The organism is Algivirga pacifica (assembly GCF_039543525.1).
GTDB lineage: Bacteria > Bacteroidota > Bacteroidia > Cytophagales > Flammeovirgaceae > Algivirga > Algivirga pacifica.
The window spans coordinates 1-115,343 of sequence record NZ_BAABJX010000017.1; the positions used below are offsets into that span (position 1 = coordinate 1).

Genomic DNA, 115,343 nt, shown 5'->3' on the forward strand with positions numbered 1-115,343 from the left:
TCAGCTGGTAGAGCATCTCCCTTTTAAGGAGAGGGTCCTGGGTTCGAACCCCAGCGGGATCACGTATATTTTAATAGTATATATTAAAATAGGCTCACGTGGTGAAATTGGTAGACACGCCATCTTGAGGGGGTGGTGACCTTCCCGGTCGTGCTGGTTCGAATCCAGTCGTGAGCACGTAAACTTGATAAGTCAAAGTACTTATCAAGTGAAAGATATCCCTTAGTAAGTATGTGATATACATATAATTGTAGGATTGGCATTTGCCAATCCTTTTTTTTTAACCAGATTGCAGGTAGACAGTTGCCTCCTTGAGGCATTTTATACTGCTTGTTGATATAAGGGAGCAACGTTCAATTTAAGCGATAAACAATAACCGATAAACCAAAATATGAGTACAAGAAAGCTAATGGTAGTAAGTACCTCTACCGTGTATGGTAAGGGGTATCTGGAGTATTGTCAGGAAGATGTTAAGGATTTCTTCAAAGAAGCATCGACAGTAATTTTTATTCCTTTTGCCCGCCCGGGAGGAATCTCTCATGATGAGTATACCGCTATCGCAAGGGAGAAATTTACATCTTTAGGAATTACATTGAAGGGGGTACATGAGTTTGATGATCCCGTAAAGGCCATAGAGGAGGCTCAGGGCGTTTTTACTGGTGGTGGGAATACATTTGTATTGCTTAAGCAGTTGTACGATCAAGGTGTTCTTCTTCCTTTGAGAAAAAGAATTACAGAAGGGATGCCTTACATGGGAACAAGTGCAGGTTCTAATATCACTGGGTTAACGATTTCGACTACCAATGACATGCCGATTGTATACCCTCCAAGTTTTGAAGCGTTACAGGTATTGCCATTTAATATCAATCCACATTACCTGGATCCAAATCCAGATTCTAAGCATATGGGAGAAACCCGTGAGACCAGAATCAAGGAGTTTCATTATTTTAATGAGCAAGCAGTGGTAGGATTGAGAGAAGGAAGCTGGTTATTGGTAGATGGTGACCAAATTACCTTAAAAGGTACCTTACCGGTAAGAATGTTTGAAAAAGGGAAAGATCCTTACGAATTACCGGCCGATGCTGATTTAAGTTTTTTGCTCTCTTAAGAGAGTGGTCTATAGGAAACTTTTCTGAAGGTACATATAGTATTGGATAGGCGTTCTTTATTTGACTGAAATCCAATAAAAAAGCGTATTCAATAAGAGGGCTATTTATTTGAACAATGATTAAAAAACATCTTAGATGTTTGCAATTCAAATAAATAGCCTTTTTATTTACAATATAATCTAGTAAGTCGATAGGGTAATTAAACTTTAAAATCCAAGCCTATCGACTTTATTATAACATCAGCAAGAAAGACAAGCATTATTGTATGGAATATAACTTTGAACAATTGAAAGAGGAGATTGCCTCGGATATTCGTGCGTATAAAGAGAAGGGATTAAGGTTGTTTTCAACATCATCTTTTCAGCCACAAAGTATTGTTATGTTACATATCATCAGTCAGGTAGATCCTGATATGCCTATTTTCTTTATGGATACACGTTATCACTTTCCTGAGACCATAGCTTATATGGAGGAGGTGAAAAAAACAATGAAGTTAAATATACATAGCCTTACTTCCGATATCCCGAAAGCAAAACAGGTGGATGCTAAAGGAGAGCCTTTGTATAAGGCTGATCCCGAGTATTGCTGCCATATCAATAAAGTAGCCCCTTTGGAAGCGGTATTAAAGGAGTATGATGTTTGGGTAAACGGTGTGAGAAAAGGACAAACTGCTAACCGTGCCAATATGGGGAAAGAAGGGAAAGCGAAGCATGATGTATTACGTTATCACCCTATTCTGGAATGGGATTCCAAAATGGTATATACATACATAAATAAGTATAACCTGCCAATTCATCCATTGGTGAAAGAAGGGTATTTTAGTATTGGTTGTACACACTGTACTGCCAAAGGAAATGCAGCGAATGGCTTTGATGACCGCTCAGGACGATGGTCTGGCTCTACCAAAACAGAGTGTGGGTTGCATACTACGCTGGTAGCCGGATAAGATTGTTCATGGTGTTTAGTTGAATTTTTTAATAGGGCTTCGCTCGTTGAATTGTTGATTGATTTTAATAAACAGTTAACCATTCAACGAGCGAATTGCTATTTAAACGCCAGATAATAGATTCAACTAAACAATATGAACGAGCGAAGCTCAACTAACATACGCCGTGTAGCGGTATGAACAACTAAAGATTAGTGATAATCCCATAGAGACTTTTGGTGACTTTATAAAGGCTTTGTAAGGCCGCTTGTTGATGATAGGTTGAACTCCTATCGGAGAGGATTAACGTGGGGTAGGAGGTGTTCCTGAATGCGTAGTAAGGGTGGTCTTTTCTTCTTGGCAAATATTCTATATGCGCAGAGATACGACAGTGCTGAGCGATATTAGTCTGAATTTTTTTAGCTTGAAAATAACTACTGAAGTCACCTTGTATCAAGACTTGATCTTGCCTTATAACTGTAGGTTGTTGTAATTGCAGTAAATATTTCTCAATAGTATTTCGTGCCTGTAATCCTGGTTGTAACAGCAGGCATAATTTGATTTCTTCATCGTTCTGATAATAGTGCTGTGCAAGGGCCTCTGCAGCCTTTCTTTTGGATGTATGATCTTTACAGATAAAAAATGTCATCTCAATATCATAGGGTAAAATGGGCTGCTCCTTTTTTAGAAGGCGAGCAATTTCCATAAGCTCGGCAACTCCTCCATGAAAATGTTGATCTGTTGGCTTGGAAGATACGTAGGCACAAACAATGACCTTGGACTGGGCAATGGGAGAGGAGTAGGAGATACATAGACTTGTATCAAACTGTTGTAGATGTTGGTATCGCTGTAGCTGTATAGGGTAGTTAAGGCGTTCTAGATAGGCTTTAAGGTAGTTAAACCTATCATTTTTTTTAGAAGCCAATGTCAGATATTGAGTGGTTCGGGATAAAAATTGTAAATCAGGTGTAATCTGTTTTCTTTCTTTTCTTTGTCGGATAATATAAATATAAGTTAGGTATAGGAAGCTGATAGTCAAAGTGGTAAAGGTAAACGGGTGCGTAAAGTTTACGGCATTCATGGTGATAATGGTTAGTGGTTGAAAGGTTAATTTCAGGGAAATAAGTATGCCAAATGATATGTAATAATTGGAGAGTTATTCACCCTTTTTTTAGTTGTAAAAAATTGATATTTAGACGATTAAGTAAATACATTTTAACAATTTCACGGAAGCGTATTCCGGTCAATTAGTTCTTTTTACCATTTATTAACAATTTTACTATGAGTGACTTGAAAATTGCCGTAGCCTGTGAGGAGGCTTTGGAAAAGTTGTCTAAACTAAATAAGGATGGTGTACACAGTCAGATTGTAGCAGATTTGCAGTGGGTACTGGGAAGTTATAGTTTTGACGGTAATCCTGAGGGGCTGTATGAGAAAGGTTTACTAGCGTTAAATGAATTGAAAGTAGTTAAAAAAGACAAGCCAAGAGCAGTAGCCAAAAAGCTATTGGACTCTTTGGATGTAGCTTTGGCTGAGAAATAAATCAGCGAAATGTGTACCTGTAGAATGAAAAGGTATCTGTCTGACAGATACCTTTTTTTATGCGTTCAAGTTGTTTAATTGAAGCTCAATTGAGGTGTAGAAATGTAGAAGTGTAAAGTTCTATATTTTACACCCCTACACTAGGCAATAAAGTGCAGTAGTAAAGCAGTGACGCCATAGCAAACTGCTAATCCTACAGCAGTGCCACTGTAGACTTCTGTCTTGGTATGGGCTTGTAAACTTAAACGAGCAGACATGACTAATCCCAGGGCTATCGTAAAGAAGATAACAGGGGCATTGAGTAGGTCTGTTCCTACGGGTTCATATTTACGTATGGCCAATAAGATTCCTAAACTTCCTGCTAGTGTGGCTGTATGTAAACTGATCTTATGGAAAAAACTGATGCATAGTAGGATGAAGATTAGGGTGCTCATGCTACTAAAGGAGACAACGATAAGCGGCCCCATTCTTAGTTTAAAAATGAGAATCAGCGTTAGAAGTAGAAAGCTGATAAAGGAGATCAATAAGGGAATCAGGCGCTCTTCTCGTTTTTTCATATACAGAGAACGAATATACTCTGACTTATACAGATAGTAAATCCACATTGCTGGAAAGATTACTGTGAAGATGCCTATAAAGGCGATAAGCATGACTTTACCTTTAAATGGAAGCCATATACCCGCTTTAGAGAGAAAAAGTAGGAATAGCTCTAGGCATAAAGGAATAAGAATGGGATGGAGAGCGATGGAGATTCTGGAAGCGAGTTTTTGGTGCATGCCTTTTTTTAATGAAGAATGAAGAGTTAAGAATGAAGAATAGGTATCTTTTTGTAGGAAAATGACTGAATAGAAGAATGCTGAATCAGTGATTGTTTATTACTTATCGCTTATGAAGGCTGATAAGCGATAAGTAATAAACGATAATTACCTTTTACACTTCTTTTCGAAGTCTGGCTACAGGAATTCCCAATTGCTCACGGTACTTGGCAACAGTTCTTCTGGCAATATTATATCCCTTGAGTTTAAGAAGCTTTTCCAGTTTATCATCTGAAAGAGGCTTTCTTTTATCTTCTCCATCAATAATATTTTTTAAGACATGCTTTACCTCCTTGCTACTTACCTCTTCTCCACTTTCGGTAGAAATACTCTCCGAGAAAAAGTACTTGAGTGGGTAGATTCCAAAGTCTGTTTGAACGGCTTTACTGTTGGCTACACGAGATACCGTAGAGATATCCATATTGATGCGCTGTGCGATATCTTTCAGGATCATAGGACGTAGCTTCCCTTCATCACCTGTCATAAAGAAATCATATTGATGAGACACGATAGCATTCATTGTTCGTAGTAAAGTATCTTGTCTTTGTTTGATCGCATCAATAAACCATTTGGCTGCATCCAGGCGTTGTTTGACAAACTTGACGGTTTTATTGATTTCCTTATCCTTCTTAGAGCTTTTCTCGTAGGTATCGATCATTTCTGCCCATGACCTACTAACTCTTAGTTCGGGTGCATTCTTGCTATTGAGAGAGACTTGTAATGCACCATTGACTTCACGAACAATAAAGTCAGGAATAAGGTATTGTACGCTAGAATAAGAGCTGCTGAAGCCTCCCGGTTTAGGGTTAAGTTTAAGAATTTGCTGTAGAGCATCTCTTAAAGTATCATCATCAAAGCTTAGTTTCTTTTTGATTTTTTGGTAATGTTTCTTCTTGAATTCTTCAAAGCATAAGACAATCACTTTTCGAGCATTGATGATATCAGGATCGTTTTGATCTCTTCGTTGGAGTTGTATGTCTAGACATTCTTGAAGGTCTCTGGCAGCAATACCAGGAGGGTCAAAAGAGAACTGGATGCGGTGAAGAATGCTTTCTAGTTCCTCTACACTGGTTTCTATATTCTGGGAAAAAGCCAGATCATTCACAATAGACTCCATTTCTCTGCGAATATATCCATCGTTCTCTATACTTCCGATCAATTGCATTCCGATGGTATGCTCATGATGGTTAAGACGAAGGTATCCTAGTTGATCTTTGAGATGATCAGATAAGGTCGCTTGCATAGCAATAGGCATATCGCGGTCAGCTTCTTCTCCAGGGCCATCTCCTTGCATTTTGTAGCCGTAAACGTCATCAGTATTGACGTAATCGTCAAAGCTGATATCCTCAGAAGCGCTTTCATATTCGTCGTAATCCTCTTCGTAGTTATCTTCAGCGTTGTTGTCTTCTTTGGAATATTCTTCTTCCTTCCCCTCTTCCAGTGCTGGGTTTACTTCCAGTTCCTCTTCAATACGAGATGCAAGTTCTGCAGTAGGAATCTGTAGTAGTTTGATGTATTGGATTTGCTGTGGCGACAGTTTTTGCTGTTGCCCCAGTTTTAAACTAATGTTTGTCTTTTGCATAATCCCCGGTTTTTTCAGGCATCTTATCTAAGCTGTTTCAAATAGGTTAATCCGTCAAAGGGCTTCTTTTTGCTCGAGAAATAAAAAAGAACTCTTTTGACATTTCTCTATTTGTAGCGATTAGCGTTGTCTTGTCAGATTAAAAATGCTTTGGCATATAAAATCGTGCCATTTTTTTCAAAAATAAGATAAATCTCCATTTTTTCTAAGGAATCTCCATGAAATGTAAGAAAAATACGATGGTTATTTGTCGTTTATCGCTTATAAACAATAAGTGATAACTCATTACATGGCGTCTCTAAACGGTATATTATTTCGTAGACAGCGACAGGGTTAATATGAAAGTCTATCGTATCACTAATAGCACAAGGTATCGTCCATAGCACAGGGTATCACCCATAGCACAGGGTATTGCTCATAGCACAGGGCATCGCCCTGTGTAGAAGATTATTTTTTCTTGCTAACTTTATACCCCTTTTGGATGTTAATTCAACGAATACTTAAAATCGATATTATATATGAAAATGGTCATTTCTCCAGCAAAGTCGCTGGATTACTCAGAAGATATTCCATCGTATTTTCATACGAAACCGGACTTGATGGATAAATCGGCAGTTCTGATTGAGGCATTGAGAAAAATTGATGTGGAGGCTTTACAAAGCTTGATGGGGATAAGTGAAAATTTGGCAGTACTTAATAAGGACCGTTATGCTACCTGGAGTGAGGAAGCAACCACGGATAATGCAAGACAAGCTATTTATGCATTTAAGGGAGATGTATATCAAGGGTTTGATGTAGAAGGTATGTCAGAAGAAGACTTGCAGTTTGCACAAGAACACTTGAGAATATTATCAGGATTATATGGTTTATTGAGACCTATGGATCTTATGCAACCTTATCGTTTAGAGATGGGGACAAAATTAACGGTAGGGGAACACAAGAACCTTTATGAATACTGGGGAGATCTTTTAACAACGCGTTTGAATGAGGTAATGGAAGAGGGAGAGGCATTGGTGAATTTAGCGTCAAACGAATACTTCAAGTCCATTAAAAAGAAACAGTTAAAAGCCAATATTATCACTCCTGTATTCAAGGATTTCAAAAATGATAAGTACAAGGTGATTAGCTTCTTTGCCAAGAAAGCTCGAGGGATGATGGTGGCTTATGCCGTAAAAAATAGAATTACTAATCCAGAGGACTTAAAAGGGTTCAATGCTGAGGGGTATACCTATAATGAAGAGCTGTCTAAAGCGAACGAGTGGGTGTTTGTTCGATAATGCTTTTGTTTATCGGTTATCGTTTAAAAAAGGTTTTCGGGCGCCATGCAATGGTTATCGCTTATCGTTTAATAAAAGTTTATCGGTTATCGCTTATCGTTTAAAAAAAATCTTGAAAAACTACCCGTAGGGTATTGTATGTTGTTTCGGGTTAAAATAACTTTCTTAACCGATAACCGATAACCGATAACCGATAACCGATAACCGATAACCGATAACCGATAACCGATAACCGATAACCGATAACCGATAACCGATAACCGATAACCGATAACCGATAACCGATAACTTACTCCCTTCCCAATAGTTGTTCTCCCTCAAGTATCTCCGTAGGGATATAAGCCATAAGCTTCTTGTCTTGCCCCATTTTTTTCCACAGCGTATTGACCGCAACCTCCCACTTCAAGGCAGAAACACCTTTGTTTATTCCTACAAAGCGGTAGGCGGTGTCGTTATAGTACATTTCTAGTCTTTCGTGTAGTTGTGCACTGAGGCTTTGTATCTGATCCAATGGAAGAATAATAGGGTTAATATCTTCATCGAGACAAATCTCTATTCTATCTGTGTACAAATAGGCAGTCCCTTCTCCCAGAAGTTTGATTTCTTCACTTCCTTCTCCCCGGTATATATTAAGTCTTTGCTCTTCGAGTAGAGGAATGTTTTTGTCTTGTTCAAACTTTTGGCTTACAGTGTTGATTAGCCACTTTTCTTGCCAATGATACCAATCTCGGATATTATCAAAGTGTAGCTGGTGTGAGCTTTTTACCTCATAGAAACCATAGGTATTAATATGCAAATAGTACCCACAGGAATGGCAATAGAAGTCATTTCCTTTAGCGACAAATGTATTGAGTTTTTGACACTCAGGACAGACGTAAAGTGCATGTCCAATCTCTTCCGCTTTGTGCTTAGAGTGAATAGGGTGTATATGTTCTTGTTGCCAGGCGACCTCATCATGATCGATGGCTTGGGTTAAGGCTTCGAATAGCTCCTCTTCTGAGAGTTCCTTCACTTGTTCAGGAGTAAAGAGAATTTTATAGGAGACTTCTACTTTTGTCCTGCGTAATTTTCGACTCCATCGAGGATTAAATTGGTGCATCCCTTTCATGACTGCTACGACTACAGGGACTTTTAAGATCTTAATCAATTTGACAATAGATGGATCCATCGGAAAACTTTTTCCTGCCCAGTTACGAACAGCCTCGGGGAAGAGACCAACCCCTTCTCCTTGTCGCATAACGCCTATAATATCCCGAATTACTTTAGTGTCTCGAATTCCTTTTTTCTTGGGAATAGTTCCTAAGCCGGTTAAGAAAAGACGAAGAATAGGAGAGCGGAATACGGCATCAGAAGAAACAAAATGTGTAAAGCGGGGAAGTAAGTGTCCAATCAGGAAAGGATCCCAGAAGCCTACGTGATTGGATAGAAGTAGGTAAGGGCCTTGGATATTCTTTACTTCATTTGGAAGGTGCTTTTTGATATTAAACCATTTGACAAATAGACTCAAAAAGCACCAAACTAATAACCGTATAGACCATTTGGTGGGATATAATTTCTTTTTCATTGTGTGAGTAATGGATTTCAGTAGCTGATATGTTCTGCAAATGTTTCTTACAAAAGTACAAAAGGAGAGGGAATACTGCTTAATTTTTTATCAGTAGGCATGAAATGTATGTGTCAAGTTTACTTTGGTTTGTTTTTTGATACATAAAAGTATCATTATTTATACTATATTTGTTTGTGAATAAGTATTCATTAGAGGTTAGGCACTTTTACCCTATCTGAAGACGTATTCCAAACAAGCTCTAAGACTCAACAATAACCAAATTATAATTCAATTACTTTTTTATTCAATATGGCTTATATCAACACTTACGTTTTGTTAGCAGGCTTTTTTTGCGCTCCTTTTTTTTATGCGGCTTATGCTTTCAGAACTAAAAAAATATTGGGAGATAGTTGGCTGAAGGGGCATCAGGTAGCCAATGAGGTGTCTGAAAAACAAGGAAAAAAAGTAGCAGGGAGTACTAAGAATCCTTGGCTATTTGCAGGTCCAAGAGCTAGCCGCTTAGAAGAAAAAGCAATCAATCGAGTACATTTTCCAATGAAAGTCTATCGTTTGAGTAAGTTGTTTTTGGTGACCTTGCCTGACGTAGCATTTCGAATCCTTGGACATTTCCTTCGTACAGGAAACTTCAACTGGCACCCAGTAATTACCCAAAAGCAGCTGTTTGACTTGGTGGCTTATTCCTCTTTATTGATACCGGCAGAAGTAAGTGAGGATGGAGAATACTTGACGTTTCAGGCGCCAAAAGATCTACCACTAACAACTAAAGCAAATCTTTGTCCAGCGGGATTAAAGGTCATATTTCACATAAAAGAGGAATGTTTAGTAGAGGCGCTTTGGGAGGGAAAGACTATTACGGAGGATATAGGGTTAGTGACTGCTTTGATAGGGCAATTGATAGCCCACTGGGCACACCCACAATCGCATGTCATGTCAGAGAAATCTGCTCGTGAGATTACCGAAAAACAAGTGCAACCGTTGGAGCCTTCCAGTCGATTTGTGGTGGCTTTACATGATGGGTTATTGTATTCACCGATTAGCCCCATTACGACTAAAACTCATTTACTGAATACCATGGCCGAAAGGGATAGTATTATAGCTTCTATTGAGGTACCTCTTCCGCATGCAATGGATAAGCGAAAGATGCAGTTTCGCTATTACAGTTTCTTGGTAAAGGCAAGAATGGTATTGATACAATCTTTGAAAAAGTATAACCTGAATATTAATGCAGAATATCTTTTCAATAATATGATCTTGCATTCGGTCGAGCATTATGTGCTCTATACGAATACCCGTAAGCTGATTTGGTCCATAGATGGTAGTAAAAGTCTGAGCTCCTATTTCCGATCTAGAATATTTAGAGCTATATGGATTCCTGATTATGAGACCTCTCTAGAGAAGCAACGTATCCGCAAGATCGATGATAAGACATTTCCTTTTTATAAGGATTTACACACACAATTAGAGAAGATTGATAAGGAATTGGCAGATTGTATTTTGGCATCTACTTCATATTAGTTGAAGAAAAAAGGTAGGCCATGGCCTACCTTTTTTCTTCATTCAACACTTTTATCACCGCTTTCTTATACGTTCTACTAATCGGAAGCTCTTGTTCTTTGAGGACAAGAGTTTCTTTGTTATAGGCGGTGATATAGGTAGGGTTTACGATAAAAGAACGGTGTATTCTTAAAAAAGAGGCAGGTAATTGCTTATGAAAATGACTGATTTTTTCATGTGTCTTTAAGGTACTATCGTCTTTGAGGTGTATATGGATGTAGTCAGAAAGGCTTTCTACATAAATGATGTCTTCTGGAGTTATTCTATAATTTTTTCGATTAGACCGAATATTCAAAAAATGCTCTGTAGGATTTGTGTTTTTTTCTTCGACGGATTGTGTGATAGTCTGTTGTTGTATAGACTGTCGAACAAGTAAGATAAAGGAGAAGAGAAAAACGATAAAATATAAGGTAATTGTAAGTGTAAAAACATCGGAAGCCATAGGGCTCATTTGCTCATAGGAATAATTGCTCAATAAAACATAAGAAAGCACGATGACTAACATCTCAAAATAAGTAGAGACTATGATGAGATATAAAGAGTAAAGAGTGAATTTTTTAAAGGACCGTTGAAAAAGATATTTGGGTACTAAAAAATAGTTGAAGGTGTAGCAACTACCGACCACTACAGGGAATAGCATTCCCACAAAAAATAAGGCCGTACTTACAGAGGGGAAAGTCTGTGTAAAAAAGATGGTAAGACCGATAAAGGTCAATACCCAAAAAGTGATGTGGTAAATCGTTTTCATGCTACAAATTAGGGTGAAAAAGACTATTTTGTTCAATAATTCGACAAAATACAGGTTTTGTACCGGATTTGACATTGTGGCTGGGAGAGTTTCCCTCTAATTTTGCTCAAAATAATTTCATATAAAACGTAAAAAAAACATGATCGAATTATTTTATCAGGGGGGCGTACTATTTATGAGCATCCTAACTTTGGAGGCAATAGTAGCATTAGTACTTGTCGTAATGATCTTGAAAGGTCGAGCTATTTTGACTACAGAAGAAGCCAAGGAAAAAGTAGGACTGCTGAAGTCTATCGGAGTGTTGGCATTGGTTACTGGAATGCTCGGGCAATTGATTGGCCTGTATTCAGCTTTTGAACATATCGCAAATATGGGGAATGTCTCCCCTTCCATGTTGGCGGGAGGAGTGAAGGTTTCCATGATCTCTACCTTGTATGGATTATTGATTTGTGTAGGGTGTTATGTAGTTGCCTTAGGGGTGTCGGCTAAGAGTATTTTTGGAGTAAACGGAAGGTAGTTGGCTTGTTGAATCGACCTAATGGTCGATTCAACAAGCTCTTATCGTTCGCTATGAATATATTCCTGTACACTTTCAGGAAGGTGATGACCTAAGTAAAATATACCCACATTGATCAAGATACTCCATGTGATAGCACTAATGAGCATATAAAAAATAATACGACTTTTTTTCTCACCAAAAGAAACGGCTACCATCGCACCTCCCGGAGGAGTTAATAATAAAGGAGTAAGCATTGCCACTCCAAACATCCCGTATTTACGCCAAATCTTGACCAAACGTCGGTTTCTACGGGAGAATAGTTTTCGTTTCTTTCGGCTAAAAAAAGTTCTACTGATCTTATTCCTCATAGGTTTGCCAGCGTAAGCCAAAATAAAAGCGGTGATCATCATACCCAGAGCTGAAAGAGTAACGGATTCCATAAACCTCAATCCAACAGCATAGGCCGTGACGGGGCCAATAACAAATTTGAACATGCTGATAAAGATGATCAGCAAGTATTTCGATAGTAATTCTATCATAGCTAATTATAGAACAATGACAATACTGCTAATCAGCATTAGTGTATTGTGTAGGACTTGTATGAGATGGTAGAAAGATCATTGTTTATTCGACAATGACAAGCGCATAAAAATAAGGTAAGACTTTAGCCTTACCTTAAAGATAACGTTTATTTTTTAGATCAGCTTTATATTTACTGAGTATGAGGCTTTACCTTAGAGCTTGTTTGGAATCCAGATTTTGAGAATAAAACTTCTATAAATTGACTGATAAAGTCCTGATTTGAGCCTAATAGTGGTTCTATTTGGGGATAATCAGGACTTTTTCAGTCAAAATTAGAGGAATTTTATTCCAAAAGATGTGGTCCCAAACAAGCTCTTAATTAAGCAGGCATTAAGGTATACGTATAATAAGCATAGGTCACCAACAAGATAATCCCCTCCAATCGATTGATACTTTTACCCATAAACATCATAGGAAGTAAAAGTAACGTAATCCCCAACATCCACGGGATATCATACGAAAGTAACTCAGGGCTGATATCAATATTAGCGACAATACTCGTAAATCCTAGTATGGATAATACATTAAAGATATTAGAGCCTAATAGGTTACCGATCGCAAGGTCAGTGTTTTGACGATAAGCGGCGACTACAGAAGTCACTAACTCAGGTAAGCTGGTGCCCAGGGCTAGTACTACGATGCCGATGATACGCTCGTCTACGCCTAATGCAGTAAATACAGTTTGAGCTCCTCCCACAAACCAATCAGCACCAAAAGTCAAGGCGGCAATACCTATGATGATAAAAACACCGTCAATTAGCCAGCTACGTAGATTAATGGGAGTTTTAGATTGATTCTCCTCTCCAGCTAAAGCTCGTTGTTCTTTCTGTGATTTTCTAAGGATATAGAATTGATAGGTAAATAATAAGGAAACCATCAGTAACCCCGTAGCCATATTCAGTACTTGAAAATAACTCCCGATAAAGAATAGCAAGATAGAACTACCTATGGTGACAGGCCAGTCCAAACGTAAGGTACTGCGTTGTACTTTTATAGGGGTAATCAGTGCGGTTAATCCCAAAACCAAGGCCAGGTTACAAATATTGGAGCCTACGACGTTGCCCATTGCCATATCGGAACTACCCTGAAGGGCTGCCAACATACTAATAAATAGCTCCGGTGCTGAGGTACCAAAAGCGACTACGGTAAGTCCTACTACGAGAGGGGTTATTTTTAGCTTGAGGGCAATATTGGATGCCCCTCTGACTAGAGCTTCCCCTCCTGCAATAAGTACGATTAGACCGATGATTAGTTGTACTGCGCTGATTGTCATATCGAATGAATGATTTAGTCTATTCTGTTAATGGATATTCTGATTCCTTGAATAAATAGTATTCTGTATATAACGGAGTTCAAGCAAAAAAGGTACTCTTTTTATAAAAAAAGATAAAAGAGCGGTAGGCTATGCTTATATTCAAGCGCTATTTAATTCATTAACTATTTTTAAAATCATTGAGTAATGAGATTCTTTTTCTTACTAGCCATTATTTATGTTGGTGCATTCCAAAGTATTCAAGCGCAATACCATTATTATTTGGATGAGTTTTTTCTTCCTGTGGAAGATTCATTAGCGGCAAACTATCGTCGAGCAGTACAGCTCAATGAAAATGGAAGCTATCTATTGACTACCTCTTTTATGAATGGTAAAGTCTTCAAGCAAGTTAATGCTAGTATACAGTTGAAAAATAACGATACTCTTGTGTTGGATCATATGCCAACGGTAAAGGAGGTGAAAGAGTGGCAGATAACTTATCAGGGTTTAGAAACCACGTACTATAAGACGGGAGAAAAGCTTAAAACAATTTTTTATCAGGACGATCGTCCTGCGGGACAGTTCCGGGTTTGGCATCTTAATGGCCGTTTAATGGCTGAGATGGTAGAAATACCTTTCGCCGAGCGAAAAGATCAGGAGCATATGATTGTATCCTATTTTGACTCCTTAGGGAATGTAAAAGTGGTCAATGGAAAGGGAGTGCTGTCAAATGACCTCTTATATGAACAAGATGCCGTATATAAGGTGTCTGGTCAGTTGAAAAACGGTTTAAAGCAAGGAGAGTGGAGTGGAGCGTTTGCTTCAGGTTCGTATATCGAAGTTTATAAAAAAGGGAAGTTGATAAAAGGCGAGAGTACAGGAGAAGATGGACATCACTATCAATATAAGCAATTGCATAAAGAAGCCTTGTACGGAGAAAATGGTAGCCTTGCGGATTTTTACAGGCAAGTGGGAAAAGAACTACGTTACCCTGCTGAAGCCCGTCGACAAGGTGTAGAGGGAAAAGTCTATCTTATGTTTATGGTGGATAAGTATGGTGAGGTGAGAACGTTGGATGTTTATAGGCATGGGAATCCATTGTTGGATAAGGAAGCTGTGAGGGTCTTAAGAAAATTGGCTCCAGGGTTCAAGCCGGCGACTTTCAGAGGACAGCCTTTTACTAGCAGAAGAGTACTTCCTATTATGTTTCATTTAGGCTAATACCAGTGAGCAGTGAGCAGTGAACAGTGAGCAGTGAAAAACTATCAGTAAAAATTGGGAGGATATAGTGGGGTGAAATAATTTTGCTCATTGCTCATTGCTCATTGCTCATTGCTCATTGCTCATTGCTCATTGCTCATTGCTCATTGCTCATTGCTCATTGCTCATTGCTCATTGCTCACTATTTAACCTCCTCATAGTCCACATACTCCCCTCCATCTTCTTCTGGCATTTGATTGGCCTTACTTTTTTCCTGAGGGATAATAATCGTCATGCCTTCTTTTTTCACTGCTTCGGCTTGATAGCCTGCTTGCTGTCTCCTCATAGCTTCTTGCTGGGCTTTCTGCTTTTCCAGGATTTTCTCATAGACAGTAGGGCCAAAAGCCTTGAAGAACCATTTGAAGAAAAATCCAGAGAAACGAGAAAATATATAAATCAGTACGATGGTAACTAATAAGAATTTTAGAAACATAGTGTTATTTATAGTTGATGTTTTCACAAATATACGGCATCTCTGGGAGAACAACGATTATGGGAGTTGATATTCCATGATGCGAGGTTGCTTATTCTTTTCTAATCGTGGTCGTCCTTGGGCATCCATGACAATAGGGAAGGAGGATAAGTCCAGGGCATAGATAATACCTTTTTCAAATACTTTTTTGTTACTGATTTTATCGGTAGGGATAAACTTACCATGCTTATTGATATAGCCCATTTCTATTTTTCCTTCTCCTAAAGGGATATGTTTTCCCAAGTCTCCTTCAAGGAATAGAACGTCATGAATTCGGAAGGCAATACGATAAGGACTGTCAAATGTTCGGTTCCACCAGACATACCCAGCCGCTCCCTCTGGAGTGAAAGTCAACGTCCATGTATCTTTATGGGCTGTGTTCTCGTAGGTTTTAACTTCCATCTGATAACCATCAAAGCCAGAAGACATCACATAGTAGGTACCTTGAGGGAGGTGTAAAGAAAGATTGCTGAGTTGCCCAAAGGTGGCAATTGTATTGACTTGGGTGGCTAGGTTGAAATTGAGATCATAGATGGACAGGCTTCCGTTGACTTCTACATTGCGCATGATTTCTTCCGGTACAGGAGGTGTCGTACGGAAGTTGGAAGTGGCTGCCTTTTCTTCTGGAGTTAGTGTCATACGTCCTTGAACAGCTATAGCTCCCCAAGCCGTTTCACTCTGGCGACTGTCGTCCAGATGAATGAGCAACTCATTCTGACAGGAACCGAGTAGTAATCCGATTACTAAGAATATACTGAGATAAGATCGTTTCATCTTCTGTATTAATGCTCCAATCATACTTGTAATAAAAGACGCATAATAGGTGACTGTATTTTACAGTCACCTATTATGGTATAACCTATCTGAAGGAAAGGAATTAGTCTAGAACAACCCATTCAATTTCATACTCCAGGATATAGTCAAATCCGAGATCACCACTTACGTTTGGTTTACCATCAGGGTCCACCATGATTTCTAGGGCATCGATATTGATACCGACAATTTTAGCCACCTCAAAAGGATAGTTTTCTTTAAGGAGGTAAGTAGCAACAAAGTCTCCGGCATCATTGAGGTAACCTAGTTCAATGTTTTTTTCACCCGCTGGAAGCATTTTACCAATGTTTCCTTCTTTCTCATTGAATACAGTATCCCCCATTTTTACTGCTACCGTACGTTCCGTGTCAATGGTAGCATTCCACCAAACAAATCCACCGGACATTGTTGGAACAAAACGCAAGGTGGCAATGGTATTGTCCTTGTCGAAAGTAAAGTCCAACGAGCTATCTTCATAACCATTAAAATTAGTGGTTTCTATTCGATAGTCTCCGTAAGGAAGTGTTGTGACAATGTTGGCAATGGCATCAAAAGTACGTACCGGAGCACTAAAGACATTCACCCCTGAGGCTGTATGAATGATGCTCAAGGTACCATTGACCTCTGTGTTTTTAAAGACCTCTTCAATAGAAGGTGCCCCTTCCACATTAGCGGTAGAAGTGGTGCGAAGTTGAGAAGAAGCTACTCTTTGGTTACTATTCGTCCCAATTGTACTTCTAAAGGTAAGTACCCCGCTTGCTGCACTGTCTGGGTTGTTAGGATCTTGCCCATCCACAATAGTGATGTGGTTTTCGGTACAAGAAACCATTGCAATACTCAACGCCAACAGTAAATAAAATACCTTTTTCATTTAGAGCTTATTAAAGTGTTAACTAATAGAAAGTTTATTCCCTCGGGTAGACCGGTGGAAGTCATACAAAAGTAAGGTTTAGGACAATTCGAGAATGTGAACCCCTTCTAATGGATTTAAATAATTCTAAATTAAGTCCTATATAATCAGTGAGTTGTCCTGTGTTTAGTTTGCTCTGTACAATGATTGCTGAATAAATGTTATTAAGAGGGGAGTACATGGGACTTTATGAGGAAGGGTAGTGTTTTCTAACGTGGACGGGTTCAAATCTTGTCGTCCTTTATGTTATGCAAGAGAGGGCTACATGAAAATTGATCCCGGAAAAATCCTATTGAATCTAAAATGTAACATATACGCTTAATTGCAAACCCCTGATTTATTAGGTAGTATTGCGGTTGCTTTGAAGAAAATTAACTGACAAATAGATATGTTCGAATTGATTAAGAAGAAGTCGGCAAACTATAAAGACGACATTCTATCCGGTCTTACGGTGGCCCTTGCTTTGGTACCGGAGGCAGTAGCTTTTGCTTTCGTGGCAGGGGTAGATCCATTGGTAGGTTTATACGCTGCCTTTATGATTGGATTGATTACTTCTGCTTTTGGTGGACGTCCGGGGATGATTTCTGGTGCGACAGGAGCCTTGGCAGTAGTGATGGTATCCTTGGTAAAAGAAGGAAACGAAATGGGTTTGGAAATGGCCAATCCCGTAGAAAATATGGGGCTTTATTACCTGTTTGCTACGGTGATCCTGATGGGTGGATTACAGATCTTGGCAGGAGTGTTGAAGCTGGGTAAATTTGTTCGTCTGATTCCGCATCCCGTAATGATGGGCTTTGTAAATGGTCTGGCGATTGTGATCTTCTTGTCACAATTGGGAATGTTTACAGAGGTTAACGATTTGGGCGAAAAAGTATTTTTAGAAGGAAATCAATTGTATATTATGATTGGTTTAGTGCTGTTGACGATGGGTATTATGTATTTCTTGCCTAAGTTGACGACTAAACTTCCAGCAGCCTTGACCGCAATTTTTGTTGTGTCTATGATTGCCATCTTCGGTGGATTAGTAGATACAGAGATGGTCGCTACCGTAGGTTCTTTCATTAAAGATGGAGGAGGACAAGGATTAGAAGGTGGATTGCCAACCTTCCAGTGGGAGGCATTGAGCCAAGTGCCAATGACTTGGGCTACCTTGAAGTTTATCTTCCCTTATGCCTTGATCTTGGCAGCAATTGGATTGATTGAGTCGTTGATGACTTTGAACTTGATTGACGAGATCACAGAAACGAGAGGTGATACAAACAGAGAGTGTATGGCGCAAGGTGCAGCCAATATCGTAACCGGTCTTTTCGGTGGTATGGGTGGATGTGCCATGATTGGACAGTCAATGATTAATATCAACTCTGGAGGTAGAACGAGGGTTTCAGGAATTGTAGCGGCGGTGACGTTGCTCATGTTTATCTTGTTTGCAGCCCCGTATATTGAGATGATTCCAATTGCGGCTTTGGTAGGAGTAATGTTTATGGTAGTGATCGGTACGTTTGCATGGTCAAGTTTCCGTGTCCTTCGCAAGATTCCTATGCACGATGCTTTGGTGTTGATCCTGGTATCTTCATTGACAGTCGTATTTGATTTGGCCATTGCGGTACTGGCAGGGGTAGTACTTTCTGCCTTAGTATTTGCTTGGGAAAATGCAAAGCGTATCCGTGCCCGTAAGAAGGTAAAAGAAGATGGAACGAAAGTTTACGAGATTTGGGGACCATTGTTCTTCGGTTCGATCTCTGCGTTTAACAGTAAGTTCGATGTAAAGAACGACCCAGAGCGTGTGGAGATTGACTTCATAGAATCTCGCGTATGGGATCACTCTGGTATTGAGGCGATCATCAGCATCGTGCAGAAGTACGAGAAATTAGGGAAAACGGTGAAACTTCGTCATCTAAGTGAAGAGTGCCAGACCCTATTGAAAAAAGCAAATTACAGCAAAGACTTACACGCCGTGATTGAACACGATGTGGAAGATCCTCGTTACCATATGGTCGGTGATCACAAGACTTTTGCGTAAAAGATATAGAACGATTTTTATTCAGTCATGGCCCGGTTGGGCTATGCATTCAGCTTAATTAAAATCCTGCTCCTATGGGGCAGGTTTTTTTTTGCCCCGGGCGGTGCCCGGGGCTATTGGCGCTTCGCTGGTTATAGAACAGCTTCACTTCGCTCGTGTGGGGCCGTCCAAACATCGTTTGTTCCGCTAAATCTACGACCAGTAAGGAGCAGAGCTCCGGGCAATGCCTGGATAAAAAAAGACCTAGAGGCACTTCAAAGAAGTGCCTCTAGGCCTCAACTAAACACCATCAACGAGCGATGGTATTCCCAACCCCCGGGCGGAACTCCAATTGCCCCGGGCACCGCCCGGGGCTAAGGATTCAATAATTTTATCGTCTCCTGCTTCGTAGCCGAAATAATCTTTAGTACCGACATTCCTTTACTAATCTGATCCGCAGGAATCTGCAGACGAGTATACCCTCCTTTCAGTGATAGACGACGCTCATACGTCACCTGCCCTTGGGTATTGACCAAGACCATGTAGATCTGCTGCGTAATAGGGTTATAAAGCTGAAGCTCCATATCCTGTCCTCGTAGTGGATTGCCAGAGTAGTTGTCTACCGAGAAGGTCCTCTGTGTAGCAGCAGGATTGACCACCATATTATAGTACTCAAATTTCCCATCAATATCGACTTGTTTCAGGCGGTAGTAGACGAGTCCTTTAGGGGCTTGAGCATCCACAAAACGATAGTCTTGCCCATTCTGAGTGCCTTCTCCACGTCCTTCAATAGCATCTTCGATGACCGTATAGCTTTTTCCATCAATAGAACGCTGTACCTCAAAGAAGTCATTGTTCTCTTCTGAAGTGGTTGACCACTCCAGAACGATCCCTTCCCCTTGACGGGAGGCGGTGAAGTAGGCCATTTCTACGGGGAGGGCGCCTGAAGTATCAAAGATATCATTTACAGCATCAATAATATCGCCTAGAGGGTCATCTGGAATGTCATCAATTCCTTTGTCACTTCCTGTTTGTGTAGAAAGATCATCATTTCTTTGAGTGAAATTATCATCGTCGTCAGCGTATAATTCCCCTGTTCCAGTGTTTAGAGCAGTTCCCGAAAGTTCACCTCCTACGACCATTTCTCCTCCGTCGTTATTAAAGTCATTCCCGTTCAGTTCGGCATCGCCATAGACAATAACATTACCACCATTGGAAAATATAGTATTTGTACCATCAGTACTGAAATTACCTAAGACGATAATAGTACCATTATTTGTGAAAATGTTTGGATTCAAAAAAAAGCCATTATTTAATTCAAAATTACCAGTAACGATAAGTATTCCGTTATTAGTAATAGAACTGGCATCTGGTGTACTTCCATTTATAGTGAAGTCACCATTAACAACATTGTATTCACCATTTTGAATTTTTTCAGCAATAGTTGTACCTGATCCAGCAATACTTGCAAAGGTATGATCATATCCCTCGGTAGGGTTAGCATCAGTATAAGTCGTCTGCCCCCAGCACAAACTCCCTCCAAACAGTAATCCTATCAAAATAGATTTCTGCAGTAAAAAGGTAACAGTAGATGTTTTCATATAGTTATTCGTAAAAGCCCTTATTTTTTGAGAAAAAGCTCTGCTGTGGTGAGTAGCCACGTAGCTACCCCGTATAGATAGAGGTATTTTATACATATTTGAATAGAGATATAATTTCAGGGTGATTTGATTGAATTATAGCAATTTTTTTGCCAATATTCCCTAATGAGTATTGTACGTGTAATGAAATTTTCGGTTTGAAATTATAGAAGAGATCAAATATATAAAAGGAATTCTGGAAGAATTACCTCTAACCCCGGGCGCCGCCCGGGGCAATGGCACCGCCCGGGGCGATGTATGTTTCCCGCCAAGAATACACTACTCTTACGTACTGTTTATACATATTCTTTCCTATCTTTTTTATTCATGAGAGTTTTATATCTATTGTGTGGGTGCTTGCTGTGGGCTTGTCAGCATCGGCAGGCTTCCCGGGAGGAATCAGCGCCCTTGGATCAAAAAGAACATGTAGAGTACAATTTGAACTTACCGGACAACCGTTGGGATTTACCTCCTATCCTGAAGGAAGTGTCGGGGATTACCTACTGGAAAGGGGGACTGATCTTGGCGGTGCAGGATGAGGAGGGGGAGGTCTATGTGTATGATTTGAACCAAAAAAGAGTCGTAGAAGGAGTGATCTTTGGGCGGGCAGAGGACTATGAGGGTATTGCGGTACGGGAGGAGGAGTGTTTTGTAATCAATAGTACAGGAGAGCTACATCGTTTTTCCCTGGAGAAGGGGCGGTTAGAAAGTCAGCAGTATATTCTTCCATTTACCCGCAAGAATGATATTGAGGGACTTTGTTTGGATGCGGCAAAAACGCATTTATTAATACTCCCCAAAGGTGCACCTTCTTTGGAAGGAAAAAAAGGAAAGAAGAGTGTGAGAAAGGTCTATCAATGGAATATTGATAAGGAAGTATTAGAGCCAGAGGAACGATTTCGCATCTATTCCAAGCGCTTTGACGATTTGAATCCCGACGCAGACGATAAATTTGCTCCCTCGGATTTGGCAGTACATCCATTGACCGGGGACTACTATATATTAGCTCATAAAGGAAAGAAGCTGCTAGTTTGTACGGCAGAAGGAGACCCCAAGGATCTTTATTTACTGGATGAAGCCTTGTTTGAGCAAGCAGAGGGGATTACTTTCTTACCGGATGGTGAGCTGCTGATCAGTAGTGAAGGGAAGTGGGGCAGAGGGTATATTCTGTCTTTTAAGATGCAATGATGACTCAAAAACAATTACTATGTTCTTAACCTATCGACGGATAGTACTACTATACTTTTTATGTTGTATGGGGGCTTTTTTGTCCCATCATTACACTTATGCACAGGATCGCCCTCCTGAAACGAAGAAGCAATTTACCTTATTCCTGATTGGAGATACTGGAGAAGAGGAGGGCTTGCCGATTATTGAGCAACTGGCAAAAATGGCCAACAATAGCAAGACCAATAGTATGGTCGTGTTTTTGGGAGATAATCTATATCCCAAAGGGCTATATCCGAAGGAACATGAGGACAGGGAAAGAGGTGAGCGTATTTTGGATAGTCAGTTGAGGAATTTTCAGGAATATGTCGGAGAGGTGTATATGATTCCCGGTAACCACGATTGGAAGAAAGGGCGTAAGGATGGCTGGGGGCAGGTTATCGAGCAGCAACGTTTCGTGGGTAGTCTAGATATGGATAATCTACACTATTACCCTAAAGAAGGATGCCCGGGACCAGAAGAGATTGTATTGAATGATTCCTTGGTCTTACTGTTAATAGATACCCAATGGATGGTACACCCTTGGGAGAAAGGCAGTGAAGAACCTTGTGGCGCAGAGACAGAGGAGGATGTGATAGCCCAGTTGGAAGACCTTCTCTATAAGCATGAGGATAAGCAGGTGATTGTGGCGGGACATCATCCGTTGTATACCTATGGTAATCATGGGGGGAAGTTCAGTTGGAAAGAGCATCTCTTTCCGTTGACCGTTGTGAAGCCCTATGCCTATCTCCCTTTACCCATTGTTGGGTCTGTATACCCTATTGCTCGAAAGCTAGGGATATCTCCTCAGGATCGCTCCAACTTCAGGTATAAGTATATGATACAGCAATTCAAAAAATGCTTTCAGAAGCATGGGCGGATCGTTTATGTTTCCGGACATGAGCATGCATTGCAGTATGTTCCCAGAGAAAAATGGCATCAGGTGGTGAGTGGGGCAGGAAGTAAAGCTTCTTATGTCCGTCGAGGAGTCAAGAAGGTATTTGCCTTGGACGAAAAGGGATTTGCTACCCTGAGTATGTATCAAGGGGGAGAAGTATGGGCGGACTATTTCGTCGTGAAGGAGGGAGAAACTCCTCGTTTGGTGTATACAGTCAGGTTATATGAGAAATTGCCTTTACCAAAAAAAGAGCCCAGAAAGGAAAGGGACTTCCCAGATTCGGTAACCGTGTTGGCCAGTACACAATATGAGGCCGGAACCACTAAACGGAAATTCTTTGGAGATAATTATAGGGAAGTATGGAATACTCCCGTGAAGGTGCCCGTTTTTGACCTAGCTAGAGAGAAGGGAGGATTACAGATCGTAAAGAGAGGTGGGGGCATGCAGACCAAATCGTTACGTTTGCAAGCTGCCAATGGAAAACAGTATGTATTGCGCTCCATTGAGAAGTATCCCTATAAGGCAATTCCTGGGTTTTTAAGACAAACAGTAGCCGAAGAGGTCGTGACTGATCAGATCTCGGCATCCCATCCTTATGCGGCATTTGTACTTCCTCCTATGGCAAGGGCAGCGGGAGTTTATCATACCAATCCCAAGTTGTTTTATTTACCTGATGATCCTCTTTTGGGAGAGTTTCGTCGTGATTTTGGAGGGCAGTTATATCTTTTTGAGGAACGGCCGGATGATGATTGGCGTGAAGCAGATTATTTTGGGAACTCCAAGAAAATACAAAGTACCCGAAAGGTCCTGGAGAAGCTGCAGGAGGACAATGATAATCATGTCGATCAGTTGTTCGTCTTACGAAATAGGTTGTTTGATATGATTATTGGTGATTGGGATCGTCACGATGATCAATGGAGATGGGCTTCTTTTAAGGAGAAGAAGGGAAAGCTATACCGTCCTATTCCAAGGGATAGGGATCAGGCTTTTTTTGTGAACGAGGGGATTATTCCAAGTTTAGCCTCTCAGAAGTGGGCACTTCCCAAGATTGAAGGTTTTGCCATGGTGATCAAATGGCCGGCAGGGTTTAATACCAATGCCCGTTTCTTTGACCGTAGTTTCTTGCAGGAGCCTGATCGTCAAGACTGGTTGAATATGGCCGATACCTTGCAGCAATTATTGTCGGATAGTGTGATAGAGCAAAGTATTGGAGAGTGGCCGGATTCGGTATACGCTCATTCAGGTAAGGATGTGATCCGTAAACTGAAAAGTAGAAGAGATCGTATCCATGCCTACGCCAAGGACTATTATCTCAGTCTTTCCAAAGAAGTAGATGTGGTAGGCTCCGATAAGCAAGAGTTGTTTGAGTTACAGCGTTATCGAAATAATGACCTGGAGGTGAAGGTTCGAAAAATCAGTAAGTCCGGAAAAACCGATAAGGTCATTTATCATCGAACATTTACCAGGGAGGAAACCAAAGAGGTACGCCTATATGGGTTGGGAGGAGAAGATGTCTTTCAACTTAAGGGAAATTCTCAGAATGGAATAAAAGTGAGGGTTATAGGAGGTGAAGGGAAGGACAAGATCATTGATGATAGTAATGATGGTCGTTTATTTAAACGAGGAGTGTTGGTCTATGACGAGAAAAAGAACACAGAACTTACTAAAGGAACAGATACTCGATCATTATTGAGTAATAACCCCACAGTGAATGCATATGACCGAAAAGCATTTAAATACAATACCACTATTCCATTGGTATTTGCAGGGTTTAACCAAGTGGATAAGTTAATTATGGGAGGGGGTTTTCTGGCGACCCGATATGCTTTTCGGAAGGATCCATTTTCTTCTAAGCATCTTTTGATGGGAGGGATTTCGCCTTTTACGGCAGGGAATCGTTTGATCTATCAGGGAGACTTTACAGAGCTTTTTGGACCTTTTGGAGTGGACGTACGTTTGGATGCTAACTTCCCAACTTATGTGAGTACCTTTGCAGGTTTGGGGAATGAAAATGAATATAGCGATGTCAATGACATCTTCTATCAACTTAATCAGAATAAGGTCATTGCGACAGCATTATTGACTCGTGTCTTTGGTCAAAAGAAGCAAACCCAGTTGGGGTTTGGACTGGACTATAATTTTGGGGATGTAGACCGAGATCGAAATGGAGATCGTTTTATCAATCAATTTGCTGAGGAGAACAATAGGGAGGAAGAGATTTATCGCTCTTATCATTATGCGGGATTACAATTAGGGTTTGAGGCAGATGCCCGCAATAGGGTTTTTCTACCCTTATTTGGAGCTTACTTTAAAACAGCCATCACCGCCTATACGTCCCTGGATAAAGAAGCCCCCGACCCCTATGTTAATTGGAATGCCAAAGGTGCTTTGTATTATACGTTACGTATGCCTGCCCATCTTACCTTTATCCTAAGAGGAGGAGCAGCCGCTAATTTTGGAGATTATGCCTACTTGATGTCTAATCGGGTAGGGGGAAACCAAACGATTCGGGGTTATCGAAAAGACCGCTTCTGGGGGAGGTACTATGCTTACTCTAATGTAGAAACCAGACTAGAAGCTTTTCGTATTCGCTGGCCCTGGTTAAAAGCACCAGGAGGGTTTATTGCTTTTTGGGATGCCGGTAGGGTATGGCAAGACAATGAAAGCTCCAATAAACTCCACCATGGATTCGGAGGAGGATTTTACTTTTTGCCATTCAACATCACTGCTCTATCCTTTACCGCAGGTTTCTCGGAAGAAGAAAATCTGATGATCATGATCTCCGGTGGACTAAAGCTGTAGTTGAGTCGGCTTGCACTGCATGCTGAGTGCTATTCTGATAATGTGTTACAGGCCCTCGCCTCATGGCGAGGGTTCACGAATCAATAGGACCCATTGTCCATAGAACCATTTTATAAAAATAAGGGAAACATTACCTTTATAGAATGATTCTAAGAGGGATGTAGCGAATAAACAGATATCACTACTTTTTTCTTCATCACAAGAGTACACGAAAATGGATTAGCCAATCATCACTTAACGATAAGCGATAAGCGATAAGCGATAAGCGATAAGCGATAAGCGATAAGCGATAAGCGATAAGCGATAAGCGATAAGCGATAAGCGATAAGCGATAAGCAAGCGGCAAATAAGTCTCAACTCACCGAAGGTGAAACTCAACAGCGCGCAGCGCGACTCAACCAGCGGCGCAAGCCGCCTCAACAAAAGCATATGGATTCTGTAACACAAATTGTATTAGGAGCTTCCGTAGGAGAAGCAGTATTAGGCCGTAAAATTGGAAATAAAGCGCCATTGTGGGGGGCAGTAGCAGGAACAATTCCTGACCTGGATGTACTTTCACAGCCATTTATGGATGTTGTTGAAGAGTTGATGTTTCATCGAAGTATCACACATTCCTTGTTGTTTTGCGTGCTGGCCTCTTTTGTTTTTGCTCGTTTAGTATATCCTTGGTATCGTAGCAATACGCGTTACAAGGATTGGTATTGGCTGTTTTTCTGGGGGTTTCTGACGCATAGCTTGTTGGATACTTGCACCACTTGGGGGACGCAGCTCCTGTATCCTTTTACCCGTTATGGGTATTCAACTTATTCGGTATTTGTGATTGACCCTTTTTATACGATACCATTCGCTGTTTTCTTGATACTAGCCATCTTACGGCGCAAAGGGTCTGCCAAGAGAAGAAACTACAATTTGGCAGGGTTAGGGATAAGTACGCTTTACTTGATTTTCGGCTTGCTGGCTCAGATGCATGTTGAACAGGTCATGGAGGAGGAAATGAATAAACAAGGGATTAAGTTTGATCGTTATATTGTTAAGGCCACGCCAATGAATACCCTATTGTGGTCTGTGATCGCTGATACGGATGAAGGATTTTATACAGGCTTTTATTCTTTGTTGGATGCTGCAGAAAGGTCAGTGATATTCGATTTCTTTCCTAAAAATTATGAGTTGATGGAGGATTTTCCTCGTACAGAAAAGCTTAAGAACTTGCTCTATGTAACGAAGGGATACTATACCGTAGAGAGTCCTATGGAAAATCGATTAAAGATCAATGACGTAAGATTTGGACAGTTTAATGGTTGGAGAGCAGGAGAACACGGGCAATTTGTATTTATCTATGAGGTGATCAAAGATCCACATACGAATACTTTGTCCTTTGAGCAGCGACCGTTTTCTTTTAGGCCAGATGAAAATTATCTGTTGGATTATTGGTATAGAATTATAGGGAATTAATTGAAATTTAATATTTTATCGTGGGGTTTGTCTTAAATCCCTTACAAAAATCCATATACATCTACAACTAACCATTGAATTACCATATGCAAACACTACAAGCAGAAACCCAAGAAATGATAGCCCAATCCGTCCGTGACTTTGGCGAGATTCATATTGCCCCTTATCGGGATGAGTGGGATGAGCAAGAACACTTTCCGGTAGAAATTTTTCACAAGCTAGGAGAGCTAGGCCTTATGGGCGTATTGGTGCCGGAGGCTTATGGAGGGAGTGGTTTTGGCTATCATGAGTATGTGAGAGCCATTGCCGAACTCGCCAAGTTTGATCCGGGTATAGGATTGTCCATGGCGGCACATAATTCCCTTTGTACGGGACATATCTTGTCGTTTGGGAATGAAGAGCAAAAACAACGCTGGTTGCCTAAGCTGGCCTCCGGAGAATGGATAGGTGCCTGGGGGTTGACCGAACCTAATACCGGCTCGGACGCTGGACGTATGAAGACTACCGCAAAAAAAGAAGGAGAATATTGGATTTTGAATGGCTCCAAGAACTTCATTACCCATGGAATTAGCGGAAATGTAGCAGTAGTCATTGCCAGAACAGGTGCACAAGGAGATGCGCACGGTATGACGGCCTTTGTAATTGAGAAAGGGACAGAAGGGTTTACTTCCGGAAAGAAAGAGAAAAAACTAGGGATGCGTACTTCAGAAACGGCAGAACTAATTTTTCAGGACTGTAAAGTGCATGAATCTAATGTACTGGGGAAGGTAGGAGAAGGATTTGTTCAGGCAATGAAAATTTTGGATGGCGGAAGAATTTCCATTGCAGCTTTAAGTTTGGGGATTGCCCAGGGAGCTTATGAGGCCGCATTGGCCTATGCACAAGAAAGACAGCAGTTTGGAAAGCCGATTGCCACTTTTCAGGGAATATCTTTTAAACTAGCGGATATGGCAACAGAAATAGAAGCTTCTCGTTTACTGATCGCCCAAGCCGCTACTTTAAAGAATGAAGGAAAGAAAGTGAACAAAGAGTCAGCCATGGCGAAGTACTATGCTTCAGAGGTGGCTTGCCGTGTAGCCAACGAAGCCGTTCAGATTTTCGGAGGGTATGGTTTTACGAAAGACTATCCCGTAGAAAAGTATTACCGAGATGTCAAGCTATGTACCATCGGTGAAGGAACCTCCGAGATTCAGAAGTTGGTCATTTCCCGAGCAATTCTTTCTTGATGTTGTTTAATCGTTGATTGGACTTGAGCTATTGATTAAACTCGATGAACAGTGCAACGATATATTGGGCGGTACAAATATATACCGGTCGTAGCGTTATTAAGTTTGAATATTTATCCGTCACACTACCCAACAGCTTTGTTGAATCCATTACATGGCGTCTTGATTCGAGTTGAATCGTTTATAGAATTCAATAAACGATTCAACTCGAATCAACTCACCAAAGGTGAAATTCAACGATTCAACGGTTCAACAAAGCCATTAGGTAGTATGACGGTTATTTTTTCAATCTTAATCACGCTACGACCTTTTTCATTTTTTGAGCGTCCCTTCTCAAGAGGTATGAGTGGATGTAGAGGGTACAAAATACCTCTTTGGGACTCTTATACGTTGTAATAAGTAGGACTTTAAATAGTATTGAATTGTTAATTGACTTCAATAAACAATTCAACGCATCGAAGGTGAAATTCGAGACACCATGTCATGGATTCAATGATTCAACAAAGAAGACTTCAAAAATATTTTTTATGGAAATCAACGTATATGCGGTAGACTTGCCGTTGAGACATACATTCAAGATCGCACACGACCAGCGTGATGTACAACAATCGGTTATTGTAGAACTAACAGATGGTAATTTTAAGGGATATGGAGAGGCTACAGCCAATCCTTACTATGGTGTAAGTAGAGAGAGTATTATAGAGGCCGTTAATAGTTTGAAAACACCACTAGCAGATGTGGAGATCGCTTCGACTGATGACTTTTATAATAAAATTTCAGGGTTGATCGGGAACAAGAGTTTTCCACTTTGTGCACTGGACGAAGCGGCCCATGATCTATTGGGGAAGAAGAAAGGAATGCCGACATATAAGATGTGGGGCTTGGAAGCTATCAATATGCCGATGTCCAATTATACTATAGGGATTGATACGGTAGATAAAATGCTGTCCAAAATGCAAGAAGTTCCTTGGCCTTTGTATAAAATCAAGCTGGGAACATCGGAAGATATTGAGATTATCAAGACCTTGAGAAAACACACGGATGCTATCTTTAGAGTAGATGCTAACTGTGCCTGGAGTGTGGAGGAGACTATTGAAAATGCCCGAGTAATGAAGACACTAGGCGTGGAGTTCATTGAACAACCTATGAAAGCCGATAACTGGGAGGGGATGAAAGAAGCAATGAAACACTCAGCACTTCCATTGATCGCTGATGAGTCTTGTATTGTGGAAGAAGATGTAGAGAAATGTATTGGTCATTTCCATGGTATCAATATCAAATTGACCAAGTGTGGTGGATTGACAGTAGCTCGTAGGATGATTGAGAAGGCAAGAGCAAATCAAATGAAAGTAATGGTAGGGTGTATGACAGAGTCTACGGTGGGAATTTCAGCCATTGCACAACTATTGCCTTTATTGGATTACGTAGATATGGATGGAGCGATGTTACTAAAGGAAGACCCTGCGATAGGCGTTCAATTGGTAAATGGCCATGTACAGTTTGCCACCGAAAATGGTAATGGCGTTAATTTGAAAAATTCGTAAGGACGTGCTCAAATAGCACAGGGTATCGTCCAAATAGCATAAGGAATAGCTTAAATAGCACAGGGCATCGCCCTGTGAAAAATAATATAAATATGAAAAAATGGATACTCGCTGCAATAGCAGCCATGGGAATCGCTTCATGCGAGAACCCTCAGCAACAAGTACAAGAAGAGTTTAATACCCTATTCTCAGAAGTAAAGCAGCAATATGCTCCGGATAGCCGTTTGGCCGTACTGAAAGCAGAAGCTCATGTAGAAGGCAATAAGTTAATCCTCAAAGGAGAAACCAATAAACCAGAAGCCCACAAAGCACTACTTCAGGAAATGGAGCAGTGGAATAAAGAGATTGTGGATAGTCTACGCTTGCTGCCTGCAGCAGAGTTGGGAGATAAGATCTATGGAGTTGTAAATAGCTCCGTGATTAACTTTAGGGTAAGACCAGCGTATTCTGCTGGAATGGCCAAGCAGGGACTATTGGGAGAATCATTGAAGATTCTGGATAAGAAGAGAGATTGGTATTTAGTACAAACCTCAGACGACTATTTGGGGTGGGCCAATACCACTACAGTACAGACTATGACTCCTGAGGAATATGAAGCTTGGAACAAGGCAGACCGTATTATTTATACAGAAAAAGTTGGAACGGCTCAGGCAATTCCCAATGAGAAATTTCCAATGAAAAATGCACTGGCTTCTGATTTGGTTTATGGGAATCAGTTGCCGTTGTTGAAAGAAACAGCTGAAGGATTCGTGGTTGCCTATCCGGATGGCCGTACAGGATTGGTTAAGCGATCAGAGGCGTCCAAGCTTTCGGAGTGGCAAAAATCTAGAAACCTAACGACAGATAACTTATTGAAAACAGCCTATAGCTTTATGGGAGTGCCATATTGCTGGGGTGGAAATTCTTATAAAGGCGTTGACTGTAGTGGCTTTACCGGACAAGTATATGCCATGAATGGAATGCAACTTCCTCGTGATGCTTCTTTACAAGTGCATGAAGGAATCGCAGTAGATACTGTAGGGAACTTTAAGAACCTGGAAGTAGGAGATCTATTGTTCTTCGGTAGAAGAACCAAAGAAGGAAAGGAAAAGGTAGTTCACGTAGGGATGTGGATTGGAGATCAGCAGTTTATTCACTCTCAAGGGAACGTGCATATTAGCAGCTTTGATAAAGAGGATACACATTATGATGCTTATAACCTTGGTAGATTCCTTAGGGTGAAGCGTATCTTGAATAATGATTAGTTTTTAATTTTCAATGATTAATTTTCAATTTTTAATGAGTGAATGAAAATTGAAAATTAATCATTGAAAATTAAAATAGATTACTCAATGTCCAGTTGCCTACTTTGGTTCAGCTTAGCAACAAAAAGAGAAGAGGTATTAGTGACATTAATATTCCCACCTGTAACAATATACCCTAGGTTGTCAGAAGACGATAGAATATCTCCAGGAGTAGTAAACCTGTCCGTCAAGTAAGTAGTTTCTTCTACAACTCCTTGTTCATTGACCGTGACAAAATAAGTAGTAAAGTAATTGTGACTTTCTATACAGGTTACATAGTGATCTTTGGAGTTATGTGTAAAGGCTATGATGTCACCAGTACTTGATGGATTGCTGCTCCACAAGGTCTCATTCCTTTCATTTAGTTTACTGAGTATACTGTTGCCTTCTTGAGTGTTCTCTCCTGAAATAACTACTTCCCCTTGTATATTCGTCATCATGTCTGTCGCATAAGTCAGGTGCTCCAATGTATGCTTTGTCACAGCAGTAGCAGATATGCGGAAAAGTTGATCTTGAAAACAAACTACAGTTTCCTCTTGAGTGGCAGCATCGATAAGGTAATTACCCCAATAGTAACTTGTCGCAAATTCATTTTCTATAAGCGGGAGGTCATTCAATACGTTAAATGTATCATCTAATGAAATGAATCGTAGTGATTTCATTTGTTCTCCTGGAGTATCTGTCAGAAGAAGCTTTAAAGGGCTATCCTCTAATTTATGAATTGCCCGTACATAACCGTTGAGAGGTATGCTTTCCTCTTTAGTGATTGTTCCATCGTGATCAAAAGTAATAGCGACAGGAGTTTCGTCATTGATGTAGTTTCCTATTACGACTAGCTTTTCATCAATTTCTGTCATGCTTCCAGTGAAATTACTGATTGTATGCTCCCATATTACAACACCAAAATCATTGTAGCTAACTAAGTAAGAGTTAGTCTTTGCATTATTTTCAGCCATGGCAACATATCCACCTGTAGATAGCTCAATGAGTTGTTCGCCGTGCGTAGATGCATTGACTTCCTCCAGGGTATGGCTATACCAAGAAATAGATTTAATGGATTTACGCTCAAAAGCTTCTTCAGTAGAGGTATCATCCAAAGAAAGCCAATACTGTCCATCTTCCTTAATCAGGTCAACTTGTAGTTCAATAGCTTCTTTAGGATCTAGTTCAATGACCTTTTTGAGGGTAAACGGGTTGTCGTTTTTTACTAAAGATATATTGATTGCGACATTTGAAGGTCCAAAATACCCTTTTCGAGTTTCATTGGAAGAAATTTCCAATTGCTTCTGATCAGTGGAGTATATGGCAAAATAGCTATCAAAAATAGAACTGACATTCTCACCGAAAGTCAGCGCAATACTACTATTACTTAGCTGGTAAGGAATGGAGAGTTCTTGGGAAGTTCCTCCTTCTATCGTGAAGGTATTTTCTCCATAGTAATAAAATAACGTGTCAAAATAAGCCTCTGAAGTATTCTGAGAATGTACCTGGGCAGTATAGGTTCCCGCAGGAAGTAAAACATTCAGCGGTATGCTGTCATATTGACTATAGGTGATGAGAGGGGATGCTTCTTCATCATTCAGGTGCTCTGTATTATAAATATGTACGGAGAAATTTCCCGGATGTCCAGTAAGAAAAGGTAAGTGATTGTCCTCTAAAGGAAGCTCCTCCAGGGTTAATTTCACACTTCCCATCTCGGGGAAGTTATTCAGTTCATTGAGCTTGTCCTGACAAGAGGACAGCATAAGGAATGACAAAAAAGTCCAGAAATATACTTTATCAAGCATATGCGTTTTAGCTATTGATGGTGAGATTTCTTTTCGGGATAAAAATTTTATAGAGGGAAATTACAAAGAATTCTTAAATATGGATAACTCCGTGTTAATAAAGATGAAATCTATTGTCAACTGACGGTGATTAACACCTCTTAAAAAGTAATGAAATCAGTCTACCTTACCTTTGTGTAATGTAACACAACAACAAACTTTTAAGAGCTATGAAGAAGTACACTCTCACGCTTTTGAGTATGTTGGCCACAATACCTTTATGGGCACAGCAATGGAGTGACCTACATATCCCAAAAGAAAAACACGAATCCCACCATTTTGAACTGGAAGTATCCTATAACTCAGCAATGCACTTTGAGTTTACTGGTTCTGTCTATTTTGCTCCAGAAATGAAAGTACAGATGTCAGTAGAAGATACCGGAAAACATTTTGCAGGTTGCCTAGTACGTGAACTGCCTTTTAGAAATAGCCCATTTGGTACTTTTGTAGGCTTTGGCGGTACAGTGGGGATGGAAGATGGAACAGAGGGGCATGATGGTGAGGTACATACCTCTATTATTGCACAATCTGGCCTGGCCTATACCTTATCGGAGCATTGGAGTACAGGCGTCACCGTATCTCCAGGAGTAGATATCCACACCAAACACCTTAATATGGGAGCAACACTAGACCTGGTATATGCTTTTTGATAATTTTGAATGATCAATAGAGCGGTGCTATAGTGGTTAAGCTTGAAGAGAGAAATTTCTTCAAGCTTTTTTTATGTTTTTGAACAGGATACCTATTGACTTGTTTAACTTAAATAATCATGTTCATAATGTTTAGTTGAGCTTCGCTCGTTCATAATGTTTAGTTGTTGATTCCGTATAAGGTACTCAACAATTCAACTAAACATCATGAACAAACACTGATTGTTTATTTTAAAACAGAACCAATGGAAAAACTACAAGGAAAAACAGCCCTGATTACAGGAGGCAACAAAGGAATCGGACTAGGTGTGGCGGAAGCAATGTTACAGCAAGGTATGAAAGTCGCTATTACTGGCCGCGATACAGAGGATTTGGCAGATGCCAAAGCAAAACTTGAAAAAATAGGAGAAGTAAAGACCTTTCAAGTCGATGTTACAGACTTGGCAGGGCAAGAGACTGTCGTCAATGAAATTGTATCGGACTGGGGCTCATTAGATGTAGTGATAGCTAATGCAGGAGTAGGGTATTTTGCACCTATTGATGAGTTGTCTGCAGAACAGTGGAATGCTACAATTGACACGAACCTTACCGGCGTATTCAATACGGTCAAGGCATCTCTGGAGCCGATTAAGAAGGCCCAAGGCTATATTATTACAATTGCTAGTTTGGCCGGTACCAACTTTTTTGCTTCCGGAGCAGCGTATAATGCATCCAAGTTCGGATTGGTAGGCTTTACGCAGGCAATCATGTTGGATTTGCGTCAGTATGGTGTAAAAGTAACGACCATTATGCCAGGATCAGTGAGTACTTATTTCAATAATCATACGCCAAGTGAAGCCGACGCCTGGAAAATTCAGCCGGAAGATATTGGGCAGATGGTGATGGATTTGCTTCATATGCATCCTCGTACGTTACCTAGTAAAGTGGAAGTGCGTCCAACTACTCCGCCATCTAAATAGCCTAATTACTTCACCATTTAAATAGATAGATCTTTAAAGATGAGTCATCCCATATTAACATTTAAGGGGTGGCTCATATTTTTTTCTTTAAAAAGTGCCTTTATATATCTAAAAGTGGCCTTGAAGAATTGCCGTTAAAATTTTTAATCGTAAAAGCGTTAAGAAAATTCCATTGTTTGAGCGCAGCGAGTTTGGAATTTTTAGCTTTTGCGATTAGAAATTAGGCAAATTCTTCAAAGCCTTGATTTTTTTGCTTCGTTTTTTCATCAAGGAAAAAATGAAGAAGCTCATAAAGGACTTTTGAGATAGCTGTAAAGTGATGAATTCTCAGAAAGCTAAGCCATTTGTTAATATGGGATGATTCATATTTTGGTCTATTACCTCTTTTTTCCTCATGTAATATTTGTGAAGGGATTTGATTTGCACGGTGTTATTTAGCTATGTTAGAGTTAAGAAAAGCAGAAAATGTAATCTGTGATTCAGAGCTTGTTTGGAATCACATCTTTCGGGATTCCAAACAATTTCTCAACCCATTGATGAACTTATTAATAACTCGATTAACCTATTTACTGATCTGAACTATGAAAAAAATGTTAACCAAGCGGTTGCTATTCTGCTTTGTGCTATACCTGGCAGCCACCTATCTCAATGCACAAGAAATCTCATTGTATAATATCAAGCAGGAGAGCTCGGAGGTAAGTAGTACATTAAAACTTTTAGAGAAAAAAGGATATCATATCAATAACTTTTCGGGAGAAACTTACACAGAGGTAAGGCGAGCGATTGAGGGAAAAGACATTTTGGTGCTGCCTTTTAGTGAGGGAGAGCAACCTGTATTTACCCAGAAGTCTTTGGCGGCGGTACGTGATTTTGTAAATGAGGGGAAAACCTTAGTGGTGATTGGGGCTCAGCAACAGCTTCTGAATTACACTTTTGATCTATCATTGAACTTACAAGAATTGGGAGGGATTTGTAGCTTTAAACACCCTGACTTTATTCGAGAAGGAGGGTCACATCTATCTTATGCGCCTGATGCTGTGATACACAATAAAGGAACCTATGCAATAGAAACACTGACATTGCCAGCAAATAGTACGCATGTCTATGGTAAGTACGGCAATACCACTGTCGCTGTGATTCCATATGGAAAAGGAAAAATCATTTTTATGGGATGGAGTTTTGAAGGAGCATTACCTTATGGTAACATTAATAAAGGATGGTTAGATGCGCTGGATGCTTCCGTGAAGGATTGTTCAGAACAGTTGTTCAAGTAAATGAAAAGAACCCAATAAATGATGGGATAATAGTCGACAATCTTAATCATAGGAATATAAAAAAGAGCTGTCTTGAAGTAGAACTTCAGGGCGGCTCTTTTTTTATATGTCAGAAGGTAGTGGTGTTCGATGGACATGTGTTTAACATCTATAAAAAGTGATAAAAATCAATAGATAATAGTGATGTTAATGGTTGTAAATAGCCTAGTCTTACTTAGAGTATGCAAATTTGAAATATATAAAGTGAAAAATAGACACTTTAAAGAGGAGGCTTGTGTGAGCTTATAGATTAGGTAGCTGTGTGATCAGTGTTATATTTAGGGTTGTATTTTTAAAAGTGTTTAATCGCCACGAAACCGGTTTCGATAGTGATTGTATTTTTCTGATTTAAATGAATGGTGATTCATTATTTATGTATTTTATCGTGTTGTTGACTTCTGAAATGAGCTTTTTAAGCAGTTTGCTTTATGGTTTACTTTTATAAGAGTTTGTTATGCACTTAATGCGTTTTTTTATCCCTGAAAATAAGGAGTCTTTTTAGGGAATCAGTGAGTTAGGGAAGGATCTTTTTCAAGAGTTTAATTGACCTTTTTACAAAAATCAATTAAAAAAATAATTGTACTATTTAAAGAATATTTACAAATGTTTGTATTTGTTTGTTAATTCTATGCAATCGGTTGAAATGTGTTAAAAGACCTAAAAATGTCTAAAGTACGATTAATGAAGTGTGGGTTATATAATTGTACAAGCGACAATTCATATTGTTATATTAAATGAAAGTGTGTACATATGTACTGTTGAAAGGCTAAAACAAGTGCAAAAAAATACTATTTGAGGATAATATTTTTGAGACTTAAAAAACGTGAGAAATCACGGTATAGTACCTTTTATCTATTGCTATAAGTATTTAACTGTTTATCTATTTTTGTAAACTATCTTATATATGAGAATCAAACTACACAACCTGTACAGCTTACTTTTTGCTATGATGCTGTACATTCTGCCAGCTCACTCATGGGCGCAGGAAAGAGCAGTAAGCGGTACTGTTCTTGACGAGACAGGATCTCCTCTACCAGGAGTATCTGTAGTTGTAAAAGGAACGACAAAAGGAGCTGCAACGGACTTTGACGGTCGCTTCCAATTGCTACTTAACAACGGGGAAGATGTTTTGACCATTAGCTACATTGGTTATACTTCTAAAGACATCACCGTAGGAAATCAAACAAGTTTGTCAATCAGTCTTTCACCGGATGCGGATCAACTGGAAGAAGTTGTCGTGATCGGTTACGGTTCTGTAAAGAAAGATGACTTGACTGGTTCAGTACAGTCGGTAACTGCTGCAGACTTTAACCAAGGGGCGATCACTTCACCTCAAGAATTGGTGAATGGTAAGATGCCAGGTGTACAGATTGTAAATGGTGGTGGTTCTCCAGGAGCTGCGGCAACAATCCGTATCCGTGGTGGTTCTTCGTTGAGCGCATCTAACGATCCTTTGATCATTATCGATGGTGTGCCAGTATCCAATGAAGGTGTTGCTGGTATGAGAAACCCATTGAACACGATCAACCCGAACGATATCGAAACATTTACGGTATTGAAGGATGCTTCTGCTACGGCAATTTACGGTTCTAGAGCATCTGCTGGTGTAATCATTATCACTACTAAGAAAGGTAGTAAAGGTGGTCTTCAGATCAACTATGCTGGTAATGTATCCGTATCTACTCCTACACAATTTGTAGATGTTCTTGATGCAGACAAGTATAGAGAAGTGTTGGTTGCACAGAAGCCAGCAGTAGAAGGCTTGATGGGTGATGCTAGCACTAACTGGCAAGAAGAAATCTATCAAAATGCAATTAGCACTGATCACAACGTATCCGTTGCAGGAAACATTGCAGACGTATTGCCTGTACGTGCTTCTATCGGATATAACAACAGTGAAGGGGTGTTGAGAGGAGATAACTTGCAGAGAACAACAGCAACGTTGAACTTGAACCCTAAGTTGTTTGATGATCACTTGAAAGTGGATGCTTCCGTGAAGTTCTCCAACATTCAAAATACATTCGCAAACCAAGGAGCTATTGGAGCAGCCGCTGCAATGGACCCTACGCAGCCTATCAAAAATGAGAATGGCGAGTACTTCTCATGGACTAACCCAGACGGATCTCCAATCAATATTGCGCCTGCAAACCCAGTAGCATTGTTGAACCAGAGAACGGATGTTTCAGCAGGAAATCGTGTGATTGCAAACGCTCAGTTGGATTATAAATTCCATTTCCTTCCTGAATTAAGAGCAAACTTGAATGTAGCGACAGACCGTATCATGTCTGAAGGTGAGACAGTAACATCTCCAGAGGCAATGTTCAACGTAGAGTCTTTGGGTAAAGGTTTGAGAACAGAGTATACTTCTGAGAAATCAAATGATCTATTAGACTTCTACCTGCAGTATGCTAAGGAGTTTGGTGAGTCTAGATTCGATATCATGGGTGGTTACTCTTACCAGCACTTCTACACAGAGAACACAGGTAGAGAGTTCTTGGGTGACGAAGCAGAAAGAGGTGTTTATGTAGACAGATATGAGAATTACCTGGTATCATTCTTCGGTAGAGCAAACTACTCTTTGAAAGATCGTTACATGGTAACAGTAACCTTGAGAAATGACGGTTCTTCAAGATTTGCTCCAGAAAACAGATGGGGTCTATTCCCTTCAGCAGCTTTGGCATGGAACATTAAGAAAGAAGGTTTCCTAGCGGGTTCTGAGACAATTTCAGCACTGAAATTCCGTGCAGGTTACGGGGTGACTGGTCAGCAGGATATCTTCGATAACTACCCTTACTTCGGTAAGTACACAAGAGGTAATGAGTTTGCAACTTATACATTCGTTGATCCAGCTACAGGCCAGATCATGACACCAATGGTTGATCCTAATACGGGTAGAAATGTTCCTTACTTGTCACTTCGTCCAGAGGCTTATAACAAGGACCTTAAATGGGAAGAGGCGACTACTTACAACGTAGGTATCGATTATGGTTTCTACGATGACAGAATTACAGGTTCATTGGAGGCTTATTACAAGCAAAACACAGATCTATTGAACACGGTAGATATTCCAGTAGGATCTAACTTCAACAACAGAGTAATCAGTAATATCGGTTCTATGGAAGCGAGAGGTGTTGAATTCTCTATCAATACTAAACTGGTAAATAATGGTGACTTGTTCTGGGACCTAGGTTTCAACGTAGCAGTACAGGACAATCAGATTACACAATTGACACAAGTGGAGAGCGAAACTTACCTAGGTGTTGAAACAGGTGACATCGCAGGAGGTACAGGTAACAGAGTTCAAATCCACACAGTAGGTCACCCAGCATACTCATTCTTCGTGTATGAGCAAGTATATGACAATGAGGGTAACCCAATTGAGAACATGTTTGTTGACCGCAACGAGGATGGTAAGATCAATGATTTTGACAAATACCACTTCAACCAATCGGCACCACAAGTGTTGATGGGTATCAACACAAGTGTTTCTTATAAAAACTGGGAGTTCTCAGCTTCAGGCCGTGCAAACTTCGGCAATGCAGTGTATAACAACATGGCAGCATTGAATGGACACTACAATGACTTTGAAACATCAGGTCAGTTCTTGGGTAACATCAACGCAAACGCTTTGGAGACAAACTTCAACACAGAGATTCTTTTGTCTGACTACTATGTACAGGATGCTTCATTCTTCAGAATGGATAACATCATGGTTGGTTACAACGTAAAGAGCTTGTTCGGAGACAGCATCAATGCAAGAGTTTACGGTACTGTAAACAACGCATTCGTAATCTCTAACTACGAGGGAATTGATCCAGAGATCTTTGGTGGTATCGACAACAGCTTCTATCCTCGTCCAAGAACATTCATGCTAGGTGTTAATGTGTCATTCTAATTAAACTGAAGAAATCAATATGAAATCATATATCAAAAATATGTCAAGAGCTGCGATGTTGATCGCAGCTATGGCAACTACTTCATGTGTTGGTGACTTGGATGTAACGCCAATTGATCCAGATGTAAACACAGTAGATAAAGCGCTGAACAGTCCTGAGGCGATGGCACAGGCACTTTCAAAAGTATATGCAGGTTTTGCCGTAACAGGTAACGTAGGTCCTGCAGGTAGCGGTGACGTTGCAGGTGTTGACGAAGGAGAGAGCTCTTACTGGAGACTTTGGTTCGTGGCACAGGAGTTCCCTACAGACGAAGCTGTAAACGGATGGGGCGATAAGGACCTTCCTACATTGAGCCAGGTAAGCTGGACGGCAGATAACTCTTTCACTAGAGCATTCTACTATCGTTCACTTTACCAAGTGACGTTGGCAAATGAGTTCATCCGTCAGGCAGCAGCATACGGTACTGAGTATGCTGATACAGACAGACAAGTAGGAGAGGCTCGTTTCCTAAGAGCATTGGCATACTACCACGCTTTGGATATGTTCGGAAATAAGCTTCCAAACATTGAGGAAGACAAAGGAGTAGGTGCATGGTTGCCACAGCCTTGGGGACAGTCGGAAAGAGGTCCTGAGTTATTCGACTTTATTGAGTCTGAGTTGATGGCAGCGATTGAGGTATTGCCTGCAGCAGCGGAAGCTTTCGTAGGACAAGCTAACAAGGATGCTGCTAAAATGACTTTGGCAAAACTATACTTGAACCACGCAGTATACAGAGGTCAGGAAGATGTTGCTTACTATCAAAAAGGTAAGACAATGGTAGACGAGGTAATCGCTAACGGATCTTTCGACCTAATGGATGCGGATGATGTGGCAGGAACAGATGCTTATAGCCCTTATGAGTTTAACTTCCTGGCAGACAACCATACGTCAAACGAGATCATCTTCGCGATCAGCCAGGATGGTAACTACTCTAGAACATATGGAGGAACAACCTTTATCGTCAATGCGGCTACAGGAGCCAACAAAGACAATATGGGTGGTGGTGCTTGGTATGGTACCAGAACTACTAAGGCATTAGTAAACTTGTTTGAGGCAGATGATGCTCGTGCATTGTGGTTCACTGACGGTCATAACTTGGAGATCACTGACCAATCTTTGTTTACTGAAGGGTATGCAGTGACTAAGTTCAAGAATATGAAGAGAGATGGCTCTAAAGGAGATAATGCTTCTTCAGAATTTGTAGATACTGATGTTCCAGTATACCGTCTGGCAGATGCTTACCTGATGGCAGCAGAGTTGGATATCAGAATCAACGGATCTGTTTCAGCGACTAGCCTTGACATGGTGAATGAGCTAAGAACAAGAGCGGGAGTTGGCGCAGTAACATCGATCGACTTGGACTTCATCTTGGATGAGCGTGCTCGTGAGTTGTACTGGGAAGCACACCGTAGAACGGACTTGATTCGTTTCGGTAAGTTCACAGGAGGAGACTATGTATGGCCATTGAAAGGAAACTCACTTCCTGATGGTGGTTCAATTTCAGCACACTATGAGTTGATGCCGATCCCTCCAAGTGACTTGAACGCTAACCCTAACCTAAGCCAGAACGCTGGGTACTAATCAGGTGATGATTATTTAAAAATGAAGAGTAGGGTCGGTATAGTATACTGTATCGACCACTCACTCAATTTTTAAACCTTTTGATTGAAATTATACCATGAAAAATAGATATAATATTGCATTGGCAGTAGCCTTGGGCTTGTTCGGTATGACAGCCACTTCTTGTACAGAAGAGGCGTTGAAGCCAACTGTTCTAGCTGAAGAAGAAAGAACAGCTCCAGTCGTAAGTCTTGACGGATCATATGTATTCGTAGAAGAAACGATTAATGAAGAAATGGAAATCACTTGGGCACCCGTAAATATCGGTGTGAACGTAGGGGTATCCTACAAAGTGGAAATGGGTAAAGCAGGTGCTGACTTTGCTGAGGTAGTAGAGCTTGGAATCACAGAAGAAACTGCCCTTTCGGTAGCTAGAAAGGACTTCAACAAAGGTTTGCTAACACTAGGGCTGCAGGCTAATAAAGTAGATAATGTAGAAGTTAGAGTAGTAGCTTCTTTCGCTAACTACAGTGGCTTTGAGCCAATGAGCTCAACAGCAGCAACAGTTGAAGTAACACCTTGGGCTGACCCTACAGCGTTTCCTGATCTTCTTTATCTTGCTGGTTCATTCCAGGGATGGAACAATGCTAACGATGTAACAGTATTAAACTCTATCGGTGTTGGAGAATACCAAGGGTTCTATTTATTCCACGAAGCAGAGACTTGGTTCAAGATCTTGACGAAGAAAGGTGCTTGGGATTCTCAGTGGGGTGAAAGAGGTGGTGCTGATGGTATCCTAGATCCAAACGATGGATCTGATCCTGATGCATTGTACTACACTGGTGCTGGTTTCTACAAGATCTATGTGAACTTCGCTACAAAAGAGTATTCGGTAACTCCTGTAACTTGGGGTGTGATTGGTGATGCAACTCCAGGTGTATGGAATGATGATACCGATATGACTTATGACCCTGCTACAGGTACTTACTCTGTGACAATGGACTTGAATGACGGACAAATCAAGTTCCGTTTAGCTGATGGATGGGATGTTAACTTGGGTGACGATAACGGTGTATTGACTCCGAACGGTCCAAATATTTTAGTATCTGCTGGCAACTATACAATCACGTTGAAAGTAGAGCATGACGGTGCTGGAGCATATAGCTATTCTTACACATTAGTGAAGAACTAATTGATACAGGCCACAAAGATACCCCCCGGCCCTCTCAAGCCGGGATGGTTGATTATATAAGATAGGAAGACCCTTCTGACTTTGTCGGAAGGGTTCTTTCTTTTTATCATTATCAATCTCCAGCTCTAAGAGTTCAGGTTTTATCTTCTTGCAAAGTAAAGCGCTAGCACTACTGAAAATAGATAAAACCACTCTTAGAGCTTTTTTATGCACAAAACTTAGTGGGGGGTGATTAGTCTAAGAGCGATTCTGTCTGTGTGAATGCAATGTCTTATTCGTAGGGTAGTAACCGACAAAATCTGAACTCTTAGACTAGTGAGGTGGATTAATTTTCAATGATCAATTTTCAATTTTTAATAAAATGAATCATCTAAAAGGCTCTCCTGCTCTAAGAGTTCAGGTTTTATCTTCTTGCAAAGTAAAGCGCTAGCACTACTGAAAATAGATAAAACCACTCTTAGAGCTTTTTTATGCACAAAACTTAGTGGGGAGTGATTAGTCTAAGAGCGATTCTGTCTGTGTGAATGCAATGTCTTATTCGTAGGGTAGTAACCGACAAAACCTGAACTCTTAGACTAGTGGAGGCCTTTTCACAGCCATGAATATGCGATTATTGAAAATTGAAAATTAATCATTGAAAATTAAAAACTGCTCATATTTTATGATGATCTCCAATATTTTGATTATCAGTTGTTTGATTTTTAAGTGTATACTTGATGATACCTCAATCAGTGCTAAAAAACGCCATTGGTGAGCGTTATCACCATTTTTTACTGATAAAAGTTCTCTAGGTGAACTTGGAATAATTATGTTTTGTAATATTGAAATATATAAAGGAGATTTTTTACACTTTTACAAAAGAGGAGTATGACTATAAGGGTTGTGCTCCTTATTGTTTTAATAGGTTTTGGTGATGTTTTATGTATAAAGTGTAATATAATCACGAAACCGGTTGTGCAATGTGTTGTATTATTCCTATTTGACGATTTTTTTATTTACAAACATTAATTAAACATACTTTTTTATAGTGATAGGCGTCATTATTTCTAATTTATCATTGTAGGCGGCTTTCTTATGAAAATAAAGCGTTTTTAGGTCCTTTTTTGAGTATTTAATCCCTGAAAATTGGGAGAATTTGGAGAGGGAGATCTTTTGTAATATTTAACCTATTCTAGCTTGTTTACATTTATTTCTTAAAAAAATAATTGTATTATTCTAAGAAAGTTAAAAATATTCAAAAAAGGTCGAAACGGCTATGCAATCGGTTGAAATGTGTTAAAGAGCCTGAAAAGGGTACGGAATACGCTTTTATTAAGGGTTGTTTATAATTGTATGAGCGACAATTACTATTGGTTAATTAAAATGAACTCCGTACCTATGTGCTGTTGAGGGGCTAGGAATAGTACAAAAAATACCTCTTCTTTTGACTTTTAAAATGAAGATTGAACGTATTCAATACCTTTTATCAACAACAAGCAAGCAATTAACTGTTTATCTATTTTTGTAAACTATCTTATATATGACAATCAGACTACAAAACTTGTACAGCTTACTTTTTATGATGCTGCTGTACATTCTGCCAGCTCAAACTTGGGCACAGGAAAAAGCGGTCAGTGGTACCGTCCTTGATGAGACAGGGTCTCCACTTCCAGGGGTATCTGTAATTGTGAAGGGAACAACAAAAGGTGTGGCGACAGACTTTGATGGAAATTTCCAGCTACTATTGAATGAAGGAGAAGATGTGTTAACAATTAGCTACATTGGATATACTTCTCAAGAGGTGGTAGTAGGAAACCAAAGCAACTTAGCGATTTCACTTGCTCCAGATGCTGATCAACTAGAAGAAGTAGTCGTAATTGGTTACGGTTCGGTAAAGAAAGATGACCTGACAGGTTCAGTTCAATCTGTAACGGCCTCAGACTTTAACCAAGGGGCAATCACTTCTCCTCAGGAATTGGTGAATGGTAAAATGCCAGGGGTACAGATCGTTAATGGTGGTGGTTCTCCGGGAGCTGCAGCTAACATTCGTATTCGTGGTGGTTCTTCATTGAACGCATCCAACGATCCTTTGATTATTATTGATGGCGTACCAGTAGCCAACGAAGGGGTAGCAGGGATGAAAAACCCATTGAATACCATTAACCCTAATGATATTGAGACTTTTACGGTATTGAAAGATGCTTCTGCAACAGCTATTTATGGTTCTAGAGCATCCAATGGTGTAATTATCATTACGACTAAGAAAGGTAGCAAAGGAGGTTTGCAAGTAAACTATGCAGGTAATGTATCTGTATCTACACCTACTAAATTTGTAGATGTTTTGAAAGCAGACCAATATAGAGAAGTATTGGCAGCGCAAAAGCCTTCAGTAGCAGACCTTGCAGGAGATGCTAACACAGATTGGCAAAAAGAAATTTATCAAAATGCGATCAGTACAGATCACAACGTATCTGTAGCAGGTACTATTGCAGATGTATTGCCAGTACGTGCCTCTATCGGTTACAATAACAGCGAAGGGGTCTTGAAAACAGACCATATGGAAAGAACAACGGCAACGTTGAACTTGAACCCTAAGTTGTTTGATGATCACTTGAAAGTAGACGCTTCTGTGAAGTTCTCTAACATCAGAAACAACTTTGCAAACCAAGGCGCAATTGGAGCGGCAGGAAGCATGGACCCGACGCAACCAATCTACACAGAGAATGGCGAATACTTCGCATGGTTGAACGCTGATGGCTCTCCAATCAATATTGCACCTCAAAACCCGGTGGCATTGTTGAATCAGCTATCTAATACATCTTCTGCAAACCGTGTGATTGCCAACGCTCAGTTGGATTATAAATTCCATTTCCTTCCAGAGTTGAAAGCAAACCTGAATGTAGCGACAGACCGTATCAACTCTAGTGGCGAGGTGATCACTTCTCCTGAAGCGAAATTCAATGTAGAGTCATTAGGAAAAGGATTGAGATCGGAGTACACTTCTGAGAAATCAAACGAACTATTGGACTTCTACCTACAGTATGCGAAGGAGTTTGGTGAGTCTAGATTCGATATTATGGGTGGTTACTCATACCAGCATTTCTATACACATAACACAGGTAGAGAGTTCTTGGGTGAAGATGCTGAAAGAAACGCTTACGTAGACAAGTACGAGAACTACTTGGTATCTTTCTTCGGTAGAGCAAACTACTCATTGAAAGAGCGTTACATGTTCACTGTGACTTTGAGAAATGACGGTTCTTCAAGATTTTCTCCAGAAAACAGATGGGGTCTATTCCCTTCAGCGGCATTCGCTTGGAACATGAAGAGAGAAGGCTTCTTGGCTGATGTAGATGTAGTTTCTGCCTTGAAATTTAGAGCAGGTTACGGGGTAACTGGTCAGCAGGACATCAACGACAACTATGCTTACTTTGGTAAGTACGAACTAGGCCAGAACAACGCAGCTTATACGATGTATGACAAAGACGGCAACCTGGTGTATGTAAACTCTCTTCGTCCTTCAGCGTATAACGAAAACCTGAAATGGGAAGAGGCTACTACTTATAACGTAGGTATTGACTATGGATTTGCTGACGATAGAATCACAGGTTCATTGGAAGCATACTACAAGAAAAATACAGACCTTTTGAACTTCGTAGATATTCCAGTAGGATCTAACTTCAACAACAGAGTTTGGAGTAACATCGGATCAATGGAAGCAAGAGGTGTTGAATTGTCTATCAATACAAAATTGGTCAACAACGGTGATTTGTTCTGGGATCTAGGCTTCAACGTAGCACTTCAGAATAACGAGATCACACAATTGACGCAAGTAGAGAGTGATACTTACCTAGGTGTTGAGACAGGAGGAATTGCAGGAGGTACAGGTAACAATATCCAGATCCACACAGTAGGTCACCCAGCATACTCATTCTTCGTGTATGAGCAAGTATACGACAACGATGGAAATCCAATCGAAAACATGTTCGTAGACCGTAACGGTGATGGAGTGATTAACCAGTACGACAAATACCACTTCAACCAGAGAGCACCAATAGCACTTATGGGTATCAATACTCGTGTAGCTTACAGAAACTGGGAGTTCTCAGCTGCAGGACGTGCAAACTTCGGCAATGCAGTGTATAACAACATGGCCGCATTGAATGGACACTATAATGATCTGGAAACATCAGGTCAGTTCTTGGGTAACATTCACTCGAATGCCTTGGAGACTAACTTCAACACGGAGATCTTGATGTCAGACTTGTATGTACAGGATGCATCATTCTTCAGATTGGATAACGTAATGGTAGGGTACAATGTCAACAACCTGTTTGGTGACAAGGTGAATGCGAGAGTTTACGGTACTGTAAACAACGTATTCGTACTAACAGACTATGAAGGAATCGATCCAGAAATCTTTGACGGTATCGATAACAGCTTCTACCCTCGTCCAAGAACATTCATGCTAGGTGTTAATGTGTCATTCTAATTAAACTGAAGAAATCACTATGAAATCATATATCAAAAATATGTCAAGAGCTGCGATGTTGATCGCAGCTATGGCAACTACCTCTTGTGTTGGTGACTTAGATGTAACGCCAATTGACCCAGATGTAAACACTGCAGATAAAGCGTTGAACAGCCCAGAGGCGATGGCGCAGGCACTTTCTAAAATCTATGCAGGTTTTGCCGTAACAGGTAACATTGGTCCTGCAGGTAGCGGTGACGTTGCAGGTGTTGATGAAGGAGAGAGCTCTTACTGGAGACTTTGGTTCGTGGCACAGGAGTTCCCTACTGACGAAGCAATCAACGGATGGGGCGATAAGGATCTTCCTACCTTGAGCCAGGTAAGCTGGACGGCAGATAACTCTTTCTCTAGAGCATTCTACTATCGTTCACTTTACCAAGTGACGTTGGCTAACGAGTTTATCCGTCAGGCAGCGGTTTATGGCGCTGAATATGCCGATACAGACAGACAAGTAGGAGAGGCTCGTTTCCTAAGAGCGTTGGCGTACTACCACGCTTTGGATATGTTCGGAAACAAGGTTCCAAACATTGAGCAAGATAAAGGAGTGGGTGCATGGTTGCCACAGCCTTGGGGACAGTCGGAAAGAGGTCCTGAGTTATTCGATTTTATTGAGTCTGAGTTGATGGCAGCGATTGAAGCATTGCCTACAGCAGCAGAAGCTTTCGTAGGCCAAGCCAACAAGGATGCTGCTAAAATGACTTTGGCAAAACTATACTTGAACCACGCAGTATACAGAGGTCAGGAAGATGTTGCTTACTATCAAAAAGGTAAGACAATGGTAGACGAGGTAATCGCTAACGGATCTTTCGACCTAATGGATGCGGATGATGTGGCAGGAACAGATGCTTATAGCCCTTATGAGTTTAACTTCCTGGCAGACAACCATACGTCAAACGAGATCATCTTTGCGATCAGCCAGGATGGAAATTACTCTAGAACATATGGAGGAACAACCTTTATCATCAATGCGGCTACAGGAGCCAACAAAGATGCTATGGGTGGTGGTGCTTGGTATGGTACCAGAACTACTAAGGCATTGGTGAATCTATTCGATGCGGATGATGCTCGTGCACTGTGGTTCACAGAGGGGCATAACCTGGAAATTACAGACCAGTCTCTATTCACAGAGGGTTATGCTGTAGAGAAGTTCAAGAACATGAAGAGAGATGGCTCTAAAGGAGATAATGCTTCTGCAGAGTTTGCTGATACTGATGTTCCAGTATACCGTTTGGCAGATGCTTACCTGATGGCAGCAGAGTTGGATATCAGAATCAACGGATCTGTTTCAGCGACTAGCCTTGATATGGTGAATGAGCTAAGAGCAAGAGCGGGAGTTACTGCGGTTACATCGATGGACTTGGACTTCATCTTGGATGAGCGTGCTCGTGAGTTGTACTGGGAAGCACACCGTAGAACGGACTTGATTCGTTTCGGTAAGTTTACAGGAGGAGAATATGTATGGCCATTGAAAGGAAACTCACTTCCTGACGGTGGTTCAGTTTCAGCACACTATGAGCTGATGCCGATCCCTCCAAGTGATTTGAACGCTAACCCTAACCTAAGCCAGAACGCTGGGTACTAATTGGGTTAACGATTTTTTAAACTACAAGGGCGGTACAGGTGTACAGCAGTGCACCTGTACTTACCCAGTTTTCAAAACCTTTTGATAGAAATTTACCATGAAGAATAGATATAATATTGCGTTAGCAGTAGCCTTGGGCTTGTTCGGTATGACAGCCACTTCTTGTACAGAAGAAGCGTTGAAACCAACGGTACTAGCAGAAGAAGAAAGAACAGCTCCTGTATTGAGCCTTGATGGATCATACGTGTTTGCAGAAGAGACCATCAATGATGCTATGGACCTTACTTGGTCTCCTGTGAATATTGGTGTGAATGTAGGGGTTTCTTACAAAGTAGAGTTGGGTAAAGTAGGGACTGATTTTGCCGAAATCGTAGAGTTAGGGATTACAGAGGAAACAACATTGACAGTCACTAGAAAAGACTTCAATAAAGGATTGTTGACATTGGGCTTACAAGCGGATAAAGTTAATAATGTAGAAGTAAGAGTAACTGCTTCTTTTGCTAACTATAGCGGATTTGAGTCAATGACTTCAGAGATCTCAACGGTAGAGGTAACTCCTTGGGGAGACCCTACAGCTTTCCCTGATAGATTATATCTTGCAGGTTCATTCCAAGGATGGGACAATTCAAATGAGGTAACAGTGCTGGAGCCTATCGATGGAGCAGCAGGAGAGTATCAAGGCTTCTTCTTGTTCCATGAAGCAGATACATATTTCAAGATTCTTACTAAGAAAGGTGCTTGGGATTCTCAATGGGGTGAGCGTGGAGATGCTGATGGTATCCTAGATCCAAACGATGGTGGTGACCCAGACGCTCTAGCTTACTCAGGAGCAGGGTTCTACAAGATCTATGTGAACTTCGCTACTAAAGCGTACGAAGTAACGCCTGTAACTTGGGGGGTAATTGGTGATGCCACTCCTGGTGTTTGGAATGACGATACCGACATGACATTTGACCCAGCAACAAGCACTTACTCAGTGACTATGGACTTGAATGACGGACAAATCAAGTTCCGTTTGGCAGATGGATGGGACGTTAACTTGGGAGATGATAACGGTGTATTGACACCAAATGGTCCAAATATTCTTGTGTCAGCAGGCAACTATACGATCACTTTGAAAGTAGAGCACGATGGTGCAGGAGCATATACGTATGCTTATACGCTGGTAAAGAACTAATGGAGTTAATGCCATAAAGACACCCCTCGGCTTTCTCAGCCGGGATGGTTGATTATATAAGATAGAAAGACCCTTCTGGCTTTGCTGGGAGGGTTCTTTCTTTTTAATGAAGAATGAAGAATGAAGAATGTTTAATTATTCTTCTCCTGCTCTAAGAGTTCAGGTTTTATCTTCTTGAAAGGCTGTGCTTTAGTATTTCCGAAAATAGATAAAACCGCTCTTAGAGCTTTTTTACGCACCAAGCTTAGTGTATAGTGATTAGTCTAAGAGCGATTTTATCTATGAGGTGGGTGTGCGTTATTGATAAGGGAGAGCCGATAAAATCTGAACTCTTAGACTAGTTGTGCGTCATTAACTGAAGATTGAAAATTAATCATTGAAAATTAACAAGCCCGAGACGAGCAGAAATGATGAGAAATAGTGGAAGCCTTCAATCGTAAATTGATGGTCTTTTTTTTGTCCTATATTTATTAAGTGCTTAAAATACACGAAACCGATTGTGTTTATTTTTGTACTTTTTCAACTTACTGATAATTGGATTGCTTAAAATTCATTAACTTTTCAACTGTTGTGACCTTATTCTATTTTATATTTCATTTTTTATCTATCTCTTTTTGTTTTACTGTAAATGCTTCTTTAAGGCTTAATTTAGCCTTTTTATACGCTTATAATGTAAAGTGGTTACTTTTTTCAGGAGAAGTGTGATTAGGCTACTTTTTGTTTGCATCCTCTTTTTTTAGGTATTTTTTGATGGATATTTAATTGTACTATTTGAAGAAAGTTGTGCTTTTTTAATATTTTTTTTAGAAAATAATGCAATCGGTTGAATGTTGTTAAAATTCTTCAAAATGGGAGTTTTTTAGTGGTTGTGGGGATGGTTTTAAGAATTGGACAGGTAATGATGATTATTGAAATATTAGGGAGAAGTCCGTACGTATGTATTGCTGATTGGCTAAGAATAGTACAATAGACACCTTTTGAAGCTAAATAAAAAATCAGAATAAAAGACGGAAAACACTTTTCGTTGAAAACAGAACAGCATTAACTGTTTATCTATATCATAAACTATCTTATATATGAGAACCACACTACAAACCATGTATAGCATATTCTTCTTGATGATGCTATACCTTTTACCAGCTCAACTATGGGCACAAGAAGGCGCAATCAGTGGCCGTGTGCTGGATGAAATGGGAGAACCTTTGCCAGGGGTATCCATTGTAATTAAAGGAACGACGAAAGGAGCCGCGACAGACTTTGATGGAAACTTTCAGCTATTATTAAATCAAGGAGAGGATGTGCTAACCGTTAGCTACATCGGATATATCTCTACAGAAGTAGTCGTAGGAAATCAGACAAACTTTACGATTCAACTAAAGCCAGATGTAGATCAATTGGAAGAGGTGGTCGTGATTGGTTACGGTTCAGTTAAGAAAGATGACTTAACGGGTTCGGTACAATCGGTGACGGCAGCCGACTTTAACCAAGGGGCGATTACTTCACCTCAGGAATTGGTAAACGGTAAGATGCCGGGGGTACAAATTGTCAACTCTGGTGGTGCACCGGGAGCAGGAGCAACTATCCGTATCCGTGGAGGGTCTTCTTTGAACGCATCCAATGACCCATTGATCATTATTGATGGTGTACCAGTAGCTAACGATGGGGTAAACGGTATGAGAAACCCGTTGAATACCATCAACCCGAATGATATTGAGACCTTTACGGTATTGAAAGATGCTTCGGCAACGGCCATCTATGGTTCAAGAGCCTCTAACGGTGTGATTATCATTACGACGAAGAAAGGTAGTCAGGGTGGATTGACCGTTGATTATGCCGGTAAGGTATCGGTTTCTACACCAACGAAATTTGTAGATGTATTGGACGGAGATACCTATAGAAATACATTAACCAATGCGATTGAGCAAGGCTTGATTACTGACAATGGTGCTTTGGGCCTAATGGGTGATGCGAACACGGATTGGCAAAGCCAAATCTACAGAACCGCAGTAAGTACAGATCACAATGTTTCTGTAGCGGGTAGTATTGCAGATGCAGTACCATTCAGAACGTCTGTGGGATATAGCAATAATAACGGGGTATTGAAAGGTGATCAGGTGGAAAGAACTACTTTAGCGTTGAACCTGACACCGACATTATTAAATGAGCGCTTGAAGGTCAATACGTCGATTAAGTATGCACACTTGAACAACAAGTTTGCGAATCAGGGAGCAATTGGTAGTGCGTTGGCAATGGACCCAACACAACCGATTATGATGGAGCAAGATGGAGAAGAGGTATTCTTTAACTGGGGAAATGTATTGGCTCCTAGAAACCCATTGGCGCAGTTGGAGTATCATGATGACCGTTCGACAGTAGGACGTTTGATTGGTAATGTGCAGTTGGATTATAAATTCCACTTCCTGCCAGAACTGAAAGCTAACCTGAATGTTGGTTTGGACCGCTCGACTTCTAATGGAGAAGTGCAGGTTGATAAGAGAGCAAGCTATGATAATGTAATTGCTGAAATGGGTAGTGGTACGTATAAAGCATACAATCAGGTGAAAACCAATAAGCTATTGGATTTCTATATGCAATATGCTCGTGAGTTTGGAGAGTCTCGATTTGATGTGATGGCGGGATACTCTTACCAACACTTCCACAGAAGAGATGAGAATGGAGCGGAGATCTTCGTAGATCTACCAGAGTCTGCAGGAGCAGAGCGTATCCGTTCAGAAGCAAGAAACTATGAAACAGAGAACTACTTGATCTCGTTCTTCGGTAGAGCAAACTACTCCTTGAAAGACAAGTACTTGGTGACTGCGACTTTGAGACAGGATGGTTCTTCAAGATTCTCGGCAGAAAACAGATGGGGCTTGTTCCCTGCCTTGGCTTTTGGTTGGAACATGAAGAAAGAAGGTTTCCTGGAGATGGTGGAGCAAATCTCTGCCTTGAAGTTTAGAGCAGGTTACGGGGTGACCGGACAGCAAGATATCTTTGGTCAGGACTATGCACACTTCGGAACATATTCTACAGGTCAGCCATATGCACAATATGTGATGATGGACCAAAATGGAAATCCTCAAACCTACATTGACGAGAATGGAGAGGAGCAGCTATACCTTACGTTGAGACCAAATGCTTACAACAGCAACCTGAAGTGGGAAGAGACGGAGACCTATAACATTGGTTTGGATTATGGTCTATTTGATGACCGCTTCACAGGTACCTTGGAAGCTTACTACAAGAAGTCCAACGATCTATTGAACGTGACGGATGTAGCGGCAGGATCCAACTTTAGTAACCGTGTGATCGGTAACGTGGGGAACATCGAGATCAAAGGTTTGGAATTTGCTATGGATGCCAAGCTAGTGACGACAGAAGATCTGTTCTGGAGTATGGGTATCAACGCAACATATACAGATCGTAAAGTAACGCAGTTGACAGCCGTAGACTCAGAGAACTTTATTGGTGTATTCACAGGTGGTGTAGCCGGTGGTACTGGGGTATATTCACAGATCCATACGGTAGGCCAGGCACCAAACACCTTCTTCCTATACCAACAAGTATATGATGAGAATGGTAATCCAATCAACGGAATGTATGTAGACCAGAATGGTGATGGTAAATTGAACGAGCAAGACTTGGTACACTTCAAGCAGCCAGCACCAATTGTGATGATTGGTTTGAATACCAACCTTTCTTATAAGAAGTTTGAGTTCTCCGCTTCTGGTAGAGCTAACCTGGGTAACTATGTGTACAATAACATCCACTCTAACTCTGCATACAACGGTATCTCGCCAACAGGTGACTTCCTGGCGAACATCAACGAGAGCGTTTTGGAGAATAACTTCACCAGCATCCAATTATTGTCAGATTACTTCGTGAGAGATGCTTCTTTCTTCCGATTGGACAACGTTTCGGTAGGCTATAATATCGAGTCGCTATTGGGAGAGAAAGTAAATGCAAGGGTACACGGTTCAGTAAACAACGTATTCGTATTGACTAAATACGATGGTATGGACCCTGAGATCTCAGGAGGTATTGACAATAACTTCTACCCAAGACCTAGAACGTATACCCTAGGCCTAAATGTAACATTCTAAACGACTAACAGACTAGAAATGAAACTATCAAATCTATATAATAAATTGACGAAAGCGGTGATCTTGACCGCCGCTTTGTCTACTACATCATGTCTTAGCCACTTGGATGTGGAGCCTATCGATGAGAACCTATCCACTGCCGATAAGGTATATGATAGCGAGGAAAGCTTGCAGTCAGGCTTGAATAAGGTGTATGCTGGATTCGTGATTGGGGGTAATGCCCAAGGCGATGGTGATCCGGACGTAGCAGGTTTTGACGGAGGTAAGAGTGTGTACTGGAGACAGTTCTTTAACCTACAAGAGTTGCCAACGGATGAGATGAAAAATGCTTGGGCAGGAGACCCTGAGTTGCCAGAGTTATCTCGCTTGGCATGGGGTAGCTCCAATGCTTCTATTCGTACGCTATACTACCGTATTTTCTATCAAATAACATTGGCGAATGAGTTTGCTCGTCAGGCAAAGGTTTATGGTGGAGACTTTGAAGAAACACCAAGAATGATCGCTGAGGCGAGATTCCTAAGAGCATTGGCGTATACACACGCTTTGGACTTCTTTGGGAACAAGGTTCCTAAGGTGATGGAAGAAGATGGTGTAGGTGCTTTTCTTCCTCCTCAGTTTGGGGAGAGTGAAAGAGGTACAGAGCTGTTTGATCATATCGAGTCGGAGTTGATCGCTATTCAGGATGATTTACTGCCTGCAAAAGCCAACTATGTAGGACAGGCAAACCAAGTAGCAGCAAAAATGCTTTTGGCAAAACTATACCTAAACCATGCCGTGTATAGAGGCGCAGAGGAGATCGCTTACTTTGAGAAAGCAAAAGTGTTGGTGAATGATATCCTAACAAGTGGTTACCGCTTGATGGGTGCTTCTGATGCTCAGGCAGGAGACCAAGTATCACCTTACGAGCTAAACTTCACGGCTGACAACTATACTTCGGATGAGATTATCTTTGCTTTCACAGTAGATGGGAAGTACTCACAGTCATGGGGAGGAATGACCTTCATTATGAACGCTGGAGCATCTGCAGCAATGAAAGAGTTTACTGGTGTTGACGGATGGGGTGGTAACAGAACGACTCCCATGCTAGTCGATAAGTTTGAGGACAATGATGACCGTGCACTTTGGTTTACAGAAGGTCACCAAAAGGAGATGGATGAGTTGATGAGCTTCACGGATGGTTACGGTGTCTTGAAGTACAAAAACCTAAACAGAGATTTCTCTAAACCACAAGACCACAGCTTTGTATTCGTACATACAGATATTCCAGTATTCAGATTGTCAGATGCCATGCTAATGGCAGCAGAGCTGGAAGCAAGAACAGGAGGACTGACTGCTGAAGGTTTGGAGTGGATCAATACGGTAAGAAGGAGAGCGAATACTTCTGAGAAGACATTGGCAGAGGTACAGGCAGAAGGTACACTAGACTTTATCTTGGATGAAAGAGCAAGAGAGCTGTACTGGGAAGGACACCGTAGAACAGACTTGATTCGTTTCGGTAAATTCATCGACGGATACCAATGGTCATTCAAAGGCGGTGTAGCAGAAGGAACTTCAGTAAACCAACGCTATGAGTTGATGCCGATTCCTCCAAGTGACTTGAATGCGAATCCGAACCTTACACAGAATTTCGATTACTAGTGATTCAGTGGCTAGGGATTGGCGGTTAGTAAAGCAGTTTAACCAACCCCCAATCCCTAACCCCCAACCCCTTAAAAAAATCAATGATGAACAAACTATATAACTGCTCAGTAGCCATCGTATTGGGTCTATTGGCAACCATGACCGCTTGTACAGAACAGGTTGTTAAACCACAAGTACTGGCAGAAGAGGATCGAGTAGCACCAGCTATGACGATAGAAGAAGGGATCTCTATTGTTTTGGGAGAAGAGAATATTGGAGAAAGTATGCTCTTTACGTGGAACCCGGAAAATATCGGAGTAGATGTGCCGGTAAGCTACCGTTTGGAAGCAGCTCCAGCAGGAACGGACTTTGCTGATGCCAAAGAGTGGGCAATCACGAATATCACAGAAGCAGAAGTAGCACACAAAGACTTGAATAATGACCTACAGGCTTGGGGACTGGAGGTTGGTCAGGCGCATATGATTGAGTTGAGAGTAGTGGTTTCTTTTGCGCAAGGAACCAACTTTGAAAGCTTGAGCTCTGAGCCAATGACAATGAATATCACTCCTTGGGCTGATGCAGATGCTTATCCGGAGCAACTATATCTGGCAGGATCTTTTCAGGGATGGAATAATGCCAATGAGCACACGGTATTAAAGCCTATAGGAGTAGGAATTTTTGAAGGGACATATCTATTCCATGAGTCAACGACCTATTTCAAGATTCTGACGAAAAAAGGCAGCTGGGATTCTCAACTAGGAGAAAGAGGAACAGTGGATGGAATTCTTGATCATAATGATGGTTCAGATCCTGATCCTTTAGTAGTGGAAGGTATGGGGTATTATACAATTCGTGTAGACCTACTGACAAAAGTTTATTCGATCTCAAAAGTAGAAAATACTTGGTCTATTGTAGGAAGTGCCTTGACAGGTAATGATGATGGATGGGGACAAGACATTCAGATGGATTTTACAAATGACGGAACAAGTCTACTATATACAGCAACTGTAGATTTACATGCAGGTTTTGTATGGAAGTTCCGATTCAATAAGGGATGGGACTTGAACCTTGGAGATGGAGATACTGATGGCGTTTTGGAGATAAACGGTTATGGTAATGACATTACTGTAGAGGAGTCAGGCCTCTACACGATCACGTTAGATGTTACTAAATTTGCAGAGAGTATTTATACTTATACAATCGAGAAGAATTAGAGCTTTTATTTCTATAAAATAATAAGCAGAAATATAATACAGATAAAATGAGTCATCATTGAATAGCAATATTCAGGATGACTCATTTTTTATGATCTATGTTATCGTTTTATGGCCGTACTATTTATCTAAGTAAAAGATCGATTAATAAATCTCCTTGCTATTGTGAGTTCATAGAGGATTGTTATTTTTGGGGAGAACATAACCAAGTAACATTTGTTTAATCTTTATTAAAGAAATGTAGTTGTCGTATATAATTGGAGAAGGGAGTCCACCCGAAAACACGACATACTTAGTCTTAGCTACAATTAAGAGCTTGTTTGGAATATCGCCAAATAGGAGAAAAACCATCAACCAGTTACAAACATTACCACTAAGGAGGGAGACATTATATGGAGACCAACGCACAGAAAATGCTCAAAAGCCTTAGCCCACGAAAAGTTATTTTACCAGTGCTCGTAGGGCTAGGAGCAATTATTTATCTCATGCTGTCAGACGATAATATGGACTTTCAGGAGGTCAAGCAAGCTTTCAGTAGCCTTAATCCTTGGTGGGTAGGGGCTGCTTTGATTGTTTTGATTCTGAGAGACGCAGGGTATATGTATCGAATCAGACATCTGACCAGCAAAAAACTTTCTTGGAACTCCAGCTTTTTTGTCATTCTATTATGGGAGTTTGCTTCTGCCGTTACCCCGTCGGTTGTGGGAGGAACGGCTGTTGCCGTTTTTATAATGAATAGAGAAAAGATTGTTTTTGGTAAGGCATTGGCCTATGTGATGTTGACGGCATTGCTAGACAATATTTTTTTCGTGGTAGCATCGATTTCAGTGATTCTACTGGCACAAGGGGATATTTTTCCTCCTGAGGCTAAATCTATTCCATTGCTGGGTTTTCACTTGAACCTAGAGCAAGTCTTTCTGATCAGTGTTTTGTTGATTGCCACTTATACTGTGTTTATGGGATGGGGGTTATTTTTATCTCCGAAAACATTTAAGCGATTTTTGGGGTATCTCACTAAGTTTTCGTTCACGAAACGCTGGAGAAGAAGTGCTATTCGAAGTGGCAACGAGATGATTATCGCATCAAGGGAAATGAAAGGACATTCCTATACCTATTGGGTACGGGCAACATTTTCTACCCTAATGATCTGGTCTGCCCGTTACTTGATGTTAAATTGCCTGATCAATGCTTTTACGCACTTTAACCTTTTGGATGTATCGTTTGATGAGTTGTATGAGCAGTTCTTGATCTTCTCCCGTCAGATCATCATGTGGATTGTGATGTTAGTATCTCCTACACCTGGTAGCTCTGGAACAGCAGAGTACTTCTTTGGAGAGTTCTTTGAAGAGTTCTTGGGAGTAGGAATCGTATTGGCAGTAGCGTTACTTTGGAGGTTATTAACCTATTATGCTTATTTAATTGTAGGAATCTCCATTTTACCGAAATGGGTAAGTAAAGTATTTAGAACAAGAAAGCCATCCGTGCAATAGTCTGTTGAGGCAGCTTGCACCGTTACTTTATATGAAAAAAGGTAGTGCTGTTCCTTAGAATGGCACTACCTTTTTTGTTCATGATGTTTAATAGAGCTTCGCTCGTTCATATTGTTTAGTTGTTGTACTTCAGCAGTTATTAAGTTTGAATAAATAACTGACAGTTGAGTCCATTACATGGAGTGTTCTGCGTGTCGTTGAGATTTTACAGTACTACACTTTCTCAACAGCCCGGAGGGCTACTCAACGGAGCGAAGCTCTACTCAACGGCACGCAGTGCCACTCAACAAAGCGGGCTGGTAGTATGACGGTTATTTACTCAACCTTAATTACCGCTGAAATACGGTAATTTAACAACTAAACATCATGAACGAGCGAAGCTCAATTAAACATCATGAACAAAAGCGAACTTCATATATTAATCGACATCCCACCAAAGGTTTGTACCTCCGTGGTCAGCTCCTCCTAACATTTGTACAGCAGCTTCTACTGCCGCAGCGTTAGTTTGGTATTGAGCTGATGGATAAGGAATACGCTTGATACCTTCTTCGGAGTCAATAGTACCATTACTATAGTTCACTTCTACAGGGAATAGTTTAGGATAACCTGTACGACGGTATTCCGACCAAGCCTCTTGCCCTTCTGGGAACATAGCGATCCATTTTTGAGTTAGAATGCGCTCTTTGTTTACCATTGCTGATGCAGCAGCATCCCATGCAATAGTGATATCGCTTTGAGCAGCAATGTCGTTTGCTGCGTTCTCTGGGTCTACATAGTCTGCAGGCATGGAAGTCGCATCAGCCAGGTAAGTACTGGCATCACCAGCACCATGCTGGTCGAAAGAAGCTTGTACGCCCATTTCATACAATTCTTTGGCAGAAGCACCTGCGCTCCATCCGTTCAATGCAGCTTCCGCTCTTAAGAAGTATACCTCAGCAGCAGTCATCAATAACAATGGCTTATTCACACCAATAACGTTATCATTGATCCCAGAGAAGTCTGAATAGGTATCCTTCGTCTCGATCTCGATACCTTGACGAATACCTCTGTACTCTCCATCCTGATCAGAAGGGTCAAAGTAGATCGCCAAGCGGGGATCATTAAAGCCTTTTAGGATAGACTCCATAGGAGCTCCCATAAGGGCGTCCTTCCAGCTTTTGATCAGTGCCATTGGGTGCTTTAATCCATCAGCAGATACCTGTGCAAGGTCTCCACCTTCTAGTACACCAGCACTGATCGCAGCTTCAGCCAATGTTTTGGCTTTGGCAGGAGCTACTTCGGAGATACGCATCGCCAATCTCAACTTCAATGATGCAGCAAATTTAGCCCACATATTGAAGTCTCCTTTGAACATTTGATCTACTTCTGAGAAGTTGGCAATCGCAGGCTTATCTTTTAGAAGACTTATAGCCATGTCAAGCTCTTCAAAGAACATGTCATAAACAGCTTCCTGAGAATCATATGGCAAGCCGCCTCCTTCGTTCACTTCTCCATATTTAGTATAAGGAATGGGTCCGTACATGTCAGTAACACGGTGCATTCCCGCAACCTTAAGGATAAGAGATACTCCGTAAAACTCTGGAGCCAAATCCATATGCTTGGAAACACTTTTGGCAGGGGCCAGAATGTTATCCAGTGACTTATTGAATGCCCAGCTATTCCATCCATCCACCAAGGCATAGGTAGCGTTATTCTTGTTACCGATAAATGGTGTAGGAGGCGTCATGTAACCTGAATAGATATCGGCATTCAGGTTTTGCTGCAGTTGATAACCATATCCATTACCAAAGTTGTAATAGATGGATTGCTGCATTTGAGGGAAGAAAGCTTTCAGGAATAGGTAGTCTGCCTGAAAAGACTCTTCCGATATTTGATGAGGAGCTTTGTTGATGTCCTCAAAGTTATCTGTACAAGCAGTGGTCATACCCAATGCGGCCACTGCTGCAAAAATATATTTCTTCATCTTTATTCTTTTTTTCAATGATTAAAAGCTAAAGTTCACGTTTAGACCAACACTTCTTGTAGAAGGAAGGGAGAATACGTCGATACCTTGTAGACCATTGCCTGAAGACATCGTTAGATCTGGATCGTAAGGAGCCTCCAAGTGGAAGAAGAATAAGTTTCTACCTACAAGAGATACTGTCAGATTTTTCGCAAAATTCAAGTCTTTGAAGTTATAGCTTAAAGACATTTCTCTTAGTCGAACATTAGTCGCATCGTACATGTATAAGCCACCTAATGCAGCACGTCCACCTACCGTAGAATAATAAGCCTGTGCATTTGCCTTCTCAGTGAAGTCACCAACGATGTTGCCATCGGCATCTACCGATTTAGCACCTTCAGTCATGACACCTCCTGCTTGACGAGCGTCTGCCGTTACTTGAGATACCCCTGCCTGATCCATCATTGCTTGAGTGATCGACATGACTTTACCGCCTACTTTTGCGTCAATCAATGCGTTTACACTAAAGTTCTTATACTTGATAGAGTTGTTCCATCCTAGCTGCCATTTAGGGTTAGGGTTACCTAGGTTGACAATCTCATCAGAACGCAAAGGAATACCGTTAGCATCCACTAGAGGATTGCCTGCTTCGTCCCTTTTGACATCATATCCATAGATATCACCAAATGAACCACCTTGCACCAATACAGAAGAGAAAGCATTGTTACTCATTGGAGTCAACAAGAAGCTATAAGCTTCATCCTCTGGTCTTAGTTCTACAATAGTATTTTTATTGGTAGAGAAGTTCAGGTTAGTCGTCCAAGTGAGATCAGCGGTAGATACTGGGATGATCTGAAGGGCTGCTTCAAAACCTTTGTTGTTGATTAAACCGGTATTGATTGGCTCTCTCTGGTTTTGCTCATTGGTAATCCATACCCATTGGTTGCGGGTATCTGTGTTGTAGTAAGTGAAATCAAGGTACATAAAGCGACCAAGTTCTACTTCAAAGCCAAGCTCCGTAGAAGAGGCAGTTTCTGGCTCTCCCGTAAATGGAAGTACGACACTGTTGTCTACTACGTTTCCAGCAGAGTTCAAAACTGCTGCGGCAGGGTTAGTGAGACCAGGTGCGATATCATTACCAATAACGGTATAGGCACCTCTCAACTTAGCCATACTAACGATTTCAGGCAATGCTACCATCTCATTCAGCACGGCAGTCAAACCTACAGATGGGTAGAAATAGCTATTGTTATCAAGTGGAAGCGTTGACGACCAGTCATTTCTAGTGGTCAAGTCCAGATAAAGCATGTTTTTATAGGCAATATTGGCGCTACCAAATACGGATTGGATTTGTTTTCTGTTATAAGGTGCTCTTGGGCGCTCCCCTTGAACGGCAGCCAGGTCAAAGTAGTTGACAGCAGCCAATCCACCTTGGTTAGAGTCAATCGTCATACCTTTTGTCGTAGCATCTTGGATTGCTCCTCCCAATAGTGCCGTTACCGTGATATCGCCAAATGTTTTATTGGCATTCAAGATCGCATCAGCATAGTATAGTGTGTTGTCATAATCATTGATGATCAATCGTCCTGATTTAGGGGCAATTGTCATCGTAGAAGATCTTACCTCTTTGCGATAGTCATCTGTTGTACGGTCTACACGCACACGACCTTGTGCCCATAGCCAGTCTGTGATGTTTAACTTAGCGCCCATAGACCCCATGATACGGTCTCTCACTTCTTTAGAAGTAATGCCGTTCATCATCCAGTAAGGGTTCTGAACAAACTCATTGACCAAAGGCCAGTTTTGCACGTTCAATAAACGATTTTGATCGAATACCTCGTATTCGTTTTTGTACATCTCCATATCAATACCTCTTGGAGAAAGCGTATAAGCCATGCTTGGGTTGAAATACAATCCTTGCTCTGGGCGGTTTTTTGCGTTTTGGCGCATATAACTTACGTTTCCGTCCAAGTCTAGCTTACCATCGAACAGGGAAGAAGTTTGACGTAGTGTGAAGTTATGTCTGTTAAGCTCATTGTTTGGAAGAATACCTTTCGCATCAGTATTGGCATACGAAAGGTAGGTTTGTACGTTCTGTGATCCAAAAGAAGCCGAAAGGGAGTTGATCCACGTTGTACCCGTACGGTAAAGGTCTGCTGCTGCATGAGCGTTAGCGGGCTTGTCAGTACCCCAGCTGTCTAGCGCACCTTCTGCCGTTTGCCCGTAGTCACTTTGTAGCTTTGGTAGGACGTATGCTTGATCTGCCGTGAAGCTTGAAGAGAAGGTAACTTTAGACTGTCCTGCCTGTCCCTTTTTCGTGGTAATCAGGATCACCCCATTGGCCGCCTGAGAACCATAAAGGGCTGAAGCGGCAGCACCCTTCAATACGTTGATGCTCTCAATATCTTCCGGGTTCAGGTTAGAGATACCGTCACCACCGTCACGGCCACCCCAAGTACTGGAAGGCTGAGCGGACGTAAAGTTTGACATTGGGATACCATCAATTACATAAAGTGGTTGGTTACTCCCTTGAATGGAATTGTTACCACGCAAAGTAACCTTCACAGATCCACCTGCACCAGAACCACTTCTGGATAACTGAAGGCCTGCCACTTTACCCGAAAGGGAGTTCATCATGTTCGGGTCTTTGACTACCGTTAGCTCGTCCGCTTTTACAACAGCAGTAGAGTACGTCAAGCTTTGGGCACTTCTTTCTACTCCTAGTGCGGTTACAACCACTTCGTCTAGTTGAGAAAGGTCTTCCTTCAGCGTGATGGAAAGATTTGATTGGTTGCCGATCACTATAGTTTGTGAGATATAGCCCACGTAAGAAAAAGTAAGGGAGGCATCAGCAGGGGCGTCAAGGGAAAAATTACCGTCAAGGTCCGTAACGGTACCTTTTGCAGTTCCCTGGATAACAATGTTGACACCAGGAATTCCCTGTCCGTCATTGCCAGCCACCTGACCTTTTACGATTCGATTTTGTGCATAGGATGTGAATGCAACAAAAACGAACGAAATCAGTAGAAATAAATTTCGCATAGTTTTGAGATTATTAAAAAAAAGAATTCATCAATAAGATATTTACCCTATAGGGAATATCTATAAGAGTAAGAGTGTTAATGAATTTTAATGTAATCTCTCTTCGTGTAGAATTTACGTTTATTTTAACTTGGTCATTTTGAACACTTAAGCCTTCCAGTTAACTTTTCTTCCTTCTTCACCCTTCCAAATTTCCTCTCCCTCCATCTTATTGTTTATCAGATATATTCCCATCATGTGACGTTAATGGGGGATTATTTCATTAAAAAGCCTGAAATACTTTTAATATAAGGTCGTTAAACATTGTGTAGATTGTGACTGCAACCCATTGAATAAGTTTATTAATGATGTTGAACAGTGGAAACTGTTTTGGCGCAAAAAACATTTAAATGACGTATTTATTCAGGAAATAATCCTGTTTACAACATTCTATTCAAACTAACGAACTCAAATGCAATGAGCTGGGAAAAATTAAAGAAATTATTAAAGCTACCTTCTGCTAAAGAAAACATATTGCTACTAGATGGGCCAACCAACGAGTTGAATATCAAAGAACGTTTTGAGCAATTTAAAATTGCTTATGAGCAAGAACATACTCCTTTGGATACGTTGGATAATTCAATGCTACAGCTTAAGCCTGAAGATATAGAAGGAAATTATGCCTTAAAAGGGCATAACCCCGGCGATAAAGACAAGATGTATTATGGACATTTGAATCTTCGTTACATTGGAGGGAAATTCAAGGCGAAATGGGACATTGCGATCAGTGGACAAGGACAGTTAGGAGAGGGCTTCTTATATGATGACAAGCTTGTCTTGAATTTTTATTATCATGAAGAGGACGAGGAGTATGCTGGAATGGTGATCTACCAGTTGACAGGACCACATTCTTTTAAGGGATTTTGGATTGAGGAAGGAATTTTTTCTCCAGGGTATGAGGAGTGTGAACTTAAGAACCGAGTACTAGTCTAAAGATTGTTGAATCGTTGAACTTCAGCAGCAAGCTGCTGGGTTGAATTGAGCTTCGCTCCATTACATGGCGTCTTGATTCGAGTTGAATTGTTGTATAAAGATGTATCAACGAACAATTCAACTCGAATCAACTCACCGAAGGTGAAATTCAACGATTCAACGATTCAACCTTTATAAAGCTTCTTTTATTGTTTCTTCGCAAAAGCTTCCGCCTTAGGAATGTTTTTCTCCATATTTTTTATTCTGGTGCTATGGGATGGGTGAGTAGAAAGTAACTCCGGAGGCGCTCCTCCTCCAGTTGCTGCCATACGTTCCCAGAACTTTGGCGCTTCTTGTAGGTTATAGCCAGCCAGCGCCATAAAATACAGTCCTAGTTCATCCGCTTCACTTTCGTGTTTACGGCTATAGGGTAACATAATTCCTACTTGTGATCCCAAACCAAAGGCCGTCATTGCCAATGCACGGGTCTCAGGACTTTTGTTCATCATAGCGGCATCCAGTACTAAAGCGGAGCCTTGTTGTATTTGCTGCTGAGACATTCTTTCATTACCATGCTGGGCTATGGCATGAGCAATCTCATGAGACATGACTACTGCAATACCATCGTCATTTTTACATACGGGGAGGATACCCGTATAGAAGGCTACCTTTCCTCCAGGCATGGCCCAAGCGTTGAGTTGATCACTTTCGATCAGATTGAATTCCCATACATAGCCTTTGATTAAATCTTCTCTTCCGACACTTTTTAAGTATTGCTCAACAGCACTTGAAATACGGTTTCCTATTTTGCGTAACCGCTGAACTTGCAGCTCGTTGGTGGATAGTTTACTGTCTTTTAACACATCCCTATAGCTTTGCTTACTCAAAGATAAGATTTGATCATTTGGAATGAACGTTAGCTGTTTTCTACCTGTGATGGGTACGCTGGTACAGGCAGCTATTCCTAAAAATAACAGGGCATAAATAATGTATTTCATCAGTTTAACTTATTTGAATGATACCATGGTTTTACAGGGTAAAATACTATTATTTTTTTCTCTTCTTCATCTTGTAGTTGACATTTCGTTGAGATTTTTGATACATTTTTTGTTCCTGGGAAGACATTTGTTGATAACTATCAATTTGTTCGTAATACACTTTGATGGCATTGTATTGTGCCGTTAGCTCTTCGTCTTCCGGTAAAGTACTCATGGTTTGTGAGAGGTTTTCCAATGCTTTCTTCAGGAGTGCCTTTGCTTTTTCTGTAGCTCCTTGGTCTACGAGTAGCATCGCTTTTTCATATACTTGGTTGGCTTGAAATAGCGCGCTCATTTGCAGTACTTTGGGGTCTCTGTTATTATAGTAAACACTTTCCTCCTGAGTCTTGTTTACATGGATGGTTTTCCTCACTTCTTTACGTTCAAAGGTTTCAGCATCATCATAGGTCAGTGTGAAAGTAAAGGTGAGGCTTTCTGAAAGTGTATTTAAGCGACTGAAGGTAAAGAGAACGGATTTCAGTTCTTCAGAAATAATATCTCGGAAATTGATTAGGATTTCTTGATTAGGAGTGATTTGGTACTCATAACCATTAACCTGTTGTAATTGCATATACTGTGTAGGATAGCTGACTTTTAAGGTCGCATTTTGGGCATAAACGGACAGAAGGCCTTTAAGCTCTTCTTTAAAGATTTCAGGAATCTTGTCAGGAGAGTCTATGAAGTAATAATTACCGCTTCCTTGCTCTGCCATGCCCGTCATCAGTAATTCGTCAAAATCACTGCCTACGCCAAAGGTGGATAAGCCAAGTTGTAGTTCCAGGTTTTTGGTGCGGGCAATTTCCTTGAGTTTTTCAGGGTCCGTAATACCTTCGTTGGCCAAGCCATCGGAGAGTAAGAAAACCCTATTGACATTTTGTGCATCAAAAACGGCCTTCGCTTGATTGTATCCTTCCAAAACTCCTCCGCTTAAGTTGGTGCTGCCACGATCCGTAACGCCTTTGATTAACTGCTTAAGCTGTTGTTTGTTGGTAGGATGTACCGTGTGCTGTAGCACATTCACCTCATTATCATAAATAACGAGAGAGAGGTAATCCTGGCTAGAAAGATTATCAACCACAAACTCGCAAGCTTTCTTCGCATAATGTAGTTTATCTCCACTCATAGAGCCACTGCGATCCAGTACCAAGGCGATATTCATCGGTGGTCGAGTAGTCTTTGGAGTAACCTTAGGAGCTTGGGCGTCAAACAGAATACTGAACGTTTCAGTATTGGGGGTAATATGTGTACTTTCACTGCGGACGTCAACCTGAAGTTGTGCTTGTGCCGATAGGTGCAGGCATAGAATGACGAAATAGGTACTAAGGAAGTATGCAATGGATTTTTTCATAATGATGTATGGTTTTGGATTATAAGACAAATATCCTTGTCTAGTGGGCAATGTTCATGTTGTTTAGTTGAGCTTCGCTCGTTCATAATGTTTAGTTGAATAGCTTATGTTACTTGTTGGATCGAGTTAAATGATAATAACCGAAACACCGAAACACCTAAACATCATCAACGAGCGAAGCTCAACTAAACATTATGAACAACAGACGATAATTGGGCCAATTATGGCTCAATCTCCTTGATTTAACCTATTTTAAAAGAGGAGATAAAAGAATAAAGTAAGGGAATATCATAGAGTTTTTTACGAAATACTTAATTTTGTAAGCAATACCCTTCTTGGATTTGTTATACTGAAAAGGAAGAAAGTAGAAGTGTAGTAGAAAAAGAGTATAAAAGGTTTCATTATTTGAATGGAACGATAAGGGTAAAAAGGGTTATACCCTTTGAAAATGAATCACTTAAATAAAGTAATAATTTGAAGAAAGAATTTCAATATACTAGTGATACCAAGCAGCCTACCGCTGTATTAGTCGCAGTATCTCCAAAGCAAGAGTCGGTGGCCAAGGCAGAGGAGTATTTGGATGAGTTGGAGTTTCTGGCATCTACCTTAGGAGTCGTAACGAAGGAGAAGTTCATGCAACGATTGGACTATCCAGATACTCGTACTTTTGTAGGAAAAGGGAAGCTGGAAGATATAAAGGCTTACGTTAAGCATCATGGTATTGATATGGTCATCTTTGATGACGATCTATCGACGGCTCACTCTCGTAACCTAGACAGGGAAATGGAAGGGGTAATGATTATTGACCGAAGCTTATTGATCTTGCAGATTTTTGCCAAGAGAGCACAAACGGCACAGTCCAAGTTGCAAGTAGAGCTGGCTCAGTACCAATATATGTTACCTCGACTGACGAACTTGTGGACGCACCACTCTCGTCAAAAGGGGGGTATTGGTATGAAAGGTCCTGGTGAAACAGAGCTGGAGACGGATAAGCGTATTATCCGTGACAAGATTTCTTTGTTGAAGAAGAAGCTGGAAAAAATTGATAAGCAAAGTAATGTTCGTAGAAAAGGACGTGACCGCCAAGTGAAGGTAGCTTTAGTAGGATATACTAACGTCGGGAAGTCTACGATCATGAAACGTATCAGTAAGGCAGATGTCTTTGCGGAGAACAAACTGTTTGCGACAGTAGATTCTACCGTAAGAAAAATGGTCTTGCACAATATTCCGTTTTTGCTGACGGATACGGTAGGGTTTATTCGTAAACTCCCTACTACCTTGATTGAAGGATTTAAGTCTACCTTGGATGATATCGTTGATGCAGATATCCTGATTCATGTAGTAGATATCTCCCATGAGTCTTTTGAAGAGCATATAGAGGTGGTCAATCAAACGCTAACAGAAATCGGAGCGGGAGATAAGAAAACCTTGATGGTATTCAATAAGATTGATGCTTTTGAGGAAAAAGAATATCCTCCATTTGAGGATCACCCACCAGCAACGGTAGAGGAGTGGAAACAGTCTTACCTGGCAAAAGGTACGGATAGTGTCTTTATCTCTGCAACCAATAATATCAATATTGAAGAGCTGAGAGAGCGAGTATTCAAGCTAGTGTCGGATAAGTACTACGAAATTTTCCCTAACCATAACCAATATGATTATAACCAGCATTGGTTGTATAAGGAAGATGAAGAAGAGTAGGCTTTTTTAATGAAGAATGAAGAATGAAGAATAATTATCTCCCATTCTTCATTCTTAACTCTTCATTTTTCATTAAAAATTAAAACCGGCTTGGAGCCTGGTAGATTCTTGATTTCTCATAAGGCACCACAATTCCCCTAAATTCAATATAACCACCTCTTGTTTGAGAGGATACCCTTCCATTGGCATAGTTGCTTCCATCGAGGTTAATCCTTACCTGCGCGTTGACTCCTGCTCCTAGCACGCTGAAAGTCATATATACCCTTCCATTATCATTTTCCTTAAGGTCTACATTACTGATGTTGCCGTCTACGGTAATACCTCCAATATTATTGGGGCCCATTACTCCTCCGGGGAAAGCAATTTGAATTACGGCAGTTTCTCCTTTGACGGCTATAAAATTGGTATTTGTGGAAACATTGACTGGACGTCCTTTATTATTGGTGAGCGTATGGGTTTCTAGTACGAACCATTGTTTTTGTAAGGCTAGTTTGGCTTGTTCGTTTAAGGCTTTTTCTTGGGTGGCTTTTTGAGCTTTCTTTTGGGCCTTCTGTTCTTTCTTGGTAAGTTGCCCATCTTGAGAAGTAGGGGGTTGAGAGGCACAGCTACTTATCATCAGCAATACTATTAAACCTATAAACTTTTGCATAGACTTATGGATATATCATGAGTACTCTTTTGTTAGAAGACATGATATAATAGCAATAAGTTCTTTTTTAAAAATCAGTAATTAGAATGACCACGGAGAGACTACTTCAATTGGCCACCAAAGCGGGGCGGATTATGTTGGAAAATGGAGGAGAGACCTACAGGGTAGAGCAAACGATAAATTTTATATGTATGGCATATGGGGTAGAAAACGTGGATAGTTTTGTGACCCCCACAGGGATTATGTCTTCTGTAACGGACCGTGAAGGAAAGACCTATTCATTGATTCAGCGGATTACTGAGCGAACAGTGAATCTGGAGAAGGTGCGTATGGTCAATGAGTTGTCACGTACAGTGTTTGAGCAAAACATGACCGAGATACAGATGCGTGACAAGATTAGAGAGATTGATGATAGTACCCCTTATGCAATATGGTCTCAATATTTAATGTCGGCCATTGCCGTAGCGGCATTTTGCCTATTATTTGGTGGGGCTTGGAAAGATACGATAGTAGCTTTTTTTGTAGGACTATTGATTCAGTTCAATAATCAGTACCTGGAGGGCTGGGGAATCAACCGTTTCCTGATTCGTATGAGTGGTGGTGTGATAGCCGCTCTGATGGGATTGTTGGCCGTCTATTTGGGATTGGGGGAACAGGATGATAAGATCACAATTGGGGCGATTATGCTATTGGTACCGGGATTGGCGATGACCAATGCGATTCGGGATATCATCGCAGAGGACTTGGTAAGTGGAATGTCCAGAGCCTTGGAGGCCTTGTTTATAGCTTTGGCTATATCGGCAGGTACCGGTGTGGTGTATAAGTTGTGGTATGTTTTTTCTTGAGCCCGTTTGGGCAGCTACATGGGGTTGCCTCTACTACCTTTCACTTTTTACCTATTACCTTTTACCTTACTAAAATATGTGGTTCAATACGTTATTAGCTTTTATCAGTACCTTGTGTTTTGCTTTCTTGTTCAATGTACGAGGGAAATATCTTTATTATGCCGGAGGAGGAGGAGCTCTGGCGTGGTTATTTTACGAACTAGGCCTTTTGTACTCTGGTTCTACAATTATAGGAATGTTTGCGGGGGCTTCTATGGCTGCAATCTATGCTGAAGCAGTAGCCAGAGTTTTAAGAATCCCCACGACGATTATTGTGATTAGTGCAATTATTCCCATGGTACCCGGAGGAGGGCTTTATTATACCATGGTAGCCTCTATAGAAGGAGAATTTGACTTATTCATGCATAAAGGAACGAATGCCATTCTGGAAGCTGGTACGATTGCTATCAGCATTGTGTTAGTCTCATCAGTATTTAGAATTTTCACTCAATATAGATTGAAGCGATTGGAGAAAAAGATGAAAAAGAAAAACGCTGCCCTTAGAAAATAAGGGACAGCGTTTTTTATGCTGTTTCGGTAAGCTTATGTTTATTGGGAAAGGTCAAAGGTAATATATCGTGTGCTGCAAAAAATTAGTTAGCAGCTACCTTTCTAATGCCTACTTCATCAAATTGAGTGAAGAAGAAGTTTCCTTCGATAGTAGCATTCTCGTCAGAGTCTGAACCGTGAACGGCATTTTCTCCCAATGATTTAGCAAATCTTTTTCTGATTGTACCTTCCGCTGCTTCTGCAGGGTTAGTAGCTCCGATAAGTGTTCTGAAGTCCTCAACGGCATTGTCCTTCTCAAGGATCATAGCGATGATTGGACCAGAGCTCATGAACTCACAAAGCTCACCATAGAACGGACGCTCCTGGTGTACTTCATAGAATTTTCCAGCAAGCTCAGCAGAAAGTTGAGTAACTTTTCCTGCAACGATTCTAAAGCCCGCTTCTTCAATCATTTTAATAATGTCACCAGAGTGTCCTGCTTCAAATGCATCTGGCTTGATCATCGTAAATGTTCTATTCCCTGCCATTTCTTATAAAAGGTTTGTAATTTATTGTTGAATGGTTGTTAATTAAGCATGTTGGTTTTATCCTATGTGCCACAAAGCTATACTTTTTATGGAGAATCTTCTCTATAAAGTGTAAATTTTTCACCTATTATTGAAAAATATTATCCGGTAGGAAGAAGGATAAAAAAAAGTATTTACGAAACGTATGAAAGTAGGAATAATATCAGATACACACGGATATATTGATGATCGTATCTGTGCGCATTTATCTGAATGTGATGAAATTTGGCATGCAGGAGACATAGGAGATCTGCAAGTGACTGATCGTTTACAGCAAATAGCTCCCCTGAGAGCAGTATATGGAAATATTGACGGAGGCCCTTTGCGATGGGAGTTTCCGGAAGAACAATTGTTTGATTGTAAAGGGATACGTGTATGGATGACACATATAGGAGGCTATCCTCCAAAGTATACTACAAAACTTAAAAAAAGACTGGACGAAGTCAAACCAGATCTCTTTATCTGTGGACATTCCCACATCCTTAAGGTCATTCCAGATACTCAAAGAAATCTATTGCATATCAACCCCGGAGCCGCAGGTCTAAAAGGATTTCATAAGGTGCGTACGCTAATATTGATAGAGGTAGGAGAGGGAAGAGTGGAGAAGCTAAATGTGGTGGAACTAGGTACAAAGTAAGGGCGACCCCAATGCCGTCAATTTAAGCCGAAAGTAAAAAGGTAGAAACTGGTCGTAGCGTCCACGCTACGACCTGCAGCGGGTTTGCACTACGCTCTCTATATGTACTATTTCCTTAAGTTGACAGCATTGAGGGCGACGCTTGTGTTTGCCCCTAAATATAAAAGCATAAAAAAATGGATAGCAGTCTGACTTCAGAAGTCATGTTGCTATCCATTTGTTGTAATAAACAAGGCGGTGATTACTTGTTGAAAGAAGCTTTCAATTCCTCTACGTCAACTTTCTTGATAACCGGCTTAGCACCTTGTCTCTTCATTGTTTTCTTTCTAGCGATCGCTCTCATTCTGTTCTTAAGAGCTTTTCTGATCAATTTTGTAGAAGCCATGTTTATATAACTTTTATGATTAATCCATTACTTAACTTAATGAGCGTGCAAATTTAAGGTTATTTTCCATTAAATGAAAAATTATTCCCTAATAAATATACCTTTATGTTGTGAGGTAAGAGGTATAAGGTAAAAAGTAAAAGATAAGAGTATGTTAATTTAAAGTGCTCATATTAACCTGTTACCTATTGTTTTTATCTGTTATCCTCTATGTATTAGGGGGTTAATTATTTTTATTACTAATCGGTACTATATATTTATGCGTTACAAAAACTTTTTAGGAATTGTAGTATTAGGGGGTTGTTCTCTGACAGCTTGTGAGCTGCAGGAAGATAAGGAGCAGAATCCCTCTGATGCAACGTTAAACTTTGAATTTGCCTTTAATGAGGCTCAGGAACGTTTGGATAACTTTGGTAAACCGGTGGGTGTCGCAGAAGGCAATGCAGCCCAATCTCCACAGTTCAATAGCATGAGTGTACATTATATTGAGTTTGTACAGGATAAATGGACGATGATTGGAGATGGAGCCGTGGTGTATGAAGGAGCTACACGTTCTTCTGCAAATACACAGTTTCCGAATGCCATCGAATTTGATGAGGCGATTCAGCATGGAGAAGGGGAGACTTTTCTGGAGGTTCCCATTTCAGCATTGCCTGCAGGAACTTATGAATACCTTAGAGTATCGGTTACTTATCAGAATGCCGATGTACAGTTTAATTTACTGAACCTTCCTTACTTGGGGGATTATAATAAGCAGAAAGGAACATTGGCTGGGTTTATTGGCTTCAACACCTACATTTCCTCTCATACTGCTAAGCAGCAGACAATAGAGGTTCATTCAGAAAAACCACAAGGATTCTGGATTTTTGAGCCACAGTTTGAGGAGCCTTTGCAGGGATATTACCTTCAAAGTAACCCTTCTGGAGTCTTACAACAACAAATCCCTGCAGGAGGTGTAACGGTCGTGAACCCATTGGAAGAGTTTGGAGTGACCATTCCAGAAGGATCTTGTGTAGTGACAGGTAAGTTGGAGGAGCCTTTGGTGATTACGGGAGAAGAGACCGAGAACAAGCAAGTGACGCTGTCCTTCTCTACAAATAATAGTTTCGAGTGGATTGATGCTAACCCCAATGGAGAATGGGATATTGACGTAGAAGGAAATATTCAAGAACCTGTAGTGGATATGGGATTGAGAGGGTTACAAGTTATTGTAAAGTAAGGGTTATAAGGCTAATTTAAATATCAATACAGCCCCATGTGCTAGCACGTGGGGCTGTATTCTTATAAGACTTTAATTATCTTTCTACATGTTCCATACACTCCTCTAAAGCAGACCAGGCACTAAAAGAGAATTTTTCACTAGAATAGTCAATACTAACTTCTTCAATGAAAATGTTTGCATAGTTAATAGCATGAGGGTTATCGCCAGTAATATAATAGACATTTTTGACTCCGAAGTATTCAAAGCGTTGCATTTGTTGTGTTGCCTCTTGTATCATACGTTCCTTTGGGTAGGGGTAGTGCATTTCTCTTAAATCAATAATCCAATGTATAGGACGGTATTGGAGTAAGAAGTTATTGGTGCGTAAAGCGACTTCTTCGTACTCTTTTCTGTTAGGAACTCTGCTATTACTGGTTTTACTTTTGGTAATGACCAACTTTTTTAGTGGATCATAATAGTTGATCGTTAGTAAGGTTTCCTCTTTGATCATAAAGATTGTGTTTATGTAGTGCATTAATGAAAATGAGCACTACTAGATGTAAAAAAAGAAGTAAAGGGGTAACGTGTTTTATCTATTACCCATAAAAAGACTACAATACTTTTGAGTACATAAGCACTAAAGTATCAATAAGGAGATTAGTATATTATTTTGTTAATCGTAATTCAGTTACTTTATATGTAAGTATTTTGTATCGTGAGCAAATATTATGCTAATAAGGATAATTTTATCCGTCTTTTGCCTGTTATTACCCAATCCTCTAGTAGAATTCACTCTTTCGTAAAATCCCCTTTATATTGATTTCATTATTGCAGCTGTAAATCAAAAAGACCCTAAACGCGTTGGGCATTTTTTATGAATCAGGGAGTAGAGAATGAGAAACACTCCTACTGCTCAATTTGAAAATTCCAAGACATGAATCTACGAAAACTATCACTTTTACTGCTACTATGTATGAGTGCTGCTGTTGGTTTTGCTCAGGAGCGCGTAGTACAAGGCGTTGTAAAGCAAGCATCCAATCAATTACCCTTACCGGGAGTAACTGTTCAGGTTAAAGGGACGCAACAAGGAACGGTTACCGGCATAGATGGTAAGTTTATGTTATCCGTACCGGAAGGTAATAATGTATTGACATTTCGCTTGATCGGAATGGAACCCTTGGTGGAAGAGATCAACAACCGTGCTTCTATCGAGGTAAGTATGAAAGAGGAAGTCACCGAGCTGGACGAGGTGGTGGTTACCGCTCTTGGTGTTACCAGGGATAAGCGTTCTTTGGGGGATGCGGTACAAGAAGTTAGTGGCTCGTCAGTGAGTGAGGTACCACAACAAAATATGGTTAACTCTTTATCTGGAAAGGTGGCAGGTTTACAGGTACAGGCTTCCGGCGTGATGGGTGGTTCGACGAATGTTATTATCCGTGGACAGAGCTCTTTGGGAAACAATCAGGCTTTGTTTGTTGTAGATGGTGTGCCGATTGATAACTCAAGTACCAACTCAAGTTACCAAAACCAAGGATCAGGAGGTATTGACTGGGGTAGCCCTATTGCGGATATTAACCCAGAAGATATTGCTTCCATTTCAGTGCTAAAAGGAGCCAGTGCTGCTGCACTTTATGGTTCTAGAGGTTCAAATGGTGTGGTAATGATTACGACCAAGAATGGTAGTGGGGCAGGGAAAACAGGCGTAGATATCTCTACCGGAGTGATCTTCAGTCAGGTGAATCAACGTACCTTGCCAAGGTATCAGAAGGAATATGGAGCAGGCTATCCAGTATGGCAAAAAGATGCCAATGACAACTGGTACAGAGATTATTCCCATACCTATGTAGATGTGGATGGAGATGGAACGGATGAAGTGTTTGTTAACTTTGGTGATGATGCTTCATGGGGGCCTAAGTTTGACGGATCTCCTGTTATTCATTGGGATGCATTGGATCCTGTAGCGGATAATTACCTGGAAACAAGACCGTGGGTCGCTTCCGAAAATGGTCCAGAGGCCTTTTTCCAGACAGGACGTGCCATTAATACGAACGTAGCCTTGACAGGTTCAGGTTCTTATGGAAACTATAGGATTTCTTATACGAACAGAGACGAGACCGGTATTATACCGAATAGTGTCAATAAGAAGAACAACTTCAATGTAGCGGCAAAATTTGACTTTACGGATCGTTTGTCTTCTTCAGTGAATATGAACTATTCTAATCGTTATGTGCGAAACAGACCAGCACAAGGATACGATGCCGCTTACTCCAGAGCATTTATGGCTTCATCGGCTTTCTGGATGCAAACGAATGTGGACTTTGAGCGATTGAAGAACTACCAAATGAGCGATGGGACACAGTATACATGGAACCGCTCATGGTGGAATGATCCTTCTCCGGCTTATTGGGACAACCCTTACTGGGTAGTGTACAAGAACTTTACAGAAGACACCAGGGAGCGAATCTTTGGAGCTTGGTCAATGGATTACAGACTTACAGATTGGTTGACCCTTACAGGAAAGTATGGCTTGGATACCTATACAGATGTACAGGAGGAGCGTATTGCCAATGGTAGTTATGCCGACTTCCCATACTACTATAAGACTAACCGTAACAGAAGAGAGTCCAACCTGGACTTTATCCTAAGTGCTAATAAACAGTTCGGAAAGGTTTCCCTGAATGCTTTTGTCGGAACGAACTATAGACATAATCAATATGAGCGTATAGGTATCGGAACGGATCAGGGTTTTACGGTGGATAATGTTTTCTGGGCAGAGAACTCATCAAATCCGGAGACTTATATGAGAGATTATGTATCTCAGAAAAAGATGTTCAGTGTTTATGCTAGTGCTACACTAGGGTATAAGGATATGCTTTTTGTAGACTTGAAAGGTAGAATGGATCAATCATCTACTTTGCCATTGGATAACAATACTTATTTCTATCCGGCAACCTCTTTGAGTTTCATCTTTACGGAGCTACAAGCATTGCAGTATAGTAATATTATTTCTTATGGTAAGCTTCGTGCTTCGTATGGTAGAGTGGGTAGTGATACGGACCCTTACCGTTTGGTCAACACCCTTGGAGTAGGAAACTATGGAACCAACCCTGCTATGTTTAGTTCTTCTACCGTATTTGATCCTAATCTTCGTCCTGAGTTTACGGATTCATGGGAAGTGGGTACAGATTTGAGCTTGTTCAATAATCGAGTAAGGGCAGATTTTACGTATTTCTATAAGTCAACATATGATCAGATTGTATACCAAGCAGTGCCGGCATCTACCGGGGTAACCAGCATCTCTACGAATATTGGAGAGATTGAGAACAAGGGGGTAGAACTTTCATTGGGTATTACTCCTGTACAGACGGGGGACTTCCGTTGGGATATGAATGTGAACTGGTCTTCTTATCGCAATAAGGTAATTGATATTGATGGAGATCCGGAAACTAATAATGGCGTTTTGGAGTATGGGTCGTCTTATGATTATGCATCGGTTGTGGCGAAAGAAGGAGAAGCAATGGGCGCCATTATCGCAACAAACTTCGTCTATAATGACAAGGGTGAAAAGTTGGTAGATGCTAATGGATATTACCAATTAGGTCCACAGGAAGTATTGGGTAATGCGAACCCTGATTGGATTGGAGGTTTACAAAATACATTTACCTATAAATCATGGACCCTGAATACATTATTGGATGCTTCTTGGGGAGGCGAAAGATTCTCTTTGACTCACTTCTGGGGTAAAGGTACAGGAGTGTTGGAGGAGACTGTAGGTACGAACGAACTAGGAAATCCTATCCGTAGTAACCCTAATGAAGGCGGTGGGGTAGTTTTGGAAGGTGTTACTGAGGATGGCAAACCAAATGAGGTACGTTTAAATGCTTATGATGCTTTTGCTTACTGGAGATTGCCAGCAGCCACTGCAGTGGTGGATGCAAGCTATGTGAAATTGCGTGAGGTGAGCTTGACATACCAGTTGCCGGCACGTTACCTGACGAATACACCATTCCAGAAACTAGGATTCTCTCTTATCGGCAGTAACCTTGCGATCTTGAAAGGGCCAAAGCATTTTGATCCGGAGACGACTTATGGGGCAGGGAATACACAGGGTATTGAGCAAGGGGCATTGCCAACCCCAAGAAGCTATGGCTTCAAGGTAAACCTTGGTTTTTAATCTAAATCATCGAACGTTAAAAGAATTAAACCTATGAATAAGATAATAAAAGCATGCTGTGTTGGTGGAGCAATATTAGGGATGATGGCTTCTTGTACGGCCGATTTTGAGGAAATCAACCAGAACCCTAAAGCAATCACTTTTGATGCCTCTACGCCAGAGCCTCTAATGGTTAATGCTATTTGGGGTATTGCAGGTAACTTTTTGAATGGTGATAATGCCGGTTTGTTGATTTCTCATCAGGTAGCAGAAGAGCAATATGCGAATGCCAGTATTTATAATATACAGCCAGACAACCTTGGAAGTAATTGGGCAGATATCTATATCAACCTGAGAAGATTGAAAGAGGTGAGACAATCACTGGATCAACAGAAAGAGAAGTTTCCGGAAAGCTTTACCGAAGGAAAGTATGAGGCTTACGAGGGGGTAATTGCCGTAATGGAGGTATTGTTGTGGCATACCGCTACGGATATTTTTGGGGCAATGCCTTATGAGCAAGCATTGGATATTACTAATATTCGTCCAGCTTATAGTACGCAAAAGGAGATTTACTTGGGTCTTTTTGAGCGTCTGGATACAGCGATAGGAGCACTTCAAGCAGCGGAAGCCGTTAATGTATACGGAAGTTCGGACTTGATCTATGGAGGAGATAATACACTTTGGTTGCGATTTGCTAATTCCTTGAAGTTGCGTATGGCTGTACGTATCTCAGATACGGAAGAGGCTGCATTGGCAAAGACAAAGGCACAGGAGGCGGTGTCGGCAGGGGTGATGCAAAGCAATGCAGATAATGCTCGTTTTCCTTATGTACCGGCATCTCAGATGAATCCAATTTATAGTAAGCGTCTGAACCGTTCGGATGTTTTCCCTTCAGATATTTTGGTGAATCAGTTGGTAGCCTTTAATGACCCTCGCTTGTCGGCTTATGTGGAGCAAGGAAGCAGTGGGTATGTGGGTGCGCAATTTGGTATTGCGAATAACTTTGATGAGCAATATGCAGACTTCTCATCGGATATTATTGCAGGTGCTGGAGACTTTCCCGGGTTTGTGATGGATTATGCAGAAGTAGCATTTTTACTGGCTGAAGCAGCGCATAAGAATATGATCTCCGGTGATGTGCAGGCATATTATGAAGCAGGGGTGAATGCATCCGTAGAATCATGGACAGGAGCGGACGCTGCTGCTTATCTGGCTGAAGCAGATGTAGCCTTTGATGCAGCAAATGCAGAAGAGCAAATAGCTTTACAAAAATGGTTAAGCCTTTACTTGAATGGCTGGGAAGCCTGGGCAGAACAACGTCGTACAGGGATTCCAACCCCTATCCCGAGTATTAATGGACTTAATTATCCTTTGAGATTAGTGTATCCTACGAGTGAAACTACATTGAATGCAGAGAATTATCAGGCAGCAGTGGATCAAACGTTAGGAGGAAAAGACCAGCAGGATGTTGCCTTATGGTGGGTACAGTAATTGAATTGAGTTAGTTATAAAGGTTGAAGATTGGAAGGGCCTTGTTTTTCCATTTCTTCAACCTTTTTTTGAACAAGAAGGACTTTGTTATAATAAAGTTTATCACGGTTGATTGTCGATGAGTAAAAAGCCTAATAAACAAACATCAATCAATTTCATCCTTCATCCCTCTAGGGTATTGAGCAAACCCAAAGGTAGCAATCCCTACAGAAGAGTCATCTTCCATACTAAGGTAGTTTACCTCATGTAAAGTGACAGGGCTCAAGAAGAAAGGAGTGATAAAAGCTTCTGTGAACCGGAAAAAGGGATGACTACTAGCTTCTAGCCAAGAAGACCATTGTTTTTTGAAGCGTTTGGTTTGATAGGCAAACTCCCCGGTTTCTTCTAAATGAATAAATAAAAGATGCTCACAAGGAGTGAACTCTTCTCGAGTATTCCATTGGGTATGCTGACAGTGTGGGCAAGGGGCAGCAGGGAGTTCAATAGGATGATCATAAATGGTTTGGGTATAAGTCGACTGCAGGTTAATGGTTTTTTGGAAAGAAGCCATAGGTAATAGTTATTTAAGGTGAAAAACAAGGGTAATTGGCTAAAAGTATATTGAAAGTGTGCATTGTTTCTGCATCTACAATATGGAGAGGTTTGCCATAAGGCAAACCAAGTTGAAGTGTAATGTAATAATTAAAACAGTCTTATTAATGAGAATTTTATAGCTTGTAAACAAAGTTATCAGATTAAAGATAGTAAGACAATCACCCTTTTTAGGTATTTCATAGATTGTAAGCTTATGAGGTTGTATCTAGTTGTGTAAGGTACTTATTGGCTTTTTCTAGCAGGGCTTTTCTTTCTTCTTCACTTCTTTTATCCCAGTTGGAAAGTAGCATTTTCAGCCTTGGAGCACTTTCAAAAAAGTCTCGGTGTTCATGCATGAATCGCCAGAAGAGCGCGTCCCAGGTATCGCACCAATCACCTTTAGCGTAGTCACTCATTGTCTTGATATAATTGCTCCCGCTGATATAAGGCTTGGTAGAAAAAATCCCTCCATCAGCAAATTGACTCATCCCATAAATATTGGGAACCATGACCCAATCATAAGCATCAATAAAGAGTTCCATAAACCATTGGTAAACCTCATCTGGATGTATCTCACATAAGAGCATAAAATTTCCCAAAATCATGAGTCGCTCAATATGATGACAATAACCTGTCTGTAGTACTTTTTCAATTGTATGGTCTACAGGAGGAATACCCGTTTGGGCCGTGTAAAAAGCGTTGGGCATTTTTCGGGTAAACTGCCAGAAGTTGGTAGTTCGCTCTATACTTCCCTTAGTTTCATAGACACCTCTTATAAACTCTCTCCAGCCAATAAGTTGCCTGACAAAGCCCTCTGTAGAGTTTATGGGGATATTCTGTTGTTTTGCATATACTAATGATTCCTGTAGTACCTCCTTGGGGGTAATAAGACCGATATTGAGCATGGGAGAGAGTACCGCATGATGTAGAATGGATTCTTCCATAACAATAGCGTCTTCATAAGCGCCAAAGTCATGGAAGCGATCTTCCAGAAAATCCTTCAACCATTTTTTACTTTCCTCGTAGTTAGCTGGGTATAAGGGAGAGGAAGGAAGTTGACCGGGGTTGTCGGTGTAGTGTTTGTTTACATATTCAATAGCCTCCTCAAAATACTGATCAGCGTTAGGGTATTGTATAGAGGGTGGACGTTGTTTTTTGGGGTATTTTTTTCGGTTATCCTGATCATAGGTCCACTGTCCTCCTTGAGGTTCCTCCTGATTCATCAGGATATTCATTTGCTTTCGCTGTTGCTTGTAGAACGTAGTTTGATGAAGTTTCTTTCGCTCAAAAAAGCGTCCTTGTTCTTCCATTGTATTAAGATACAAGGGGGAATCATAGATATATTGCTCTATATCGTGTTCTTGGCTTTTTTTAGAAATTCTACGTGCTAGCCAATTGTCGACAGGGTTAATGAAATGAATATGGGAGACGTCTTCTTTAGCTAGTGCAGCGATACACTGTCGTATGTCAGACTGTTCTTGGGAGCTCTCAATATAAGTCACCTCATATCCTTCTTGTTGCAAATAGTCCTCGTAAAACTTCATGCTAGCTCTATGGTATACTAGCTTATGTTTATGAAAAGCATATTGACGAAAGAAGAGGTGCTCCTCAATCAGATAAACGTGTCGACTGCGATGAAGAGCGGGGTGCTCTTTTAAGAGCTGATGTGGAAAGATAAGTGTTGCAGAATACATTAAGCAGAGGATTTGGATGTGGAGGAATGCTGTAGAGGTTTATGCTTATTCCTGCGGCAACGTTCACTACAATACTGTACCTCCTCCCATACGGCTTTCCATTTCTTTCTCCAGGCAAATGGACGTCCACAGGTTTTACAGATCTTGGTTGGAAGGTGTTGCTTTTTCATACTCATTAATACATACCTCTATAACGCGATTTGAGTTCCTTTTTAACCTTTTTCCAAAAACCAAAGAAAGAAGGATAATACCCTTCGACTGAAGAAATCCAGTCTCTAGGGTGTTGTATTCCTTTATAATGATTATTGGTAGGATGTTCTTTATAATGTATCTCACAATCCGGATAGGCAGACATTAAGGCATCGAACTCTCCCACGAATACTTGAATTCCTTCGATATTTTCGGAAAGTCCCAACAGGAAATCCATTGATTGTTGAGAAATAGGGTACTTGTCAAAATGAGAGGGCTCTAGGAGCAAGATACGGTTGGCATCAAGGTCTTTTTCCCAAAAGGGATCTATATTATACCAATTGTAGATTAGTATAGGTTGTGAAGAAGAGACCTTTATAGGAGAAACTTCTGGAAGAGGAGTCTGAAGGTTAGGGATCATCGTGGCTTTCAAAATATCTGGGGTGGTGAGCGTAGCCAATTGCTCATAAGAAACATCCAGGAATGTGCCTTTTTGTTGATGCTTGCTATGCTTATTGATATTATCCTGATTAGCAATATACTTCTTATTACTATTGCTGCCGGCTACCCATTGCCAGCTTAAGGCATTACTTGCCCAATCTCCATCCAATAAGTGATAGTACATCCATTGGGCAGGGATCTTCCAGTGACTTTTACCTTGATTGCAGGTAATTGCAGCAATGTACATGCGTAGGTGGTTGTGCAGGTACCCTGTGCGATAAAAGTCTTCGATACCCTGATCAATCACTTCAATACCGGTATTGGCTTCTATGATAGCAGTAGGCATTTCCCAGTGTTCGACCTCCTCCTGTTCCTTTTTTAAATCTGTATCGATGGAGTCACCTTTAGCTAACCACACCTGTTGCCAGTAATCTCTCCAGCAAAGTTCCTGCGTAAGTCGCTCTACTTTTAAGGGAGAGATACCTTTTTGGACTAAAGTATCCAACACATAGCGGGTAGAAATCACTCCCCTTGAAATATAAGGGGAGAGACGGGTGACATCTCCGTCTAAGTAATTACGGGTTTTACCGTACGAAAAGGGAGAGATCAGGGCTACCTGTTCAATAATTTCATCAAGTGTTGTCGTAAACATTAGGAGAGTTTTTCGATTTCCTTAAGCACTTCCATGGCTTCAGCGTACTTCTTATCGCTTTCGATACGATTGCTGGTAGAGAGTGTATGAGACTCCTTTAGTAGTTTTTCGTACTTCTTTTGCAGTTGCTCTTTAGGGTCTTTCTTCTTGAATAGTCCAAACATTATATGAGGGGTTTAATTAAAGGATTGTTTTCAGGTAAACCTCATTTTAGGTTAAAATGTTTGGAGTCTATTTAATTCATAATGTGTATATTGAAGTGGGTTGATAACCAATAACCGATACATGAAATAACCAAAACCAATCAGAACCATGCCTACTATCATGCAAGACCTTCAGTACGCTAAAAATGACAGTGATCGCTTTGGATTAGTGGTCTATAGGGCCAGAGAGGAGGGGATAGACAGTAATATGTTGATGCAACAGATCATGGAGCATAATGTAGATACGGCGATTGTTCGCATTCGCACTACACTGCTGTCCCAGGTGCATAAGTTAGAAAAGACGGCTATGCCTTATCAGATTACGGATACCCTGGCCTATTACCATCTCGACTTAACCACCTATAAACCCCAAGCCCTGATTAATCGAACGCTGCAGTTTAAGGAAGCAGAAGCAGAAGATTATCCAGGGCTTCATTTATTGGTAAGGGAAACCTTTGGGAAGTACGTTAACCATTATCGCATGAACCCATTTATGGATAATGAACAAGTAACCGAAGGGTACTTGGACTGGGTGTTGAGTTACACCGGAGGACACCCAGAACGTAAATGTTTTGTTGTGAAGGACGGAGAGCAAGTAGTTGCTTTTGCCACTTTCAATTTAGAACATCCCGATAAGGTAAAGTCTATTCTTTGTGGAGTGACCCATACCCACAGGAGAAGGGGCTTGTATCATGACTTATTGACCTATGGGAAGAATTTCGCCAAGGAAAGTGGGAAGTCTTATATGCGTTCGATCTGCCAGATAGAGAACATTGCTGTACAGCGCTCTCTGACCAGACAAGGCTTTGAGTTACATCATACGGAGAATACCATTCATATTAATGCAATGCTGAGTAAGTCAGTGTTTGAGCCATTAAAAGTAGAAATAGTCCTTAAAGAGGAGGAAATTCAAGGGAAAACAGCCAATAATCGTATCCTAAGTGAGATCAATGACTTGTTTGATAAACAGCAGAAGATGGTAACTGCCAATCATCGTTTTGTGAATGTATCACGGATGATGAAGGCTGGTAGTTACCTGATGACGTTTACATTTCCGATGGGGAGTAAATGTCTTTTAAGGGTAACAGATGCGTTAAATCAAACCTATGTATTGGTGTATTTTGATCTTAAGCATTTTCTGAGGTAAGAGGTGTGTTTTGTACTTAATAAAGGTTCTATGTTTCTATCAATAGAAAGTGAAAAATCTCTTCCTATATGTGAATGATTGAAAATAGGTTGATGTTGTCTGATTGAGATTGATTTTAAAGAAGTTGTAACTCAAATTTAATGCTTTCCAATTATGGCAAATGAATCAACAAACTGGCCAGATCTGGCTATAGGGCTTTATGATAAGCTGACAGGGAAAAATGCGGAGATCACCTATGTCTTTGAGCATTTGGAAGTGGACGTGCCCAAAGGAGTAAACTCCAGTGAATCTGCAAAATGGAAGTTGAATGGTACTGTGAAGATTTCAGCTAAAGAAGCACACAAGTAAATGGTAGTCTTCTCGAGAAAACCATTGAAAAAAGAAAGTATACTAAAGTGTAGGAAAGAGTTGAGCTTGTTCAACTCTTTCTTTTTAAATATACCCTACTAACCTATATCCCCTTGAAAAAATTATATTTTGACCTAGATATTGAAATTCAGAATGAGCAAGAGAAGGCTTCTGTTTATTCTGAAAATGGACAGATTGTGGTAAAGACTTCTGAGCGTTTTCTCACAAAAGCAGGAAAACCCCTGATGTGGTTAAAACGTCTAAGGAGTGAAATGAAGAAGCGTGATATCTCTCCGGTAGCTCAAGATGTGTTGGTATATGTTGATGAAGTGTTGGTGGCTGAAAAAAAAGGAGATAAACCTTTTCGTGTGAGAGTTCCTCAGGCGGTAACGGTATTAGGGAAATCTGCAAAGCGTCGTACCAAGAGTTATTATGAAGCACGAAAGCCTTGGATAATTCGAGTAGGGTTGCTCAGTATTCTGTTTGGAGTCATAGCCTATTTACTATGTGACTTGAGAAAAGTAAGGGAAGAAGAGTAACTAAGCTGTGTGATATTGATACGATGTAGGCCCTCGCATCATGGTGCGATGTTGTCAACCTAAGAAAGTAAATTATGTAGGCCCTCGCGTCACGCGAGGGTCCACGGAAGTATAGTGCTTCGAGTAGTTTAAGGCTTATTTTACGGATCATCCTGATAATAAGCGATAAACAAAACAATCAACTATGTGTCATAAATAAAGTGACCGCTAAGGCTAAGGCCTCATGAATCTCTTCAATAGATGCATGAATCAAGTGAGTGTCTTCCCGTTGCTCGATAAGTTGTTCAATCTTACTTTTGGCGGCTTTTTGATCTTCTTTACCGAATACCTCTTTTTCCAGCTGACAAGCATTAATAAGACTAAGAAGCATCAGTTCTTCCGCTTCAGGAGTTTGTCTATAAAGAACAATTCCTTCCAATCGTTTTCTAAGCTGATTTTCAGGCTGCGGATCTACCGTAGGGTATTTGTCATAGTGGAAGATAAACAAGAAGGTTCCCTCTTTCTTCTGTAGAATCTTTTGTTCTACCAGATGCTGCAGTGTATCCTCCTTGATAAGAGACGCTTTTTCAGCAAAACGTTCTAGCCAGTGAGTTACTGTATGTTCTTTACGGGTATCCAGAATTTCTTCCAGGTAACGGTTCAAAATAGGATTTGCTACCGCCTCTTTATTGAGTACCTGTATACGTTTCTCATGAATCTGAATTTTCTCAGCCAAGGTAAGCTCAAGCAGTATAGCAGCAGCAATGCCGTAGTTCATCTCATAGGACTCCGAAACGAATGTTCCTTTTTCATCGTCCAAAGCCAGTAGTACAAGTTGATCAATCAGTGTTAATTTCATAATACAGGGGAGTTAAGTGTTTGCCGTTATTGGTCGTTATGTATACTATAGTGTTTAAGATTAATCCTGTCGCTATCTACGGGATAATATATAGTTTAGAGACGCCATGTAATGGATTATCGCTTATCGGTTATCGTTTATAAACAATAAGCGATAACCGATAAGCAATAAACTGACATCATGCGAGAGCTTCAATCTTAACTACTATATTATACGTGTGGAGAAGGTAAAAAGTAATAGGTAATAGGTAAAAAGTAATTAAATTTCTCCTTTCTCCTTTCTCCTTTCTCCTTTAATAAGCAGCCATATAGTTGACGACTATACGAATAGGGGTGTATCCTTTCTCCTTGACTGTTACTGGGTTGATCGTGCCATTTCCATTCATACGGTTGGCAAAAAGTCCTTGTGCCTCTTTTACAAAGACCGAATAAGTTCCAGCAGGGAGAGAAGCTTTGAAGGAGCCATCTTTTTTACTTTTCACGATTAAGAGAGGTTCTTCCTGTATTTGGTAGAATGTCCCTTTCCTAGCTTGTATATCTTTTGCATTAAGCGCATTGAAAATATAGACTTCCCTTTCAATACCTTTGGGTTGCGCGGTCTGAATAGTAGTATTTTCTTGTCCAACCATAGGCATCTGATTGCCTTCTTGCCAAAGAATTACACCTTCTATTCCTGAGGTGTATTGCTGTGTCTTACAAGCCATCAGCGATAAGAATACTGTGAAAATAAGTAGTTTCATTTGAGGTAAAAGGTAAAAGGTAAAAGGTAAAAGGTAAAAGGTAAAAGGTAAGGGCGACCCTTGTGGTCGCCCGTCACTCTCAAGTATATGTTACAAGGGGAGTGGTCCTCTTGTGGTCGCCCGTCAGAAACAGAGAGCAGTGAAAAATTTACAGTGAGAATTTGATCAGTACAGTCGACCTAAATAATTTTCTTCATTCTTCATTCTTCATTCTTCATTCTTCATTCTTCATTCTTCATTGCTATTTCTTTACTGTAGACAATATGAATACCAGTCGCTCTCATTTCCTCAATAGCAGCCTCTACATCACCTTTTTGTAGGTTCACTCCTTTGGTAGCATCAGCAACTAAATAGGTTGTGAAACCAAGGGAGTGCGCATCCATCGCTGTGAATTTTACGCAATAGTCAGCGGCGAGACCGACAACGTATACTTCATTAACCCCTTTTTCTTTGAGATAGTCACCAAGACCAGTAGCTTTCTTTCTGCCATTGTCAAAGAAACCACTGTAGCTATCGATCGTTTTGTCGGTACCTTTGACAAACACTTTTTCCACCTTATCCATATTTAGTTCCTTAACAAACTCGGCTCCTGTTGACCCTTGTACACAATGTACAGGCCATAGGATTTGAGGAAGGCCATGCAGATCAATAACTTCACCAACCTGCTTCTCTGTATGATTTGCAGCAAAACTGCCGTGATCGGCAGGGTGCCAGTCTTGTGTAGCAACGATCAGGTCAAAGTCTTCTTGAAGGGCGTTGACCGTAGGGATAATGCTTTCTCCTTCTGGTACTGCCAAAGCACCATCTTTTACGAAGTCATTTTGAATATCAACTAAAATTAAAGCTTTCATAATCGTGTAAAGTGTATAGTGAAAAGTGTAATGATTAGATTCTTCATTCTTCATTCTTCATTCTTCATTCCAACCACAGATTGTCTTCTTGTTACAATATTATACTTCTGCCATTCATCCTCACTGTGTTCTGTTAGCACATCCTTGATTTTTTGAGAAGGGTAGAAGCGTTCTTCTTCAGGGATTTCCGGAAGATCAGTAGGGTTGGCGTCCAGGATGAATAATTCGTTGGAGAGGGCGAAATGATTATTGATGTTAATTCCTTCTTTTCGATAACGTACCTTGACGTAGAAACGAAAATCGTTGCCGATATACTTGGGATACCATTTGTTGTTGAGGTGTTGGTAAGAATAGTGGGCTTGTACTTTATCCAGGCTATAATTGAGGGATATACCAGCCAAACGCATGGCACCTCTAACGGCTAATTTCCCTAGCCCTCTGCCAAAAGGAAGGACATGTTTCAAATATCTTTTGGGAATTTCAAAATCAAGGGAAGCAAAAGCATAGTTTTGCTCATCCAGCAGAATAGTGCCTTCAAACATTCCCAGATTCATCTTCCATCGTGGTTTAAAATGGATCTCCATGACTGTTCGACCTTGATAATAGGTCAATCCCTTGTATTCAAAATGGTAATAATCCAGTTTGGTGGTATCTAGAAAAGAAACGATACGTCCTTCCATGTCTTCGTCTAACTGCATACCCTCTTTACGAATAATGTCTGATGTCAATAGGTCATGAGGGGTAAAGGCTTCAAAGTTCATAGAGTCCATATCTTCATCAAGCCCCCAATCAAGAGTAACAGAGTCTGATAAGTCTCTGGCCATGAGTACCCGGTATTGATTCTGTTTTAAAGTATCTTGGGTAGGTTGGTCAATAATATCGAGCAAGGCTTCTACATAGCCGGCATTTTGCTGATCAATCTTGGTTTGTGTCCTAAAAAAGCCTTTGAGCATTAGGGGATCACCAAAGTGATTTTCCGGAATCCTTCGTATAGCTTCCCAAACATACTCTCTCATATTGACGGGGCGTATCTCTACGGTAGAAAGCTCCACAACATAAGGCGCTAGCGTAATAATTTTGTCTTTCAGTTCGGTTAAGGGAACTTTTGTAGTTTGAAAGCTAGTTGCAGAAATTTTTACGTAGGTATAGGAATGCCCTTCAGGAAGGGATATACGGAAATACCCTTCTTCATTGCTAAAAGTACCTTTTCTACTTTCTCCCAAAAGAATATGGGCATAGGGTAAGGGAGCTTGAGTTTCTGCATCGAGGATTGTCCCAGTATACGTAACTTGTTGTGTTTTTCCTTGCTCGATATACCCGAAGCAGAGGAGTGAGAGCAGTAGGAATTTAATAGTATTGACGTTGATCATCATTCTTGAATTTGACACTGTGTAGTTTTGTATTTATTAGTGATGTTATATTGTTATTAAAGTAATATGCTAATCAAAGTTATCAGAATTAAGATTATATAAAAACTATGTTGCAAGCCGAATTAATCAGAAAATACAACGTTCCAGGACCTCGTTATACCAGTTACCCTACGGTACCTTATTGGGATAAGGCGCCTTTTACCGAAGCGCAATGGAAAGAACACGTGAAGAAAGCATTTCAGGTAAGTAACCAGAAAGACGGGATTAGTCTTTACCTTCATTTACCGTATTGTGAGAGCCTTTGTACGTTTTGTGCCTGCAACAAGAGAATTACAAAAAATCATGGGGTAGAACTCCCTTATATAGAGACCTTATTACAGGAATGGAAGTTGTACCTGCAGCTTTTTGAAGGAGAGAAGCCTAGAATTCAGGAAATCCATCTTGGTGGAGGTACTCCAACCTTCTTCAGTCCAGAGCATCTAAAGCAGTTGATTCGTTCTATTTTGGAGACAAGTGAAGTGACGGATACGGCAGAATTCAGCTTTGAAGGACACCCTAAAAATACAACCAAAGAACATTTGGAGGCTTTGCATGAGGTAGGGTTTACCAGAGTGAGTTTTGGGATACAGGACTTCGACCTGAAAGTACAGGAAATCATTAACCGTGTGCAGTCTTTTGAATCCGTAAAAGAAGTGACTGACAATGCAAGAGCAGCGGGGTATACCTCGGTTAACTATGACTTGATCTATGGACTTCCTTTCCAAACCAAGGAAAGTATTGTTGATACCATTGAAAAGGTGAAGTTATTGAAACCTGATCGTATTGCTTACTATAGTTATGCCCATGTGCCTTGGATCGGACAAACAGGACAGCGTCGTTTTACCGAGGCAGATCTTCCTGCTGATGAGGAGAAGCGATTACTATACGAGCTAGGCAAGAAAATGCTGGAAGAGGCAGGGTATATTGAGATTGGAATGGATCATTTTGCCTTGAAGGAGGATAGCTTGTATAAGGCGACAGAATCCAAGTCATTACATAGAAACTTTATGGGATACGCTGCCAATTATACTCAATTGATGATTGGGTTGGGCGTATCATCTATTTCTGATTCTTGGACAGCATTTGCTCAGAATCATAAAAAAGTAGAGGATTATCAACAGGCTGTAGCCGAAGGACATATTCCGATTTATCGTGGACACCCACTAACGGAGGAAGACTTAATTCTGAGAAAACATATCCTGGATGTGATGTGCCACTTCGAAACCTCATGGGAAAAAGAAGAGCAACAAGTAGGAATATTATTCGAAGCCAAGGAGCGTTTGACTGAGATGGAAAAAGATGGCTTGTTAGAAATAGGAGAGACCTCCTTAAGAGTGACAGATGCTGGTAAAGCCTTTGTAAGAAATATCTGTATGGCATTGGATGGCCGTATGCTAAGAGCCAAGCCGGAGTCCAGAATCTTCTCACAAACCGTATAACTATTGTTGAGGCTGCTTACGCAGCTGGTTGAGTAGCACTACGTGCTGTTGAGAGGAGCTTCGCTCCGTTGAGACTTTATTTCATTATGCTTCGCTCTATGAAATATTATGAAGAAAAACTCAACTCACCGAAGGTGAAACTCAACAGCACGAAGTGCTACTCAACCAGCTGCGTAAGCGGCCTCAACGAAGTTTTTCATTGTTTTTGTGTCGGTCAGCATCACGAATGCTTTTCTTCTCCAGATTTTTCTCCAAAGCATCTGTAAGATCGATACCGGTTTGATTCGCCAAGCACATCAGCACGAACAGTACATCAGCCATCTCATCCGCAAGATCCACTTCCTCATCTGATTTCTTAAAAGATTGCTCCCCATATTTTCTGGCCATAATACGGGCTACTTCTCCCACTTCCTCCATTAAGATAGCGGTGTTGGTCAGCTCATTAAAGTAACGTACACCAGTAGTGTTGATCCACTTGTCAATAATTTCTTGTGCTTCTTTAATTGTCATCGTTCTATTTTTTTGTAGTTGTTCATGCTGTTTAATTGCAGTTGCTTCGCAATTGCGTTCATATTGTTTAGTTGTTGTTTAATTTAAAAGTATAGTGTTTAAGGTTAACCTTTTCACTGCTTATCAGGATAATATACAGTTGAGAGGTGAGACGTAATGGGTTATCAGTTATAAACAATAAGCGATAACCAATAAACTATTTCAATCTTAACAACTATAGAATGTTTTAACAACTAAACATCATGAACAAGCGTTTAGCTTCTTGCTAATGTGATCAGTGTAATTTCTGGAGGCATACCAATTCTACCAGCAATAGCGTGGTAACCAAAACCACGATTGACATACAAAAATTGCTTAGCCTCTTGGTATAGGCCGCCCCATCTTGGATAGGCATATTGAGACGGGCTCCATTTTAGTCCTGGAATCTCTACTCCAAACTGCATTCCATGGGTGTGTCCTGAAAGGGTAAGATCAATATCAGTGTCCAATACTTCTCCATCCCAGTGAGAAGGATCGTGTGTCATTAGAATTTTAAATGGATGTTGCTCTGCGCCGTTAGAGGCTTTTTTCAAGTCTCCATACTTAGAGAATCGTCCTTTACCCCAGTTCTCAACACCAATTAGAGCGATTTCTTCTCCATCCTTTTGCAATATACGGTTTTCGTTAAGTAAAAGGTCAAAGCCCATGTCTCTATTGGCTTGCTTGACAGCTTCCAAATTGCGGTTACGATCCGCTTTATTTTCCCATTGTATATAGTCTCCATAGTCATGATTCCCTAAAATAGAGTACTTACCCACTTTGGCTTTCATCTGCCCAAGGATTTCCAACCAGCCGTCAGTTTCATTGGCTAGGTTGTTTACTAAATCACCTGTGAAAAGAAGGATGTCAGCATCTAGTTGGTTAATCATCTTAACGGCTTTCTCTACAGAAGGGTGACCTAACGGAAAACTACCAATGTGAATGTCAGAAATATGGACTACTTTCATTCCCTCAAAGGCCTTCGGTAGGTTGGTGAATTTTAGTGTTTCCTTAACCACACGGAAGTCATACCTTCCCTTGATCATTCCATAGGCAATACTACCAAAGGGTACGCTGGCAATACCAGCTCCCAAGTAGGTTAAGAATTTCCCTCTACTGATGGTATTTCCTTCAGGGTTAACGGAATTTGCAGAGGTGGTGAATTTCTTGTATAGGTTAATCGCCAAATAAGAAAGGTCTTCCATACCATGAAAAAGTACGAAAATCAATTTGGAGAATAGGGACATTAGAATAAGGGAGTTGATCATAAAGAAGACGTGCGCTTCTCCTGGGACTCTGTAGCGCTCAAAATTGAGAAACTCCCAACCCATAGCGAGATATACTCCTATGCTGAACACCCAGAATGCGATATGAATACCCCTACGACTTGCTTGATGTGTTAAATCAGCCGTGAGTGTACGTACTCCTTTAAAAGAGTATAGATCCAGTACTAATAGGATTATAAATAGGATAGCGGAAAAGATAATCATTCTTTCCTTCATAATATGTTATGATTTATCATTGATAATAATATCCCCAATATCAGGAATATAGAAACCTCAACGTGAGCAGCAGGAAAACAAATCGAAAACCTACAGACTACTTTTTAGTTATTAACTTGCGAGTGGCTTACCTTGTTGTAAATTCTATATAAATGAATGTAGAAGAATACTGTAGATTATAAGAATCTTAGGCATTTTATAACGGTATATAGAACAGAACGTTTGAAATTTAAGATTTATTAAGAAGCTGTTCATGCTGTTTAATTGCAGTTACTTCGCAATTGCGTTCATATTGTTTAGTTGAATAATGTCAGCCCTTGCGTGATCACGGTCTGTAGAACAAGGGTTTGCAAAAAAAATAGTGTTTCGGGTACCTGTAAGGCTTATTTTATTTTTTATGAACAGGTATAAAACAACTAACATACGCCGTGTAGCGGTATGAACGAACGAAGCTCAATTAAATAATATGAACAGGTATAAAACAACTAAACAATATGAACGAGCGAAGCTCAATTAAACATCATGAACATAAATGAACGTATACGCTGAAATTATTACCATAGGAGATGAGATCTTATATGGACAAATTACCGATACTAACTCTCAATGGATTGGACAAGAGTTAGGAAAGATAGGCTTTAGAATTATTCGAAAGACGTCTATAGGTGATTCCCGTGAAGAGATATTGACGGCATTGAAAGAGGCTTCACAGCGAGCCGATGTGGTATTGACGACAGGAGGGTTGGGGCCAACTAAAGATGATATAACGAAACACACTTTTGCGGAGTATTTCAATGAGGAGTTGACATTTAGAGAAGAGGTGTTTACCCATATTGAAGCACTTTTTAAAGTAAAAGGAAGAGAAATTACGGAATTGAATAGGCAACAAGCTTATGTACCTGCGTTGGGGGAAGTCATCCATAATGCTGTTGGAACAGCACCGGGGATGTGGTTTCCACAAGGAAGAAAAGTGTATGTTTCTATGCCGGGAGTCCCTCATGAAATGAAAAAAATGATGAGTGATATTATTATCCCTCGATTACAGCAGCAGTTTCATACGCCTTTCATTTATCATAAAATGGTGCGTACGGTAGGGATTCCAGAATCTATATTAGCACAGCAATTAGAGCATTGGGAAGATGCCTTGCCGGAGCATATTAAGCTGGCTTATTTGCCACGTTTAGGACAAGTCCGTCTTCGCTTAACAGCTACAGGGTTTGATCTGGAACAGTTGAAGATGGAAGTGGAAGAAGAGCTTTATAAGATTCGACCTTTGCTAGGAGAGAAGCTATATGCAGAGGAAGATATAGATCTAGAAGTACTTGTAGTAGAAAAATTAAAACAGAAGGGCTTGAAACTCGCTACAGCGGAGAGTTGTACAGGAGGGTTATTGGCAGATCAGATTACAAATATTCCCGGAGTATCAGCAGTATATCAAGGAGGAATTGTCTCTTATAGCAATGAAGTGAAAATGTCTCAACTTGGAGTAAAGGAAGAAACCCTAAGGACCCATGGAGCGGTTAGTGAAGAAACGGCCCGTGAAATGGCAGAGCAAGTTCGTGAGCGTTATGGAGCTGATTTTGGTATTTCAACGACTGGTATCGCGGGACCTGATGGAGGGACAGAAGAGAAGCCAGTAGGGACCATTTGGATTGCTTGTGCGACCCCAAAGGAGACTTATACACAATTACTACAATTGACTTCAGATCGTATATTAAATATTAATGCTACCGCTACAGCTGTATTGAAGTTGTTGTGGAAGCATATTGATACGATAGGGTAGGCCTCTGTTCTTATCTATAACTATCATACTACCAACTCGCTTTGTTGAATCGTTGAATTTCACCTTCGGTGAGTTGAATTGAGCTTCGCTCGTTGATTCGAGTTGAACTGTTAATTGAGGTGTTTCATTCAATCAACAGTTCAACTCGAATCAACTCACCGAAGGTGAAATTCAACAAGCAGCGTAAGCTGTCTCAACGATTCAACAAAGCGAGTTGGTAGTATGACGGTTTTTTATTCAACTAGAGATCCCTATGTAATAGAATCAAACACTCTCTTCGAAAAAAAGCCTTATCTCTCTTATTTTTGGGAATTATTTATTTACCTGTGATTGTTTATCTCAGTAAGGATTAAAGATCACGAATTATTATATCTAAGGTGCTGTACCACATAGCACAGACTCCTAAAACTAAATAGTATATGACACTAAAAAATATCTCCATTCCACTACACACGCTGGAAAATTCTTACACTTATGACGAATACCTTGAAGGCTTGGAGAATATGTTCTCCGATAACGGAGTAGCTGCTGAGAATGTTATTGAGTATAGCGAAGAACAATTAAGGGAGTACACCAAATTGAACCTGACACGTATGCATCGTTATGACAAGACAACTGCCTTGTCAGAAGAGGTGCGTAAAGCAGCGCAAGGGCTGAACAAAGATTATATATGGGTTTTGATTACGGAAGGATGGTGTGGAGACGCTTCTCACTGTGTTCCAATTATCGCAGAAATTGCTGGAGTGACCCCTGCGGTGGATTTGAAGCTAGTGTTGAGGGATCAACATCCCAAGACCATGGATATGTTTTTGACGGATGGTAAACGTTCGATTCCTAAGTTAGCCATTATGACGGCTGATACGCATGAAGTGGTAGCAGTGTGGGGATCAAGACCACAAGAACTACAGGATTTGATTCCACAGTATAAAATTGATGCAGCCGATGATAAGACGGCTTTCCAGACCATGGTTCAAAAGTGGTACAATAAGGATAAAGGAAAGTCGCTGATGAAAGAGATGACAGCGCTTCTAAGTGAACTAGAGTAGTAAAAATATTATTTTGAAAACGAAACGAAGAGGTCATCAGGATTATTCCTGTTGGCCTTTTTCGTTATGGCGTCGTTCATAGATTTTCATAAACATATAGGTCGACATATTGCGCGCCCTTCTTTTGGCTGCTTCAGCATTTTTACCTTTAAAAAGAGTATCTATGGTTTGAAACCATAATTGTAACCATCGTCCAAAGTGTTCCATAGAGATCGTTCCTTGCATTTGCTGGTCTACCTCTTGATGTACCTGATGTGGATTTCCTTTGTATTTTGGTTGGAAAAGGAGATTACTTTCCCAAAAGTCTGTCAGTAATTCTAGGTGTGTATCCCAATCATGGATAATATGGTTAAACACAGGACCTATAAGTTCATCTTCTCGAACACGTTCATAAAAGGAATGGACGAGTAAGGAAACATCCTGACGACTGTTGATATCTTGTTTTGTCATAGTGCAAAAATAATAGGTTTCCGGAATTATATATAGTTATTGTTTTCACAGGGCGGTGCTCTATACTACTTTTATATTCACAGGACGATGCACTGTACTATTTACCTATTACTTTTTACCTCTTACCTTTAATAACATGTGTTTGATAACTTTTGCCATAGAGCAGCACCCTAAATATAAATTAATACTTGTAGCCAACAGGGATGAATTTTTTGAACGTTCGACAGCTCCTTTATATGTATGGGAAGACTACCCTCATATTTTAGCCGGAAGAGACTTACAGGCAGGGGGTACATGGATGGGCGTCAATAATCAAGGAGCATTAGCGGCCTTAACGAATTATAGAGATATGGATGGACTGAAAAAAGAGGCTCCATCCCGAGGAGACTTAACGGCAGATTTTTTAAAGAGAGAGCAAGGGGCTTATTCTTATATAAAAGAAGTAAGTCAGAGGGCACACCAATATAACGGCTTTAATCTGTTGATTGGAGATAGTACAGGAATGTATTATGCTTCTAATTATACCAAAGGAGTTCGTCAATTAGACCCTGGAGTATATGGACTGAGTAATGCTTTACTGGATTCAGATTGGGTAAAAGTACAAGAAAGTAAAAGGCGATTGACTCAGGCGATACAACAGCATGAGTTATCTTTGGAGGATCTGGCAGCGTTATTAAAGGATACTACGCTGGCTGAGGATCATTATTTACCAAATACAGGAATGCCTTATGAGTGGGAGAAGATTTTGTCCTCTATGTATATACAACCTTACCAAGGGTATGGTACACGTTGCTCTACGGTTATTTTACAAGACTATAATGAGCGTTGGGAAGTGATGGAGATAGGGTATGATGAGCAAATGCGAGAGGTGTATAGCGTGAAGAAGTCGTTCTAGTAATTGTTCATGTTGTTTAGTTGAGCTTCGCTCGTTCATATTGTTTAGTTGAGTTTTATGTGATTAATCACAGAACTGGTTCAAAGTGTTAAAGGTGTAGAGGTGTAAAAGTGTAGAGCCTGAAACTTTACACTTCTATGCCTCTATACTTATTTAATAATCGGCCCACTAGTGATCTGATTATTAAGTTTGTTTATACCTCTTACAGCAGTGTCTTTTGTGATTAGTGATTAGTGATTAGTGACTAGTATAGATATCTAGTAAAACGAATTACCAATCACTAACCACTAATCACGTATTAAATAATCACAGCACTAGGAATGTATTTTCTGCTACTATGAAATAAACCCTATTGAAAATTGATAATTAATCATTGAAAATTAACTACCACTACACTCGCAGTGATACACACAAAGTATCAATTTGCTCACTGCTCCAATCCCCCATTAATTCTAACGATTTGGAATAAAATCATATTAAAGTTTGATATCTATTTATAAATCACTACTTTTGCAGACCGTTTGAGGGTTGTAAGTATTTCTCTCTAGAGATAAACGTCTCGCTTTAAATGCACTAACGAGCAAATGAGGCGAGGTTTTATTATGTGAGAGAACTTGCTCTTAAAACGAAGTTAGATCGATGAGGCGTGAAATCGCCTTATGTCTGTTTTAAATTTTTAAAAGGTAAATTTAAGATGCCAGGATTAATCGGTAAAAAAGTTGGGATGACCAGCATCTATGACGAGAACGGCAAGAATGTAGCTTGTACGCTTATCGTGACTGGTCCAAACGTAGTGACTCAGGTTAAGACTCCTGAAGTTGATGGCTATACAGCTATTCAGGTGGGTTATGATGAGAAGAAGGAGAAGAGAACGTCCGCTGCCTTGAAAGGTCACTTCGCTAAAGCAAACACTGCTCCAAAGCGTAAGCTAGTTGAGTTCAGAGAATTCGATGGAGAGTTTGCTCTAGGAGATGTATTGAAGATGGAAGAAATTTTCGCTGAGGGTGAATTCGTTGACATCGTAGGTACTTCTAAAGGTAAAGGTTTCCAAGGTGTAGTTAAGAGACATGGCTTCGGTGGTGTTGGACAAGCTACTCACGGTCAGCACAACAGATTGAGAGCTCCAGGTGCTATTGGTGCTTGTGCGACTCCATCTAGAGTGTTTAAAGGTCTGAAAATGGCTGGACGTATGGGAGGAAAGCGCGTTAAAGTGCAAAACCTTAAAGTGTTGAAATTGTATCCAGAAGAGAACTTGGTTCTTGTAAGTGGAGCAATTCCAGGCGCTAAAAATTCTTACGTAATCATCGAAAAGTAATCTAGGAGAAAATGGAATTAGCAGTTGTAAATATTCAAGGTGCTGAGACTGGAAGAACTGTTGCCCTTCCAGCGTCAGTGTTTGGTATTGAGCCAAACGACCACGCAATCTACCTGGACGTAAAACAATACTTGGCGAACCAAAGACAAGGTACTCACAAGTCTAAGGAGAGAGCGGATATTACGGGTTCTACTCGTAAGATCAAAAAACAAAAAGGAACAGGTACAGCGCGTGCAGGTTCTATCAAGTCACCTGTTTTCAGAGGTGGAGGTAGAGTGTTCGGTCCAAGACCAAGAAACTACTCTTTCGACCTTAACAAGAAGGTGAAGCAGTTGGCTAGAAAGTCAGCGCTTTCTTACAAAGCTACTGAGAGCAATATCACAGTAGTTGAAGCGTTCAACTTTGATGCGCCAAAAACAAAAGAGTACAAAGCAGTATTGGCAGCTTTGGAGGCTACTGACAAAAAGACTTTGTTGGTGACTGCAGCTGTGAACGCTAACGTTGTACTTTCTGCGAGAAACCTGCCAAAGGCAAAGGTATCAACAGCAGCGAACTTGAACACGTACGATATCATGAACGCGGACAAGGTAATCGTTGTTGAAGACGCAATTGAAGTATTTTCTAAATTCTAAGTAGCCTTTCACGATGCAAGTACTTATCAAACCATTAGTTACAGAGAAAGCTGCGATGATGAATGATCAAAGCGTTTTCGTTTTTGTTGTAAACAAGAACGCAGACAAAGGTCAGATCAAAAAAGCAGTTGAAGATAAATACGATGTTAAAGTAGATTCAGTAAGAACTGCGATCATGCCAGGTAAATCTAAAACTAGATATACTAAAACAGCAGTGATCGACGGTAGAACATCTTCTTTCAAGAAAGCCATGGTTAAATTGGCTGACGGAGAGGTGATCGACATCTACGAGAACATGTAATCTTAGTGAAGAGTGGGTGGTGATTAGTGGTTAGTGATTAGTATTCTGTACTAATCACTAGTCACTAGTCACTAGTCACTAATCACTAGTACTAATTTTTGTTTTATTTAATGTTGTCTATTGTGGGTGGGATATCCTATCTACCTGCAGTAAAAGCATAAAACGTTTAATTTTAAGAATGGCTGTTAAAAAGTTAAAACCGGTAACTCCGGGTCAGCGTTTCAGAGTGGCTCCTACATTTGAGGAGATTACTACGGATAAGCCAGAAAAGTCGCTTATTGCGAAACACAAAAAAACTGGTGGTAGAAATAACTCTGGTAGAAGAACTGCCCGTTACATTGGTGGTGGTCACAAAAGAAGATACAGAATCATCGACTTCATCCGTGAGAAGCACGGCGTGAAAGCGGAGGTTTTGACGATTGAGTACGATCCAAACAGAACAGCACGTATCGCTCTGCTTCAGTACGAAGATGGAGAGAAGAGATATATTGTTGCTCCTGCGGGTCTAGCTGTTGGACAAACTGTAGTGTCAGGTAGCGGAATCGCTCCAGAAGTAGGAAACACACTTCCTCTTGCGGAGATCCCTGTTGGTACTATCATCCACAACATCGAGTTGAAGCCAGGTAAAGGTGCTGCAATGGTACGTTCTGCTGGTGCTTACGCTCAGTTGTTGGGTAGAACAGGTAAGTACGCTGTGATCAAATTGCCTTCAGGTGAAACACGTATGGTGTTGCTAACTTGTAGCGCAACGATCGGTACCGTTTCAAATGCTGATCACTCGAACGTTCGTTTGGGTAAAGCAGGTAGAAACAGATGGTTGGGTAGAAGACCAAGAACTAGAGGTGTTGCCATGAACCCAGTAGATCACCCAATGGGTGGTGGTGAAGGTAAATCTTCAGGAGGTCACCCACGTTCTAGAAACGGTTTGTATGCTAAAGGTCAAAAGACTAGAAAGCAGAACAAGTACTCTGACAAAATGATTATTTCAAGAAGAAAATCAAAGTAATAAGCAATGGCTAGATCGTTAAAGAAAGGACCATATATTGACTTCCGTCTGGAAAATAAAGTACAGGCGTTGAATGAGTCTGGCAAGAAGCAGGTTATTAAGACATGGTCTAGAAGATCTATGATCTCTCCTGACTTCATCGGTCACACTTTTGCAGTACACAACGGAAACAAGTTTATCCCTGTGTATGTGACTGAAAACATGGTAGGCCACAAGCTAGGCGAATTCGCTCCAACTAGAACTTACAAGGGTCACATTAACAAAAAAGACAAAAAGAGATAATGGAAGCAGTAGCAAAACTAAATAATTGCCCGATTGCTCCTCGCAAGATGCGTCTTGTTGTGGACTCAATCAGAGGTAAGCAAGTAATTGAAGCGCTGAACCTGCTTAGATATGAGCAAAAAGCTGGCGCCCCTTACGTAGAGAAACTTCTTCTTTCTGCTATCGCAAACTGGGAACAAAAGAACCCAGAAGATTCTATTGAAGATGCAGATCTTTTCGTAAAAGAGGTTTTCGTAACTCAGGGACGTACGCTTAAGAGATTCCGTCCAGCTCCACAAGGTAGAGCGCACAGAATCAGAAAAAGATCTAACCACGTGACATTGATCGTAGATTCAATTGACAATGGTTTGATCAACGTTGAGTTCGAATCAGAAGAAAACGAATAATTAATCTCAAATCTAAGCAAATTCAATGGGACAAAAAGTTAATCCAATAGGTTTAAGACTAGGCTACATCAAAGGCTGGGAGTCTGCTTGGTTTGGTGGTAAAGATTTCTCTGATAAACTTGTGGAGGACGACAAGATCAGAAAATATCTTTCTGCTCGTATTCCAAACCCAAGAGCGGGTGTATCCAAAGTTGTTATCGAAAGAACACTTAAGCGCGTTACGTTGACTATCCATACGGCTCGTCCAGGGGTAGTTATTGGTAAAGCTGGTGCTGAAGTAGATAGAATTAAAGAGGAGCTTAAGAAGCTTACTGGCAAAGAAGTTCAGATCAACATCTTCGAGGTGAAAAGACCTGAAACTGACGCTAAACTAGTAGGTGAATCAATCGCTCAGCAGCTTGCAAACCGTGTTTCTTACAAGAGAGCATTGAAGCAAGCAATCGCTAACGCAATGAGAGTTGGTGCTCAAGGTATCAAGATCAAAATCTCTGGTCGTTTAGGTGGTGCTGAAATGGCTCGTACTGATATTTATAAAGAAGGTAGAATTCCATTGCATACCTTGAGAGCGGATATCGATTATGCTTTGACTGAAGCACAAACGGTATACGGTATCATCGGTGTAAAAGTATGGATCTTCAAAGGAGAGGTGATCGGTAAGCGTGACCTTTCTCCAAACCCTGAGTCTTCTAAGAGAGACAACCGTGGCGGTAACAAGCGCGGTGGACAGGGCGGTGGACGTGGCAAACGTGGCGGAAACCGTGGAGGTAACAGAGGTGGTGGAAGACCAAGAGGAGATAAGTAATTTTCTCTGGATTTCAACTACTGAGTTGATCTACACTTCAAAAGGATTTAAAAACCCAAGTCGTAAGGCTTGGGTTTTTTATTAAGTTAATTTACATAGAATACTCTAGTTGATCGATCTATAAAATAACTCATCGTTAATTTTCCGATAGAACCCATTCATTTATTTAATTCGATAATGATTTTTTTTGTAGTTTTAACTGACTAAGTTATTTCCTTAAATAAGAGGATCTAATAAATGTGTATAATACCTAAGGATATAGTACCCATACGTTACACTATACACTTTATACTATACACTGACTTGTTCAAAAAACGATAGAAATAAAAACGAAAAAAATACTTAGTGGAAACAGCGTTTATATGATTCAAATCAGCCGCTTAATACTTATCACTATCACTAACCACTAAATGGAATAGACTATGAACGAATATTATAGAAGTGCCTACCGTCCACTGCTCGCTTTAGACTGTGTGATTTTCGGTTACGAGGAAGGGACTCTGAAAGTTTTATTGACCAGAAGAAAACAAGAACCATATAAAGGGGCCTGGGGTCTGGCGACTGGTTTCCTTCACGAAGGAGAGTCTTTGGATAATGCAGCCATTCGTATCTTGAAAAAGCAGACGGGCTTGGATGATATCTATATGAGCCAGTTGCAAACCTTTGGAGATGTAGGAAGGGACCCTGTAGAACGCGTAGTTTCATTGGTATATTATGCCTTGGTACGTGTAGATGCTTACGATGAGAAATTATTGGAGCAAAATCAGGCACAATGGTTTTCCATTACTGCTTTACCAAAATTGATGTTTGACCACGAAGATATGATCCAAAAGTCTTGGGGTAAATTAAGACGTAAGTCACGTTATCAACCATTGGGTTTTGAGTTGCTTCCTGAGAAATTCACTTTGCCAGAGTTGCAGACACTTTATGAAGCGATTCACCAAAAGCAGTTTGATAAGCGTAATTTCCGTAAGAAGATTCTAGCGACAAATCTATTAGAGAAGCTAGAGGAAAAGCAAAAAGGAGTATCCAAAAAAGGCGCTTATTATTATCAGTTCCAAAAAGATAAATATGATGAACTGATTGCTGCTGGATTTAACTTTGAGTTGAAATCAATGGCATTTGGTAGCTAATTTTAATGAAGGATAAAAAAGTAAGAAATAATAGGTAAAAGGTAAAAAGGAGTTTAACTTTCTCCTTTCTCCTTTCTCCTTTCTCCTTTCTCCTTTCTCCTTTCTCCTTTCTCCTTTCTCCTTTCTCCTTTCTCCTTTCTCCTTTCTCCTTTTTCTGCAAAAAAAAACATACCGTTAGCTGTCGATATGTAAGATTTAATGGTCTACTAATTAGACGTATACTAATTGTCTAGAAAGGACGTTTTAGAATTATTAAACTAGAATATTTTTTAGGATACAATGATTGTTAATCATAAGTATCATTGTGTTGATTTTACACTTAAATAATGGTAGTAACTTATTCTATTACTGCTTGATTAATATAGTGTTATGCGCAGAGGTATGGTTCCCTAAAAAGAGGGATTTTTGAATGAATAATTTTGTTATCCGAAGATATTTACGTTCTTTTGCATCTCCTGAATATTGCCGATCGGTAAGTTCGGGACGACCCTTTATCAGGAGTTATTAGCCAAATTATTAACCTCCCAAGAGGGTAGATTGTTTAAACTAGTTGACAACAATACGAATACTGATGAAAGAGAATAGCTTTGTGCTAAGATTTTTAGTTTACCTGACATTCTTCACCGCAATCACTTCATGTGTATCCAACAAGAATGCTACCTATCTTAGAAATGGGAATGAGTTGAAAGAGGATGTGCCAAGGGACTCGGTTGTACGTTCCTACGATTTACACACTGCATCAGAATACCGTATCCGCAGGGATGATCAGTTAAATATACGTGTATCTACAACAACTCCAGCAGAGTATAATTCCTTTATGCAAGCGGATCCAGCTAGTGCGATTAACTCTAGACAAATGCAATCCACAATTATTGGAGGAGAACGCGGAACGATTTATGGATATGAGGTGGATACAGAGGGGTACATCGCTGTTCCTATGCTAGGTAGAGTATTAGCAAAAGGAAGGACAATCTCAGAGTTAGAAAAAGAAATACAAGTAGGGTTAAGTAAGTATCTAAAAGATCCGATTGTTTATATTAATCTTCTGAACTTTCGCTTTTCTGTCTTGGGAGAAGTAAGGAGAGAAGGAATGCACTCTACGTTTAACCATAGAATCACGATGGTAGAGGCCATGTCATTAGCGGGTGGTTTTGGAGAGTTAGCAGAACGTTCAAGAGTGAAGCTAATCCGTGATAACGAAGGAGTGGCAGAAGTTGTCTATCTTGATTTTCTCTCAGAGGATTTCGTGAGTAGTCCGTATTATTTTGTGCAACCTAATGATGTGTTGATTGTACAACCTAACAAGCAACGTCCAGCAGTAAATTATGCTTACAGAAATGCTAGTTTAGTGGCGTCAATTGTTGGGCTAATCGTTAGTGTAGCAACATTGGTGACTAGGAATTAAAATTATCAATCATAGAACAAACAGTGTTTAGTGTGTAGTAATAGTATGGGTTACTAATTCACTAATTACTAATTACTGAAGAATAAATGAATACACAAGGGAATTTTCAGGGGAATTTCGATGAGCAGGAAGATGTCGTCTTAGATTTAGGGAGGTATTTTCGCTATGCACTCTCTAAATGGTATTTGGTTGCAATTTCCACGGTGCTAGGTGTTATAGTTGCTTTTGGAGTTACTTGGTTAATGCCAGATATTTGGCAGGTAACGAGTAAAGTCGTGAAAGAGAAAGAGGATACAAGTGGAGGAGCTTCTATGTTGGCAGGCCTTGATTTAGGTATTGGTGGTGGAATGGATCTGGCAACCATTAATATGGAATATGAGAAGGGCTTCTTTATGTCTAGAGGGATTCTTCGAAAAGTTGTAGATGAGTTGAAGTTGGATGTGGCGTACTATGATGCAACATCTCTTAAAAAAAGATTATTATACAAGACATCTCCATTTGTGATTGATTTTGATAGAAATCAAAATGGAATGCCATTGGATCGCACTTACTTAGTGAAAAAACTATCTTCTACTACATATGAATTGCAGTTGGACGATGATGAACCTAAAGAAGAGATTTCTTGGATCCCATTTTTTAATAAAAAAGAATTCCCTTTTGGTAAAGAAGTAGAAGTGAATGGGTTTAAATTTACTATTGCTTTGAATGAGGCTGTGATTTGGGATACAGAATCAGAGTATGAGTTTCGACTATATTCTGAAGATGCTATAGTTAGAGAGATTCGAGATAAAGTGTCCTTAGCAGCATTAGGGGATAAAAAAGCTGGAGAGTCTGTTTTGCAATTTACATCTAATGGTACGATTCCATTGATGGAAGTGGATTTGTTGAATACAATTTATAAAGTAGGAGAGGAAGAAAATATAGACTATAAAAATAGTAGAGATTTTAAGGCTATTGAATTTCTTGATGAGCGTTTGACAGAGATTTCCGATTCTATGCGAAATATGGCGAGTGAGATGCATGTGTTACGTATCAAGAATAAAGAGTTATCTGGCGGTTCTCAATATGTTTTTCAAAAGATTTATGAGCTAGATGAGGAACGTAATAGTATTGAACTGACTCTACGTTATTTAGAGTATCTGAAGTCTTATGTTCAGGATCAAAAAGAAGATGAGATTCTTTCTCCTAATATGTTTGGGGTAGAGAATAAAGCGTTAGATCAATTAGTAGAGGATTATATCACTTTAAAAGTAGAAACAACTACACTGCAGACAGAATTAGTAGAAAACTCTCCTATTTTCCAGTTGCAACTAAAACAAAAGAGAGAAGCGGTAGTGGCAATGGAGAAGATTATTTTGGAGAATGTAACCAATATGACGGATACCTATCGCTTTAAGATGAAGCAGGTAAATCGTAAGGTAAATGAGTTGATGAAATCGGCAGAGACATTACTTTCAGAGGAGAAAGTATTTACAGATTATCAGCGTTTGTTTACCACAAACGAAGAGCTTTATACGATTCTACTTCAAAAGAAGGCAGAAGCAAGCATTAATAGTGCTTCAGCGACTTCTGATTACCGAGTGTTAGAATATCCTGAAATTAGTGAGAAGCCAATTAGTCCTAAGAAGTTGATTAACTTAGTTATAGGGTTACTGTTAGGTGCAGTTCTTCCATTAGGATTAATGTTTGTCAAAATAGTCTTTGACAATAAAATTCAAACGCGTGATGATATAGAAGCACTTTCAAGTATTCCTGTAGCAGGTGTCGTAGGGAAAGCAAAACGTTCGGATGTATTAGTCGTGACCAATTCCCCTAAAGGTGCTGTGTCGGAATCTTTCCGTAGTATTCGTGCGAATATGAAATATTTGGTACCGAATAAAGAAAAGGTGACGATTATGGCTACCTCTACGATCCCTGGAGAAGGGAAGACCTTCTTCTCTTCAAACTTGGCGGCCTCTTTTGCACAAATGGGAAAGAAGGTGCTGTTGATCGGTGCAGATATTCGTAAGCCAAGATTGGATGATTATTTCAATGTACAAGGGTATGGTTTGACCGATTACTTGATTGGAAACTGTGAAAGCTATGCTGCTATTCAAAAAACAGATGTACCTAACCTTCATATGATTCACTCTGGACCAGTACCTCCAAATCCATCGGAGTTATTATCAAGTGATAAAATGTCTGCTCTGATGGCAGATATGCAAGAAGCTTTCGATGTTGTGATGATTGATACAGCACCAATTGGTTTGGTAGCTGACTCCTTTAACTTGCTTCAGCACGTAGATGTAATGTTCTTGATGACCCGTCAGGACCACACCCTAAGAGAAATGGTGCAAAAAGCAGAAAGCCATTTCTCGGATGAGGAACGTAAGAAGGTGAACTTTGTGTTAAATGGGGTGGATATGGAAAATAACACCTATGGAGGAACCTATGGGAGTTACGGATATAGTGGTGGATATTACGTGGAAGAGGAGGTAGAGCCAGGTAAAAGAGATAAGGCAAAGAGTTTCTTGAAAAAGGTGTTTAGCTAAGTTTATGATTAAATATAATCACCTAAGGGTTCTTGTAGTTAGAGCACCTTAGGTGATTGTACCCAATGATTAACTATTAACCAATTTTTTTAATGGAAAAGAATAGATATGCGGTGATCATGGCTGGAGGAGTAGGCAGTCGTCTATGGCCCGTTAGCCGTAAATCATACCCGAAGCAATTCCATGATATTTTAGGTGTAGGAAAAACCTTGTTGCAAATGACATTTGAGCGTTTACTTCAAGTTTGTGCCGTTGATAATATATTTATTGTGACGAATGATACCTATAAAGGTATTGTCAAGGAGCAACTTCCTCAATTAGCTGAAGAGCGTATATTGTGTGAACCTCAAGCAAAAAATACCGCACCTTGTATTGCATATGCTAGTTATAAAATTGCTTCTATCAATCCCGAAGCTTCTATATTAATTGCTCCTTCGGATCATCTAATTACGAATGATATCTCATTTGCTTCTGCAGCTGATTTAGCATATAAAGAAACAAATGAAAAAGATCAACTGATCACTTTTGGAATAAAGCCCTCTAGACCAGATACAGGGTATGGTTATATAGAATATCATGAGAATGAAAGTCGTGATACAGTAAAAGTAGAACGATTTACAGAGAAACCTGATTTAACTACTGCGGAAGAGTTTTTGTCTAAAGGGAATTACCTGTGGAATGCGGGAATATTTGTATGGTCTGCAAAAAGTATTATCTCTGCTTTAGAAAAGTATACACCTCAGATATCATCGTTATTTGCACCTTTATTAAGTGGAACACAAGATGATTTTTGTGTGAAGTCTGCATTTCAAAAGTGTGATAGTGTTTCTATTGATTATGGTATCATGGAAAAGGCTAATAACGTATTTGTGGTTCCTGTTTCTTTTGGTTGGACTGATCTGGGGACCTGGAAATCTATTTTTGAAACAAATATCAAAAATGAGGATAACAATGCATTTCATGGTCAAGTGATTTCTGAAGAGACAACGAATACCTTGGTGAAAATACAACCTAATAAGGTTGCAGTAGTACAAGGGCTGGAGGATTACATTGTAATTGATAATGAAAAGGCACTTTTGATTTGTCAAAAAGAAAAGGAACAGCGTGTGAAAGGATACCTTAAGGAAGTGGCGAAAATTGATCAAGATTTTGTTTGATGTGTGGGTCTTATGAATTACTAAATCTATTTTTTAAATAAAAAATTAGTCTAGCTGTTTATTTTCATAGTAAAGTGATCTTGTTCACTCTTTATATAATAAACAGAATATGCACATTAGCTATAACTAACTATTTTAAATAATGATGTTAACTCCTTTATTATCCTTAATATCCGCTTTTATGATTGGGCTAATTGCCGTTCCTCAGGTTATAAAAGTGATTCATAAAAACAATATTTTTGATCAGCCAGGAGGACGAAAAATCCATAAAGCGATTACGCCTTCATTGGGCGGTGTAGCCATTTATATTGCGTTTTATATAGCTTTTTGTGCTTTTGTAGAAGCAGATCAGCTTAAAGAGTTTCAATATTTTATTGCGGGGTCTCTATTGATTTTCTTTATGGGTATTAGAGATGATATGTTACCTCTGAATCCTAAAAATAAATTGATCGTACAACTTTTGAGTGCTTCTATGGTGATTGGGCTGCATTCTATAAAATTAGAGTCATTTTATACATTGGATTTTATGGGAGACTTTCCAGAATGGTTTAGTGTGATAGCCTCTTTATTTATGGTGATAGCGTTATCGAATGCCTATAATCTTATTGATGGTATTAATGGATTAGCAGGTTCTATAGCAGCATTGTTTTTCGCCTGTATGGGAGGATGGTTTTTATTGATTCAGGAATTGGGTTGGGCTGTATTTTCTTTGTCAATGTTAGGAGCTTTATTGGGTTTTTTATGGTATAACTGGAATCCTGCTAAAATTTTCATGGGAGATACAGGGTCTATGGTGATCGGCTTTTCGATTTCTATTGTGATTATTGTTTTTCTGAACTTGAATAAAGCTTTGTCGAGTCAGCATTCTTACTTTATCAATAATAGTGTAAGTTTGTCTATCGCATTATTTGCTTATCCTATTTTTGATACACTGAGAATATTTACTTTAAGAATGTCTCAAGGACGTTCTCCTTTTTCACCTGATAAGTTACATGTTCATCATATGCTTTTGAGGATGGGATTGGAACATCATCACGTAACCTTGGTGATTCTATGTGTTAGTATTTGCGCGATCGTTATGGCTTGGGGATTAGGTCTTGTACTAAGTGATCGATTTGTTTTACTTTGGTTAGCTATCAGTGGCTTTGTGTTAAATGCCGGATTAAACTGGAGAGTAAAAAGAGTCTTTTTTGAGAGAGATAAACGTGCGGAGCATAAACGAAATATTATCTTAAGAAAAGAACGTCAGAAACTACTACAATAGGATGTAAGCTGATAATGAGTCGCTTATTTTATTACTTTTTTTAGTATAGGTATGATATAAGTATTTTTTTTATCAATTTTGTCTTATTAAACATGTCTTCAGTAATCGAGATAGTCTAATAAGATGATGAATATTTTTCATAAGGCTATCAAAAAACACTAACAAATAAATGGCAGAAAAACTTCATATCATTCCTCACGATTATAAAGTGGATAGGAATGCTAGAAATACTAAATATGATCACCGTTCTTTGGTGATTTGGTTTACGGGTCTTTCTGGATCAGGAAAGTCTACTTTGGCCAATGCATTGGAAGCAAAGCTTTTTGAAGAGGGATATCATACTTATATCTTAGATGGAGATAATGTCCGTAAGGGCCTTAACCATGATCTTGACTTTTCTTCAGAAAGTAGGGTGGAAAATATTCGTCGAATTGGAGAAGTAGCCAATCTATTTGTGGATGCAGGAATAATAACGCTTTCAGCATTCGTATCTCCTTTTGCTGAAGACCGAGCGAAAGTGAAACAAATTGTTGGGGAAGATAATTTTGTAGAAGTATTTGTCAACTGTCCTTTGGAAGTATGCGAACAAAGGGATGTAAAAGGATTATATAAGAAAGCGAGAGCTGGTGAGATTTCTAATTTTACAGGGATTAGTTCACCTTTCGAAGCGCCTGTTCAGCCTGATATTGAAGTAAGAACAGACCAGTTAGCTCTGGAGGAGTCGCTGGACTTTTTATGGAACGAGATTAAAAACAAACTTTAAGTAATTTTTAATAAACTATGAGTAAGTATCACCTAAACCACTTGCAGGAGCTGGAGGCAGAAGCCATCTATGTATTGAGAGAAGTAGCTTCCCAGTTCGAAAACCCAGCGATTTTGTTCTCTGGTGGTAAGGATTCAATTGTGGTAACCCATTTGGCTAGAAAAGCCTTTTATCCTGCCAAAATGCCATTTAAGTTATTCCATGTGGATACGGGGCACAACTTTCCTGAAACGATCAAGTTTAGAGATGACTTGATTGAGGAATTAGGCGTTCAATTGGTTGTCGGTTCGGTTCAGAGCTCTATCGATCAGGGACGTGTAGCAGAGGAAAAAGGAAAAGATGCTAGCCGTAACAGATTGCAAACAACGACATTATTGGATACGATCGAAGAACATGGCTTTGATGTTTGTATCGGTGGTGGTCGTAGAGACGAGGAAAAAGCAAGAGCAAAAGAACGTTTCTTCTCTCACCGTGATGAGTTTGGACAGTGGGACCCTAAAAACCAACGTCCTGAGTTATGGAACTTGTTCAACGGGAAACATCACACAGGAGAGCACTTTAGAGCCTTCCCTATCAGTAACTGGACAGAGATGGATGTATGGCAATATATCTTGAGTGAAAATATTGCAATTCCTTCTTTATACATTGCTCACCAAAGAGATGTGGTCAGAAGAGATGGTACGTGGTTACCGTATTCTGAGTACCTAACACTAAGACCGGGTGAGGTAGTAGAAAGTAAGAAGATCCGTTTCCGTACATTGGGTGATATTACAATTACAGGTGGTGATGAGTCTGATGCAGATACCTTAGAGAAAATTGTTGCAGAAGTAGCTGCAGCTAGACAAACAGAAAGAGGAAACCGTTCAGATGATAAGCGTTCTGAGACGGCAATGGAAGACCGTAAGAAAGAAGGATACTTCTAGAATCTTTTTTGTTTATAGATACTGCATACTATTCTAGGCAGTACGCTATCTCTTTTTCATTAATTATAGATACAAATTAGTTGAGAAGAATAGTTACACCTTCTCAACTCAAAATGATATAAAAATGAGTACATCTCAAGAAATGTCTTTGCTTCGTTTTACTACGGCAGGTAGTGTAGACGATGGGAAAAGTACACTAATTGGTCGTTTGCTATACGATTCGAAATCAATTTTTGAAGATCAATTGGAAGCAGTACAGCGTTCTAGTGAGCGTAAAGGTTTGGAGCATGTGGAGTTGGCGCACCTTACGGATGGATTGAAAGACGAACGTGAGCAAGGTATTACAATCGATGTAGCGTACCGTTATTTCGCTACTCCAAAGCGTAAGTTTATTATTGCTGATACACCGGGGCATATTCAGTATACAAGAAACATGGTGACAGGTGCCTCAACGGCTAACTTGGCTTTGATTCTTGTAGATGCTAGAAAAGGGGTGATTGAGCAAACAAAACGTCACTCATTTATTGCTTCATTACTTCAGATCCCTCACGTAGCCGTTTGTGTTAACAAAATGGACTTGGTTGATTACGATCAAGAAGCTTTTGATAAGATTGTTGAGGATTACAAAGAGTTTGCTGCTAAGCTTCAGATCAAGGATGTGCGTTTTATCCCAATCAGTGCGTTGAAGGGAGATAACGTGGTAGATCGCTCTGAAAAAATGGATTGGTATCAGGGAGAAACTTTGCTACATACATTGGAGACTATCCATATTGATAGTGACTATAATATGGTAGACTGTCGTTTCCCTGTACAAACAGTGATTCGCCCTCATTCGGATGAGTTCCATGATTATAGAGGATATGCAGGGCGTGTTGCTAGTGGTATCTTTAAGCCAGGCGATGAGGTTACCGTATTGCCTTCTGGGTTTACTTCTAAAATCAAATCTATTGATACATTCAATGGAGCAATTGAAGAGGCGTTCCCTCCTATGTCGGTAACGATGACGTTGGAAGATGAGATCGATATTAGCCGTGGGGATATGATTGTTCGTACGAATAATCAACCTAAAATGGAGCAGGATGTAGAAGTAATGCTTTGCTGGTTGAACAACCGTGGCCCTCAGCCAAGAGCGAAGTATTCTGTACGTCACACGTCTAATGAAGCGAAGGGTATGATCAAAGATATTCTTTACAAAGTAGACGTAAATACATTGCATCGCATCGAGGATGATAAAGAAATCAAGATGAACGATATCTGTCGTGTAAAAATCAGAACAACAAAACCATTGTTGCAAGATTCTTATAAAAACAACCGTACGACAGGTAGCTTGATCTTGGTGGATGAGGTTACGAATGAAACAGTTGCTGCCGGTATGATTATCTAAGTAGGTAGTTAATCTATTTCATCTATAAATACAAAGAGCCTACTTGGATAGGCTCTTTTTTTAACTTATTATCGATTGGAAGGCATATGAGTATAGACCTGCAATTTCATAAGTGGATTGTACTATTGGTACTCGCCGGATTGGTCATACTACTGATTAAAGGGAAGTATACTCCATCCTATTTATTTATAGGTGCTGCAGGTATTTTGGTAGTCTTGAAAATTCTGCCGATGACGGTACTTGTAGGCGGTTTAGCCAATACCCAAATATTAACCGTTTTCTTAGTGATTATGGTTTCGGCCATTGTACAAAAGAACTTTAACCCCTATCAACTTTTTGATTACTTTCTAGGGAAAGCGAAGACTCCAAAAACATTTTTAGTACGTATGAACGCCATTGTGGCGGGCTTGTCATCTGTGTTCAATAACACTCCTATTGTGGTCATGATGATGCCATATGTGTATGAAAAGGCAAAAGAGTATAAGATATCTCCTTCCAAACTATTAATGCCCTTGTCATTTTCTGCTATTCTGGGTGGAATGATAACCTTGATTGGTACTTCTACAAACTTGGTATTGAATGGACTATTGGAGAGTAACAATGTGAAACTCTTATCCTTTATGGACTTTTTTATCCCAGGGATATTAGTGACGGTTGTCGGTATCATTTATCTATACTTTTTTGGGTATCATCGATTAGAGAATAAAAGTCTTATGATGGATGAAATAGGACATGGAGTTCGATCCTATTTTATTGAAACGAAGCTAACACCAAGTTCTCAATATATAGGCCAAAGTATTCATCAATTAGGAATAAGAGATCGAAAGGGGGTAAACCCGATTGAGATTATTCGAGGAGAGGAAGTGATCAATGTGGTCCTAAGTACTGCCGTTCGGTTAGAAGCTAATGATCGGATTATTTTCTCTGGAAGTATTGATGATATTTTAGAGCTTTTAGAAGAAAATACGGATTTGGTGATTGCTAAAAATCCGCGTTTTCAGTTGAATGATAGTCTGAAGCTCTTGGAAGTGTCTATTCCGGCCAATTCTCCTCTGGAGGATGTGAAGGTAAAGGATGCAAACTTTAGGAAAACATACAACTCGACGATTATCGCCGTTCATCGAAATGGAGAAATGTTGAGTGGTCGATTAGGAGAGATTGAACTAAAGAGAGGAGATGTTTTATTGATCACAACAAGTGAACTAATCTCTATAGCGCAACTAAAGAAAGATTTTTATATACTTTCCCATACGAATTACGAGGAAATAAAGTCAAATGAATATGCGAAGTATTTTTTAGCATTGACATTAGGCTTTTTGGGGATGGCCTTTGGGCAGATTATCTCATTATTTACAGCATTACTTCTGACGGTCTTTTTGGCGGTGATACTAAAGTTAATCACTCCCCGACTATTACGTCAAACAGTTGATTTACATTTACTGAGTATTATGGTCACTGCTTTAGCGTTAGGGGATTTATTTATCCGTTCAGGAGCGTCTAAGTTGATTACACAGAACATGATGTTATTGCTTGAGCCAACAGGAACCCTTGGAGTACTGATAGGTATCATGTTGTTGACGGTATTTCTGACGTCTTTCATTACCAATGTAGCTGCGGTATCTGTTGCTTTTCCTTTGGCATATAGCGTTTCTGAGCAGTTAGGGGTTGATGGAGAGGTTTTTTATTTGGGAATCGCATTTGCTGCTTCTGCAGCGTTTATAACCCCTATTGGTTATCAAACAAATATGATTGTGAGCGGCCCAGGAGGTTACACAACAAAGGATTTCTTAAAGGTGGGAAGCCCTATGTTGTTACTATATTTCACAACAGTGATTGTGTATTTAACGATAAGGTATCAAATAATCTAAACAAACAAATTTATGAATTTCAAGCTAGAAGATATTATTCAGCTTTCTATTGAAGCTGGTAAGGCGATTATGGATATCTATACAGATCCTAGTTCGGATTTTGGTGTAGAAAAGAAATCGGATGCCTCTCCTTTAACAAAAGCTGATAAAGCTTCTCATGAGGTTATTGTTGCAGCATTGGAAAAATTGACTCCTAATATCCCCATCCTTTCAGAAGAAGGAGAACATCAAGGATATGAGGAGAGAAGCTCATGGTCACAATATTGGATTATTGATCCATTGGATGGAACGAAAGAGTTTATCAATAAGAATGGAGAGTTTACGGTAAATATTGCGTTGATCGAGAATAGACTGCCAGTATTGGGTGTAGTATATGTACCGGCCAAAGATATTGTCTATTACTCAGAAGTAGGACAAGGCGCTTTCAAAAGAGAGAACGGAGAAGATGTTCAGTTAGAAGTTAACAAGAACGATAAGAAAATTGTGGCAGTACGCAGTAAGTCACATGCTAATCCCGCAGAGGAAGAAGTGTTTGAAAAGTACGGCTCTACAGAAAGTATTTCTGTGGGTAGCTCCTTGAAATTTTGTATGGTAGCGGAAGGAAAAGCAGATATTTATTATCGTCATGGGCCTACTATGGAATGGGATACTGCTGCAGGACAAGCTGTTGTGATGGGCGCTGGTGGAAAAGTATATGCTGGAAATACAGAAGAGGAGCTGTTCTTGTATACGAAGAAGGATTTATTGAATGGTAGCTTTTTGGTGTTAGGTTAAACATAGCTTATCGCTTATTGTGTATCGTTTATAAATGACACACAATAAGCGATAAACAAATGCGAGTGTTAAGATGACAGATTAATAGTATTAACTCTTAATTATTAGGATTTTAAATGAGTAAAAAAAATACTCAATAGTTTGTTATTTAGCCCTCATTATGCAATTTTTGTCCATATAAATGTGAAAATAGTCATATTGGAATAATGTGACTGACGTGGCGAAGCTCTATCTAATTTTAACTATTTTTGAAATGTTGGAAGCGCTAATTACCTCAAAAACAAGGTTAAAGCTGTTGTTGAAATTTTTTCTAAATCCTTCCAATACTTCTTACCTCAGGGGATTAGCAACAGAGTTCTCAGAATCTACCAATGCGGTACGGGTGGAGCTTAATCGCTTAGAAGAAGCGAATATGCTACTTTCTACCTATGAAGGAAATAAGAAGATTTTTAGAGTAAATACAACCCACCCTTTATTTCCAGATATTCAAGCCATTGTTTTTAAATATGTCGGTCTAGATAAGCTCATTGAAAAAGTATTAGATAATATTGGTGATTTAAAAGAGGTTTATTTGGTTGGAGCATTAGCTAATGGAGTTTATACGGAAGGAATAGACTTGGTGATTGTAGGTGATGTTAACGAAGTCTATTTATGTAAAGCGGTACAAAAAGTTGAAGAGACTATTAAAAAGCCCATTACATATACTTTAGACTCTTCAGGGACTTTTTCTATAAATCATTTACCTGAGTCAGCACTTAAAATCTGGGAGAGCTATGGAGAGTAATAAAAAAGATCTTTCATTACAATGGATGGTCATTTATACAAAACCACGGGCTGAAAAAAAAGTAGCGGAACGACTATCTAAGCAAGGTTTTGAAGTGTATTGCCCTACGTATACAACGATAAGACAATGGAGTGATCGCAAGAAAAAAGTAGTGAGTCCTGTCGTTCCATCTTATGTTTTTATTCGAATAAAAGAAGGACAACGTTGGGAAGTTTTGAAAGATCCCGGAGTCATGAATTTTGTCTTTTGGCTTGGTAAACCGGCTGTGATGAGAAATGAAAGTATTTCAGCTTTTAGACAGTTTGTAGAGAAAATTGATGGGAATTCTAGTGTGAAGTACCTGGAGTTGAATGAAGGAGATAAAGTGAAGGTGAACATGGATAATTTTCAAGGAACAGTGGCGGAAGTGTTAAGGGTAGAGGAGATAAATGTGATCTTGCTATTACCTGAACTAGGAATGAAATTGATTTGTGAGAAAGGAGAATTAGATATTTTATAAAAATTAAAAACTAATTAAAAAAATAATGAAAAAGATCTTAATTACAGGAGGAGCAGGCTTTATCGGTTCTCATGTCGTTCGTCGATTCGTTACTAATTATCCTGATTATCATATCTATAATTTAGATGTATTGACTTATGCAGGGAATTTGGAGAACCTTAAAGATATAGAGGATAGGAAGAATTATACCTTCCTAAAGGGAGATATTACGGATGAAGCGTATATCAATGGGATTTTTGAAGAGTATCAGTTCGATGGAGTAATTCATCTGGCAGCAGAGTCG

Annotated in this window: 94 protein-coding genes and 1 tRNA gene (1 of these 95 running past the window's edge); 63 read left to right on the forward strand and 32 right to left on the reverse strand. The window is 40.2% G+C overall.

Features of this window, described 5'->3' with window-relative positions:
• Positions 1 to 92: 92 nt before the first annotated feature.
• The 3 genes from ABD985_RS04170 (at position 93) to ABD985_RS04180 (ending at position 2,055) form a co-directional block, all read left to right on the forward strand.
• Positions 93 to 177: transfer RNA gene (locus tag ABD985_RS04170), tRNA-Leu, on the forward strand.
• Between the two features lie 214 nt (positions 178 to 391).
• The gene (pepE, locus tag ABD985_RS04175) at positions 392 to 1,108 is read left to right on the forward strand and encodes a dipeptidase PepE (protein WP_345369454.1); all 717 of its coding nucleotides are present in this window, start codon (positions 392 to 394) and stop codon (positions 1,106 to 1,108) included.
• Positions 1,109 to 1,374: 266 nt separating this feature from the next.
• Positions 1,375 to 2,055: a phosphoadenylyl-sulfate reductase gene (locus ABD985_RS04180; protein ID WP_345369455.1), complete on the forward strand. Its 681-nt coding sequence runs from the start codon at positions 1,375 to 1,377 to the stop codon at positions 2,053 to 2,055.
• A 184-nt stretch (positions 2,056 to 2,239) separates the two neighbouring features.
• On the opposite strand, the gene ABD985_RS04185 is transcribed toward ABD985_RS04180, so the two are convergent.
• Positions 2,240 to 3,115: a zinc-binding metallopeptidase family protein gene (locus tag ABD985_RS04185; protein WP_345369457.1), complete on the reverse strand. Its 876-nt coding sequence runs from the start codon at positions 3,113 to 3,115 to the stop codon at positions 2,240 to 2,242.
• A 200-nt stretch (positions 3,116 to 3,315) separates the two neighbouring features.
• Between ABD985_RS04185 and ABD985_RS04190 the strand changes: the two genes are divergently transcribed.
• The gene (locus ABD985_RS04190) at positions 3,316 to 3,576 is read left to right on the forward strand and encodes a hypothetical protein (RefSeq protein ID WP_345369459.1); all 261 of its coding nucleotides are present in this window, start codon (positions 3,316 to 3,318) and stop codon (positions 3,574 to 3,576) included.
• Between the two features lie 140 nt (positions 3,577 to 3,716).
• Here ABD985_RS04190 and ABD985_RS04195 read toward each other — a convergent pair whose 3' ends face one another.
• Positions 3,717 to 4,352: a hypothetical protein gene (locus ABD985_RS04195; protein WP_345369460.1), complete on the reverse strand. Its 636-nt coding sequence runs from the start codon at positions 4,350 to 4,352 to the stop codon at positions 3,717 to 3,719.
• A 154-nt stretch (positions 4,353 to 4,506) separates the two neighbouring features.
• Positions 4,507 to 5,973, reverse strand: coding sequence for an RNA polymerase factor sigma-54 (gene rpoN, locus ABD985_RS04200; protein ID WP_345369461.1), 1,467 nt, complete (start codon positions 5,971 to 5,973; stop codon positions 4,507 to 4,509).
• A 518-nt stretch (positions 5,974 to 6,491) separates the two neighbouring features.
• Between rpoN and yaaA the strand changes: the two genes are divergently transcribed.
• Positions 6,492 to 7,250: a peroxide stress protein YaaA gene (yaaA, locus tag ABD985_RS04205; RefSeq protein WP_345369463.1), complete on the forward strand. Its 759-nt coding sequence runs from the start codon at positions 6,492 to 6,494 to the stop codon at positions 7,248 to 7,250.
• Positions 7,251 to 7,539: 289 nt separating this feature from the next.
• On the opposite strand, the gene ABD985_RS04210 is transcribed toward yaaA, so the two are convergent.
• Complete coding sequence (locus tag ABD985_RS04210) at positions 7,540 to 8,814, reverse strand: lysophospholipid acyltransferase family protein (RefSeq protein WP_345369465.1); 1,275 nt, start codon at positions 8,812 to 8,814, stop codon at positions 7,540 to 7,542.
• Between the two features lie 291 nt (positions 8,815 to 9,105).
• Here ABD985_RS04210 and ABD985_RS04215 point away from each other — a divergent pair, with 291 nt between their 5' ends.
• Complete coding sequence (locus ABD985_RS04215) at positions 9,106 to 10,332, forward strand: hypothetical protein (protein ID WP_345369466.1); 1,227 nt, start codon at positions 9,106 to 9,108, stop codon at positions 10,330 to 10,332.
• A 25-nt stretch (positions 10,333 to 10,357) separates the two neighbouring features.
• Here the strand turns inward: ABD985_RS04215 and ABD985_RS04220 are convergent, their stop codons facing one another.
• Positions 10,358 to 11,119, reverse strand: coding sequence for a LytTR family transcriptional regulator DNA-binding domain-containing protein (locus tag ABD985_RS04220; protein ID WP_345369467.1), 762 nt, complete (start codon positions 11,117 to 11,119; stop codon positions 10,358 to 10,360).
• Positions 11,120 to 11,258: 139 nt separating this feature from the next.
• Between ABD985_RS04220 and ABD985_RS04225 the strand changes: the two genes are divergently transcribed.
• Positions 11,259 to 11,636 (forward strand): MotA/TolQ/ExbB proton channel family protein, encoded by a 378-nt coding sequence (locus ABD985_RS04225; protein WP_345369469.1) that lies wholly within the window; start codon positions 11,259 to 11,261, stop codon positions 11,634 to 11,636.
• 41 nt (positions 11,637 to 11,677) lie between these two features.
• Here the strand turns inward: ABD985_RS04225 and ABD985_RS04230 are convergent, their stop codons facing one another.
• Complete coding sequence (locus ABD985_RS04230) at positions 11,678 to 12,157, reverse strand: hypothetical protein (RefSeq protein WP_345369471.1); 480 nt, start codon at positions 12,155 to 12,157, stop codon at positions 11,678 to 11,680.
• 362 nt (positions 12,158 to 12,519) lie between these two features.
• The gene (locus ABD985_RS04235; protein ID WP_345369472.1) at positions 12,520 to 13,473 is read right to left on the reverse strand and encodes a calcium/sodium antiporter; all 954 of its coding nucleotides are present in this window, start codon (positions 13,471 to 13,473) and stop codon (positions 12,520 to 12,522) included.
• A 186-nt stretch (positions 13,474 to 13,659) separates the two neighbouring features.
• Between ABD985_RS04235 and ABD985_RS04240 the strand changes: the two genes are divergently transcribed.
• Entirely contained in the window at positions 13,660 to 14,673 is a 1,014-nt protein-coding gene (locus ABD985_RS04240) for a TonB family protein (protein ID WP_345369473.1), read from the forward strand.
• A gap of 181 nt (positions 14,674 to 14,854) precedes the next feature.
• Here the strand turns inward: ABD985_RS04240 and ABD985_RS04245 are convergent, their stop codons facing one another.
• From ABD985_RS04245 to ABD985_RS04255, 3 genes are all read right to left on the reverse strand, one after another.
• Positions 14,855 to 15,145 (reverse strand): DUF4834 family protein, encoded by a 291-nt coding sequence (locus ABD985_RS04245; RefSeq protein WP_345369475.1) that lies wholly within the window; start codon positions 15,143 to 15,145, stop codon positions 14,855 to 14,857.
• A 57-nt stretch (positions 15,146 to 15,202) separates the two neighbouring features.
• Positions 15,203 to 15,982, reverse strand: coding sequence for a hypothetical protein (locus tag ABD985_RS04250; protein ID WP_345369477.1), 780 nt, complete (start codon positions 15,980 to 15,982; stop codon positions 15,203 to 15,205).
• Between the two features lie 79 nt (positions 15,983 to 16,061).
• On the reverse strand, positions 16,062 to 16,868 hold the full coding sequence (locus ABD985_RS04255) for a hypothetical protein (protein ID WP_345369479.1): 807 nt from the start codon (positions 16,866 to 16,868) through the stop codon (positions 16,062 to 16,064).
• 427 nt (positions 16,869 to 17,295) lie between these two features.
• Here ABD985_RS04255 and ABD985_RS04260 point away from each other — a divergent pair, with 427 nt between their 5' ends.
• The gene (locus ABD985_RS04260; RefSeq protein ID WP_345369481.1) at positions 17,296 to 18,927 is read left to right on the forward strand and encodes a SulP family inorganic anion transporter; all 1,632 of its coding nucleotides are present in this window, start codon (positions 17,296 to 17,298) and stop codon (positions 18,925 to 18,927) included.
• Positions 18,928 to 19,280: 353 nt separating this feature from the next.
• On the opposite strand, the gene ABD985_RS04265 is transcribed toward ABD985_RS04260, so the two are convergent.
• Positions 19,281 to 20,507, reverse strand: coding sequence for a hypothetical protein (locus tag ABD985_RS04265; RefSeq protein WP_345369483.1), 1,227 nt, complete (start codon positions 20,505 to 20,507; stop codon positions 19,281 to 19,283).
• Positions 20,508 to 20,873: 366 nt separating this feature from the next.
• On the opposite strand from ABD985_RS04265, the gene ABD985_RS04270 reads away from it, so the two are divergent.
• From ABD985_RS04270 to ABD985_RS04295, 6 genes are all read left to right on the forward strand, one after another.
• Complete coding sequence (locus tag ABD985_RS04270; protein WP_345369484.1) at positions 20,874 to 21,734, forward strand: SdiA-regulated domain-containing protein; 861 nt, start codon at positions 20,874 to 20,876, stop codon at positions 21,732 to 21,734.
• A gap of 19 nt (positions 21,735 to 21,753) precedes the next feature.
• Positions 21,754 to 25,452: a metallophosphoesterase gene (locus tag ABD985_RS04275; protein ID WP_345369486.1), complete on the forward strand. Its 3,699-nt coding sequence runs from the start codon at positions 21,754 to 21,756 to the stop codon at positions 25,450 to 25,452.
• Positions 25,453 to 25,881: 429 nt separating this feature from the next.
• Entirely contained in the window at positions 25,882 to 26,904 is a 1,023-nt protein-coding gene (locus ABD985_RS04280) for a metal-dependent hydrolase (RefSeq protein WP_345369488.1), read from the forward strand.
• Positions 26,905 to 26,990: 86 nt separating this feature from the next.
• On the forward strand, positions 26,991 to 28,130 hold the full coding sequence (locus ABD985_RS04285) for an acyl-CoA dehydrogenase family protein (protein WP_345369489.1): 1,140 nt from the start codon (positions 26,991 to 26,993) through the stop codon (positions 28,128 to 28,130).
• A gap of 527 nt (positions 28,131 to 28,657) precedes the next feature.
• Positions 28,658 to 29,674: a dipeptide epimerase gene (locus tag ABD985_RS04290; protein WP_345369491.1), complete on the forward strand. Its 1,017-nt coding sequence runs from the start codon at positions 28,658 to 28,660 to the stop codon at positions 29,672 to 29,674.
• A 92-nt stretch (positions 29,675 to 29,766) separates the two neighbouring features.
• Entirely contained in the window at positions 29,767 to 30,918 is a 1,152-nt protein-coding gene (locus ABD985_RS04295; protein WP_345369492.1) for a C40 family peptidase, read from the forward strand.
• A gap of 80 nt (positions 30,919 to 30,998) precedes the next feature.
• Here the strand turns inward: ABD985_RS04295 and ABD985_RS04300 are convergent, their stop codons facing one another.
• Positions 30,999 to 32,744 (reverse strand): DUF4493 domain-containing protein, encoded by a 1,746-nt coding sequence (locus tag ABD985_RS04300; RefSeq protein WP_345369493.1) that lies wholly within the window; start codon positions 32,742 to 32,744, stop codon positions 30,999 to 31,001.
• A 209-nt stretch (positions 32,745 to 32,953) separates the two neighbouring features.
• Here ABD985_RS04300 and ABD985_RS04305 point away from each other — a divergent pair, with 209 nt between their 5' ends.
• From ABD985_RS04305 to ABD985_RS04365, 13 genes are all read left to right on the forward strand, one after another.
• Positions 32,954 to 33,433, forward strand: coding sequence for a hypothetical protein (locus ABD985_RS04305; RefSeq protein WP_345369495.1), 480 nt, complete (start codon positions 32,954 to 32,956; stop codon positions 33,431 to 33,433).
• A gap of 245 nt (positions 33,434 to 33,678) precedes the next feature.
• Entirely contained in the window at positions 33,679 to 34,392 is a 714-nt protein-coding gene (locus ABD985_RS04310) for an SDR family oxidoreductase (protein WP_345369496.1), read from the forward strand.
• Positions 34,393 to 34,973: 581 nt separating this feature from the next.
• Positions 34,974 to 35,666, forward strand: a complete 693-nt coding sequence (locus tag ABD985_RS04315; protein WP_345369498.1) for a hypothetical protein — start codon at positions 34,974 to 34,976, stop codon at positions 35,664 to 35,666.
• A gap of 943 nt (positions 35,667 to 36,609) precedes the next feature.
• On the forward strand, positions 36,610 to 39,600 hold the full coding sequence (locus ABD985_RS04320) for a SusC/RagA family TonB-linked outer membrane protein (RefSeq protein ID WP_345369500.1): 2,991 nt from the start codon (positions 36,610 to 36,612) through the stop codon (positions 39,598 to 39,600).
• A 19-nt stretch (positions 39,601 to 39,619) separates the two neighbouring features.
• Positions 39,620 to 41,221 (forward strand): RagB/SusD family nutrient uptake outer membrane protein, encoded by a 1,602-nt coding sequence (locus ABD985_RS04325; RefSeq protein WP_345369502.1) that lies wholly within the window; start codon positions 39,620 to 39,622, stop codon positions 41,219 to 41,221.
• A gap of 97 nt (positions 41,222 to 41,318) precedes the next feature.
• Positions 41,319 to 42,392 carry a SusE domain-containing protein gene (locus tag ABD985_RS04330; RefSeq protein ID WP_345369504.1) on the forward strand — a complete coding sequence of 358 codons (1,074 nt, stop codon included), beginning with the start codon at positions 41,319 to 41,321 and terminating at the stop codon, positions 42,390 to 42,392.
• 1,519 nt (positions 42,393 to 43,911) lie between these two features.
• Positions 43,912 to 46,863: a SusC/RagA family TonB-linked outer membrane protein gene (locus tag ABD985_RS04335; protein ID WP_345369505.1), complete on the forward strand. Its 2,952-nt coding sequence runs from the start codon at positions 43,912 to 43,914 to the stop codon at positions 46,861 to 46,863.
• A 19-nt stretch (positions 46,864 to 46,882) separates the two neighbouring features.
• Entirely contained in the window at positions 46,883 to 48,484 is a 1,602-nt protein-coding gene (locus ABD985_RS04340; RefSeq protein ID WP_345369507.1) for a RagB/SusD family nutrient uptake outer membrane protein, read from the forward strand.
• Positions 48,485 to 48,581: 97 nt separating this feature from the next.
• Entirely contained in the window at positions 48,582 to 49,661 is a 1,080-nt protein-coding gene (locus tag ABD985_RS04345; RefSeq protein ID WP_345369509.1) for a SusE domain-containing protein, read from the forward strand.
• Positions 49,662 to 50,737: 1,076 nt separating this feature from the next.
• On the forward strand, positions 50,738 to 53,764 hold the full coding sequence (locus ABD985_RS04350; RefSeq protein ID WP_345369511.1) for a SusC/RagA family TonB-linked outer membrane protein: 3,027 nt from the start codon (positions 50,738 to 50,740) through the stop codon (positions 53,762 to 53,764).
• Positions 53,765 to 53,782: 18 nt separating this feature from the next.
• A complete protein-coding gene (locus ABD985_RS04355) occupies positions 53,783 to 55,402 on the forward strand; it encodes a RagB/SusD family nutrient uptake outer membrane protein (protein WP_345369513.1) in 1,620 nt (539 codons plus the stop codon).
• A gap of 83 nt (positions 55,403 to 55,485) precedes the next feature.
• Positions 55,486 to 56,598 carry a SusE domain-containing protein gene (locus ABD985_RS04360; protein ID WP_345369514.1) on the forward strand — a complete coding sequence of 371 codons (1,113 nt, stop codon included), beginning with the start codon at positions 55,486 to 55,488 and terminating at the stop codon, positions 56,596 to 56,598.
• Between the two features lie 392 nt (positions 56,599 to 56,990).
• Positions 56,991 to 58,088: a lysylphosphatidylglycerol synthase transmembrane domain-containing protein gene (locus tag ABD985_RS04365; protein ID WP_345369516.1), complete on the forward strand. Its 1,098-nt coding sequence runs from the start codon at positions 56,991 to 56,993 to the stop codon at positions 58,086 to 58,088.
• A gap of 418 nt (positions 58,089 to 58,506) precedes the next feature.
• Here ABD985_RS04365 and ABD985_RS04370 read toward each other — a convergent pair whose 3' ends face one another.
• Together ABD985_RS04370 and ABD985_RS04375 are read right to left on the reverse strand one after the other, a co-directional pair.
• Complete coding sequence (locus ABD985_RS04370) at positions 58,507 to 60,051, reverse strand: RagB/SusD family nutrient uptake outer membrane protein (protein WP_345369518.1); 1,545 nt, start codon at positions 60,049 to 60,051, stop codon at positions 58,507 to 58,509.
• A gap of 21 nt (positions 60,052 to 60,072) precedes the next feature.
• A complete protein-coding gene (locus ABD985_RS04375) occupies positions 60,073 to 63,072 on the reverse strand; it encodes a SusC/RagA family TonB-linked outer membrane protein (protein WP_345369520.1) in 3,000 nt (999 codons plus the stop codon).
• Between the two features lie 456 nt (positions 63,073 to 63,528).
• Here ABD985_RS04375 and ABD985_RS04380 point away from each other — a divergent pair, with 456 nt between their 5' ends.
• Positions 63,529 to 64,044, forward strand: a complete 516-nt coding sequence (locus ABD985_RS04380; RefSeq protein ID WP_345369522.1) for a hypothetical protein — start codon at positions 63,529 to 63,531, stop codon at positions 64,042 to 64,044.
• A 185-nt stretch (positions 64,045 to 64,229) separates the two neighbouring features.
• On the opposite strand, the gene ABD985_RS04385 is transcribed toward ABD985_RS04380, so the two are convergent.
• Complete coding sequence (locus tag ABD985_RS04385; protein ID WP_345369524.1) at positions 64,230 to 65,021, reverse strand: M48 family metallopeptidase; 792 nt, start codon at positions 65,019 to 65,021, stop codon at positions 64,230 to 64,232.
• Between the two features lie 49 nt (positions 65,022 to 65,070).
• The gene (locus ABD985_RS04390; RefSeq protein WP_345369525.1) at positions 65,071 to 66,408 is read right to left on the reverse strand and encodes a vWA domain-containing protein; all 1,338 of its coding nucleotides are present in this window, start codon (positions 66,406 to 66,408) and stop codon (positions 65,071 to 65,073) included.
• A gap of 474 nt (positions 66,409 to 66,882) precedes the next feature.
• On the opposite strand from ABD985_RS04390, the gene hflX reads away from it, so the two are divergent.
• Complete coding sequence (gene hflX, locus ABD985_RS04395; protein ID WP_345369526.1) at positions 66,883 to 68,109, forward strand: GTPase HflX; 1,227 nt, start codon at positions 66,883 to 66,885, stop codon at positions 68,107 to 68,109.
• Between the two features lie 79 nt (positions 68,110 to 68,188).
• On the opposite strand, the gene ABD985_RS04400 is transcribed toward hflX, so the two are convergent.
• Positions 68,189 to 68,758 carry a DUF4251 domain-containing protein gene (locus tag ABD985_RS04400; RefSeq protein ID WP_345369528.1) on the reverse strand — a complete coding sequence of 190 codons (570 nt, stop codon included), beginning with the start codon at positions 68,756 to 68,758 and terminating at the stop codon, positions 68,189 to 68,191.
• Between the two features lie 86 nt (positions 68,759 to 68,844).
• Between ABD985_RS04400 and ABD985_RS04405 the strand changes: the two genes are divergently transcribed.
• Positions 68,845 to 69,603, forward strand: a complete 759-nt coding sequence (locus ABD985_RS04405; RefSeq protein ID WP_345369530.1) for a threonine/serine exporter family protein — start codon at positions 68,845 to 68,847, stop codon at positions 69,601 to 69,603.
• Positions 69,604 to 69,679: 76 nt separating this feature from the next.
• Positions 69,680 to 70,153 (forward strand): threonine/serine exporter family protein, encoded by a 474-nt coding sequence (locus ABD985_RS04410; RefSeq protein WP_345369531.1) that lies wholly within the window; start codon positions 69,680 to 69,682, stop codon positions 70,151 to 70,153.
• An 82-nt stretch (positions 70,154 to 70,235) separates the two neighbouring features.
• Here the strand turns inward: ABD985_RS04410 and ABD985_RS04415 are convergent, their stop codons facing one another.
• Positions 70,236 to 70,679 (reverse strand): nucleoside-diphosphate kinase, encoded by a 444-nt coding sequence (locus ABD985_RS04415; protein WP_345369532.1) that lies wholly within the window; start codon positions 70,677 to 70,679, stop codon positions 70,236 to 70,238.
• A gap of 184 nt (positions 70,680 to 70,863) precedes the next feature.
• Here ABD985_RS04415 and ABD985_RS04420 point away from each other — a divergent pair, with 184 nt between their 5' ends.
• The gene (locus ABD985_RS04420; protein ID WP_345369533.1) at positions 70,864 to 71,355 is read left to right on the forward strand and encodes a metallophosphoesterase family protein; all 492 of its coding nucleotides are present in this window, start codon (positions 70,864 to 70,866) and stop codon (positions 71,353 to 71,355) included.
• Positions 71,356 to 71,596: 241 nt separating this feature from the next.
• Here the strand turns inward: ABD985_RS04420 and ABD985_RS04425 are convergent, their stop codons facing one another.
• Positions 71,597 to 71,740 (reverse strand): hypothetical protein, encoded by a 144-nt coding sequence (locus tag ABD985_RS04425; protein WP_345369534.1) that lies wholly within the window; start codon positions 71,738 to 71,740, stop codon positions 71,597 to 71,599.
• 259 nt (positions 71,741 to 71,999) lie between these two features.
• Here ABD985_RS04425 and ABD985_RS04430 point away from each other — a divergent pair, with 259 nt between their 5' ends.
• Positions 72,000 to 72,959 (forward strand): hypothetical protein, encoded by a 960-nt coding sequence (locus ABD985_RS04430; RefSeq protein ID WP_345369536.1) that lies wholly within the window; start codon positions 72,000 to 72,002, stop codon positions 72,957 to 72,959.
• A 76-nt stretch (positions 72,960 to 73,035) separates the two neighbouring features.
• Here the strand turns inward: ABD985_RS04430 and ABD985_RS04435 are convergent, their stop codons facing one another.
• Complete coding sequence (locus ABD985_RS04435; RefSeq protein ID WP_345369537.1) at positions 73,036 to 73,452, reverse strand: hypothetical protein; 417 nt, start codon at positions 73,450 to 73,452, stop codon at positions 73,036 to 73,038.
• A gap of 423 nt (positions 73,453 to 73,875) precedes the next feature.
• On the opposite strand from ABD985_RS04435, the gene ABD985_RS04440 reads away from it, so the two are divergent.
• Complete coding sequence (locus ABD985_RS04440; RefSeq protein WP_345369538.1) at positions 73,876 to 77,115, forward strand: SusC/RagA family TonB-linked outer membrane protein; 3,240 nt, start codon at positions 73,876 to 73,878, stop codon at positions 77,113 to 77,115.
• Positions 77,116 to 77,148: 33 nt separating this feature from the next.
• Positions 77,149 to 78,585 carry a SusD/RagB family nutrient-binding outer membrane lipoprotein gene (locus tag ABD985_RS04445; RefSeq protein ID WP_345369539.1) on the forward strand — a complete coding sequence of 479 codons (1,437 nt, stop codon included), beginning with the start codon at positions 77,149 to 77,151 and terminating at the stop codon, positions 78,583 to 78,585.
• A 145-nt stretch (positions 78,586 to 78,730) separates the two neighbouring features.
• Here the strand turns inward: ABD985_RS04445 and ABD985_RS04450 are convergent, their stop codons facing one another.
• From ABD985_RS04450 to ABD985_RS04470, 5 genes are all read right to left on the reverse strand, one after another.
• A complete protein-coding gene (locus ABD985_RS04450; protein ID WP_345369540.1) occupies positions 78,731 to 79,135 on the reverse strand; it encodes a hypothetical protein in 405 nt (134 codons plus the stop codon).
• Between the two features lie 235 nt (positions 79,136 to 79,370).
• Positions 79,371 to 80,852, reverse strand: a complete 1,482-nt coding sequence (locus ABD985_RS04455; RefSeq protein WP_345369541.1) for a cryptochrome/photolyase family protein — start codon at positions 80,850 to 80,852, stop codon at positions 79,371 to 79,373.
• On the reverse strand, positions 80,852 to 81,022 hold the full coding sequence (locus ABD985_RS04460; RefSeq protein WP_345369543.1) for a DUF2256 domain-containing protein: 171 nt from the start codon (positions 81,020 to 81,022) through the stop codon (positions 80,852 to 80,854). The genes ABD985_RS04455 and ABD985_RS04460 overlap by 1 nt, the downstream gene beginning before the upstream one ends.
• Positions 81,023 to 81,027: 5 nt before the next feature.
• Positions 81,028 to 82,134, reverse strand: coding sequence for an FAD-binding domain-containing protein (locus ABD985_RS04465; protein ID WP_345369545.1), 1,107 nt, complete (start codon positions 82,132 to 82,134; stop codon positions 81,028 to 81,030).
• Positions 82,134 to 82,298 (reverse strand): Lacal_2735 family protein, encoded by a 165-nt coding sequence (locus tag ABD985_RS04470; RefSeq protein WP_345369547.1) that lies wholly within the window; start codon positions 82,296 to 82,298, stop codon positions 82,134 to 82,136. The genes ABD985_RS04465 and ABD985_RS04470 overlap by 1 nt, the downstream gene beginning before the upstream one ends.
• Before the next feature lie 148 nt (positions 82,299 to 82,446).
• Between ABD985_RS04470 and ABD985_RS04475 the strand changes: the two genes are divergently transcribed.
• From ABD985_RS04475 to ABD985_RS04485, 3 genes are all read left to right on the forward strand, one after another.
• Complete coding sequence (locus tag ABD985_RS04475) at positions 82,447 to 83,484, forward strand: GNAT family N-acetyltransferase (RefSeq protein WP_345369548.1); 1,038 nt, start codon at positions 82,447 to 82,449, stop codon at positions 83,482 to 83,484.
• Between the two features lie 153 nt (positions 83,485 to 83,637).
• The gene (locus ABD985_RS04480) at positions 83,638 to 83,832 is read left to right on the forward strand and encodes a hypothetical protein (RefSeq protein ID WP_345369549.1); all 195 of its coding nucleotides are present in this window, start codon (positions 83,638 to 83,640) and stop codon (positions 83,830 to 83,832) included.
• A gap of 113 nt (positions 83,833 to 83,945) precedes the next feature.
• Positions 83,946 to 84,371, forward strand: coding sequence for a hypothetical protein (locus ABD985_RS04485; RefSeq protein WP_345369551.1), 426 nt, complete (start codon positions 83,946 to 83,948; stop codon positions 84,369 to 84,371).
• Between the two features lie 178 nt (positions 84,372 to 84,549).
• On the opposite strand, the gene ABD985_RS04490 is transcribed toward ABD985_RS04485, so the two are convergent.
• The 4 genes from ABD985_RS04490 to ABD985_RS04505 form a co-directional block, all read right to left on the reverse strand.
• Positions 84,550 to 85,209, reverse strand: a complete 660-nt coding sequence (locus ABD985_RS04490; protein ID WP_345369552.1) for a GOLPH3/VPS74 family protein — start codon at positions 85,207 to 85,209, stop codon at positions 84,550 to 84,552.
• Positions 85,210 to 85,501: 292 nt separating this feature from the next.
• Entirely contained in the window at positions 85,502 to 85,948 is a 447-nt protein-coding gene (locus ABD985_RS04495; RefSeq protein WP_345369554.1) for a carboxypeptidase regulatory-like domain-containing protein, read from the reverse strand.
• 221 nt (positions 85,949 to 86,169) lie between these two features.
• The gene (gene pncA, locus ABD985_RS04500; RefSeq protein WP_345369557.1) at positions 86,170 to 86,799 is read right to left on the reverse strand and encodes a bifunctional nicotinamidase/pyrazinamidase; all 630 of its coding nucleotides are present in this window, start codon (positions 86,797 to 86,799) and stop codon (positions 86,170 to 86,172) included.
• A gap of 50 nt (positions 86,800 to 86,849) precedes the next feature.
• Positions 86,850 to 88,172: a carboxypeptidase-like regulatory domain-containing protein gene (locus tag ABD985_RS04505; protein WP_345369559.1), complete on the reverse strand. Its 1,323-nt coding sequence runs from the start codon at positions 88,170 to 88,172 to the stop codon at positions 86,850 to 86,852.
• A 107-nt stretch (positions 88,173 to 88,279) separates the two neighbouring features.
• Here ABD985_RS04505 and hemN point away from each other — a divergent pair, with 107 nt between their 5' ends.
• The gene (hemN, locus tag ABD985_RS04510) at positions 88,280 to 89,647 is read left to right on the forward strand and encodes an oxygen-independent coproporphyrinogen III oxidase (protein ID WP_425550434.1); all 1,368 of its coding nucleotides are present in this window, start codon (positions 88,280 to 88,282) and stop codon (positions 89,645 to 89,647) included.
• Between the two features lie 183 nt (positions 89,648 to 89,830).
• On the opposite strand, the gene ABD985_RS04515 is transcribed toward hemN, so the two are convergent.
• Together ABD985_RS04515 and ABD985_RS04520 are read right to left on the reverse strand one after the other, a co-directional pair.
• Entirely contained in the window at positions 89,831 to 90,157 is a 327-nt protein-coding gene (locus ABD985_RS04515) for a nucleotide pyrophosphohydrolase (protein ID WP_345369562.1), read from the reverse strand.
• Between the two features lie 254 nt (positions 90,158 to 90,411).
• Positions 90,412 to 91,677: a metallophosphoesterase gene (locus ABD985_RS04520; protein ID WP_345369563.1), complete on the reverse strand. Its 1,266-nt coding sequence runs from the start codon at positions 91,675 to 91,677 to the stop codon at positions 90,412 to 90,414.
• Between the two features lie 532 nt (positions 91,678 to 92,209).
• Here ABD985_RS04520 and ABD985_RS04525 point away from each other — a divergent pair.
• Both ABD985_RS04525 and ABD985_RS04530 read left to right on the forward strand, forming a co-directional pair.
• On the forward strand, positions 92,210 to 93,460 hold the full coding sequence (locus ABD985_RS04525; protein WP_345369565.1) for a competence/damage-inducible protein A: 1,251 nt from the start codon (positions 92,210 to 92,212) through the stop codon (positions 93,458 to 93,460).
• A gap of 419 nt (positions 93,461 to 93,879) precedes the next feature.
• The gene (locus ABD985_RS04530; RefSeq protein ID WP_345369566.1) at positions 93,880 to 94,506 is read left to right on the forward strand and encodes a thioredoxin family protein; all 627 of its coding nucleotides are present in this window, start codon (positions 93,880 to 93,882) and stop codon (positions 94,504 to 94,506) included.
• 42 nt (positions 94,507 to 94,548) lie between these two features.
• On the opposite strand, the gene ABD985_RS04535 is transcribed toward ABD985_RS04530, so the two are convergent.
• On the reverse strand, positions 94,549 to 94,956 hold the full coding sequence (locus tag ABD985_RS04535) for a group III truncated hemoglobin (RefSeq protein ID WP_345369567.1): 408 nt from the start codon (positions 94,954 to 94,956) through the stop codon (positions 94,549 to 94,551).
• A 136-nt stretch (positions 94,957 to 95,092) separates the two neighbouring features.
• Between ABD985_RS04535 and ABD985_RS04540 the strand changes: the two genes are divergently transcribed.
• The 21 genes from ABD985_RS04540 to rfbB all read left to right on the forward strand — a co-directional run.
• Positions 95,093 to 95,851, forward strand: a complete 759-nt coding sequence (locus ABD985_RS04540; protein WP_345369568.1) for an NRDE family protein — start codon at positions 95,093 to 95,095, stop codon at positions 95,849 to 95,851.
• Positions 95,852 to 96,545: 694 nt separating this feature from the next.
• Positions 96,546 to 97,166 (forward strand): 50S ribosomal protein L3, encoded by a 621-nt coding sequence (gene rplC / locus ABD985_RS04545; protein WP_345369570.1) that lies wholly within the window; start codon positions 96,546 to 96,548, stop codon positions 97,164 to 97,166.
• 11 nt (positions 97,167 to 97,177) lie between these two features.
• A complete protein-coding gene (gene rplD, locus ABD985_RS04550) occupies positions 97,178 to 97,798 on the forward strand; it encodes a 50S ribosomal protein L4 (protein ID WP_345369571.1) in 621 nt (206 codons plus the stop codon).
• Positions 97,799 to 97,811: 13 nt separating this feature from the next.
• The gene (gene rplW / locus ABD985_RS04555; RefSeq protein ID WP_345369573.1) at positions 97,812 to 98,099 is read left to right on the forward strand and encodes a 50S ribosomal protein L23; all 288 of its coding nucleotides are present in this window, start codon (positions 97,812 to 97,814) and stop codon (positions 98,097 to 98,099) included.
• A 178-nt stretch (positions 98,100 to 98,277) separates the two neighbouring features.
• Positions 98,278 to 99,105: a 50S ribosomal protein L2 gene (gene rplB, locus ABD985_RS04560; protein WP_345369574.1), complete on the forward strand. Its 828-nt coding sequence runs from the start codon at positions 98,278 to 98,280 to the stop codon at positions 99,103 to 99,105.
• A 6-nt stretch (positions 99,106 to 99,111) separates the two neighbouring features.
• The gene (rpsS, locus tag ABD985_RS04565) at positions 99,112 to 99,387 is read left to right on the forward strand and encodes a 30S ribosomal protein S19 (protein WP_345369575.1); all 276 of its coding nucleotides are present in this window, start codon (positions 99,112 to 99,114) and stop codon (positions 99,385 to 99,387) included.
• On the forward strand, positions 99,387 to 99,773 hold the full coding sequence (gene rplV, locus ABD985_RS04570) for a 50S ribosomal protein L22 (RefSeq protein ID WP_345369576.1): 387 nt from the start codon (positions 99,387 to 99,389) through the stop codon (positions 99,771 to 99,773). The genes rpsS and rplV overlap by 1 nt, the downstream gene beginning before the upstream one ends.
• 25 nt (positions 99,774 to 99,798) lie before the next feature.
• The gene (gene rpsC, locus ABD985_RS04575) at positions 99,799 to 100,575 is read left to right on the forward strand and encodes a 30S ribosomal protein S3 (protein WP_345369577.1); all 777 of its coding nucleotides are present in this window, start codon (positions 99,799 to 99,801) and stop codon (positions 100,573 to 100,575) included.
• 422 nt (positions 100,576 to 100,997) lie between these two features.
• The gene (locus ABD985_RS04580) at positions 100,998 to 101,708 is read left to right on the forward strand and encodes an NUDIX hydrolase (RefSeq protein ID WP_345369578.1); all 711 of its coding nucleotides are present in this window, start codon (positions 100,998 to 101,000) and stop codon (positions 101,706 to 101,708) included.
• A 571-nt stretch (positions 101,709 to 102,279) separates the two neighbouring features.
• Positions 102,280 to 103,113: a polysaccharide biosynthesis/export family protein gene (locus tag ABD985_RS04585; RefSeq protein ID WP_345369580.1), complete on the forward strand. Its 834-nt coding sequence runs from the start codon at positions 102,280 to 102,282 to the stop codon at positions 103,111 to 103,113.
• An 86-nt stretch (positions 103,114 to 103,199) separates the two neighbouring features.
• On the forward strand, positions 103,200 to 105,644 hold the full coding sequence (locus tag ABD985_RS04590) for a polysaccharide biosynthesis tyrosine autokinase (RefSeq protein WP_345369581.1): 2,445 nt from the start codon (positions 103,200 to 103,202) through the stop codon (positions 105,642 to 105,644).
• A gap of 92 nt (positions 105,645 to 105,736) precedes the next feature.
• Entirely contained in the window at positions 105,737 to 106,801 is a 1,065-nt protein-coding gene (locus tag ABD985_RS04595; protein ID WP_345369583.1) for a mannose-1-phosphate guanylyltransferase, read from the forward strand.
• A 181-nt stretch (positions 106,802 to 106,982) separates the two neighbouring features.
• On the forward strand, positions 106,983 to 108,065 hold the full coding sequence (locus ABD985_RS04600; protein WP_345369584.1) for a glycosyltransferase family 4 protein: 1,083 nt from the start codon (positions 106,983 to 106,985) through the stop codon (positions 108,063 to 108,065).
• A gap of 169 nt (positions 108,066 to 108,234) precedes the next feature.
• Entirely contained in the window at positions 108,235 to 108,828 is a 594-nt protein-coding gene (cysC, locus tag ABD985_RS04605) for an adenylyl-sulfate kinase (RefSeq protein WP_345369585.1), read from the forward strand.
• Positions 108,829 to 108,845: 17 nt separating this feature from the next.
• Positions 108,846 to 109,751: a sulfate adenylyltransferase subunit CysD gene (gene cysD / locus ABD985_RS04610; RefSeq protein WP_345369586.1), complete on the forward strand. Its 906-nt coding sequence runs from the start codon at positions 108,846 to 108,848 to the stop codon at positions 109,749 to 109,751.
• 124 nt (positions 109,752 to 109,875) lie between these two features.
• Entirely contained in the window at positions 109,876 to 111,135 is a 1,260-nt protein-coding gene (gene cysN / locus ABD985_RS04615) for a sulfate adenylyltransferase subunit CysN (protein WP_345369588.1), read from the forward strand.
• A gap of 86 nt (positions 111,136 to 111,221) precedes the next feature.
• A complete protein-coding gene (locus ABD985_RS04620) occupies positions 111,222 to 113,003 on the forward strand; it encodes an SLC13 family permease (protein WP_345369590.1) in 1,782 nt (593 codons plus the stop codon).
• Positions 113,004 to 113,015: 12 nt separating this feature from the next.
• Complete coding sequence (gene cysQ / locus ABD985_RS04625) at positions 113,016 to 113,777, forward strand: 3'(2'),5'-bisphosphate nucleotidase CysQ (RefSeq protein WP_345369592.1); 762 nt, start codon at positions 113,016 to 113,018, stop codon at positions 113,775 to 113,777.
• A 217-nt stretch (positions 113,778 to 113,994) separates the two neighbouring features.
• Positions 113,995 to 114,561, forward strand: coding sequence for an ArsR family transcriptional regulator (locus tag ABD985_RS04630; RefSeq protein WP_345369594.1), 567 nt, complete (start codon positions 113,995 to 113,997; stop codon positions 114,559 to 114,561).
• Positions 114,551 to 115,060 carry a UpxY family transcription antiterminator gene (locus tag ABD985_RS04635; RefSeq protein WP_345369595.1) on the forward strand — a complete coding sequence of 170 codons (510 nt, stop codon included), beginning with the start codon at positions 114,551 to 114,553 and terminating at the stop codon, positions 115,058 to 115,060. Before ABD985_RS04630 ends, ABD985_RS04635 begins: the two co-directional genes overlap by 11 nt.
• Positions 115,061 to 115,085: 25 nt before the next feature.
• Positions 115,086 to 115,343: the 5' portion of a dTDP-glucose 4,6-dehydratase gene (gene rfbB / locus ABD985_RS04640; RefSeq protein WP_345369597.1), read on the forward strand. Its footprint extends 795 nt past the window's final position; the window shows 258 of its 1,053 coding nt (coding positions 1-258); its start codon is at positions 115,086 to 115,088; its stop codon lies off the right edge, out of view.

Bases quoted from the DNA above. Each gene is read 5' to 3' on its own strand.
- ABD985_RS04495 (WP_345369554.1), bottom strand. From the start codon at position 85,948: ATGAAACTACTTATTTTCACAGTATTCTTATCGCTGATGGCTTGTAAG.
- ABD985_RS04320 (WP_345369500.1), top strand. From the start codon at position 36,610: ATGAGAATCAAACTACACAACCTGTACAGCTTACTTTTTGCTATGATG.
- ABD985_RS04315 (WP_345369498.1), top strand. From the start codon at position 34,974: ATGAAAAAAATGTTAACCAAGCGGTTGCTATTCTGCTTTGTGCTATAC.
- ABD985_RS04520 (WP_345369563.1), bottom strand. From the start codon at position 91,677: ATGAAGGAAAGAATGATTATCTTTTCCGCTATCCTATTTATAATCCTA.
- ABD985_RS04215 (WP_345369466.1), top strand. From the start codon at position 9,106: ATGGCTTATATCAACACTTACGTTTTGTTAGCAGGCTTTTTTTGCGCT.
- ABD985_RS04445 (WP_345369539.1), top strand. From the start codon at position 77,149: ATGAATAAGATAATAAAAGCATGCTGTGTTGGTGGAGCAATATTAGGG.
- ABD985_RS04420 (WP_345369533.1), top strand. From the start codon at position 70,864: ATGAAAGTAGGAATAATATCAGATACACACGGATATATTGATGATCGT.
- yaaA (WP_345369463.1), top strand. From the start codon at position 6,492: ATGAAAATGGTCATTTCTCCAGCAAAGTCGCTGGATTACTCAGAAGAT.
- ABD985_RS04505 (WP_345369559.1), bottom strand. From the start codon at position 88,172: ATGATGATCAACGTCAATACTATTAAATTCCTACTGCTCTCACTCCTC.
- ABD985_RS04225 (WP_345369469.1), top strand. From the start codon at position 11,259: ATGATCGAATTATTTTATCAGGGGGGCGTACTATTTATGAGCATCCTA.
- ABD985_RS04390 (WP_345369525.1), bottom strand. From the start codon at position 66,408: ATGAAAAAATCCATTGCATACTTCCTTAGTACCTATTTCGTCATTCTA.
- ABD985_RS04525 (WP_345369565.1), top strand. From the start codon at position 92,210: ATGAACGTATACGCTGAAATTATTACCATAGGAGATGAGATCTTATAT.
- ABD985_RS04490 (WP_345369552.1), bottom strand. From the start codon at position 85,209: ATGAAATTAACACTGATTGATCAACTTGTACTACTGGCTTTGGACGAT.
- rplB (WP_345369574.1), top strand. From the start codon at position 98,278: ATGGCTGTTAAAAAGTTAAAACCGGTAACTCCGGGTCAGCGTTTCAGA.
- ABD985_RS04300 (WP_345369493.1), bottom strand. From the start codon at position 32,744: ATGCTTGATAAAGTATATTTCTGGACTTTTTTGTCATTCCTTATGCTG.
- ABD985_RS04425 (WP_345369534.1), bottom strand. From the start codon at position 71,740: ATGGCTTCTACAAAATTGATCAGAAAAGCTCTTAAGAACAGAATGAGA.
- ABD985_RS04370 (WP_345369518.1), bottom strand. From the start codon at position 60,051: ATGAAGAAATATATTTTTGCAGCAGTGGCCGCATTGGGTATGACCACT.
- ABD985_RS04380 (WP_345369522.1), top strand. From the start codon at position 63,529: ATGAGCTGGGAAAAATTAAAGAAATTATTAAAGCTACCTTCTGCTAAA.
- ABD985_RS04235 (WP_345369472.1), bottom strand. From the start codon at position 13,473: ATGACAATCAGCGCAGTACAACTAATCATCGGTCTAATCGTACTTATT.
- ABD985_RS04450 (WP_345369540.1), bottom strand. From the start codon at position 79,135: ATGGCTTCTTTCCAAAAAACCATTAACCTGCAGTCGACTTATACCCAA.
- ABD985_RS04265 (WP_345369483.1), bottom strand. From the start codon at position 20,507: ATGAAAACATCTACTGTTACCTTTTTACTGCAGAAATCTATTTTGATA.
- rplW (WP_345369573.1), top strand. From the start codon at position 97,812: ATGCAAGTACTTATCAAACCATTAGTTACAGAGAAAGCTGCGATGATG.
- ABD985_RS04480 (WP_345369549.1), top strand. From the start codon at position 83,638: ATGGCAAATGAATCAACAAACTGGCCAGATCTGGCTATAGGGCTTTAT.
- rpsC (WP_345369577.1), top strand. From the start codon at position 99,799: ATGGGACAAAAAGTTAATCCAATAGGTTTAAGACTAGGCTACATCAAA.
- ABD985_RS04335 (WP_345369505.1), top strand. From the start codon at position 43,912: ATGACAATCAGACTACAAAACTTGTACAGCTTACTTTTTATGATGCTG.
- ABD985_RS04515 (WP_345369562.1), bottom strand. From the start codon at position 90,157: ATGACAATTAAAGAAGCACAAGAAATTATTGACAAGTGGATCAACACT.
- ABD985_RS04600 (WP_345369584.1), top strand. From the start codon at position 106,983: ATGATTGGGCTAATTGCCGTTCCTCAGGTTATAAAAGTGATTCATAAA.
- ABD985_RS04455 (WP_345369541.1), bottom strand. From the start codon at position 80,852: ATGTATTCTGCAACACTTATCTTTCCACATCAGCTCTTAAAAGAGCAC.
- pepE (WP_345369454.1), top strand. From the start codon at position 392: ATGAGTACAAGAAAGCTAATGGTAGTAAGTACCTCTACCGTGTATGGT.
- ABD985_RS04180 (WP_345369455.1), top strand. From the start codon at position 1,375: ATGGAATATAACTTTGAACAATTGAAAGAGGAGATTGCCTCGGATATT.
- rplV (WP_345369576.1), top strand. From the start codon at position 99,387: ATGGAAGCAGTAGCAAAACTAAATAATTGCCCGATTGCTCCTCGCAAG.
- ABD985_RS04385 (WP_345369524.1), bottom strand. From the start codon at position 65,021: ATGAAATACATTATTTATGCCCTGTTATTTTTAGGAATAGCTGCCTGT.
- ABD985_RS04330 (WP_345369504.1), top strand. From the start codon at position 41,319: ATGAAAAATAGATATAATATTGCATTGGCAGTAGCCTTGGGCTTGTTC.
- ABD985_RS04210 (WP_345369465.1), bottom strand. From the start codon at position 8,814: ATGAAAAAGAAATTATATCCCACCAAATGGTCTATACGGTTATTAGTT.
- ABD985_RS04580 (WP_345369578.1), top strand. From the start codon at position 100,998: ATGAACGAATATTATAGAAGTGCCTACCGTCCACTGCTCGCTTTAGAC.
- ABD985_RS04255 (WP_345369479.1), bottom strand. From the start codon at position 16,868: ATGAAAAAGGTATTTTATTTACTGTTGGCGTTGAGTATTGCAATGGTT.
- ABD985_RS04415 (WP_345369532.1), bottom strand. From the start codon at position 70,679: ATGGCAGGGAATAGAACATTTACGATGATCAAGCCAGATGCATTTGAA.
- ABD985_RS04595 (WP_345369583.1), top strand. From the start codon at position 105,737: ATGGAAAAGAATAGATATGCGGTGATCATGGCTGGAGGAGTAGGCAGT.
- ABD985_RS04245 (WP_345369475.1), bottom strand. From the start codon at position 15,145: ATGTTTCTAAAATTCTTATTAGTTACCATCGTACTGATTTATATATTT.
- cysC (WP_345369585.1), top strand. From the start codon at position 108,235: ATGGCAGAAAAACTTCATATCATTCCTCACGATTATAAAGTGGATAGG.
- ABD985_RS04250 (WP_345369477.1), bottom strand. From the start codon at position 15,982: ATGATTGGAGCATTAATACAGAAGATGAAACGATCTTATCTCAGTATA.
- ABD985_RS04365 (WP_345369516.1), top strand. From the start codon at position 56,991: ATGGAGACCAACGCACAGAAAATGCTCAAAAGCCTTAGCCCACGAAAA.
- ABD985_RS04285 (WP_345369489.1), top strand. From the start codon at position 26,991: ATGCAAACACTACAAGCAGAAACCCAAGAAATGATAGCCCAATCCGTC.
- ABD985_RS04355 (WP_345369513.1), top strand. From the start codon at position 53,783: ATGAAACTATCAAATCTATATAATAAATTGACGAAAGCGGTGATCTTG.
- ABD985_RS04400 (WP_345369528.1), bottom strand. From the start codon at position 68,758: ATGCAAAAGTTTATAGGTTTAATAGTATTGCTGATGATAAGTAGCTGT.
- ABD985_RS04185 (WP_345369457.1), bottom strand. From the start codon at position 3,115: ATGAATGCCGTAAACTTTACGCACCCGTTTACCTTTACCACTTTGACT.
- ABD985_RS04310 (WP_345369496.1), top strand. From the start codon at position 33,679: ATGGAAAAACTACAAGGAAAAACAGCCCTGATTACAGGAGGCAACAAA.
- ABD985_RS04220 (WP_345369467.1), bottom strand. From the start codon at position 11,119: ATGAAAACGATTTACCACATCACTTTTTGGGTATTGACCTTTATCGGT.
- cysQ (WP_345369592.1), top strand. From the start codon at position 113,016: ATGAATTTCAAGCTAGAAGATATTATTCAGCTTTCTATTGAAGCTGGT.
- ABD985_RS04295 (WP_345369492.1), top strand. From the start codon at position 29,767: ATGAAAAAATGGATACTCGCTGCAATAGCAGCCATGGGAATCGCTTCA.
- ABD985_RS04465 (WP_345369545.1), bottom strand. From the start codon at position 82,134: ATGTTTACGACAACACTTGATGAAATTATTGAACAGGTAGCCCTGATC.
- ABD985_RS04350 (WP_345369511.1), top strand. From the start codon at position 50,738: ATGAGAACCACACTACAAACCATGTATAGCATATTCTTCTTGATGATG.
- ABD985_RS04475 (WP_345369548.1), top strand. From the start codon at position 82,447: ATGCCTACTATCATGCAAGACCTTCAGTACGCTAAAAATGACAGTGAT.
- rplD (WP_345369571.1), top strand. From the start codon at position 97,178: ATGGAATTAGCAGTTGTAAATATTCAAGGTGCTGAGACTGGAAGAACT.
- ABD985_RS04375 (WP_345369520.1), bottom strand. From the start codon at position 63,072: ATGCGAAATTTATTTCTACTGATTTCGTTCGTTTTTGTTGCATTCACA.
- ABD985_RS04530 (WP_345369566.1), top strand. From the start codon at position 93,880: ATGACACTAAAAAATATCTCCATTCCACTACACACGCTGGAAAATTCT.
- ABD985_RS04230 (WP_345369471.1), bottom strand. From the start codon at position 12,157: ATGATAGAATTACTATCGAAATACTTGCTGATCATCTTTATCAGCATG.
- ABD985_RS04540 (WP_345369568.1), top strand. From the start codon at position 95,093: ATGTGTTTGATAACTTTTGCCATAGAGCAGCACCCTAAATATAAATTA.
- ABD985_RS04435 (WP_345369537.1), bottom strand. From the start codon at position 73,452: ATGATCAAAGAGGAAACCTTACTAACGATCAACTATTATGATCCACTA.
- ABD985_RS04270 (WP_345369484.1), top strand. From the start codon at position 20,874: ATGAGAGTTTTATATCTATTGTGTGGGTGCTTGCTGTGGGCTTGTCAG.
- ABD985_RS04340 (WP_345369507.1), top strand. From the start codon at position 46,883: ATGAAATCATATATCAAAAATATGTCAAGAGCTGCGATGTTGATCGCA.
- ABD985_RS04275 (WP_345369486.1), top strand. From the start codon at position 21,754: ATGTTCTTAACCTATCGACGGATAGTACTACTATACTTTTTATGTTGT.
- rplC (WP_345369570.1), top strand. From the start codon at position 96,546: ATGCCAGGATTAATCGGTAAAAAAGTTGGGATGACCAGCATCTATGAC.
- ABD985_RS04280 (WP_345369488.1), top strand. From the start codon at position 25,882: ATGGATTCTGTAACACAAATTGTATTAGGAGCTTCCGTAGGAGAAGCA.
- rpoN (WP_345369461.1), bottom strand. From the start codon at position 5,973: ATGCAAAAGACAAACATTAGTTTAAAACTGGGGCAACAGCAAAAACTG.
- pncA (WP_345369557.1), bottom strand. From the start codon at position 86,799: ATGAAAGCTTTAATTTTAGTTGATATTCAAAATGACTTCGTAAAAGAT.
- ABD985_RS04590 (WP_345369581.1), top strand. From the start codon at position 103,200: ATGAATACACAAGGGAATTTTCAGGGGAATTTCGATGAGCAGGAAGAT.
- ABD985_RS04585 (WP_345369580.1), top strand. From the start codon at position 102,280: ATGAAAGAGAATAGCTTTGTGCTAAGATTTTTAGTTTACCTGACATTC.
- ABD985_RS04360 (WP_345369514.1), top strand. From the start codon at position 55,486: ATGATGAACAAACTATATAACTGCTCAGTAGCCATCGTATTGGGTCTA.
- ABD985_RS04345 (WP_345369509.1), top strand. From the start codon at position 48,582: ATGAAGAATAGATATAATATTGCGTTAGCAGTAGCCTTGGGCTTGTTC.
- ABD985_RS04260 (WP_345369481.1), top strand. From the start codon at position 17,296: ATGTTCGAATTGATTAAGAAGAAGTCGGCAAACTATAAAGACGACATT.
- ABD985_RS04470 (WP_345369547.1), bottom strand. From the start codon at position 82,298: ATGTTTGGACTATTCAAGAAGAAAGACCCTAAAGAGCAACTGCAAAAG.
- ABD985_RS04620 (WP_345369590.1), top strand. From the start codon at position 111,222: ATGAGTATAGACCTGCAATTTCATAAGTGGATTGTACTATTGGTACTC.
- ABD985_RS04240 (WP_345369473.1), top strand. From the start codon at position 13,660: ATGAGATTCTTTTTCTTACTAGCCATTATTTATGTTGGTGCATTCCAA.
- ABD985_RS04190 (WP_345369459.1), top strand. From the start codon at position 3,316: ATGAGTGACTTGAAAATTGCCGTAGCCTGTGAGGAGGCTTTGGAAAAG.
- cysN (WP_345369588.1), top strand. From the start codon at position 109,876: ATGAGTACATCTCAAGAAATGTCTTTGCTTCGTTTTACTACGGCAGGT.
- ABD985_RS04460 (WP_345369543.1), bottom strand. From the start codon at position 81,022: ATGAAAAAGCAACACCTTCCAACCAAGATCTGTAAAACCTGTGGACGT.
- ABD985_RS04410 (WP_345369531.1), top strand. From the start codon at position 69,680: ATGTGGTTCAATACGTTATTAGCTTTTATCAGTACCTTGTGTTTTGCT.
- ABD985_RS04535 (WP_345369567.1), bottom strand. From the start codon at position 94,956: ATGACAAAACAAGATATCAACAGTCGTCAGGATGTTTCCTTACTCGTC.
- ABD985_RS04440 (WP_345369538.1), top strand. From the start codon at position 73,876: ATGAATCTACGAAAACTATCACTTTTACTGCTACTATGTATGAGTGCT.
- cysD (WP_345369586.1), top strand. From the start codon at position 108,846: ATGAGTAAGTATCACCTAAACCACTTGCAGGAGCTGGAGGCAGAAGCC.
- ABD985_RS04405 (WP_345369530.1), top strand. From the start codon at position 68,845: ATGACCACGGAGAGACTACTTCAATTGGCCACCAAAGCGGGGCGGATT.
- ABD985_RS04635 (WP_345369595.1), top strand. From the start codon at position 114,551: ATGGAGAGTAATAAAAAAGATCTTTCATTACAATGGATGGTCATTTAT.
- ABD985_RS04305 (WP_345369495.1), top strand. From the start codon at position 32,954: ATGAAGAAGTACACTCTCACGCTTTTGAGTATGTTGGCCACAATACCT.
- ABD985_RS04430 (WP_345369536.1), top strand. From the start codon at position 72,000: ATGCGTTACAAAAACTTTTTAGGAATTGTAGTATTAGGGGGTTGTTCT.
- ABD985_RS04325 (WP_345369502.1), top strand. From the start codon at position 39,620: ATGAAATCATATATCAAAAATATGTCAAGAGCTGCGATGTTGATCGCA.
- ABD985_RS04290 (WP_345369491.1), top strand. From the start codon at position 28,658: ATGGAAATCAACGTATATGCGGTAGACTTGCCGTTGAGACATACATTC.
- rpsS (WP_345369575.1), top strand. From the start codon at position 99,112: ATGGCTAGATCGTTAAAGAAAGGACCATATATTGACTTCCGTCTGGAA.
- ABD985_RS04195 (WP_345369460.1), bottom strand. From the start codon at position 4,352: ATGCACCAAAAACTCGCTTCCAGAATCTCCATCGCTCTCCATCCCATT.